The organism is Vibrio sp. 10N.261.51.F12, from assembly GCF_041471725.1.
Lineage (GTDB): Bacteria > Pseudomonadota > Gammaproteobacteria > Enterobacterales > Vibrionaceae > Vibrio.
Genome location: NZ_JBFROV010000004.1, coordinates 89538 through 177156, shown reverse-complemented (window position 1 = coordinate 177156; position 87619 = coordinate 89538). Strand labels below are relative to the sequence as shown.

Annotated in this window: 64 protein-coding genes; 41 read left to right on the top strand and 23 right to left on the bottom strand. The window is 45.1% G+C overall.

Going from position 1 to position 87619, the window contains the following annotated elements; genetic code table 11:
• Positions 1-300: 300 nt before the first annotated feature.
• A complete protein-coding gene (locus tag AB4405_RS02615) occupies positions 301-1164 on the bottom strand; it encodes a TraB/GumN family protein (protein ID WP_372059493.1) in 864 nt (287 codons plus the stop codon).
• Positions 1165-1717: 553 nt separating this feature from the next.
• On the opposite strand from AB4405_RS02615, the gene AB4405_RS02610 reads away from it, so the two are divergent.
• Positions 1718-2374: an oligogalacturonate-specific porin KdgM family protein gene (locus tag AB4405_RS02610; RefSeq protein WP_372059492.1), complete on the top strand. Its 657-nt coding sequence runs from the start codon at positions 1718-1720 to the stop codon at positions 2372-2374.
• A 375-nt stretch (positions 2375-2749) separates the two neighbouring features.
• A complete protein-coding gene (locus tag AB4405_RS02605) occupies positions 2750-3511 on the top strand; it encodes a porin (RefSeq protein ID WP_372059491.1) in 762 nt (253 codons plus the stop codon).
• Between the two features lie 58 nt (positions 3512-3569).
• Here the strand turns inward: AB4405_RS02605 and AB4405_RS02600 are convergent, their stop codons facing one another.
• Positions 3570-4016: a DUF411 domain-containing protein gene (locus AB4405_RS02600; RefSeq protein ID WP_372059490.1), complete on the bottom strand. Its 447-nt coding sequence runs from the start codon at positions 4014-4016 to the stop codon at positions 3570-3572.
• Between the two features lie 49 nt (positions 4017-4065).
• The gene (locus AB4405_RS02595; RefSeq protein WP_408063637.1) at positions 4066-6816 is read right to left on the bottom strand and encodes a copper-translocating P-type ATPase; all 2751 of its coding nucleotides are present in this window, start codon (positions 6814-6816) and stop codon (positions 4066-4068) included.
• Between the two features lie 160 nt (positions 6817-6976).
• Between AB4405_RS02595 and gltX the strand changes: the two genes are divergently transcribed.
• Entirely contained in the window at positions 6977-8404 is a 1428-nt protein-coding gene (gene gltX / locus AB4405_RS02590) for a glutamate--tRNA ligase (protein ID WP_372059489.1), read from the top strand.
• Positions 8405-8500: 96 nt separating this feature from the next.
• On the opposite strand, the gene dxs is transcribed toward gltX, so the two are convergent.
• Genes dxs through xseB form a run of 3 tightly spaced genes read right to left on the bottom strand, consistent with a single transcriptional unit; the run spans position 8501 to position 11536 of the window.
• Entirely contained in the window at positions 8501-10366 is a 1866-nt protein-coding gene (gene dxs, locus AB4405_RS02585; protein WP_372059488.1) for a 1-deoxy-D-xylulose-5-phosphate synthase, read from the bottom strand.
• Between the two features lie 22 nt (positions 10367-10388).
• Positions 10389-11273 (bottom strand): (2E,6E)-farnesyl diphosphate synthase, encoded by an 885-nt coding sequence (ispA, locus tag AB4405_RS02580; protein ID WP_102468810.1) that lies wholly within the window; start codon positions 11271-11273, stop codon positions 10389-10391.
• A 20-nt stretch (positions 11274-11293) separates the two neighbouring features.
• Positions 11294-11536: an exodeoxyribonuclease VII small subunit gene (gene xseB / locus AB4405_RS02575; RefSeq protein ID WP_102468809.1), complete on the bottom strand. Its 243-nt coding sequence runs from the start codon at positions 11534-11536 to the stop codon at positions 11294-11296.
• 325 nt (positions 11537-11861) lie between these two features.
• Here xseB and pomA point away from each other — a divergent pair, with 325 nt between their 5' ends.
• The 3 genes from pomA (at position 11862) to thiI (ending at position 15350) form a co-directional block, all read left to right on the top strand.
• Positions 11862-12626, top strand: a complete 765-nt coding sequence (gene pomA / locus AB4405_RS02570) for a flagellar motor protein PomA (RefSeq protein ID WP_372059487.1) — start codon at positions 11862-11864, stop codon at positions 12624-12626.
• Between the two features lie 44 nt (positions 12627-12670).
• The gene (locus tag AB4405_RS02565) at positions 12671-13621 is read left to right on the top strand and encodes a flagellar motor protein MotB (RefSeq protein ID WP_102468807.1); all 951 of its coding nucleotides are present in this window, start codon (positions 12671-12673) and stop codon (positions 13619-13621) included.
• Between the two features lie 280 nt (positions 13622-13901).
• Positions 13902-15350 (top strand): tRNA uracil 4-sulfurtransferase ThiI, encoded by a 1449-nt coding sequence (gene thiI, locus AB4405_RS02560; RefSeq protein WP_372059486.1) that lies wholly within the window; start codon positions 13902-13904, stop codon positions 15348-15350.
• Between the two features lie 76 nt (positions 15351-15426).
• Here the strand turns inward: thiI and AB4405_RS02555 are convergent, their stop codons facing one another.
• Positions 15427-16215, bottom strand: coding sequence for a DUF1853 family protein (locus tag AB4405_RS02555; protein WP_372059485.1), 789 nt, complete (start codon positions 16213-16215; stop codon positions 15427-15429).
• Positions 16216-16294: 79 nt separating this feature from the next.
• Here AB4405_RS02555 and AB4405_RS02550 point away from each other — a divergent pair, with 79 nt between their 5' ends.
• Positions 16295-17050: a Nif3-like dinuclear metal center hexameric protein gene (locus AB4405_RS02550; RefSeq protein WP_372059484.1), complete on the top strand. Its 756-nt coding sequence runs from the start codon at positions 16295-16297 to the stop codon at positions 17048-17050.
• Positions 17051-17183: 133 nt separating this feature from the next.
• On the opposite strand, the gene AB4405_RS02545 is transcribed toward AB4405_RS02550, so the two are convergent.
• Positions 17184-18473 carry a citrate synthase gene (locus AB4405_RS02545; RefSeq protein ID WP_102468803.1) on the bottom strand — a complete coding sequence of 430 codons (1290 nt, stop codon included), beginning with the start codon at positions 18471-18473 and terminating at the stop codon, positions 17184-17186.
• 393 nt (positions 18474-18866) lie between these two features.
• Between AB4405_RS02545 and sdhC the strand changes: the two genes are divergently transcribed.
• From sdhC to sucD, 8 genes are all read left to right on the top strand, one after another.
• A complete protein-coding gene (sdhC, locus tag AB4405_RS02540; RefSeq protein WP_372059483.1) occupies positions 18867-19259 on the top strand; it encodes a succinate dehydrogenase cytochrome b556 subunit in 393 nt (130 codons plus the stop codon).
• Positions 19253-19600 (top strand): succinate dehydrogenase, hydrophobic membrane anchor protein, encoded by a 348-nt coding sequence (gene sdhD, locus AB4405_RS02535; protein ID WP_102468801.1) that lies wholly within the window; start codon positions 19253-19255, stop codon positions 19598-19600. Before sdhC ends, sdhD begins: the two co-directional genes overlap by 7 nt.
• Complete coding sequence (gene sdhA, locus AB4405_RS02530) at positions 19601-21367, top strand: succinate dehydrogenase flavoprotein subunit (protein WP_102468800.1); 1767 nt, start codon at positions 19601-19603, stop codon at positions 21365-21367. It abuts the gene before it with no gap.
• Positions 21368-21382: 15 nt separating this feature from the next.
• The gene (locus AB4405_RS02525) at positions 21383-22093 is read left to right on the top strand and encodes a succinate dehydrogenase iron-sulfur subunit (protein WP_102468799.1); all 711 of its coding nucleotides are present in this window, start codon (positions 21383-21385) and stop codon (positions 22091-22093) included.
• 124 nt (positions 22094-22217) lie between these two features.
• Positions 22218-25037, top strand: coding sequence for a 2-oxoglutarate dehydrogenase E1 component (sucA, locus tag AB4405_RS02520; protein ID WP_102468798.1), 2820 nt, complete (start codon positions 22218-22220; stop codon positions 25035-25037).
• Between the two features lie 21 nt (positions 25038-25058).
• Positions 25059-26264, top strand: coding sequence for a 2-oxoglutarate dehydrogenase complex dihydrolipoyllysine-residue succinyltransferase (gene odhB / locus AB4405_RS02515; protein WP_372059481.1), 1206 nt, complete (start codon positions 25059-25061; stop codon positions 26262-26264).
• A 189-nt stretch (positions 26265-26453) separates the two neighbouring features.
• The gene (sucC, locus tag AB4405_RS02510) at positions 26454-27620 is read left to right on the top strand and encodes an ADP-forming succinate--CoA ligase subunit beta (RefSeq protein ID WP_372059480.1); all 1167 of its coding nucleotides are present in this window, start codon (positions 26454-26456) and stop codon (positions 27618-27620) included.
• Positions 27620-28492 carry a succinate--CoA ligase subunit alpha gene (gene sucD / locus AB4405_RS02505; RefSeq protein ID WP_102468795.1) on the top strand — a complete coding sequence of 291 codons (873 nt, stop codon included), beginning with the start codon at positions 27620-27622 and terminating at the stop codon, positions 28490-28492. Before sucC ends, sucD begins: the two co-directional genes overlap by 1 nt.
• A gap of 105 nt (positions 28493-28597) precedes the next feature.
• Here sucD and znuB read toward each other — a convergent pair whose 3' ends face one another.
• Both znuB and znuC read right to left on the bottom strand, forming a co-directional pair.
• On the bottom strand, positions 28598-29383 hold the full coding sequence (gene znuB / locus AB4405_RS02500) for a zinc ABC transporter permease subunit ZnuB (RefSeq protein WP_102468794.1): 786 nt from the start codon (positions 29381-29383) through the stop codon (positions 28598-28600).
• On the bottom strand, positions 29376-30164 hold the full coding sequence (gene znuC / locus AB4405_RS02495; RefSeq protein WP_372059479.1) for a zinc ABC transporter ATP-binding protein ZnuC: 789 nt from the start codon (positions 30162-30164) through the stop codon (positions 29376-29378). Before znuC ends, znuB begins: the two co-directional genes overlap by 8 nt.
• Before the next feature lie 82 nt (positions 30165-30246).
• Here znuC and znuA point away from each other — a divergent pair, with 82 nt between their 5' ends.
• Both znuA and AB4405_RS02485 read left to right on the top strand, forming a co-directional pair.
• Positions 30247-31128: a zinc ABC transporter substrate-binding protein ZnuA gene (gene znuA / locus AB4405_RS02490; RefSeq protein WP_102468792.1), complete on the top strand. Its 882-nt coding sequence runs from the start codon at positions 30247-30249 to the stop codon at positions 31126-31128.
• Between the two features lie 220 nt (positions 31129-31348).
• On the top strand, positions 31349-34768 hold the full coding sequence (locus AB4405_RS02485; RefSeq protein WP_372059478.1) for a helix-turn-helix domain-containing protein: 3420 nt from the start codon (positions 31349-31351) through the stop codon (positions 34766-34768).
• Here the strand turns inward: AB4405_RS02485 and AB4405_RS02480 are convergent.
• Genes AB4405_RS02480 through AB4405_RS02470 form a run of 3 tightly spaced genes read right to left on the bottom strand, consistent with a single transcriptional unit; the run spans position 34763 to position 37204 of the window.
• Positions 34763-35785: a biotin-dependent carboxyltransferase family protein gene (locus AB4405_RS02480; protein WP_372059477.1), complete on the bottom strand. Its 1023-nt coding sequence runs from the start codon at positions 35783-35785 to the stop codon at positions 34763-34765. The genes AB4405_RS02485 and AB4405_RS02480 overlap by 6 nt on opposite strands.
• On the bottom strand, positions 35770-36468 hold the full coding sequence (gene pxpB / locus AB4405_RS02475) for a 5-oxoprolinase subunit PxpB (RefSeq protein ID WP_372059476.1): 699 nt from the start codon (positions 36466-36468) through the stop codon (positions 35770-35772). Before pxpB ends, AB4405_RS02480 begins: the two co-directional genes overlap by 16 nt.
• Positions 36458-37204 (bottom strand): 5-oxoprolinase subunit PxpA, encoded by a 747-nt coding sequence (locus AB4405_RS02470; RefSeq protein ID WP_372059500.1) that lies wholly within the window; start codon positions 37202-37204, stop codon positions 36458-36460. Before AB4405_RS02470 ends, pxpB begins: the two co-directional genes overlap by 11 nt.
• A gap of 83 nt (positions 37205-37287) precedes the next feature.
• Between AB4405_RS02470 and AB4405_RS02465 the strand changes: the two genes are divergently transcribed.
• The 4 genes from AB4405_RS02465 to AB4405_RS02450 all read left to right on the top strand — a co-directional run bounded on the left by AB4405_RS02465 (position 37288) and on the right by AB4405_RS02450 (position 40499).
• Positions 37288-37422, top strand: coding sequence for a hypothetical protein (locus tag AB4405_RS02465; protein WP_277869432.1), 135 nt, complete (start codon positions 37288-37290; stop codon positions 37420-37422).
• Positions 37423-37771: 349 nt separating this feature from the next.
• A complete protein-coding gene (locus AB4405_RS02460) occupies positions 37772-38002 on the top strand; it encodes a FeoA family protein (protein WP_102468787.1) in 231 nt (76 codons plus the stop codon).
• Positions 37999-40272, top strand: coding sequence for a Fe(2+) transporter permease subunit FeoB (feoB, locus tag AB4405_RS02455; protein ID WP_372059475.1), 2274 nt, complete (start codon positions 37999-38001; stop codon positions 40270-40272). Before AB4405_RS02460 ends, feoB begins: the two co-directional genes overlap by 4 nt.
• Positions 40269-40499, top strand: a complete 231-nt coding sequence (locus AB4405_RS02450) for a FeoC-like transcriptional regulator (protein WP_102468785.1) — start codon at positions 40269-40271, stop codon at positions 40497-40499. Before feoB ends, AB4405_RS02450 begins: the two co-directional genes overlap by 4 nt.
• A 48-nt stretch (positions 40500-40547) precedes the next feature.
• On the opposite strand, the gene AB4405_RS02445 is transcribed toward AB4405_RS02450, so the two are convergent.
• Together AB4405_RS02445 and argS are read right to left on the bottom strand one after the other, a co-directional pair.
• A complete protein-coding gene (locus AB4405_RS02445) occupies positions 40548-40976 on the bottom strand; it encodes an HIT domain-containing protein (RefSeq protein ID WP_372059474.1) in 429 nt (142 codons plus the stop codon).
• 91 nt (positions 40977-41067) lie between these two features.
• On the bottom strand, positions 41068-42801 hold the full coding sequence (gene argS, locus AB4405_RS02440) for an arginine--tRNA ligase (protein WP_372059473.1): 1734 nt from the start codon (positions 42799-42801) through the stop codon (positions 41068-41070).
• Positions 42802-42963: 162 nt separating this feature from the next.
• Here argS and AB4405_RS02435 point away from each other — a divergent pair, with 162 nt between their 5' ends.
• Positions 42964-43560 carry a VOC family protein gene (locus AB4405_RS02435; protein ID WP_372059472.1) on the top strand — a complete coding sequence of 199 codons (597 nt, stop codon included), beginning with the start codon at positions 42964-42966 and terminating at the stop codon, positions 43558-43560.
• A 220-nt stretch (positions 43561-43780) separates the two neighbouring features.
• On the top strand, positions 43781-44587 hold the full coding sequence (locus AB4405_RS02430; RefSeq protein WP_372059471.1) for a hypothetical protein: 807 nt from the start codon (positions 43781-43783) through the stop codon (positions 44585-44587).
• A gap of 160 nt (positions 44588-44747) precedes the next feature.
• Here the strand turns inward: AB4405_RS02430 and purU are convergent, their stop codons facing one another.
• Complete coding sequence (purU, locus tag AB4405_RS02425; RefSeq protein ID WP_102468780.1) at positions 44748-45581, bottom strand: formyltetrahydrofolate deformylase; 834 nt, start codon at positions 45579-45581, stop codon at positions 44748-44750.
• Positions 45582-45994: 413 nt separating this feature from the next.
• Between purU and AB4405_RS02420 the strand changes: the two genes are divergently transcribed.
• From AB4405_RS02420 to rnd, 7 genes are all read left to right on the top strand, one after another.
• Entirely contained in the window at positions 45995-47953 is a 1959-nt protein-coding gene (locus tag AB4405_RS02420) for an ATP-dependent DNA helicase (RefSeq protein WP_372059470.1), read from the top strand.
• Positions 47954-48655 (top strand): tRNA (adenosine(37)-N6)-threonylcarbamoyltransferase complex dimerization subunit type 1 TsaB, encoded by a 702-nt coding sequence (gene tsaB / locus AB4405_RS02415; RefSeq protein ID WP_372059469.1) that lies wholly within the window; start codon positions 47954-47956, stop codon positions 48653-48655. It abuts the gene before it with no gap.
• Between the two features lie 122 nt (positions 48656-48777).
• Positions 48778-49095, top strand: coding sequence for a chromosome partitioning protein ParA (locus tag AB4405_RS02410; RefSeq protein WP_372059468.1), 318 nt, complete (start codon positions 48778-48780; stop codon positions 49093-49095).
• 44 nt (positions 49096-49139) lie between these two features.
• Positions 49140-49688, top strand: a complete 549-nt coding sequence (locus AB4405_RS02405; RefSeq protein ID WP_102468776.1) for a Slp family lipoprotein — start codon at positions 49140-49142, stop codon at positions 49686-49688.
• Between the two features lie 2 nt (positions 49689-49690).
• The gene (locus tag AB4405_RS02400) at positions 49691-50554 is read left to right on the top strand and encodes an alpha/beta fold hydrolase (protein ID WP_372059467.1); all 864 of its coding nucleotides are present in this window, start codon (positions 49691-49693) and stop codon (positions 50552-50554) included.
• 179 nt (positions 50555-50733) lie between these two features.
• A complete protein-coding gene (gene fadD, locus AB4405_RS02395) occupies positions 50734-52434 on the top strand; it encodes a long-chain-fatty-acid--CoA ligase FadD (protein ID WP_372059466.1) in 1701 nt (566 codons plus the stop codon).
• A 73-nt stretch (positions 52435-52507) separates the two neighbouring features.
• A complete protein-coding gene (gene rnd, locus AB4405_RS02390) occupies positions 52508-53626 on the top strand; it encodes a ribonuclease D (protein ID WP_372059465.1) in 1119 nt (372 codons plus the stop codon).
• 140 nt (positions 53627-53766) lie between these two features.
• Here rnd and dapD read toward each other — a convergent pair whose 3' ends face one another.
• Both dapD and AB4405_RS02380 read right to left on the bottom strand, forming a co-directional pair.
• On the bottom strand, positions 53767-54798 hold the full coding sequence (dapD, locus tag AB4405_RS02385) for a 2,3,4,5-tetrahydropyridine-2,6-dicarboxylate N-succinyltransferase (protein WP_372059464.1): 1032 nt from the start codon (positions 54796-54798) through the stop codon (positions 53767-53769).
• A gap of 594 nt (positions 54799-55392) precedes the next feature.
• Entirely contained in the window at positions 55393-57270 is a 1878-nt protein-coding gene (locus tag AB4405_RS02380; RefSeq protein ID WP_372059463.1) for a hypothetical protein, read from the bottom strand.
• A gap of 41 nt (positions 57271-57311) precedes the next feature.
• Between AB4405_RS02380 and AB4405_RS02375 the strand changes: the two genes are divergently transcribed.
• Positions 57312-57965 (top strand): TetR/AcrR family transcriptional regulator, encoded by a 654-nt coding sequence (locus AB4405_RS02375; protein WP_372059462.1) that lies wholly within the window; start codon positions 57312-57314, stop codon positions 57963-57965.
• A gap of 519 nt (positions 57966-58484) precedes the next feature.
• On the opposite strand, the gene AB4405_RS02370 is transcribed toward AB4405_RS02375, so the two are convergent.
• Positions 58485-58775: a YebG family protein gene (locus AB4405_RS02370; RefSeq protein WP_102468770.1), complete on the bottom strand. Its 291-nt coding sequence runs from the start codon at positions 58773-58775 to the stop codon at positions 58485-58487.
• A 167-nt stretch (positions 58776-58942) separates the two neighbouring features.
• Positions 58943-59839, bottom strand: coding sequence for a LysR family transcriptional regulator (locus tag AB4405_RS02365; protein ID WP_372059460.1), 897 nt, complete (start codon positions 59837-59839; stop codon positions 58943-58945).
• Between the two features lie 99 nt (positions 59840-59938).
• On the opposite strand from AB4405_RS02365, the gene AB4405_RS02360 reads away from it, so the two are divergent.
• The 6 genes from AB4405_RS02360 (at position 59939) to AB4405_RS02335 (ending at position 80998) form a co-directional block, all read left to right on the top strand.
• Positions 59939-60925: a TDT family transporter gene (locus AB4405_RS02360; protein WP_372059499.1), complete on the top strand. Its 987-nt coding sequence runs from the start codon at positions 59939-59941 to the stop codon at positions 60923-60925.
• A gap of 87 nt (positions 60926-61012) precedes the next feature.
• Positions 61013-64456: an exodeoxyribonuclease V subunit gamma gene (recC, locus tag AB4405_RS02355; RefSeq protein ID WP_372059459.1), complete on the top strand. Its 3444-nt coding sequence runs from the start codon at positions 61013-61015 to the stop codon at positions 64454-64456.
• Positions 64457-64764: 308 nt separating this feature from the next.
• Positions 64765-68388 (top strand): exodeoxyribonuclease V subunit beta, encoded by a 3624-nt coding sequence (gene recB, locus AB4405_RS02350; RefSeq protein ID WP_372059458.1) that lies wholly within the window; start codon positions 64765-64767, stop codon positions 68386-68388.
• The gene (gene recD, locus AB4405_RS02345; RefSeq protein ID WP_372059457.1) at positions 68388-70589 is read left to right on the top strand and encodes an exodeoxyribonuclease V subunit alpha; all 2202 of its coding nucleotides are present in this window, start codon (positions 68388-68390) and stop codon (positions 70587-70589) included. The genes recB and recD overlap by 1 nt, the downstream gene beginning before the upstream one ends.
• Positions 70590-70949: 360 nt before the next feature.
• Complete coding sequence (locus AB4405_RS02340) at positions 70950-79733, top strand: LamG-like jellyroll fold domain-containing protein (protein ID WP_372059456.1); 8784 nt, start codon at positions 70950-70952, stop codon at positions 79731-79733.
• A 14-nt stretch (positions 79734-79747) separates the two neighbouring features.
• On the top strand, positions 79748-80998 hold the full coding sequence (locus AB4405_RS02335; protein ID WP_372059455.1) for a DUF1501 domain-containing protein: 1251 nt from the start codon (positions 79748-79750) through the stop codon (positions 80996-80998).
• A 150-nt stretch (positions 80999-81148) separates the two neighbouring features.
• On the opposite strand, the gene AB4405_RS02330 is transcribed toward AB4405_RS02335, so the two are convergent.
• The 3 genes from AB4405_RS02330 to argA all read right to left on the bottom strand — a co-directional run bounded on the left by AB4405_RS02330 (position 81149) and on the right by argA (position 84389).
• Positions 81149-82036: a LysR family transcriptional regulator gene (locus AB4405_RS02330; RefSeq protein WP_372059454.1), complete on the bottom strand. Its 888-nt coding sequence runs from the start codon at positions 82034-82036 to the stop codon at positions 81149-81151.
• 657 nt (positions 82037-82693) lie between these two features.
• Positions 82694-82873 (bottom strand): hypothetical protein, encoded by a 180-nt coding sequence (locus AB4405_RS02325; protein ID WP_102468762.1) that lies wholly within the window; start codon positions 82871-82873, stop codon positions 82694-82696.
• Between the two features lie 178 nt (positions 82874-83051).
• The gene (gene argA, locus AB4405_RS02320) at positions 83052-84389 is read right to left on the bottom strand and encodes an amino-acid N-acetyltransferase (protein WP_372059453.1); all 1338 of its coding nucleotides are present in this window, start codon (positions 84387-84389) and stop codon (positions 83052-83054) included.
• 227 nt (positions 84390-84616) lie between these two features.
• Between argA and AB4405_RS02315 the strand changes: the two genes are divergently transcribed.
• The 4 genes from AB4405_RS02315 (at position 84617) to AB4405_RS02300 (ending at position 87585) form a co-directional block, all read left to right on the top strand.
• Complete coding sequence (locus AB4405_RS02315; protein ID WP_372059452.1) at positions 84617-85051, top strand: DUF2850 domain-containing protein; 435 nt, start codon at positions 84617-84619, stop codon at positions 85049-85051.
• A gap of 70 nt (positions 85052-85121) precedes the next feature.
• Positions 85122-86231, top strand: coding sequence for a murein transglycosylase A (gene mltA / locus AB4405_RS02310; protein WP_102468759.1), 1110 nt, complete (start codon positions 85122-85124; stop codon positions 86229-86231).
• 97 nt (positions 86232-86328) lie between these two features.
• Positions 86329-87138, top strand: coding sequence for a tRNA cyclic N6-threonylcarbamoyladenosine(37) synthase TcdA (gene tcdA, locus AB4405_RS02305; RefSeq protein WP_372059451.1), 810 nt, complete (start codon positions 86329-86331; stop codon positions 87136-87138).
• A gap of 15 nt (positions 87139-87153) precedes the next feature.
• Positions 87154-87585, top strand: coding sequence for a SufE family protein (locus tag AB4405_RS02300; protein ID WP_372059450.1), 432 nt, complete (start codon positions 87154-87156; stop codon positions 87583-87585).
• Positions 87586-87619: the final 34 nt, after the last annotated feature.

Below are 87619 nucleotides of genomic sequence, written 5' to 3'. Positions count from 1 at the left end.
CAGAAATAAGTTAGTGTTAATACATAAAGAAAATTAATAACAGATTGAAATTTATCGCATTAGTGATCCGGTGCATTAATAGAAGTTGTATGGTTTTGATGGCGATTTAGATTGATTCTCTTACTTAGTTTCTAACATAATCTTAGGGCTTACTCAGATAAAGTTTATTTATCAGTTGCTTATAAATTAGTTTGTTGATTCTACATTGTTAATATGAAATTGATTGAGTTTATTGTGTAAATAAACTCAATATTTAAATTAGCATCAAAATGGTGTCTTAAAAATGAGACATGATAATAGTCATAAAGTTGTGCAATTCGCTTTGTTTGGGGTTGTAATGAGCTGAGTATTAAAATTTTCTTTAGCTAATAACTGTAATAAACTCTCTTGCCCCACAAGATGAAGTGTCCCCACAGCAACCGTAAACGTGCCACTAGAAAATACCGGATCTGAATTGAGCTTCTCAACCCAGTCATAATTCCTATTTACAATAAAGTCTTGTTCAAATTTAGCGTCCTTGGAGGCCTCATCGAGCAGTTGACTTAAGTTATTAATATCACCCATTTTCCAAGATTCAATCAAGCACTCGACATTCTGGCCGCTTTCATTCCATTCGCTCAAGGTTTGCTTAAGCATAGTAACGCCGTCATCCTCTTGCTTCGATAACAAGTCGATTTGAAATTGAAGAGATTCCAATCCGTGAACGGGAATGTCGTGCTTCATCGCCAGTTTTACGATAGTGCTGTCCACACCATAATCGGAATGAAAACCTAAACTTTGAAATTGATGATTCTGTAGTATGAGAGCGACTTGCCACGGCGCTAATGCAGCTACTGTTTCCACGTTCATCCCGGAGTGGGTGGCTATCCTCTTAAGCTGCGCGAATTCTTTGCTATCAAGTGAGGATTTGATTGGTTGGTGATTAGTGGCAGTAGGCATTGTTACGGATTCCGTCAAATCGGCCTCAATAATAACGGCATCACTACTCATTAGGTTATCAATCAATACTTGAGGTAGGGGATACATTGAAGCATTACCTAGATGCACGGTTCCGATAATATAAAAGGTTTGCGGTCCCTTCGATGCTTTCCACACCAATGGTTCTGCTTGCGCATTAAATATGCCGCTGACAAATAAAACAAAGCACCATTTTTTTAGATCCATAGTCAACAAGATTCATCTCCTTCATAGCCGCTGTCATTGCAACCCTATTAGTGAGTTTATTTTCTTTGAAAGGAGGATTCTGAGCAAGCATTAGATTTGATGAAGAGCATTGCCCTTAATTATGAGGTTGGGCCTGACGATTGGCCAGCTTTAGATGAGCACCTTGATTATCTTCGATAATTAACGACGAAAATTAACAAAATAAAAAAGCTAAATCACAAGATCTGCATCACATTTTAAGTCTTATCTATAGTGAGGAATGCGTCATATTACTTGTTTCGTTGTGTTTATGGCGGAAAATTGCCGATGTTTTTGTGATTGCTATCATAATGCCTTTTCTAATCGACGGTTTTTAGGTTTATGTTTTCATTTTAAGGTTATGATTTTATTGTGTTTACATTTATTTTGTTATTTTCGTGTGCGGACGATCACTAAAATGAAGTATTTATTTGTTGCGCGAATTAATTGTCGTTAAATTGCTCCCAAGCCAAAGAGGCAATGAATCAAGACGGCAATATAAGCGGTCACACAAACAACTAAATAGGTATTTATAATGAAAAAAGTTCTCGCCTTAACCGCACTAGCAGTAGCATCTACCAGCGCATTCGCAAGTTCTTCTTATGTAACAGGTAACGTTCAGTTCCATGATAGTTATTTGCATGGCGCTAAGCAGACTTCGACTCTTGAAGCTGGCCATACATTTGATTCAAATACGACGCTTTTAGTGGAATTCGACGGTATTCCTTTGGGTAAACTTGATCCATCTAAGGAGTCTGCACCTACGCCATTTACCACGCTCGGTGTAGAGCAGGTCTTTAATATTTCAGACAACCTATGGGTTGCTGCCGGTTATCATCACTTGATAAACAATGGTGAAACATTTCAATACCGCCCTCTTGTTAAGATTGGTTATAACTTTGATAACGGTTTATCGTTAAGTAACCGTACTCGTCAGCACATTCAGGCTGATGATACGAGAAATAATGAAACTCGTTTAGACAACAAGATTGCTTACTCATTTTCAGACCAACCTCTTGCTTTAAGCTACAACAACGTTTACGTAATCAAGCAGGGCGATGCAGATAATTCTATGGATCATGAGTTAAGAGCAACTTGGACGAGAAGCGGTGTTCAGCCATACCTTGAGTACCGTAATCAAGCAAATAACGAGAACAATGCTCTTGTATTTGGTGCTTCTTACGGCTTCTAATCCAGAATGTTAATTTGTTCATATTTCCATAGTGTAAAGGTCCCGGCAGGGGCCTTTTTTTTACCGATTAAATGATGAGTCTAAATAGGTCGTCATATCTTTTATGAAAGTTTTGGATAATTTTATCTGAACTTTATTAGGTATGTTTCGCTTAAATTATGGTCGTTATTGTTAGTGGCTTGTCGGCCCCTAGATTATTCATCAAAGTACGTTGACAAAGTGGTACTTTAGCTTTTGTTAACCTTTTGATTTTAATGTAATTATATTTTGTTTGATTGTTTTTCTTCTGTCCTCATATTGACATTATCTCCATTTGCTCTTCGGCTATCTTCTCGGCACTATCCTCACCAAATTTCAGCATGTAAGGATATTGTTGTGCACATTTATTTTCGCTATGTAACCCTGTGGTTTTGTTTTCTGATTTATTCGTTACCTTTGTATGCCTCATCGTCCTATATCGAAGGTAATGTTCAATTTAATAGCACCTACCTTTATGACTCTAAAGTTACGGCAAAAATGGAGGCTGGGCATACCTTCGATACCGATACAACGATACGCTTTAAAGTTGAAGATATTCCACTAGGGGCAACCCCACATAGTGACCACCATCATAGTCATCATGATGTTTATTATGGACATTCAGCAAGAGCGCCATTGACAACATTAGGTATTGAACAGAAATTCGTGTTATCGGACAATTTTTGGCTGGGAGCGGGTTATGAACATTTAATGCAATTGGGTGAGACGATGCAATATCGTCCATTGTTTAAAGTGGGTTATGATTTTGATGAGGGGGTATCGTTGAGTCATCGTACTCGAATTGAGGTGTACGCCAAGCACGATAAATGGGGGTATAAGCCTGATATGGATTATCGATTTGATAACAAAATTGCTTATCAATTTAAAACTCACCCAATAAAGATTCATTACAATAATGTTTACCATATGGGAGGAGCTTACTATCCTTGGTACCCGTACACGGATAACTCGATGGATCATGAGTTTCGTTTAACGTTAACCAAATATGCATTTCAGCCTTATTTTGAATACAAAAACCAAGGTAACTTTCGCCACGCTTATTACCGCTCTGGGGTGGCGAATAATGCGATTGTGGTGGGGGCGAAATATAACTTTTAACGAACAAGATCCAATACTTCAGAAATATTGGGTCTTGTTTGTTAATTAATAACGAGTGTTATGGATAAGAGCGATAGCTAAATACTTGCCCTTTTTCATTGTAAGCCAAGACCTCATGCGCGTCTTTTTTATCGCCATACTCCATACCGGGTGAGCCTATAGGCATGCCCGGTACCGCTAACCCTTTTGCATTTTTAGGTGGGTTATCGAGAAACGCCTGGATGTCTTCGGCGGGAACATGTCCTTCGAATACAAAGTCATTGATAACGGCGGTATGGCACGATGCGAGCTCAGGCGTGATACCGAATTTTTGCTTGATAGGGTTCATGTTTTTGTGCTCTTCCACTGAAACATCAAACCCTGAGTCTTCCATGTGCTTTACCCACTCTTTACAGCATCCACAGTAAGGAGATTTGTAAGTAAGCACGTTCGTTGCTAGTGCTGTACCAGTGAACATCGCCATTGATAATGTCAGAGTTTGTATCAAACGTGATGGAGTCGACATAGTAAGTTCCTTATTCTTAATCGTAATGTTTATGGGTTTAATAAGCTGATCAGTGCTTACTTTTAAAGCGTCTGAGTCTATTGGCATTGGTAACAACGGTGATGGATGACAGTGCCATCGCCGCGCCGGCAAAGACTGGGCTGAGTAAAAAACCGAACAATGGGTACAATGCGCCGGCGGCAATAGGAATGCCGAGCGAGTTGTAAACGAATGCGCCAAACAGGTTTTGCTTGATGTTTTTTACCGTCGCTCGCGAGAGTTCAATCGCATAGTTAATGGCGTTGGGGTTACTGTTAAGTAACGTCATTGCGGCACTCTCAATGGCTACGTCACTTCCCGAGCCCATCGCAATACCGACATCAGCTACGGCTAAGGCGGGGGCATCGTTAATACCATCCCCGACCATTGCGACGCTGCCGTATTGTGCTTTTAGCTGCTTAATATGATTGGCTTTTTCGTCAGGTAACACCTCTGCTATGGTCTGTGCGACACCAATTTGTTCGGCGACAGTGTTGGCTACGTGCTGGTTATCCCCGGTGAGCATGACAGTATGGATACCATTCGCCGTTAACGCGTCGATAGCCTGTTTTGCTTCCGGTTTTATTTCGTCGGCGATGGCAATCACGGCTTGAATTTGACCGTTAACGACAACAATCACCGGTGTAGAAGCTAGTCTCCGGCTATGCTCTAACGCCGGTTTAATTGATGACGTTTCAATACCAATAGATTGGATATGATTAAGGGAGGCGATGAGCACAGACTTTCCGAGAATGTCGCCAGAAACGCCTTTCCCTTGAATATTTTCAAATCTCTCGACGTCTACCGCTGTATCAATACGTTCCCAATACTGTGTGACCGCTTTCGCTAATGGGTGTTCTGAGCGGTGTTCTAGCGGCACAATAAGCGTCGCGAGATCTGGCTCTGAAAGACCAAATAAAAATACGCGTTGAACCGTCGGTTTGCCAATAGTGAGGGTCCCTGTTTTATCAAACACAACGGCTTTAACCTTGCTGAGTTTTTGGAGCGCGTCGGCGTCCTTTATTAAGATGCCAGCTTGAGCCGCCTTGCCAACCCCTACGGTAATAGAGAGTGGGGTTGCTAGGCCAAGCGCGCAGGGACAGGCGATAATGAGCACGGTGGTGGCGACAACAAGCATATAGCTCGCTTGAGGCTCCGGTCCAAAGAAAAACCATAGCATTGCGGATGCAAGTGCGATGACCACCACTACAGGGACAAACACTGCAGAAATGGAGTCCGCCAATTTGGCGATAGCAGGCTTACTGCTTTGTGCTTGTCGAACCATGGTGATGATTCTAGACAGTTTGGTGTCAGCACCGACTCCAGTGGTCACCACTACTAAGCTTCCATTGCGGTTGAGCGTGCCAGCTGAAACGGTATCGCCTTGCTGTTTTGATATTGCAATAGGTTCCCCGGTTAGCATGGACTCATCAATATAGCTTTCTCCTTGCGTCACGTAGGCATCTACGGGGATTTTTTCTCCAGGCTTAATGCGCAGCGTCATTCCCAGCGTAATCTCTGCGATAGAGAGGACCGTATCTTTACCGTCGATAATGGCAACAGCATATTGAGGTTGTAGCGTCATTAATGCCTGAAGCGATTGATTTGTTGTAGATTTTGCTTTGGCCTCAATAAAATGCCCGAGAGAAATCAAGCCGATAATCATTGCGCTTGCTTCGAAGTATACGTGGCGAGATTGAATAGGGAACCAATCGGGTTTGATCACGACCAGTGTTGAATAAAACCATGCCGCACCAGTACCAAGTGCCACTAGAGTATCCATAGTGGCACGTTTATGTTTTAGCGCTTTAGCGGCGTTGACAAAAAAGTCACGCCCAGCGGTGGCAAGCAGCCATAAACACGCAAGACCTATTACGCCCCACACGACTTGGTCCTGAGGGTTTCGAATGATCATATTGCCACCTAGTACTCCCCAAAGCATCAAAGGCGCTCCAAGCGATAGCGCTATGATGGTATTTTTCTTTTGGTGCCGCTGATGATCCAGGAGTCGCTGTTGTTGGGTCGCTTGACTTGATGAAAGGTCGATAACGATTTCCGCATGATAGCCAGCCTCTTCGATCGCTGGAATCAATAATGCGGCGGCATCTTTGTCATTTTCTATCGATACCATGGCACTTTGTTCCGCCAGGTTAACACTCGCTTGGTTGACACCATCCACTTGTTTGAGCGCTTGCTCAACAGAAGAGACACAACTGGCACAAGTCATGCCTTGGATGAGAAGTTGAACACTGCGGTCACTCTCGTTAGTAGTGTGGTTCTGGTGGTTAATCTGAGGTGCGGGTGAGGTTAACACTCGGTCGTGGCTTTGTTTCGGTTCTACCGTTGATACCTGATCGACATGTACATCACCATGATCAACGAGCGTATCGCCAGTGTGCAGCGTCGCTTGATAGCCAGCGTGTGTCACGATATCGGCAATATTGATGTTTGGGTTCGAGCGGCTAACAATGAGTGACAACTTATCGAGGTGGATAATGGACAGTTCGTCATACTGCTCTAATTGTTGCGTTAGCTTTGCGACGCATTTGCCACAGCTTAATCCAGTGAGCGAGAAGTGAAGCGTCTCAGTAGCGGTGTAACCAAGTTGGGAGATAATCGGGTAGATCGCTGCCAATGGTAATGTGGAAGAAACCTGCAATTGTGTCGTAGTGATCGAGTGGATAATAATGTCATTTAATGATTGCTTGAGCGCCGCCTCTAGTTTGTTGACACAGCGAGAGCAAGACAGACCTGATAAATCCAATACATAATGATGCATCATAAACCTCAAAAACCTTGGTGTGAGGTTACAACATAAACCTTGACGCAAGGGCAAGGTCAAGCAATTCGTTGTAGATTTAATATAAGGTGATAAAATGGCGTCCAAAATTTGCAACGTACGATGACGAGCATCGTGCGCAGTTGACAACAAGGTACTTTCAATGACGGTTAAAACACGTTTTGCTCCAAGCCCAACGGGCTATCTTCACGTCGGTGGTGCACGTACTGCACTGTATTCTTGGTTATTTGCGAAAAGCCAAGGCGGTGAATTCGTTTTACGTATTGAAGATACCGATCTAGAACGCAACTCTCAAGAAGCGGTCGATGCGATTCTTGAAGGCATGACGTGGATGGGATTGGAGTGGGATGAGGGTCCTTACTTCCAGTCTAAACGCTTTGATCGCTACAACGAAGTCGTTGAGCGCCTGCTTGCTGAAGATAAAGCGTACAAGTGTTATGCGCCTAAAGAGCTACTTGAAGAGATTCGTGCTGAACAAGAAGCGAATAAAGAAATGCCTCGTTACGATGCAAATCATCCTAAAATTGTTGCGGCTAACGCTGCTGCTAAAGAAGGCGATGCTTGCGTGATTCGCTTCCGCAACCCTAAAGAAGGCAGTGTGGTCTTTGAAGACCAAATTCGTGGTCGTATCGAGATTGCTAATAGCCAAATGGATGATCTGATCATTCGTCGTACTGATGGCGCGCCAACTTACAACTTCGTTGTGGTTGTCGATGATTGGGATATGGGCATTACCCATGTTGTTCGTGGTGAAGACCATATCAACAACACGCCTCGTCAGATTAATATCTATGAAGCGCTAGGCGCCCCGGTCCCAACGTTCGCTCACTGTGCCATGATTCTGGGTGATGACGGTGCAAAACTGTCGAAGCGCCATGGTGCGGTTTCAGTTATGCAATACCGCGACGAAGGTTACCTGCCAAATGCGCTAAACAACTACTTGATTCGTCTGGGTTGGTCTCATGGTGACCAAGAGATTTTCTCCCAAGAAGAAATGATCAATTTATTTAGTCTAGATGCGATCAGTAAGTCGGCATCTGCGTTCAATACGGACAAACTGTTGTGGTTAAACAACCACTACATTAAGACATCGGAACCAGAGTATGTGGCTAAGTACCTGCAATGGCACCTTGACCAGCAAACTATTAAGACAGATAACGGCCCTGCGATTACAGAAGTGATCACATTGGTAGGTGAGCGTTGTAATACCTTGATTGAACTTGCTGAGCAGTCTCGTTATTTCTATGAAGATTTCTCTGAGTTTGAAGCGGGTGCGGCGAAGAAGCACTTACGCGGTGTAGCGAAAGGTCCATTGGAAGCAGCGTTGGCAAAAGTTGAAGCGCTCGAAGAATGGACAACCCAAAGCATCAAAGACAATGTCATTACAGCGGTATGCGAAGAGTTAGAAATCGGTATGGGTAAGATTGGCATGCCATTGCGTGTTGCGGTGACCGGTGGTGGTCAATCTCCATCTGTCGATGCCGTTATGGAACTTGTTGGTAAAGAGCGCGTGATCGCTCGCATCAAGATGGCCTTAGCGTTTATTGCAGAGCGTGAAGCGAACGCGTAATGCGTTTATGACACGATGTAGTTATTAAAAAAGCCGCTGATATTATTCAGCGGCTTTTTTTGTTTTATATTTAGACTAAATTGTTAATCAGCTTAACTACTTAGTGAGATAATCACGGATTGATTGTTCAATTCCAGCGGCGTCTAGACCAAGCTCTGCATGTAATTCATCTTGGGTACCTTGGGCAATAAATCGATCAGGCAGACCAAGGTTAAGGACAGGTTTGAGAAGCTTTTCTTTCATCATAAACTCAATCACACCAGCACCAGCACCGCCTGCAATTGCATTTTCTTCAAGCGTGACTATGACATCGTGAGACTGACAAAGCTCCCGAATCAGCGCCTCATCCAGAGGTTTCACAAATCGCATATCTGCGACCGTCGCATCCAATGATTCCGCAGCGACGAGTGCACTTTCAAGGAAGGTACCAAAAGACAAAATTGCGATCTTATGACCTTCTTTAACAATGCGACCTTTGCCTATGTCGAGGGCAGTGAATACACTCTCAGGAGTGGTGCCATTGCCGCTGCCTCTAGGGTAACGTACTGCACTAGGTCCGTTGTGAATATGTCCGGTATATAACATCTGACGACATTCATCTTCGTTGCTTGGGGCCATAATGACCATGTTCGGAATGCAGCGCATGAAGCTGAGATCAAAAGCCCCTTGGTGTGTTTGACCGTCAGCCCCCACTAAACCTGCGCGATCAATAGCAAACATAACCGGTAAGTTCATGATCGCCACATCGTGAATGAGTTGGTCATAACCACGCTGTAGGAATGTGGAGTAGATTGCCACGATAGGATGATTACCTGCTATCGCCATGCCCGTTGCCAGGGTCACCGCGTGTTGCTCAGCAATCGCAACATCGAAGTACTGCTCAGGGTACTCTTTCGAGAAGCGAACCATACCAGAGCCTTCTCTCATAGCCGGTGTGACCGCCATCAGTTTAGGATCTTGTGCCGCCATATCACAAAGAAAGTCACCAAAAATTTTAGAGTACGTTGGCTTGCTTGACGTGCTCTTTGGCAGGCTTGAGTGCGATGGGTCGAACTTAGGAACGCCATGATAGCCTATCGGATCTTTCTCCGCAGGTTCATAGCCTTTGCCTTTTTTGGTCATGATATGAAGAAATTGCGGGCCTTTCAGCTCACGCATATTTTTTAGCGTCTTGATTAGCTCATTCACGTCATGGCCGTCAACAGGGCCGATGTAGTTGAAACCAAACTCTTCGAATAACGTTCCAGGAACGATCATTCCTTTTAGGTGTTCTTCTGTACGTCGCACCAATTCTTTAATTGGTGGTAGTCCCGACAAGGCTTTTTTGCCGCCTTCACGGATCGAGGTGTACAGGCTTCCAGATAGAACTTGTGCTAGGTGGTTATTTAGCGCACCAACGTTTTCTGAAATCGACATCTCGTTATCATTGAGGATAACCAGCATGTCTGGGTGGATATCACCGGCATGATTGAGTGCCTCAAAGGCCATGCCTGCGGTAATCGCACCATCACCAATTACACTCACGACCTTGCGGTTTTGTTGTTCTTTTTGCGCACTAATCGCAATACCAAGCGCCGCACTGATCGAGGTCGATGAGTGACCGACAGATAATACGTCGTACTCACTTTCTTCTCGCCATGGAAAAGGGTGTAGCCCATCTTTTTGGCGAATCGTCGACATTTTTTCTCGGCGGTTCGTCAGGATTTTGTGTGGGTAAGCCTGGTGTCCCACATCCCAAATAAGTTGGTCAAATGGGGTATTGTAGACGTAGTGTAGGGCGACAGTCAGCTCAACCGTTCCAAGACCGGAAGCAAGGTGGCCGCTCGACTGGCTAACTGAATTTAACAAATACGTCCGTAGCTCTTCGCAGAGCTTAGGAAGTGACTCCTTAGGCATCAGACGCAGCTCTTCTGGCGTATTTGCTAATGTCAGTGTCGGATATTTGGAAATATCAAGTGTCATAGTAATTCAGCGCTTAGTATTGTTAATTGTTGCGCTCGATGACATATCGGGCGAAATCTTCAAGTAATTGCGTATTGTAGGGGATCGCATCTAAAGCACAAAGCGCTTCTTCGAAAAGTGTTTGTGCTTTTTGTTGTGCCCCTTCCAAACCCAGTAGGGCAGGGTAGGTGCTTTTGTTTAACTCTTGATCAGAGCCTTGGGGCTTGCCAAGTGTTTCGGTATCTCCGATGACATCAAGTATGTCATCGTGGACTTGGAACGCGAGCCCTACGGCATCGGCAAACTTTTCAAGTTGTGGTAAAACCGCCAACCCTTTCTCACCGCTCGCCAGTGCACCAAGTTGTACCGCGCACTTGATTAAAGCGCCGGTTTTATGGCGATGAATTTGTTCCAACTCATCAATGCCAACGAAGCGGTTTTCCGCTTCTAGATCTAACGATTGCCCTATACACATGCCTGCTGCACCAGAGGCGCTGGCAAGTTGTTTTATCATGGTTATACGCTGGGCTTCAGCATTGGGAGCAATCATACCGTCTGCAAGTATAGTAAATGCGAGTGTTTGTAGTGCATCGCCTGCCAAAATGGCAGTGGCTTCATCGAATTCTATATGGCAAGTGGCTTGACCACGGCGCAGCTCGTCGTCGTCCATCGCAGGAAGGTCGTCGTGAATGAGCGAATAGGCGTGGATGCACTCAATGGCTGCTGCCGGGGTATCAAGCTCTTCACGTGAGCATCCGAGCATTTGACCGGTAGCGTATACCAAAAATGGGCGTGCTCGCTTTCCGCCAAGCAAAAGCGCATAGCGCATCGCTTCGGTTAGACGTTGCTGCTGGAATGGGTTTGTGTCTAACCACGCATTGAGTTGCTGGTTATTTCTTGTCTGATAAGACTGCAAAGTCTCGATCATGTAGGCACTCTCTTTTGACTTTATTCTGGCTGTTGAGGGAAATCTTGCAGCTCAGCGTTATCGTCCTTACTAAGAAGAATGCTGACTTTCTGTTCTGCATCGGTAAGCTTGTGTTGGCCGGCTCGAGCTAAGGCAATACCGCGTTCAAATTTTTTGAGGGCATCATCAAGGGCTAAGTCGCCGTTTTCGAGCTGTTCGACAAGCTGATCGAGTTCGTCAATTGTTGCTTCAAATGACATGTTTTCTGGTTTTTTCGTCGCCATAACGTACTTGTTTTATCCGAAATGATCGAACGTTACAGGAGCCTTGCCAGATGGTCAAACTAATGGTGTCAAAAATGTAATAGAGATGTGTGGCTAGCCAATTTTTAACCAAGGTTGACGGTGTTTTGTCATCAGCTCATTGCAACTTAGCCCTACCAATGCCTACTGGTTTACAGTACTTATGTCTAAAACTGTGATTTTATGGTCATAAATAACTTAAAGATATTGAGGTGTGGTCGATAACCTCATTATAAAGCGATAGACTCAAGCGCATTATCAACCGAAAAACGGTTATGTGCGACGTCAAATTATAACGGAGTATTGAGTGGATTTAGCGACGCTTATTGGCCTCATCGGTGGGGTTGCATCTATTATTACGGCCATGGTGCTTGGCGGAAGCATCATGATCTATTTCGACACCACTTCTGTGTTTATTGTGATCGGTGGTTCAACTTTTGTTGTTTTGATGAAGTTCACGTTGAGCCAATTCTTTAGTGCTGCAAAGATTGCCGGTAAGGCCTTTATGTTTAAGACCGATGAGCCTGAAGACCTCATTGCGAAAATCGTGGAAATGGCGGATGCAGCTCGTAAAGGTGGCTTTTTAGCGCTTGAAGAAATGGATATTCAAAATAGCTTCATGCAGAAGGGCATCGATTTGCTAGTGGATGGACATGATGCAGAAGTGGTGAGGAACGCGATGCAAAAAGACATTGCGTTGACCGATGAAAGACACGTCAAAGGCGCCAGTGTCTTTAGGGCTTTTGGTGATGTCGCGCCTGCAATGGGCATGATTGGCACCCTGATTGGGTTGGTGGCGATGTTGTCGAATATGGACGATCCCAAATCTATCGGGCCGGCCATGGCGGTTGCCTTGTTGACGACACTGTATGGCGCGATACTATCCAATATGCTGTTCTTCCCTATTGCCGATAAATTGACGCTACGTCGAGAGCAAGAAAAGCTTAATCGTCGCTTGATTATGGACGGAGTGCTAGCGATTCAAGACGGCCAGAACCCTCGTGTTATTGATGGTTATCTTAAAAACTATCTGAATGAAAGCAAGCGCGCTTTTGACTTGGACGGTGAGTAATATGGCACGCCAGCACATTGAGCGAATAAGCGCGGGGAGGCATCATGACTGAAGAAGACAAGCAATGTGATTGTCCACCTCCAGGACTCCCTCAGTGGATGGGCACCTTTGCCGATCTTATGTCGTTGTTGATGTGTTTCTTTGTTTTGCTATTGTCCTTTTCTGAGATGGATGTTCTAAAATTCAAGCAAATTGCAGGTTCAATGAAATTTGCTTTTGGCGTGCAAAATAGACTGGAAGTCAAAGACATCCCCAAAGGGACGAGTATCATTGCTTTGGAATTTCGTCCAGGTCGTCCTGAGCCCACGCCGATAGATGTGATTATGCAACAAACCATCGATATCACTCAACAAACCTTGGAGTTTCAAGAGGGTGATTCTGATCGTGCTGGTGGCAACCAGCGTGATGACGGCAAAATCACAGGTGGCCAGACTGCTGACCGAACACAGAAAAATCAAATTGGTACCGCATCTTCTGAGAGTGAATCTGACAGCCAAGAGGCCTCTAAAGATCTAGAAAAACTGGAAGAAGCGATCAAGACTGCGCTTCAGCAAGAGATCAAACAAGGGGCGGTTGAGGTAGAAAATCTAGGCCAGCAACTTGTGATTAGAATCGAAGAAAAAGGGGCATTTCCCGAAGGGTCTGCATTTTTGCAGCCTAAATTCAGGCCATTGGTGCGCCAAGTCGCTGATCTTGCTAAAGACATTCCAGGACTAGTACGAGTATCAGGCCATACCGATAATACGCCATTAGATTCCGAGCTGTATCGCTCAAATTGGGATCTCTCTTCTCAGCGGGCGGTATCCGTAGCGCAAGAGATGGAGAAGGTTGAAGGGTTTTCACATCAAAGGCTGCGAGTATTAGGTGTTGCCGATACAGAGCCATTAGTGGCGAACGATACGGAAAGGCAGCGCGCTAGAAATCGACGTGTTGAAATTAGTATCATGCAAGGTGAGCCTCTGTTTACCGACGAGGTGTCCGCAGACGGCAAGTAGCTTTAGTGAATTTGATAAAAACGTCAGTGCTTTTGTATTGGCGTTTTTTTTGATCCTCACTCACTGTGAATACTTGGTTTTTACCGAGATCTCAGGTGATCAGCCGTCATAAACTGGAATCCAAGAGTCAGTTGGGTATATACTTGCGCCCCTGACGAATTCCCCTAAACTTTTTGCGTCAATATTGATGCCGCAAGAGTCGTGAATTTTGTACTAAAATTGATGTATTGCCACGCCTGTCGAGTTGATTGACAGCATTCCAATGAGATGTGATTAGACTATGAGATTTATTGTAAAACCCCATCCAGAGATTTTTGTTAAAAGTGAATCAGTGCGTAAGCGCTTTACTAAAATCCTTGAGTCCAATTTACGTATTATTATTCAACGCCGTACTGAGTCTGTTGCGGTGATTAACCGTCGCGATCACATTGAAGTGACGGCAAACTCGTCGCAATACTACAATGAAGTACTAGAAATCCTGACGCACTCATCAGGGATTCATCATGTTTTAGAGGTGCAACAATCTGATTTTACAGATATGCATGATATCTACGAGCAAGTACTAGAGCTTAACGGTCGACGTATTATCGATAAATCGTTCTCGGTACGAGCTAAGCGTCGTGGTAAGCATGAGTTTACGTCAATTGAATTAGAGCGTTATGTTGGCGGTGGCTTAAATCAGGCCATTGAATCGGCACGCGTTAAGCTGAATAAACCGGACGTGACAGTCAATATTGAAGTCACCAATGACAAGCTCAATCAGGTCATTGCGCGTTACAAAGGTCTGGGTGGTTTCCCACTAGGTACACAGGAAGACTTGCTGAGCTTGATCTCGGGAGGCTTTGATTCCGGTGTTTCTAGTTACTTGCATATCAAACGTGGTTCGAAAACACATTACTGTTTCTTTAATCTTGGCGGTCCAGCGCATGAAATCGGCGTTAAGCAAGTGGCGCATTATTTATGGAACAAGTACGGTTCATCAGCAAAAGTTAAGTTTATCTCTGTTGATTTTGAGCCGGTTGTTGCGGAAATTTTAGAAAAAGTTGACGACGGCCAGATGGGTGTGGTCCTTAAACGTATGTTCATGCGTGCGGGTGGCATGGTCGCGGACAAATTTGGTATTCAAGCCCTAGTCACTGGTGAAGCGCTTGGTCAGGTATCGAGTCAAACACTGACCAACTTGCGCCATATTGATGGTGTGACAGATGCCTTGATCCTTCGTCCATTGATCAACTGGGATAAAGAGGACATCATCGATGTTGCCCGTGAGATTGGTACCGAGGATTTTGCTAAAACAATGCCAGAATACTGTGGTGTGATTTCTAAAAAACCGACAGTAAAAGCCGTAAAAGCCAAGCTTGAAAAAGAAGAAGAAAAGTTCGATTTTTCTATTCTAGAGCAAGTGGTTCTTGACGCACGTGTAATGGATATTCGTGACATTGAGAAACAAAGCCAAGAAAAAGCACCGGAAGTTGAGCAAGTACAAGCCGTTGAAGAGCATGCGATTGTACTTGATATCCGTAGCGCTGATGAAGAAGAGGAAAGCCCTCTAGTACTGGACGGTGTGGAAGTGAAGCATCTACCTTTCTTCAAGCTTGGCACTCAGTTTGGCGATCTTGACCAATCGAAAACGTACTTGCTGTATTGTGACCGAGGTGTGATGAGTCGATTACAAGCGCTGTACCTTCAAGAGCAAGGGTTTGCCAATGTTAAGGTTTATCGCCCATAGCGAGATCCACATTGGACAATAAAAAAGGCGCTTAATGCGCCTTTTTTTGATCGTCTCGTGTCTGACTCTGGCATGTTTACATAGAACTTTGTGGCCAGTCATTCGGAACAATGAACCAAAACACGCCAGACTCTGATTGGCAATGAACAAAATGTCCGGGCCAGCTCACTAAAGCCTCAGGCTTTTTATTCATCGCAGACTCTCCATCAATAAAGCCCGTTGCCCAGCGGTGTTTTGGCAGTACATACATGGGCTCATTAAGTTTGTGGATGTCTTTTTGATAACACCAACGGCCCGACACGTTAGCCGTGTCTATGTCTAGTTCGAGGCATTGTGTCGGTACTGATTCACAATCAAATGGGTTGATGTAGAGCCTTCCCTGCATCAAAAGATGCTTGTTGGCAGGTTTATGATTAGGAAACTGCTCTTGAAATGCAAGCGTGTCACTCATCATGAGCTGGTGATGCATCATTCGAGATAGCTTGAGGTCAAGCCTGTCTTTGGCGTTAGGGCCAAACCATTGACCATCTTTAAGCAGGTAGAACTTGATCGCAACTTCCCAATGTTCCACGTCGCCATTTCGTTGGTTCTGGAGCAGAAAATCGATGGCACCTAATGTCCGCTTGCCTTCTTGCAATTGGATCTCTTCCGCAAGGACCGTGTAATTAGGGTGTTGTTCAAATTGTCGTCGGCATAGCTCTTGGTAAAGAAACCCCAATCTAGGGTTGCCTTTGTAGGGCGCAGATTTAGATAAAGAATGATCGACCTTGGTCGGTAAGCGGATTGCTATTCGCGGATCGCCAAAGACAAGGCTTGTAGAGGTTGATATCCATGATGTAAATTCATTGAGGTCGTCTGTAGTCATGAGTGCTCTTATTTCCTTTCGACAGCCTTAGATTAAATTGCTATAACCATTTGGATCAAGAAACAAATCAGGAATTTGCATGAATCATCTACAACTTGAAGCCGTATTAAACGAGAAACTGGCCCCGCAACTCATTAAAGATTACTGCCCCAATGGATTACAGGTAGAGGGGACATCTCAGATCAATAAAATAGTCACAGGTGTTACCGCTTCTCAAGCGCTGATTGATCATGCTATTGCCGTTAATGCTGATGCTATCTTGGTCCATCATGGGTACTTTTGGAAAGGAGAAACAGAGGCCATTCGAGGGATGAAAGGACAACGTATTCGTAGCTTAATCAAACACGACATTAATTTATTTGGCTACCATCTTCCGCTAGATATCCACCCAGAGCTCGGTAACAATGCCCAGTTGGCTCAATTGCTTGGTATTGATGTGGAAGGTGGCTTAGAGGGGCATCCTCAATCTGTGGCTATGTATGGCCGCTTAAAGGCGCCGGTCTCTGGTCATGAGTTTTCCAAAACCATTGCGACAGTGCTTAATCGTGAACCCTTGCATATTGCACCTGACGTGGATAAACCAATAGAAACGGTGGGCTGGTGTACAGGTGGTGGTCAGGATTATCTTGAGCTTGCCGCTTCTCACGGCCTTGATGCATTTGTGTCGGGTGAAATCTCTGAGCGAACCACCTATATTGCACGTGAAATGGGGATTCACTACTTTTCAGCTGGGCATCACGCCACGGAGCGGTATGGCATTAAAGCGTTGGGTGAATGGCTAGCGAGTGAGCATGACCTTGACGTTGAGTTTATCGATATTGATAACCCCGTATAACGCATCTTAAAAAGCCCAGTGTGTTTGCAGCGAGGGCATGGTTGGATTTTACGAAAAAAAAGAGCAGCCCTGGCGCTGCTCTTTTTTGGGTTAAAGTGGGCTCAAAAAGACGTTGAGCCCAAATAAAACGTTGTTATTCACGTTCGTGTAACGGTCTGAAATCACGCATATCTTCACCGGTGTAAAGCTGGCGTGGACGACCAATTCGGTTTGCAGGGTCACTGTGCATTTCGTTCCAGTGTGCAATCCAGCCAACGGTACGAGACATCGCAAAGATAACCGTGAACATAGAGACCGGAATACCAATTGCTTTCAAGATGATGCCTGAGTAAAAGTCTACGTTTGGATACAGTTTCTTCGAAACAAAGTACTCGTCAGACAGCGCAATACGCTCAAGCTCCATAGCAACATCAAGAAGAGGATCTTGAATGTTTAGTTCCTTGAGAACGTCATGGCAAGCTTCACGCATAACCGTTGCTCGTGGGTCATAGTTCTTATAAACACGGTGACCAAAGCCCATTAAGCGGAATGGGTCATCCTTGTCTTTTGCTCTATCAACATATTCTGGAATGTTGTCGACTGAACCGATTTCTTCCAGCATACGCAAGCACGCTTCGTTAGCGCCGCCGTGCGCAGGGCCCCAAAGCGAAGCAATACCAGCCGCAATACAAGCAAACGGGTTAGCACCAGATGAACCTGCAAGACGTACTGTTGATGTTGATGCATTTTGTTCGTGGTCAGCATGCAGAGTGAAAATCTTATCCATTGCGCGAGCAACGATAGGATTGACTTCATATTCTTCACATGGATTAGCAAACATCATGTGTAGGAAGTTTTCCGCGTAAGTCAGATCGTTACGTGGATAGATGAATGGTTGACCGATTGAGTATTTGTAACACATCGCAGCAAGTGTTGGCATCTTCGAAATGAGACGATAGGCGGCGATTTCACGATGATTGTCATTATTGACGTCTAAAGAGTCGTGATAGAAGGCTGCAAGAGCGCCAACTACGCCACACATTACTGCCATCGGGTGAGCGTCACGACGGAAGCCGTGGAAGAAACTTGCGATTTGCTCGTGAACCATTGTGTGACGAGTCACCGTTTGTTTAAAGCTCTCATAAGCTTCGCGAGTCGGTGCTTCTCCCATGAGAAGGATATAACATACTTCTAGGTAATCTGCATTGTTAGCCAATTGATCGATTGGGAAACCACGGTGCAGCAACACACCTTTGTCTCCGTCGATGTACGTGATTTGAGATTCACAGGATGCAGTGGCAAGAAAACCTGGGTCAAAAGTGAAATAACCATTTGCTCCAAGCTTACGAACGTCAACCACTTCCGGTCCAAGTGAACCTTCCATAATCGGCAATTCGATCGGTGCGGTACCTTCGATGTGAAGGGTCGCTTTCTTATCCGCCATAACAATCTCCTTTGTTTATTATTAATCCGTCCAGGATGTTTATGTGCCAATTTTTTACTTTGCTTCGAGTTCAAAGTCAATTTATATACGGTTTTGTGTGCACTTGTTATGATTTTTTGAGTAAAAATGGTTAAAAATCTGTGCTGTGTAGCATATTTTGTTACGGTAATTGTATTAGAATGTTGCCAGCCGTATAGTTGCGGTGAAAATTTTGGCCAAGTCCTTATAAAATCTAGGGTGCAAACCGAAGTGAGGTCGGTTTTAACTGCGGTCCTTTAACATTTCATTTACAATTATCTCTCTTGTAACACGGGAAATTTGTTAAGTTTGTGTTAATTTTTGAGGCTTACGTGCCAAAATTTATCTATAACAATAAATGCTCAATGGAGCTGAGTGAGCAAGCCCATGAAAGAAAGAAAGCCCAGACCTGTTAATTTAGATTTACAGACAATAAAAATGCCAATCACAGCAATCGCGTCCATCCTGCACCGAGTGTCGGGTGTGATTACTTTTGTGTCGATTGGAATCCTCCTATGGTTACTATCCAAGTCACTTTCATCACCTATTGGATTTTCGCAAGCGGCTGAAATCGTTGATGGTTTCTTCGTTACGTTTATCTTGTGGGGGATTTTGACTGCATTGGCTTACCACATTGTTGGTGGTATTCGTCATTTGCTTATGGATCTTGGTTATTTTGAAGAGCTCGATACTGGAGCAAAAAGTGCCAAGGTTTCCTTCATCTTGACAGGTATTCTGTCTCTGCTGGCGGGAGTATTAGTATGGTAGGTAGTGTTTCTTCAGTTGGTCGTAATGGTGTTCACGATTTCTTGTTAATTCGTGCAACCGCGATCATTATGACGCTTTATACGATTTACATCGTAAGCTTTTGTGCCTTTTCTGGCGATATCTCTTATGTGTCATGGACGCAATTCTTTGGTGGGACGTTTACGAAAGTCTTCACTATGCTCGCCCTGACATCAGTGCTGATTCATGCATGGATTGGCCTATGGCAAGTACTTACAGACTATATCAAATGCACTAAGTTACGTGGTGGACTGCAACTTGCGATTGTTGCCACACTTCTTGGTTATTTCTTTTCTGGTTTCTTTATTCTGTGGGGTGCGTAAGTGACTATTCCAGTTCGAGAGTTTGACGCTGTTGTAATCGGCGCTGGCGGTGCGGGTATGCGCGCTGCTCTACAAATTTCAGAGCAAGGCTTAAGCTGTGCTCTTTTATCTAAAGTTTTCCCAACTCGTTCACATACGGTGTCCGCTCAAGGTGGTATTACTGTGGCGCTAGGCAATGCGCATGAGGATCACTGGGAACAACATATGTACGATACGGTTAAAGGTTCCGATTACATCGGTGACCAAGATGCGATTGAATATATGTGTAAAAATGGGCCTGAATCTGTGATTGAGCTTGAGAAAATGGGCTTACCATTCTCTCGCTTTGATGATGGTTCAATCTATCAACGCCCATTTGGCGGACAATCAAAGAACTTTGGCGGAGAGCAAGCAGCACGTACTGCGGCGGCTGCAGACCGTACTGGTCACGCCTTATTGCACACTTTGTATCAACAAAATATTAAACACAAAACGACCATCTTCTCTGAATGGTACGCGCTTGACCTTGTTAAAAACGAAGACGGCGCGGTAATGGGCTGTACGGCACTTTGCATGGAAACAGGCGAAGTGTGCTACTTCAAATCCAAGGCGACGATTTTGGCAACAGGCGGCGCTGGTCGTATCTATGCCTCGACAACGAACGCGCATATCAATACCGGTGATGGTGTTGGCATGGCAATTCGTGCTGGCGTCCCAATGCAAGATATTGAGATGTGGCAGTTCCACCCAACGGGCATTGCTGGCGCTGGTGTGCTGGTCACTGAAGGTTGTCGTGGCGAAGGTGGCTATCTACTTAATAAAGACGGTGAACGTTTCATGGAGCGTTATGCACCGAATGCAAAAGATTTGGCTGGCCGTGATGTTGTGGCACGTTCAATGATGATTGAAATCCGCGAAGGTCGTGGTTGCGATGGTCCTTGGGGTCCACATATTAAGCTGAAACTTGACCATCTAGGAAAAGAGACACTTGAATCTCGCCTACCAGGTGTTTGTGAATTATCTCGTACGTTTGCTCACGTTGATCCAGTAAAAGAGCCGATTCCAGTGATCCCAACTTGTCACTACATGATGGGCGGTGTACCAACGCAGGTGTCCGGGCAAGCTATTAAACAAGATGCCGATGGGACTGATGTTGAGATTCAAGGCCTATTTGCTTGTGGTGAAATTGCTTCAGTTTCTGTGCATGGCGCAAACCGTTTAGGCGGAAATTCACTGCTAGATTTAGTTGTATTTGGTCGAGCGACAGGTTTACACCTTGGTGAAACACTGAATAAACAAGCCGAAGCAAAACCGGCAACTGACGCTGATATCGAACGTTCTCTCGCGCGTTACAACCGTTGGGAAAATAGCACTGGCGGTGAAGACCCAGCGCAGATTCGTAAAGATCTACAGCAATGTATGCAGAATAATTTCTCAGTATTCCGTGAAGGCGACGCAATGGCGAAAGGGCTTGAAGAGCTAAAAGTCATTCGTGAACGTTTGAATAACGCGTATCTTTCTGATAAATCTACAGAGTTCAACACTCAACGTATCGAATGTTTAGAGCTTGAGAACTTGATGGAAACGGCTTTTGCAACCGCTGTGGCAGCAAACTTCCGTACAGAAAGTCGCGGGGCGCACGCCCGATTCGATTTCCCGGATCGTGATGATGAGCAATGGCTATGTCACTCAATTTACAATCCTGAGACGGAAGCTATGTCTAAGCGTGGCGTAAATATGGAACCAGTACATCGTGACGCTTTTCCACCAAAAGCACGTACGTACTAAGAGGAGGACCAAATTATGCAACTGAATTTCTCTTTGTATCGTTACAACCCTGATGTTGATCAAAAGCCCTACATGAAAGATTACACCCTTGAGGTGGATGAAGGCTCTGACATGATGCTTTTGGATGCGTTAATTTTGCTTAAAGAGCAAGATCCAAGTATTTCATTTAGACGCTCGTGTCGCGAGGGTGTTTGTGGTTCTGACGGTCTCAACATGAATGGTAAAAATGGCTTAGCATGTATCACGCCGTTGTCAGCGTTAGGGGGCGATAAGATAATTATTCGTCCTTTACCTGGATTACCTGTCGTTCGAGACTTGATTGTCGACATGACTCAGTTTTATGATAACTACTCGAAAGTTAAGCCATTTCTTGTTTCTGATGGTAATTTACCTCCTTCGAGAGAGAATTTACAATCTCCTGAAGAACGAGCACATTTAGATGGCTTATATGAGTGCATAATGTGTGCTTGTTGTACAACATCTTGCCCGTCTTTCTGGTGGAATCCAGATAAGTTTATCGGTCCTGCTGGTTTGCTTGCTGCTTACCGTTGGCTTATCGATAGCCGCGATACGGCAACAGAAGAACGTTTGTCAGAATTGGACGATGCGTTTAGCGTATTTCGTTGTCACGGTATCATGAACTGTGTCAGTGTATGTCCTAAAGGATTGAACCCAACAAAAGCGATTGGTCATATTAAATCGATGTTGGTGAACCGCTCGATTTAATCGTCGATGGTGTTTTAGCGAAATAAAATTGTCGATTCGAGCAGAACGGCTCTGTGAGAATCGACTTTCGATTGCTCGGCGTAGACCGCAGCAACCATGAAAACTACTACTGGTAAGGGAAAATATGCACAACGGCGTGATGAAGGCATGGCTCGAGTCTTCACACTTGGCTGGCGCCAATGCAACCTATGTAGAAGACCTCTACGAACTGTATCTAAGTGATCCTGAACAGGTAAGTGAAGAGTGGAAACGTGTTTTTGATGAGCTGCCTATGCAGCCTGATGATGTGGTGGAACAACCGCATTCACGTGTCCGTGATTACTTCCGACGACTCGCTAAAGAAACAAAGCATTCAAGTGCGCAAGTAAGTGATCCTGAAGTCGATGCTAAGCAAGTAAAAGTACTACAGCTTATCAACGCATACCGCTTTCGCGGTCATCAAGCAGCAGATCTTGACCCATTAGGGTTGTGGAAACGTCCCCCCGTTGCAGAGCTTGATCCTGCATTCCACTCCCTCACGGATGATGATTTAGACGAAACTTTTAATGTTGGTTCTTTTGCCATTGGCCAAGAAAACATGACATTAAGAGACCTCCACAAAGCCCTGCAGAAAACCTACTGTGGTTCTGTAGGCGCTGAATACATGCACATGACAAACACGGAGCAAAAACGTTGGATTCAACAACGTTTAGAGTCTGTTGTGGGTCAACCCTCCTTTGATACTGACAAGAAACACGCTTTCCTCGAAGAGTTAACGGCAGCGGAAGGTCTTGAGCGCTATTTAGGCGCGAAATTTCCAGGTGCAAAACGTTTCTCCTTAGAAGGCGGTGACGCATTGGTACCGATGACGAAGGAATTAATTCGTCATGCTGGCACACAAGGTATTCGAGAAGTGGTTATTGGGATGGCTCACCGTGGTCGTCTTAACATGCTTGTTAACGTGTTGGGTAAAAAGCCGCAAGACTTGTTTGATGAGTTTGCAGGTAAGAAGCACGATGAAACTTGGGGCACGGGTGATGTTAAATATCACCAAGGTTTCTCAGCAGATTTCGCAACACCAGGTGGGGATGTGCATTTAGCATTAGCATTCAACCCATCTCACCTAGAGATTGTGAACCCTGTTGTTATTGGCTCAGTAAGAGCTCGCCAAGATCGGTTAGGTGATAAAGATGGCAGTAAAGTCTTGCCTATTACAATACACGGTGATTCAGCCATTGCTGGTCAAGGCGTGGTTGCTGAAACCTTTAATATGTCTCAAGCTCGTGGGTTTAGAGTGGGTGGTACGGTTAGGATTGTGGTTAATAACCAAGTGGGCTTTACCACGTCTAATCCTCATGACATGCGTTCCACCATGTACTGTACTGACATTGCCAAGATGGTACAGGCTCCAATTTTCCACGTGAATTCTGATGACCCTGAAGCGGTCGCCTTTGTGACACAAATAGCACTGGATTATCGAAATACGTTCCGTAAAGACGTGATTGTTGATCTGGTTTGTTATCGCCGTCATGGTCACAACGAAGCTGATGAGCCGAATGCTACACAGCCTTTGATGTACCAGAAAATCAAAAAACACCCAACACCCCGTAAGCTGTATGCCGACGTATTGATCGAGCGTAATGAAAGCGATATCGAAACGGCGACCCAAATGGTCAATGAATATCGTGATGCGCTAGACCGTGGTGAAGTGGTCGTAAAAGAATGGCGTCCGATGGCTCTTCATTCGGTTGACTGGTCCCCTTACCTCGGGCATGACTGGGATATGGACTGGGACAGCGCGGTAGGCATGAAGCGTGTAGTTGAACTCGGTGAGCGATTGGGGCAATACCCAGATAGCCATAAACTACAAAGCCGAGTGAACAAGCTCTACAACGATCGTGCCGCCATGATGACCGGCGAGAAAATGATCGATTGGGGTATGGCTGAGACGCTTGCGTACGCCACGATTCTTGATGACGGAAAACGCATTCGTATTTCAGGTCAAGATTCTGGCCGTGGTACGTTCTTCCATCGACACTCCGTTCTTCACAACCAAGATGATGCAAGCACCTATATTCCATTGGCTAATATCCATGATAAACAAGGACCTTTCCAAGTCTTTGATTCGGTATTATCTGAAGAAGCAGTATTGGCGTTTGAATATGGTTATGCAACAGCAGAGCCTGGCGGCCTAACTATTTGGGAAGCGCAGTTTGGTGATTTTGCTAACGGCGCTCAAGTGGTTATTGACCAATTCATCTCATCTGGTGAGCAAAAGTGGGGACGATTATGTGGTCTCACTATGTTGCTTCCTCATGGCTATGAGGGGCAAGGCCCAGAGCACTCCTCGGCAAGACTGGAGCGTTACTTACAGCTTTGCGCAGAGCAAAATATGCAGGTAATCATTCCTTCTACGCCCGCTCAGGTTTATCACATGATTCGTCGTCAAGTCGTGCGCCCTATGCGTCGACCTATGATTGTCATGTCACCAAAATCTTTACTTCGCCATCCATTGTGTACATCCAGCTTAGAAGACTTAGCTAATGGCACATTTGAGCCAGCGATTGGTGAGATTGATGACCTTAACCCAGAGAAGATAAAACGCGTTGTGTTCTGTTCCGGCAAAGTGTACTACGACCTTCTGCAGCAACGTCGTAGTGACGAGCAAGATGATGTCGCAATTGTGCGTATCGAGCAGCTTTATCCATTCCCACTGGATGATGTGAGATCGAAAATATCGAAATATACCAACCTAGAAGATGTCGTGTGGTGTCAAGAGGAACCGCAAAACCAAGGTGCTTGGTATTCAAGTCAACATAATTTCCGTGCAGCGATTCCTGTAGGTGTTGATTTGAAATATGCGGGTCGCCCTGCATCTGCCTCACCGGCGGTTGGTTATATGTCCGTACACTTGAAACAACAGAAAGCGTTGATTGACGACGCGTTGACCTTGATTAAGAACTAGAAGTAAAAGGAAGAAACAGATATGACAATTGAAATTCTGGTTCCAGACTTACCTGAATCTGTCGCTGATGCAACCGTCGCGACTTGGCATAAGAAACCAGGCGAAGCCGTGGCTCGTGATGAAGTCATTGTAGATATTGAAACCGACAAAGTTGTGCTAGAAGTGCCGGCTCCAGAGGCGGGTGTACTTGAAGAAATCATTCAAGAAGAAGGCGCAACCGTATTATCAAAAGAACTCATTGCTCGCTTGAAGCCTGGTGCTGTTGCCGGAGAGCCGACAAAAGATACCACTGACGCAACGCAAGCCTCACCGGATAAGCGCCATAAAGCGGCATTGACGGAAGAGTCTAACGACGCATTGAGCCCAGCGGTACGTCGCCTATTGGCGGAGCATAGCTTGAGAGCGGAAGATGTGAAAGGCACTGGAGTTGGTGGCCGAATCACTCGTGAAGATATTGACGCGCATCTTGCTTCGGCGAAAAAAGCACCGCAGGCAGATGATGTTGCAGTGGCTGCACCAATCTCGGCTCGTAGCCAAAAACGCGTTCCAATGACGCGTCTTCGCAAACGTGTTGCAGAGCGACTGCTTGAAGCGAAAAACAGCACTGCCATGCTAACGACGTTTAACGAAGTAAACATGAAGCCAATCATGGACTTGCGTAAGCAATATAAAGACCAGTTTGAAGAGCGTCACGGCACACGTTTGGGCTTTATGTCTTTCTACGTGAAAGCCGTAACAGAGGCACTAAAACGTTACCCTGAAGTGAACGCTTCAATCGATGGCGATGAAATTGTTTATCACAATTATTTCGATATTAGCATGGCGGTATCAACGCCTCGTGGTTTGGTGACACCTGTCCTAAAAGACTGTGACACGCTCGGGTTTGCTGGCATCGAAAAAGGCATTAAAGACCTGGCGATAAAAGGTCGTGATGGCAAGCTAACCGTTGAAGAGTTGATTGGCGGTAACTTCACTATTACTAATGGTGGTGTGTTTGGTTCTCTAATGTCAACGCCAATTATTAACCCACCGCAAGCGGCTATTTTGGGTATGCATAAGATCCAAGACCGACCAATGGCGGTGAATGGCAAGGTTGAAATCTTACCAATGATGTACCTAGCGCTGTCTTACGATCACCGTCTTGTTGATGGTCGTGAGTCGGTTGGTTTCTTGGTTACGATTAAAGAACTACTAGAAGATCCAGCACGCTTATTGCTCGACGTATAGTCACGTGTTGTTTGTTCATTTGGGTGGTTAAACATCCAAAGTAAAAGGGGCTAGGCAGGCTCAGCGTCTAGCTCTTATTTAGCCCTTTTATGGGCGATTCGTAGAAGTACCTCCTACAGACGTATGGCCAACTTATCGGCTTTATGGAAATAATAAATCCCTTTAGGGATAAACAAATGGAATAACGAAATGAATTTGCATGAATATCAAGCCAAACAGCTGTTTGCAGAATTCGGTTTGCCTGTACCAGAAGGTTTCGCATGTGATACGGCTCAGGAAGCTTTTGAAGCGGCTGGTCGTATTAGCACAGATAAAAAAGTAGTGAAGTGTCAGGTACACGCTGGTGGTCGCGGTAAAGCGGGTGGCGTTGAGTTGCATGATACGAAAGAAGGCGTTAAAGCGTTTGCACAAAAATGGCTTGGTAAAAACCTTGTCACTTTCCAAACGGATGCAAATGGCCAACCAGTGACGAAAATCTTGGTTGAAGAAGCATCAAATATCGCCAATGAACTGTACCTAGGCGCAGTTGTTGATCGCGCGACTCGTCGAATTGTCTTTATGGCTTCGACGGAAGGTGGCGTAGATATTGAGAAAATTGCAGAAGAAACCCCAGAGCTCATTCATCAAGCGGCCATTGACCCATTAGTTGGTCCTCAGGCTTACCAAGGGCGAGAGCTTGCATTCAAGCTTGGCCTCGTTGGTGATCAAATCAAACAGTTCGTTAAGATCTTCCTAGGTCTTGGCAACATGTTTGCTCAGTATGATTTAGCCCTATTAGAAATTAACCCACTGGTTGTGACGGCAGAAGGTAACCTTCTTTGCCTTGACGGAAAAATCAACATCGATTCAAATGCGATGTACCGTCAACCTAAACTGCGTGAGATGCACGATCCATCACAAGAAGATGAGCGCGAAGCACATGCGGCACAGTGGGAACTTAACTACGTAGCACTAGATGGCAGCATTGGCTGTATGGTTAACGGTGCTGGCCTAGCGATGGGCACAATGGACATCGTTAACCTGCACGGCGGTCAACCTGCTAACTTCCTTGATGTAGGGGGCGGCGCGACGAAAGAACGTGTAACGGAAGCCTTTAAAATCATCTTATCCGACACCAATGTTAAAGCGGTTCTTGTGAACATCTTTGGCGGTATTGTACGTTGTGATCTTATTGCTGACGGCATCATCGGTGCGGTTGAAGAAGTCGGTGTGGAAGTGCCAGTTGTTGTTCGCCTTGAAGGTAACAACGCGCCGTTAGGTTCGCAAAAACTTGCGGAAAGTGGTCTAAATATCATTGCTGCGACTTCTCTAACTGAAGCTGCGGAAAAAGTTGTTGCTGCAGCGGAGGGCAAATAATGTCTGTACTAATTAATAAAGATACGAAAGTTATTTGTCAGGGCTTCACTGGTGGTCAAGGTACATTCCACTCAGAGCAAGCGATTGACTACGGAACACAAATGGTTGGTGGTGTTTCTCCGGGTAAAGGCGGTCAAACACATCTTGGTCTTCCGGTGTTCAATACCGTTCGTCAGGCAGTAGAAGCAACAGGCGCTACTGCGTCAGTTATCTATGTACCAGCACCGTTTTGTAAAGACGCGATTCTTGAAGCGATTGATGCTGGCATAAAGCTCATCGTCACTATCACTGAAGGCATTCCTACGCTTGATCTTCTTGACGTTAAAGTCCGTCTAGATGAAGCGGGAGTTGTGATGATTGGACCTAACTGTCCAGGTGTGATTACGCCTGATGAATGTAAGATTGGCATTATGCCTGGTCATATTCATAAGAAAGGTAAAGTGGGCATCGTTTCTCGCTCAGGTACGCTGACTTATGAAGCCGTTAAGCAAACTACCGACGAAGGTTTCGGTCAGTCGACTTGTGTTGGTATTGGTGGTGACCCGATCCCAGGTTCAAACTTCATCGATATTCTTAAGCTTTTCCAAGAAGATCCTGAGACAGAAGCCATCGTAATGATTGGTGAGATCGGCGGTACAGCGGAAGAAGAAGCGGCAGCGTACATTAAAGCTAATGTCACTAAGCCAGTCGTTTCTTACATCGCAGGTGTTACTGCTCCTCCTGGTAAGCGTATGGGCCATGCTGGCGCAATTATCTCTGGTGGTAAAGGTACGGCTGAAGATAAGTTTGCAGCACTTGAAGAAGCTGGCGTCAAAACAGTGAAAAGCCTTGCTGATATCGGTAAAGCACTTCGTGAAGTCACTGGCTGGTAGGCGTTAGTCAGTTGTAGAATGCATAAAATGGCTCCCTAGGGAGCCATTTTTTATGGTCATCATTTTTTTTAACCTACTCAAAACTCGCGAGTAAGTAGCCAGGATCTAATCTCTGGAAGGAACAAGCTGAGCCATCAAGAAAAATGCGGCAGCGCTTATGACGACCGATGGCCCTGCTGGCGTGTCATAAAGCCAAGACAAGCTGAGTCCACATAATACGGCAATCATCCCGATAATCGAGGCTGTAAAGGCCATTCGCTCAGGTGTGCGGGTAAATTTACGTGCGGTCGCTGCTGGAATAATGAGCAGGGACGTCATGATGAGCGCACCGACAAATTTCATCCCAATGGCTATCACAAGCCCTACCATGAGCATGATCAGTAAGCGCATAAGGTCGACATTGACGCCCTCAACAGCAGCAAGGTCTTCACTCACGGTCGTAGAAAGCAACGGACGCCAAAAGACAAACAACAACCCACCAATAACGAGTACCCCACAATAGATGTAAACGAGATCCGTTGGGGATACGGCAAGCAAATCACCAAATAAGTAGCTCATTAAATCAACGCGGATATTGTCTAAGAAGCTAACGGCAACCAACCCGAGGGATAGCGCGCTGTGTGCCAAAATACCAAGAAGCGTATCAGTGGCGACAAGTTGCTGCTTTTGCAGGGTCACTAAAATAACAGCCAATGCCATACAGCAAATAATGAGTGCTAAATAGAGGTTAATGTTGAACAGAAAACCCAGAGCTAGCCCCATCAACGAAGCGTGCGCCAGTGTATCGCCAAAATAAGCCATTTTTCGCCAGACTACAAAAGAGCCAAGTGGCCCTGCAATCAAGGCAATACCAAGGCCTGCAAGAATCGAAGGAAGTAGAAACTCAATCATGATGCGAATGCCCGTGTTTATGATGTCCACATTGTGCAGCATCACCCGATACAGCGTCACCCGATAAATCATGATGATGGTGACTGTGCTGGTGTTGATAAAATGCCAAGGTTTCCTTGGTGGCACTGCCAAACAATGCAATATAGGACGGATGTTGCGTAATAGTTTGTGGGCTACCCTGACAACAGATGTGGTGATGAAGACAGATCACATCATCCGTTTTTGCCATGACTAAGTGCAAATCATGGGAGACCATAAAAACCGCGCAGCCGAAGCGGTGACGAATAGTATCAATTAATTCATACAAATCAATCTGACCTTGCACATCTACGCCTTGAGCGGGTTCATCCAAGACCAGTACATCAGGCCTTTGCAGCAGAGCTCTAGCAAGTAAAACACGTTGATTTTCACCACCAGAGAGCTGATGCATATTACTCGTGATAAGGTGCTCTGCGCCTACGAGTTTTAAAGCATCAAGTCGTTCTTGCGCGCTGTATTTTCCGGCAAGTGCTAAGAATCGACTGACATCTAGTGGCAGGGTTTCATTGAGCTTTAGCTTTTGTGGCACGTAGCCAATACGGAGCTTTTTAGCTCGAACCACGCTTCCTATATAGCGTTTTTGCAGACCTAATACGACTTTGACAAGCGTAGACTTTCCGGCACCGTTAGGACCAATTAGTGTAAGGATCTGACCCTTATTGATCGTCAATGTGATGTTATCGAGCACACGACGCTTACCGAACTCGACAGAAACACCATCGAGCCGAATTAATTCGGACATGAATAGAACTCATTTGCAAATGCTGAGTGTTATAATGTAACATTTAACGTATTCTTAAGCCAGTCTATGATAAGAGACCGCCATGTACCGTTATATTTCCACTGTTGCGCTAGCGACATTAATACCAATGAAAGCCAATGCTTTTGAAGTGTTAAGCAGTATTAAACCGTTTGAAATGATCTCTCATGAGTTGATCCTTGATGGCCAAACAACCTCTTCATTGTTGAATGCCAATGCATCGCCACACGACTATGCAATGAAGCCATCAGACGTAAAAAGATTGCGAAGCAGTGATTTGGTCGTCTGGTTTGGACCTGATCTTGAGAGCTTTCTTGCCAAGTCGCTCGACGGCAATACCAATGTCGTAAAAATTACTGATATTGACGGGCTGCCACTGCGTGAGTTCGGTAGTGATGACCATGGTCATGAAGGTCATCACCATGGTAGTTACGACCCGCACGTTTGGTTGGGACCCGCGCAAGCGGTAATAGTCGCGCAGGCAATTAGTCAAAAACTCATTGAAGTGGATCCTGATAACCAGGAAAAGTACGCTGCGAAGCTCGCGGATTTTAAGCGAAATCTTAGCCTGACCGAAGATAAAATAAAACACACGCTTGCCCCAATCAAAGAAGAAGGCTATTACGTATTTCATGACGCATACGGGTATTTCGAGTCGTACTTTGGTCTCAATAATCTTGGTCATTTTACCGTGAGTCCAGAGCGCAAGCCGGGCGCTAAGACACTGATTAATATTAAAAGCACATTAAAAAGTGAACAGGTAAAATGTGTGTTTGCTGAGCCCCAGTATACACCGGCTGTTATTGAAACCGTTACCCGCGGTACGGGTACTCACATCGGTAGACTCGATCCTTTAGGCACCGATATTGCTATTGAAAAAGGCAGTTATTTCACTTTCCTTGAATCGATTTCAATGAGTTACTCTGATTGTTTGTTGCAAGAATAAAGTGAGCGAGTGAGCTTTAACTAGCATGGGTGTGATCCAATAAACAGATTAACCGATGATTTTTAGAAGAACGCTTTAATAAAAAGGTCAAATCGATTAAATTGGTGATAATTATCGCCGCGAATTAACCAGGTTTACCTTGACTGACATTGCCTCTATCCAACGACGTTTACTGCCCATGTCTCTTACTCGAGTCATGGGCAGATTGTTGAGAGCGTATTTGTATAGAAGGCTTACAATAACCTATTCAGGCCTACTGCAGGGCATGCTTGTATTATCGGTCATGATCGCCTCTAAGGCTATTGCATCCGAATTTCCCCCTATTTTTTATCCACTTCAAATGCAATCACAAGGGCAGTATTTACCCGCTAAAAAACTCAATATGGGTCAGCAGGGGGGCTTGTGGTCATTTGACGTTCATGACCAATTACGCTTTTTCGATGGTAGCCGTTTTGTTGCGGTAAAGAATCCCCCATTTGAGGCCTCATCATCTACCTTTTCGCATGGGCAGTTCTGGTATTACCGTAATCATAGCGTGTACGCACAGGTTCCGACTGGCAATGAACGGCATGTTTATGATGTGGACTTGATTAATACGATAAGTAAAGTTGGCGCATCAAAAGATTATCTCTGGTTTGTCGATGAGGTGAATATTTATCTCTATTCAATGGGGGATAAACGAGTGACAGAGGTATCGCTGCAGAAATTTGAGCCTTTTCATTCAGGTTTAACGATAGACGTATCGGATGCCATATTGGTGCACAACACATGGTACTTCGCAACATCCGTTGGCGTCTTTGCTTGGGATAACCATGTTCTGAGCCGAGTTAAACTGTCCACAAGCGCGTTGGCCACGACGCTTTATTATTCTACCGACTTAAACCAACTCATTGTTGGCTACACCACCGGTGCAGAAATCTACTCTTTGAGTTCCTCACAGTCCCAGTATTTTGGTTTAGCGCGTTCGCATGTGTTGACCATCGACGAATCAGAACAATACATTTGGTTAGGAACAGAGCACGGACTCTACCTTGTTGATAAGCGAACCAAGCAAGCCAGAAAAGTCGAGGTAAACCCTAATGATGAATATGGTCTGATGGGGGAAAAAATTTACTCTTTAGCTCGAGATGGCACGCAGGGTATGTGGATAGCGACCAACAGCGGAGTGCGTTATTTTTCTGAGTATGATGCGTTATTTCGTCGGTTTTCAGTGACACATCAAGAGGATTTACGAAGGGTTGATACGAAATTAGATATGTTCGACAACCCACTCGGTGGATACTGGGTTGTGACCAATAATGGCCTGTATTCCATCAATAATGATGGATTATCAACGTTGGTATTTTGGGGGCAGGTCTCTTCTGTTGCACAGCGGGGTAAGACCCTTTGGCTGGCAACCGAGAGAGGACTGTTATCGTTAGATTTAGGTCGCTATCGGGTAGCGTCGTTAATGGATGAGTTTCCTACATTGCCAGCAGAGATCGATCATCTGTCTTTTCGTGGCTTTGATAACGATGATGATACTCTCTGGGTGAGCAGTGGATTGCGCGTATTAGCGATTGATCTATCCAACCATACACTACGAGATTTCGGTCAAGAATGGATACTGAAAAAACACCTGCCAGCTAAAATTACGTCGCTGAAAGCACTAACAAACAAAAAGTTAGCGGTTGGTACGGATCATGGATTGTATCTGATAGATAAGGATAAGAGCCACTATGTCAATGACAGTGAGTCCTTTGGACGTGTGATTGAAATGACGGATACCCGAGAGGGACTTTGGGCGGTGAGTAGCTACGGTGTATTCAATTATCACCTGCTGAACCAAGTATTGACGCCAATAGCCTTGCCACAAAATAATATTAGACCGGTATGTGTCACTCAAAGTAAAGAGGCAATATGGCTTATCACATCGAGAGGCGTAAGTGCACATTTACATACGGGTGCCTTGTTGCGTGAGCTCTCAGAGCCCTATGGTGTAATAAACAATGAATTTATTGATGGTAGTTGTGCGTATAACCAAGACACTGATGCGGTTGCTGTAGGTTCTCGATATGGCATTGTCGAATTTACCTCTGATGAGGTGTTGAGCGCGCCATACCCCACTCAAACCGTATTGATAACAGAACTTCGCGTTGATAACCAACCCGTGTCGATTGGAATGAAGCCATCAGAAGTGCTGCGTATTCCATATGGTGAATCGATAAGTGCTAGATTCGGCGTTTGGCCATTTTCTTCGGGACAAACCGTTGAATACCGTTTTGATGGTGATGAAGACTGGACACCTATCCAAGGGCTTGAGTTGAGCTTGGATAAACCTGCTGAAGGGATTCATCAACTATCCGTTCGCGTGCGTGGTGATGAGAGCACGCGTCGCCTAAAATCATTTCAATTTGTGGTGCTAACCCCATGGTATAAGTCTATTCGCTTCTATGCGTTTAGTGTGGTGATGTTGCTGGTGGTGATTATCTGGGGTGTTCTATGGCGTTCGCGACGTGTTACCGCAATTAATAAGATGTTAAAGACTCAGGTATCGCTTAAAACAGAGCAATTGCAGCATCAAAGCCGAGTGCTTATTCGGAGTAATCAGCAACTACGTAAAGTTTTTCACGTCAGGCAAGAGGTCGTACGTGACTTAGTGAAAGCGGCAATGGATGCATCAAAACAGAATGTTTGGTATCGAGAATATCAAGAAAAAATGCATCGGGATAATAAGCATCACGATGAACCATTTAATAACCTCGAAGCGGTTTTTAATAAAGACAGTCAACGTTCGCCAGTATGTTCTGTGAGTGCGTTTATTTATTTTTCCGTTAAGGCTTGGCAACAAGAGTTTGATAGTCATGGTGTGCGAATTAATTTGGGTGTTTTACCATCTCAAAGTAAGGTTATTTTAGACGATTGCAACCTAGATATTATTTTCAATTCTGTTTTGGCAAGTGCATTGAAGCGCCTAGTCAGGGGGCAAGTCATGGACATTATTGTCGATGTGGATCGAACTAAGCTAAGCGTGATATTTGAGGATTCAGGATTGCCGTTTCCGAGTGTAAACCGAGCGCCGGAGGGATTCGAAAGCACGGACTTAGAGAAAGTCTTAGACTTCAGCCCAAGTCGTTTACCTATGCATATACATAATTCGGGGGGGGAACTGCTTCCTATTGAAAGGGGTGAGTTGAATCGAGTGGTTATACGGTGGAACCTATATAGCGAGAACTCAGTGGCGACGATTGATAATCAACCGTTATTTGTCCCTCCTAGCCCCGTAACAAATACGTCGCCAACAACGCATGATAAAACGAGTGCTAAGCATGATGACTGGAAAACGAATGTGATTCAGTTAGTGGCAGAGCAATGTACTCACGCGGAATTCAGTACATCAAATGCCGCCAAGGCCTTGTTTATTTCTGAACGTAGTTTACAAAGGCGATTTAAATCTTTGTTTGGCGTTACGTTTTCTGACTACTTAAGTGAAGTTAGAATGGAAAAAGCATGTGAGATGCTACTGCAAGGAGACAAGGTCGCCGATGTTGCCTTTGCTTGTGGATTTAATGATCCTTCGTATTTTTCACAGCGTTTTAAGCTCTATTTTGGCATCTCACCCTCTAAGTTTGTGCTGCTAGATAACGATGAGTCTTCATAGCGAAAAGGCGTGGAAAAAAGCGCGTTGTTTGACGCGCTCGACCTCAAGGTTCGTGCGCTCAAACATGAGCTGATCGCCGGGACGTAGTTGTCCTAGCTTCATTAAATCTCGAAATGCAACCACCCCAATCTTACGGTAACCGCCAAGAGTTTGCCTATCTTGTAATAAAATAATGGGTGAGCCGCCATGAGTAATTTGAACGGAACCGCATACAATTCCCTCTGAGATCATGCTGATGTCCTGTGGTGTTAACCGCGGCTGGCTTAATTGCGGTGACGTCGATGTAGAAGAAGGTGAGCTGGTTTGATCTATGGTTAAACGAATGCCCATGCGATCAGTTTGCGGTGAAACGGTGAAGGTTCGCTGAAAAAAGTCACGTCGAAACGCATCAGAAAAAGTAGCGTGCTGATAGCTGGGAATCAATTTGATTTTTTGCAACGCGGGATACGTTGATATTTGTGAGCGAGGTATTTGAGATCCAGCCATAGGTGAGCGAGATCTTGGTGAATCTGACGTTGGCGCTATGGGCGATAGTGTATCTTGTTTTATTGCGAGTATGTCGCCTTTCTTTAGTGGTTCACCATTATTGATACCACCAACTTGATTTCTCATCACGGTAGAAACACTGCCGAGGTGTGAGGGGATATCAAACGCGCCTTGGATAGAAAGGTAGGTACGCAATCCACTTTTGGGACGTTTTAACGTCAAACACTCGCCTTTATTGAGGGTAAATGGCTGCCAACTTGAGATCGGTTGAAGGGAGGGGGTGGTCACCGCTTGGCAGTCTGCGCCAGTGAGAATCATGGTGATAGTGTCGGTTGCCTGAAATTGAGCATGTCCAAATAAGATCTCAATACTGCTATTTGTGATGGGATTTCCTAATGCCTTCTGTCCCCAGCAATGAGCATGCAAGTCGCAAGCCCCTCCTTGACTTAGACCAAATTGACCGACATTAAATCGCCCGAGATCTTGAACCAAACAGAGGTGGCCTGGATTAATGATCACCAATGCGGGCATAACTCACCTCCTAGTGCGATGAACTCATCTTGATGAATAGCATGGAATTGAACGCGGTCACCTACCTGTAATAACGAATGTTGCGGCGAAACGGCGTCATATAGCGAGACAGGGCAATTACCGATAATGTTCCAACCACCGGGTGTCGACATGGGATAAACCGCGGTTTGGCGGTCAGCAATACCTACGCTTCCTTTTGGTACGAATTTTCTTGGCTCTGTTAGCCTAGGCATGCGAATAAGAGGATCTACGTCAGCAAGAAAAGCAAAACCGGGAGCAAAACCTATTGCACAAACGGTATAAATTGTTGATTGATGGCAAGCGATAATGTCATGTGTTGAAAGCGAGAGTTGTGCGGCCATGTTGATGAGGTCGGGACCCACGCTGGTATCATAGTAGATAGGTAACTGGATGGTTTTTTGCAAGCGGTTTGAGTCTTGCCTCATTGGTTTTATCGCGCTGATGAAACGACGAAGTTCTGCGTCATCTAGCTTAAGCGGGTGGTACTCAATCGTGAGCGATGTATAAGATGGGATGCAATTTAGAATGTACGGTGCATAGTGTTGCTTAATCTGTCGTGCATACTCTGCGATCAGTACGGGTAGCTCTGGGTCAATCTCAGCACCAAAATAGACGATGAGACTAGACTCGGAAGCCGGTTGAATCGTTAGGCTACGGTTCATTGGTTAAACCATACTGATTAATTAATGTTCTTATTGATGTGGCGACTTCAATAGAGGCAGCGTTATCGCCATGAACACATAATGTACTTGCGCTGAGTTTCAGCGCACGACCTGTTGCTGAAAACACCACGCTATTTTCCAAGATCGAATGTGCTTGTGTAAGAATATCGTCTTCCTTGTGAAATACTGCGTCAGTTTGAGTACGCGGTGCTAATTCTCCACCTTCTGTATATCGACGGTCCGCAAAGGCTTCGAAGATGACCGTCACTCCCATTTCGTTAGCGAGATGAATCGGTGGCTCAGGTTGTTTGTTTGCTAAAAGCATCACAGGGAGATTGAGTATGGCCGCTGCCTTAAAAATAGCCGTCATAACGGACGTTGAAGCCATCATATCGTGGTACATCGCACCGTGAGGTTTTATGTAGTCGACTTGACATGAGTGCAGCTGACAGATTCCTTGTAATGCGCCGACTTGGTACATAATCGACGCGGTGATTGCACTTTCAGACATATCAATGCTTCTGCGACCAAAGCCTACTTTGTCATCGTAGCCGGGATGAGCGCCAATAGAGACATTATGCTGGCGGCATAGCCGAACGGTGTTAGACATCGTTTCTGGGTCGGAGGCGTGAAACCCACAGGCGATATTGGCCATATCCAATAGTGGGATTAGTTGTTCATCACGGCCAAGCGACCATATACCGTAGCTTTCACCTACGTCGCCATTTAGTGTCATCATGACTCTAATTTCCTGAAAATAAATGAATTCCATTATGCGGTAATTCTAGTCGAATAGACAAATTGAAGGGAGGTGAGCGTGTGGTTTTTGAGAAGAATAGACAAGAAGAAAAAAAAATCGCGGCACAGTCGGGGGACCATACCGCGGGTGTCAATGACACCTTCGCTTGCTGCCGGAGTGATGTGGATGACCACATCACCTCTGGAATTTCATAAACAGGCGCGATTTGCTCTGTTGAAATTTACTATAACGACTCTCACTTAATTTCCTTATAAAAAAAACGGCAACCTACCATAAAAATTACGACATTTTTAAGTTTTCATTGTAACTTGTTTATTTTGTTGGCTTTTTTGTTTGTTATTTTAGTTTTTTAGATTTTATAGAAAGGCCGTTAATCTATGGATGTCACTATTTTTGACGAAATTAACGTGATTTTTTTGACGTTACTTTCAGTTACAATTGCCACAAACTTGATTTAACGCAAAGCGGAACATAAGATTGCGCCTTTAAAATAACCGCTAATGTTAATATTTCTCATTACCAATCATACTTTGGGTGAACTAAATGAAGCTGGCTGAATTACAAGTAGGAAGCAGTGGTACGATTACTGCTTTATCGGGGCTCTCGACTGACGTCCGAAAGAAACTAATGGTAATGGGAATTTTACCTAATACAGAGATTAAAGTGATTCGCCGAGCTCCGATGGGTGATCCTCTTCAGATTGAAGTTCGTGGTGTCTCATTGGCTATTCGAAATGCGATAGCGCAATCCATTGAAGTGGAGTCTGCAAAATGAACTACACCATTTTAACGGTTGGTAACCCAAACAGTGGCAAAACGACCTTGTTCAATGGGCTTACCGGCGCTAAGCAACAAGTCGGTAACTGGGCGGGTGTCACCGTCGAAAAGAAAACGGGGCAATACCGTCACGCAGGCGATATGTTCCAGCTTACCGACCTGCCAGGTATATATGCACTGGATAGTGGTAATGATGGCAACAGTATCGATGAGTCAATAGCATCTCGTGCGGTTCTTACACATCCAGCCGATCTGATTATTAACGTTGTTGATGCGACCAGTCTTGAGCGCAGTTTATATATGACGCTTCAACTTCGTGAATTGGGTCGACCAATGATCGTTGTTCTTAATAAAATGGATGCGTTGAAGCGTGAACGCGTCAAACTGGACATTAAGGCGCTTGAAAAAACATTAGGCTGCCCAGTTCTAACACTTTCTGCGACAGATAAAGACCAAGTGAGAACGCTAAAGGAGCAACTGCATAAGATCTTAGTCCAAGGTTTGACCTTAGATAAAATCGATCTTAATTATGGCGATGACATGGAGCATGCCATTGCTAAGTTAGTGCCAATGTTTACGGGTGAGTCTGTCGATGCGAGAGCGTTGGCAATTCGTTCACTTGAAGATGATGTCATGGTATTGAATACCTTAACCAGTGAACAAAAAGAAGCGGTTGCAACGGCTCGTATGCAAACTGGGATAGATATTGACTTACAAGTTGCCGATGTTAAGTACACATTCCTCCATGAAGAATGTAAAAAATTACGCCGCAGTGAAGGCAAATTAAGCCGTAGCTTTACTGAAAAAGTGGATGGTTTTATCCTTAATAAGTGGGTTGGGATTCCGTTTTTCTTTGTTGTTATGTACCTGATGTTCATGTTCTCTATTAACATCGGTAGCGCGTTTATTGATTTCTTTGATATTGGCGTAGGGGCATTGCTTGTTGATGGCGGTCATCACCTATTAGACGATCACCTGCCAGTTTGGTTGGTGACTTTAATCGCCGATGGTGTGGGTGGCGGTATTCAAACGGTGGCAACCTTTGTTCCTGTCATTGCTGCACTTTATTTGTTCCTTGCGGTATTAGAAAGTTCTGGCTACATGGCCCGCGCTGCTTTTGTTCTTGATAAAGTGATGCAAAAAATCGGTCTACCAGGTAAGGCATTTGTACCACTTGTTCTTGGGTTTGGTTGTAATGTACCTTCCATAATGGCGACTCGTACCCTTGACCAAGAACGTGAACGTAAGTTAGCAGCATCAATGGCTCCGTTTATGTCGTGTGGTGCTCGTTTACCTGTTTATGCATTATTTGCAGCAGCTTTCTTTCCAGACAGTGGGCAAAACATTGTTTTCGCTCTTTATGTGTTGGGTATTGTTGCCGCTGTATTTACCGGGCTTGTGCTAAAACACACCATTTACCCTGGTTCAAGCGATAGCTTGGTCATGGAGATGCCAGACTACGAGTTACCAACCGTTCAAAATGTCATGATAAAGACATGGCAAAAACTGAAGCGCTTCGTACTTGGTGCTGGTAAGACTATCGTGGTGGTGGTGACCATTCTTAGCTTCTTTAATTCAGTTGGCATGGATGGTTCGTTTGGTAACGAAGACAGTGAAAATTCTGTGTTATCAAAAGCGGCGCAAGTCGTAACTCCTGTTTTTGCTCCGATGGGCGTTCAGCAAGACAACTGGCCAGCGACGGTCGGTATTATCACGGGCATTTTCGCAAAAGAAGCCGTGGTTGGTACACTCAATAGCTTGTATACGTCAGGCGATGATGAGGGTGCTGAGTTTGACCTGATGGCGAGTTTGCAAGAAGCGGTGGCGTCTATTCCAGAGAATCTGGCAGGGTTGAGTTATTCTGATCCATTAGGTGTTGATGTCGGTGATTTGTCCGATACCAATGCGGTGGCCGCAGATCAGGAAGTTGATTCATCGATATTTGGTAACCTGAAAGGGTACTTTGTGAGTGCTAATGCTGCGTTTGCTTACCTTATCTTTATCTTGCTCTACACGCCTTGTGTGGCAGCAATGGGCGCGTATGTGCGAGAGTTTGGTCAGAAATATGCACGCTTTATTGGTGTTTGGACCATGGGGCTTGCTTATGGCAGCGCGACATTATACTACCAAGTGACTCACTTTAGTGCGCACCCAATGTCGAGTGCTGCTTGGATCTGTGGCATCCTAGTGTTCTGTTTGTTGGTCTTTAAGTTGTTGAAATCGGAAGGCAAGAAGCAACAAAAAGGCTTAGAGGCACAGGTGGCATGATCTTAGCTGACTTGAAAGCGCATATTGAGCATCACCCTGGCGTCACTCGCCAAGCGCTTGCTGCAGAGTTTGCCTTGAGTGAAGATGGCGTAGAAGCCATGCTTGAGGTATGGATACGGAAAGGTAAACTGTCGAGAACAGAGGACTGTGATAAAGCCGGACAATTGCTTCGAGTGAGATATCACGTCAACCAACCCAATGGGTTGTCTATCCAAGTTAAGATGTAAAAAAAGGCCTCATGTTGAGGCCTTTTTTATTACCCATGTAAACACTCATTATCGTGTTGAAAATTCGGCACACTTCGACAGTTCATTTCGTAGTTGAGCGACGAGTGCTTCTTGAGCACTCTCGGCTCGATATTGTCCTTTGGTGCTGCCCCACAGCGGACCGGGCCAGGCTATATCGTGATGGAATCTAGCAATATGGTGGATGTGAAGCTGTGGCACCATGTTACCTAATGCACCAAAGTTGAGCTTATCTGGAGAGAATAAGGTTTCGAGGGCGAGGTTGATACATTGTGACTCATTTAGAAATTGTTGCTGCTGATCCATTGGTAAGTGATGGAGTTCAGTAAGGTCAGGGTGCTTGGGAACCAAAATCACCCAAGGTACAGAATCATCTCGGTGCAGTAATGCAATGCAGAGCGGAAAATCACCAAGATAAACGGTATCTTGAGCAAGTTGAGGGTGCAGTGAAAACGTCATTGTATTCTCCTGAAACTGAATTAAAAAAGGCGAGTTGCTTTCGCAATTCGCCTTTTATTTGACTATAACTTCATTGAAGTACAGTGGGTCGTTACATTCTGTCTAATGTTTCGATGCCAAGTAGATCCAAGCCTTGTTTGATGGTCTTCGCTGTTAGCGCAGCCAACTTCAAACGGCTTTGTTTTGTTGTTTCATCTGCTGCACTAAGAATAGGGCAAGCTTCGTAGAAGCTAGAGAACTGACCAGCAAGTTCAAACAGGTAGCTACACATAATATGAGGCTGACCTTCTTTGGCTACAGACTGCACGGCTTCTTCAAACTGCATAAGCTTAGCAACCAACGCTTTTTCTTTCTCATCAGTAATGAGAATGTCGCCTTGAAGCTCATCCATAGAAACGCCAGCTTTTGCAAATACAGAGGCAACACGCGTATATGCGTATTGCATGTATGGGGCCGTGTTACCTTCAAAAGCTAACATGTTGTCCCAATCAAACACATAATCGGTAGTACGGTGCTTGGATAGATCTGCGTACTTGACGGCTGCCATGGCAACAGTATTCGCGATGTTCGCTTTTTCCGCTGATTCTAGCTCAGGATTTTTTGATTCAATAAGTGCGCCAGCACGCTCGATGGCTTCATCAAGTAGGTCGGCTAGACGAACGGTACCGCCTGCACGAGTCTTAAATGGGCGACCATCTTTGCCTAGCATCATACCAAACGCATGGTGCTCAAGCGTGGTGCTTTCCGGCACATAACCAGCTTTACGAACAATAGTCCAAGCTTGTTGTAGATGCTGATGTTGACGAGAGTCAATGAAGTACAGCACGCGATCAGCATTTAGCTGCTCATAACGATATTTCGCACATGCAATATCAGTAGTGGTGTATAGGAAGCCGCCGTCACGCTTTTGGATGATGACACCCATAGGCTCGCCGTCTTTGTTTTTGTATTCGTTTAGGTAGACCACTTGAGCGCCGTCACTTTCAACAGCCAGTCCTTGCTCTTGAAGATCTTTGACAATACCTGGCAGCATGTCGTTATACATGCTCTCACCCATCACGTCATCACGAGTCAGTGATACATTCAAGCGATCGTAGTTAAGTTGGTTTTGAACCATGGTGACATCGACCAGTTTTTTCCACATTTGAGCACAGAACTCATCGCCGCCTTGTAGTTTCACTACGTAGCCACGAGCGCGGGCTGCAAACGCTTCGTCTTCATCGTAAAGTTTTTTAGATTCACGGTAGAAGGCTTCAAGATCGGACAGTTCCATAGAAACTTCGCCTGACTCTTTTTGCACACGCTCAAGGTTAGCGATAAGCATGCCAAATTGTGTGCCCCAGTCGCCAATGTGGTTCGCGCGGATAACATTGTGTCCCAAGAACTCCAGCGTACGAACAACCGCGTCACCAATGATGGTAGAACGCAAGTGGCCAACGTGCATTTCTTTTGCCACGTTTGGTGCCGAGTAATCTGCAACAATATTTTGTTGTTCTTGAGCCGCTACGCCAAGGCGAGAGTCAGCTAATGCGGCTTCTGCGCTTTTTGCTAGGAATTCTTCACTAAGGAAAATATTGATGAAACCAGGGCCTGCGATTTCAGTTTTGCTTGCAATGCCATCTAGGTCCAAAACGTCTAGGACTTTTTGAGCGAATTCTCGTGGATTACTGCCCAACTTCTTAGCAACGCCCATGACGCCATTGGCTTGGTAGTCACCAAACTGTGGTTTCGCAGATTGGCGAACTGCTGCAGGGCTGCCTGCTGGTGCGCCAGCGGCTTCAAGAGCCTGAGATACTTTGTCGTTGATCAGTGCTTGGATATTCACACGCGTTTCCTTCAATTCTTGGAATTGGTTTTCACTAGTAATTTGGCGCACATAATAACAACTTTAACGTCTTGCACCTAGGGGCAAACATTGGATTTTTTCTTAATCTTAAGGATTACTGGTAGTATTTACCCCTCGAAGGACAAAAAGAGTGATCACCTAGTGCAACAAACCCTGATGCAAAAAGGCTTAATGCCTTCTCAAATGTTGAATGAAATCGACACATTTACGGATAAAATCCAGACTTTATGCGACACATTATCCCTCGATCTCTCCGATTATCAGGCTGATCACATTGCGCTGAGAATCAACGATTATGATGTCGCTCAGGCGGCGCATCAAGAGTGGTTGTCATACGGAGAGGTGATTTCTCAGGCCAGCATTAATGGTCGACCAATCATCGTCTTAGCGTTTAAAGAACCCCTAAAGACAGCCCTAGGTCGTATCGAATGTTTAGAGTTGCCTTACCCTGCACCGAACAAGCAGCACCCTATTGAGCACTGGGAGCATGTCGAATTTGTGATTCCTTCGGATGCCACGACGGCGGATGATTTTCTTAGTGAGCTTTGTCTGCGTTTTCCTTTGCTCTCGAAAAAGCTGACACAACTCGATGAAAGCGGCGTAGTCATGAAGTTGTCGAGCCCTCACGGTGAGGGGGAACGTTTAGCAAACCCGACCGTGGCATTCAAATCTGATGGGGTGTGTATCAAACTGCACCCTCATAGTTTGAAAAACATAGTGGCCTCTGAGCAAGTATAGTGGTTTCTGAGCGAGTATAGTGGCCTCTGAGTAAGTATTAAGTGGCCCTGCGCAAGCTCGGCATCTGTAAGCAAGCCCTGTAGGTGATTGGATGCTGTCCTTGAGTTGATAAGAATCCCACATATCGACTCAAGGATGCAAAAACGCACACGAAATAGACAAATGGATACCGATAAACGGCTAAATAACAACTAAACTTATCAAAAACACGTAAAGGTGCATGATGAAGTTTATCGTAATGCTGGCATTGGCTTGTCTCGCTTTCCCTTCCGTTTCTGCGTCGTACAATCGCGATTCATCTTTTGATATTGATAATCCAACGTGCGAAGCCATGGCGAATCAAGCCGTCACCAATGGTCGCATAACACTCAATTTTACGTTCTGCAATCGAATTCAATTACCAGATGAAAAGCCTGTAGCGTGGTCACCTTCTTATATAGCCGCCTATGAAAAAGCAGGAACTCGTTGGCTAGAAGTCTTAACCGCAGTCAATGAGGTTGAGCATCACGTCATCGACATCGATGTGTACGTGGTCCCGCTTGCTGATGCAAACGGCATGGCGGGGCCGGAACATGAAATTGATGTGAATTGGCGATTGATCCCCACGAAAGGGTCGATTTTTATTGGCAGTCATACCTACACCGATGGTGTTGATGCGACTGAGTTCAATGCCAATATATTGCATGAGATGGGGCATGTGTTTGGTGTTGGGGCGTATACCGCTGATTACACTCGATTGGACGCTCAATTAGGCAATGTATTTAAGGTCCGTGATAGTCAGGCAATAAAACAATACAACCGGCAGTATAAAGTGGATTATCGAGTGTTACCGATAAGCGATGATGGCGGCCACCTGTACGACACGAAATGGGCTGAAGACAAAAAACGCTATGATAAGAATGGGCGGCCAGTGCCCGTCATGACGCAAGAATTGATGGCGAACGGGAATCTAATTGGCCCAGTGACCATGGGCCTAATGGATGATTTAGGTTATCAAGTCAATTATGCCAATGGTGACACGTATTAGTCGCGCAGATCAGTGCGGATTGTTATTTTTAAAAGCCCCCTTTCATTTTGAGAGGGGGCTTTTTCGTGTTTAAGACGACAGGTTGTGATAGTGCACAATGCACGTCGTTATCTGACGCACATTATAATATGTTGTATTAACTTATGCGCATTATCTGATGCTATAGGATAACCGTCTTATTGCCGTAAACAAACACGTGGTCATTGACGACTTTGTTCAGCGCTTTAGAAAGCACATTCTTTTCTACATCACGGCCAGCTTGTGCCATATCAGCAGCGCTGAAGTTATGATCGACAGGGATCACGTCTTGCTTAATGATTGGCCCTTCATCAAGGTCGTTAGTGACAAAGTGAGCCGTTGCTCCGATGATTTTTACACCGCGGTCATAGGCTTGTTGATAAGGCTTCGCGCCAATAAATGCAGGAAGAAAGCTATGATGTATGTTGATGATCTTATGGTGATACTTTTCAACAAAGCTAGGTGTTAACACGCGCATGTATTTGGCGAGTACAAGGTAATCGGCATCATACTGGTCGATGACATTGAGCATTTCTGCTTCGTGTTCTTCACGATTCAGTCCCACATGAGAAACGTGATGATAAGGGATATCAAATTTTTCCGTTAGCCCTTGTAGGGTGTCGTAGTTACCGACTACTGCGGCAATGTCTACATTCAAACTACCATCGAAGTTTTTCATCAAAATATCGCCCAAACAGTGCGCTTCTTTTGTGACGAGAATAACCACACGTTTTCGTGATGAATCGACCAGTGAGCGTTTGGTCCCTGTAGGCAGAGCTTGGTCAAGGTCGGCGAGTAAGGTTTGATTATTAAAATAACCTTCAAGCTCAGTACGCATAAAGAAATGACCACTGGCATTATCCACAAATTCATTGTTATGGATGATATTCAGCTGGTGCTTGTAACAAATGTTGGTGATCTTTGAGATGAGCCCCGGCGCATCGTTGCAATGCGTTAGCAGAGTTTTCTTTTCCATGATTTACGGCTTCCGTGAAATAGTAAAAATTCTGAACCAATTGAAGTAACTCGATCTCAATAATGTTGAATAGACAATCTATTGAAGTGAATCGTAACTTACGATCAAGAGGATTTAAGTTTGGTGCGTATCCCGCTTTGGTATGTTTAGCGTCAATATATTCAGCGTTGGTACGCCTAATTTTGGAGCGTTTAATGCAGTAACACGCAATCTGTCACCCAGTTTTAATCGATTTTGCATAAGGTTTCAACAAAATCAAACCGACACGTGTTTATTCTTAATAAAGAGCGGTGAGTGTGAATGATAACTCACCTTGATTTTTTACTTTTAAAAGCAGAAACGATTTGAGAGGTTCAAGCTTGTCCCCTTGTTCGGGTATACTGGTGGCATTAGAATCTAAATGACTCGGTGTAATGGTATCTAAGGCAATAAATAAGGCTTTCGCATCAGGGGGCGCTTTAGGGCAAGTGATCCCTGGTTTTCAACCGCGCCAGCCACAGCTCGATATGGCGAATGCGGTAGAAGCCGCGATCCAACAAGATCAGCAACTGGTTGTTGAGGCGGGAACGGGCACGGGGAAAACCTTCGCTTATTTGGTTCCAGCGTTACTTAGCGGCAAGAAAACCATCATTAGTACCGGGTCAAAAAACCTGCAAGAGCAGCTGTTTCACCGTGATCTCCCCCTGATGGTGGATGCACTCGGTTTTCACGGTAAGGTGTCACTGTTAAAAGGGCGCTCCAACTATTTATGCCATGACCGTCTAAGTCGTCAAATGGTAGAGAGCCACACCACCGAAACCAATACTGAGCTGTTGTCGCAACTGGTCAAGGTGCGAGGTTGGGCATCCGAGACTCAATCAGGCGATTTAGGGGAGTGTGATGCTATTGCCGAGGACAGCCCTGTCATCCCCACTATTACCTCAACCAATGACAATTGCTTGGGTAAAGATTGCCCGAGTTTTCAAGACTGCTTTGTTTTAAAAGCCAGAAAGCGGGCGTTGGATTCCGATGTCGTCGTCGTCAATCACCATCTGTTTTTAGCCGACTTAGCGATTAAAGAAACAGGGTTTGGGGAGCTGATTCCGGAAGCTGAAGTGTTTATTTTCGATGAAGCGCATCAGATTCCCGATATTGCTAGTCAGTATTTTGGGCAATCATTGTCGAGCCGCCAGATCCAAGAATTGGCAAAAGATATTGATATTGGCTACCGCACTGAAGCGCGGGATATGAAGCAATTGCAAAAAGCGGGTGATCGCTTGTCTCAAGCTGCGATGGATCTACGAATTGTATTAGGTGATACCGGTTTCCGCGGCAACTGGCGTGATGCGATACAGTCACCGTCTATATTACGAGAGGTCGAAAGGCTGCGAGATTCGGTGGTGTTGTGCATCGACGTGTTGAAGCTTGCCTTAGGGCGAAGCCAATTGTTGGATACGGCATTCGAACGTGCAAACCTAATCAAAGGGCGTATCGAGCGAGTGTGTGATGTATCCATCACTGGGTATTCATATTGGTACGATACAACGCCGAGGCAGTTTAGTTTACATATCACACCATTAAGCGTCGCTGACAAATTTCATGAGCAGATTGAGCTAAAAGGCGGAGCGTGGATCTTTACCTCAGCCACCCTGGCGGTGTCGGAGGACTTCCAGCATTTCACCTCTCGTTTGGGATTGACACCGACACAACAATTCTCACTGCCAAGCCCTTTTGACTACTCCAAACAAGCTCGGTTGTGTGTACCTCGTTATCTGCCAGAGCCTAATAGTAAAGGGTTGGCTGAAAAACTGGTGTCGATGCTGGCCCCCGTCATCGAAAAAAACCAAGGGCGCTGCTTCTTTCTGTGCACATCCCATAGCATGATGCGAGAGTTAGGGGAGCGCTTTCGTGAAACCTTGTCTCTGCCAGTGTTGTTGCAAGGAGAAACCAGTAAACAAAAAACGTTGGCTGAGTTCATGGAGTTGGGTAATGCACTGTTGGTGGCGACCGGCGCGTTTTGGGAGGGAATAGATGTTAGAGGTGACGCATTGAGCTGTGTTATTATCGACAAATTACCGTTTACGGCTCCTGATGACCCGCTTTTAAAAGCACGGATCGAGGATTGTAAGCTACAGGGTGGGGACCCTTTTAACCATGTCCAATTACCGGATGCGGTTATCACCCTAAAACAAGGGGTCGGTCGACTGATTCGAGACCAAAAAGATTGTGGGGCGCTCATTATTTGCGACAACCGATTGGTGACTCGTGATTATGGCGCGACATTCTTGGCCAGTTTACCGCCGATTCCAAGAACGCGAGACCTCGAAAAAATAGAGGCATTTTTGCTACAATCCCAGCAAAATGCGACAGAAAAAGCACCCATTGAGAAATAGATGACTAACAAAATTCTAGCAATTGATACCGCCACTGAAAACTGCTCTGTAGCGCTTTTGGTCGGTGATAAAACGTATACTCGTAGCGAGCTTGCACCGCGTGATCACACCAAAAAAGTGCTGCCAATGGTTGATGAGTTACTAAATGAAGCGGGTCTAACGCTGCATGACCTTGATGCGCTTGCCTTTGCGCGTGGTCCAGGTAGCTTTACGGGGGTTCGTATCTGTATCGGTGTCGCCCAGGGGCTGGGATTTGGTGCAGACTTACCCATGATCGGTATCTCTACGCTTAAAGCGATGGCGCAGGGCTGTTTCAGAGAAAATGGCGCAACGCACGTTGCTAGCGCAATTGATGCTCGCATGAGTGAGGTGTATTGGGGACGTTTCGAGCGTGCAGAAAATGGCGATTGGACCGAGTTTGATGCAGAGCAAGTGGTCGCACCGGATGCTGTTGTGGCGAATACGTCAGCCGATGAGCATACGTGGGTAACCGCTGGTACAGGATGGGACGCTTATGCTGAATCGCTTTCGACGCTAGCGTTGACGACAGAAGTGTCTGGTGTTTTGTACCCTGAAGCCGAGGACATCGCATTTTTGGCGCAGTATGAATTAGCGAAAGGCAACGTAGTGGCTGCGGAAGAAGCGAGCCCGGTTTATCTTCGTGATAATGTGACTTGGAAAAAACTACCAGGCCGCGAATAACACATTGATAAAATGGTTAAGTGAAGGCTTAACCCTTTTTATATGAGCCGTTTTTACGTCGCCTAACACTTATACGAATGCTCTTGGTGTCATTAAAGGCACTCATCAAATAGGTCAGGTTTATGGTTTCGATTCAGGGTTTACCTACTGTCTACTCGCAGCAGCGGACGAATAAAGCCAAACGCAAACAATCGGTGTCTGGCACCTCGACATCTAAATCGGCGACTCAGACGAATCAGTCTACACAAGTGACGAAAGTCGCCCAAGCGGTGGCGAATTCGGTCAATAACGTATCGACAGCCGACATAGACCGAGCCAATATTCAATATGATCTACCTGAGGGACGCTCTAAGAAAGCCCTTGAATCCTATATGAATGTGATGAATCGAGCTAAGAGAGAGGAACTTGAACAACTCTTTGGTGTCGATATGTACGTATGATAATAAGAACGATTCACTTTTATTTAGGACTTATAGACTCAGCCATGATGAAATCGATAAAAATGTGGGGGGCGCTGTGCCTTTCCTTTCTCCTTACTGCCTGTGGCAGTCTGCCCGATCAACTCGCTACTACGAATGAAAATGTGGTGGCGCAATATCAACCCGTCGTTGACGCAAGTGATGGTATTGAGGTACGCCTCGGCGGTGTGATTGATACTGTGACCAATCTTGCGTCACGTACTCGCATTGAAATCGTCAACTTACCCATTGATAAGTATGGCAAGCCAGACATCGATCAAGAACCCAATGGCCGTTTCATCGCGTATGTCGACGGGTTCGTTGATCCTGTCACCTATTCACGCGGTCGACTTATCACTGTGGGCGGCAAAAAGGCCGGCGTCGAGCGCGGAAAAGTTGGTGAGTTTGAGGCTGATTTCCCCGTTATTAACGCGTATGGACAATACTTATGGCGAGTCGAAGAGCGTTTAATCATCAATCGTCATAACAGCTCATTCAATTCGTGTTGGGGGTATTACTGTGACGACTTTTACTACGGCCCGACACAAGGGCGCGTGGTTAAAGAGGTGAAATAACCTTGTCTTTATTTACCGAAAAATATATTGAGATAGGTGAGCAAAACATTGCCTATCTTGAATACTCATCCCAAAAGACGACCGCTAAGACGGTCGTTTTTATTCATGGTTGGATGGATAACGCTGCCAGCTTTCATAAACAGCTCTCCATCATAGAGCAATTGCAACCTAATTGGCGTGTTCTCGCGATAGATTTACCGGGCCATGGGCTTTCAACACACAAGAATGGTGATCATTTTTATAGCTTTCATGACTATATTGATGATTTACACCGCGTGTTGGTGAATCTTCAAGCGATCAATGCAATCTTGGTTGGACATTCACTTGGTGCATTGATCGCAAGTTGCTATAGTGCGGCCTTTCCTGACAACGTGGCAGGATTAGTTCAAATTGAGGCACACTTTCCAATCGCTGAATCGCCAGAGCAAAGCGTTACCCGTTTAAGAAAAGGGGTGGAAAGTCGCGAACGCTGGAGAAAAAAGAGCGCTCGAGCACTGCCGTCTTTCGATGATGCGATAACCATGCGAATGCAGGCGACAAAGCTCGATCTGACAAGCGTTCGACCGATTGTAGAAAGAGATGTTAAGCAGGTCGAAGGTAAGTGGTATTGGCGTCACGATAGCAAACTCAAGTGTGAATCGGTATACCGAATGTCGGAGCCTCACGCTGCCGCTATCATGCAGGCGATTGTCATGCCTCATTTGGTGATATTAGGGCGTTCTGGTTATCGTATGCTACAAAATGATGCCATGCTTGAAAAGCTTCATGCCGCTCAAATTGAATGGGTAGAGGGTGATCATCATTGCCATTTAGAATCTCCCGCTAGAGTATTTGAACTAATTTCTGAACTAGTTAACAAAAATTAAACAAGTGTTTGAGTCTTTCGTGCGTGAACGGGTTGCCTGTGCTGTAATAACAAGCAATACCAACAAGTAACGATTTTTCGGGCTGTAGAAGAAATTAACAAATTGTTAAACAAACGACCTGTTGATGACTTGTTATCTCGAATTTCAAACAAAAGACTTAATACGCAAGGAGTGTAATTGTGGATAAACCTTGGCTTTCTCGATACCCAAGTGACGTGCCTGAGGATATCAATCCGGATCAGTATCCTTCGTTAGTAGAGATGTTCGAGCAGTCGGTGCACAAGTTTGCCGATCAGCCGGCTTTCGTCAACATGGGTTCGGTGATGACGTTCCGTAAACTAGAGGAGCGCAGCCGTGCGTTTTCTGCTTATTTACAAAACGATCTCAAGCTAAAAAAGGGTGATCGTGTCGCGATTATGATGCCTAATCTGCTGCAATATCCTGTGGCATTGTTTGGTATATTGCGAGCCGGCCTTATCGCCGTTAACGTGAATCCACTTTATACTCCGCGCGAGCTAGAACATCAGCTCAACGATGCCGATGCCAAAGCCATCGTAATTGTTTCGAACTTCGCCAGTACCTTAGAAAAGGTGGTGGAGAATACACCGATCAAGCACGTTGTCTTAACGAGCCTTGGGCAAATGCTGCCACGAGCAAAAGGGACGGTTGTCGATTTTGTCGTGAAGTATGTCAAGGGTATGGTGCCAAAATACAACCTGCCGGGCGCAATTTCGTTTCGACAAGCGCTGCATAAAGGCCGCAGACAGCAGTACGTGAAACCATTTATGTCGGGTGATGATATTGCCTTTTTGCAATACACCGGGGGGACCACCGGGGTCGCAAAAGGCGCAATCTTGACCCACCGCAATATGATTGCGAACGTCCTGCAAGCCAAAGGCATGTATTCGCCAATACTAAAGGAAGGGCGAGAGTTCGTGGTGACGGCATTGCCGCTTTATCATGTGTTTGCACTGACGGTGAACTGCTTATTGTTTATCGAAATGGGTGGACAGAATCTGCTCATCACCAACCCGCGTGACATCCCTGGCTTCATTAAAGAATTGCAGAAGTACCCATTCACTGCGATCACTGGCGTCAACACCTTGTTCAATGCACTGATTCATAATGAAGATTTCCATGAGTTGGATTTCAGAGGATTAAGGCTTTCCGTTGGCGGTGGGATGGCGGTACAACGCGCCGTTGCAGAGCAATGGAAAAAAACGACAGGATGCTTACTGCTCGAAGGCTACGGCTTGACAGAGTGTTCGCCATTAGTTGCCGCTTATCCTTATGATCTAGAAGAATATAATGGTTCTATCGGCCTGCCTGTACCGGGGACAGAGATACGCATTGTTGATGATGAAGGTCAACCGGTAACGGATGATTCGCCTGGTGAGCTGCAAGTTCGTGGCCCACAAGTGATGCAAGGCTACTGGCAGCGCGTTGAAGCGACGAAAGAGGTCATCAACCAAGAGGGTTGGTTATCGACAGGTGATATTGTGAAGTTTGACGATGACGGGTTCCTGCATATTGTCGATCGCAAAAAAGACATGATCTTGGTCTCGGGCTTCAACGTTTACCCGAATGAAATTGAAGATGTTATTGCGCTCAACGATAAGGTGCTCGAGGTTGCGGCTATCGGTGAGGCGAATGAAGCCTCCGGTGAACTGGTTAAGGTGTATATCGTTAAAAGCGACAATAGCCTGACGAAAGAAGAAGTGATCGAGCACTGCCGTGTTCACCTCACTGGCTATAAGATACCTAAGCGTGTCGAATTCAGAGAAGATCTACCGAAGACGAACGTAGGCAAAATCTTGCGCCGAGTACTTCGAGAAGAGAACGACGCTAAACTGACACAAACGTCAGAAAAAACGGTTTAGCGTTAACCTTTTGTTACTATCAGTGTTAAAATGCCAGCCCTCAGTGCTGGCATTGTTTTTTAAGAGAGTCATCGTGGAATATCAGATAATTACAGAATTCGCCGAATTAGAGTCGGTATGTACTAAGGCTCGCGAATCCGACGTTGTGATGTTGGATACCGAGTTTGTTCGCATCCGAACGTATTACCCTAAACTGGGGCTAATTCAGCTTTATGACGGTAATCAACTGTCCTTGATTGATCCGCTAACCATCAGCGATTTCTCTCCATTCATTGCCTTGCTGCAAGATACGTCAGTTCTTAAGGTGCTGCATGCTTGTGGTGAAGATTTAGAAGTCTTTGCGAACAGCTTTGGTTGTATGCCTTTCCCAATGGTTGATACACAAATCATGGCGGCTTTCCTAGGCTACGGATTGTCGACTGGTTTTGCCGCTCTGGTGGATGAGTACATTGATGTGCAGCTGGATAAGAGTGAATCACGCGCCGACTGGGTAGCGCGTCCTTTGACTCAAAAGCAATTGGATTATGCCGCGGCAGACGTGTTTTATTTATGGCCATTGTATCAGCAGCTTAGTCAAAAAGTAGACGATAAAGGCTGGTGGGATGCGGCGCTGCAAGAGTCGGAATTGATGACCAAAAAGCGCGGTAAAACACCAAACGCAGAGCTGGCATATTTGGATATCAAAGGCGCGTGGCAGCTGAGTCCTAAGCAGTTAGCGGCGCTTAAACCATTGGCAACATGGCGACTCAAAGAAGCGATTAAACGCGATTTAGCGCTGAATTTTGTTGTGAAAGAACAAGATCTATGGACCATCGCTCGGTTTGGATTAACGCAACCGAAAAAGATGGAAGAAGAAGGGATGGATCCTCGTTCTATTCGTCGACATGCTGAGCGGATTGCTGGCATTGTGAAAAAGGCGCAGCACTGCTCAGAAGCTGACTACCCTGAGCAAATCGAACGCTTAATGGATTTCCCAGGCTACAAGCAAGTATTCAAAGTGCTAAAAGATGAAGTGAAAGCAGCATCGCAGCAGACAGGGCTTGCCACTGAATTCCTAGCATCAAAAAAACAACTGAATCAGTTTTTATCGTGGGTCTGGAAGAAAGACCGCGATCCAGCTGCATTGCCTGATGTTATGCAAGGCTGGAGATTGGACGTGTTAGGTAGACATTTAGACAAGCGAATGGACTAACAGACTCCTTTGCGTCGTCCGCCCAATAAAAAACCGAGTGTATGAAACACTCGGTTTTTTTGTGCACGTTATTGTTTGTTTCTAAAGATACGAGCAATAATTATCGTGAGTTATGAACTGACGACTCACGTGTTGAAGCCTTAGTTGTTGCTGTGTAATTCGCTGTTAAGCTCTACCGCTGTCTTGTTCGTTAGGCATTCAATCTGTCCAGTCACTGAATTGCGACGGAACAACAAGTCTGACTTTCCAGCAAGGTCGCGAGCTTTAGCAATCTCAACTTCTTGGCCTGTTGAATCTAACATGCGAACTTTAGATCCAGCCGTCACGTACAAACCTGATTCAACCGTACAGCGATCGCCAAGTGGGAAACCTAGCCCTGCATTCGCGCCAAGTAGTGAGTTCTCACCGATAGAAACAACCACAGTACCACCACCAGATAGTGTACCCATGATAGAAGCACCACCGCCGATATCAGAACCGTTGCCGACAACCACGCCAGCAGAAATGCGACCTTCTACCATGCTAACACCTGTTGTGCCGGCGTTGAAGTTGATGAAACCTTCGTGCATAACCGTGGTGCCTTCGCCCACATGAGCACCCAAACGCACACGAGAAGTATCGGCGATACGAATGCCCGTTGGTACAACGTAATCAACCATTTTAGGGAATTTATCAACGCAATCTACGGTTAGAGCTTGACCCGCAAGGCGAGCTTCGATTTGGCGGTCAGCAAGCTCAGGAAGGTCGATAGGACCTTGGTTTGTCCACGCAATATTGTGCAGTAGACCAAAGATACCATCAAGCACCGTACCGTGAGGTTGTACAAGGCGGTTTGAAATCAGTTGTAGCTTAAGGAAGCCTTCTGCCACAGATTGTGGTTTTTCATCGCTAGCAAGCACAACAAGAACAAGTGGCTGTGCTGATTGCGCCGCTTTTTCTGCAAAAGCCGCATTTTGCGCGTCATCAGCGTTAGCAAAAGCGGTGGCGAGTTGAGCGCTTTGTGCTGCGGTGATTTCGATAGCTTGGTTGCCTTGAGTGTACCCAGAGACCTCAGCAATTGCCGCTACTGCTGCATCACTAGGGTTAAGGCGCGGGTGAGGAAAAAATGCTTCAATGATTTTTCCGTCGCGGTTTTTAGTTGCAGTACCAAAGGCGAGTGAAAATGCTGCCATGACTATCGTTCTCCATTTTGAATTGTCCATAAACGGTAGCAAGTGGCGCAACCGCTTAGATTCTGTTGATGACATTCATCTTAAAGAGAGCGACCTGCAGATGAAAGGGGAAACACGGCAAAAGTCTGTAAAAAGATATTGGTTGTCTTTTTGGAGACACTTTTCGCCAAAAAGAAATGTGGCGAGTTAACTCGCGATATTAAGATCGAGGCCATAAGACTGGCAGGTATGGATTGTTGTGGATAGATGACAAAGATTAATTCTAATCCGTCTCAATTAAGTTGTTATCTTCGTGCAAACGAGGATCTTCTATAGAGTGTGATTCACTTTAAAGAGAACCTAAGTACCAATACTAGGTTTATAACGCTCTGATTAAGATTCCCTTTTTCAAGGGAATGACGGCTATTTTCATTTATGGTGATGAGCAATGTACCAAGCTCTGTTGCGTGTATACAGACCCGAATTTTCTGCTCATCATAGGCTAAAGGCTAAAGGCTAAAGGCTAAAGGCTAAAGGCTAAATGGAACACTTTATGGTAAAAAGACAAAGTGGGGTCCTATAAAGAAACCCCACTCTATCGCTGAGATAATTGTCTTACTTTGCGCGGGTCTGATCGATTGTGATATCAAATGAATTGATGGAAACCACCTCACCCAATAAATCACCCTGTTCACCTTTACCATTGTCATTATCACCAAAGCGAAGTATAAAGTTAGTGTTTAACTTTAATCCTTCAGTAAGTCCTTTCACTTTTGTATCAGGATAGGTAGCTTGAAAAGCATTATAGCTTGAATATTCTTCCTTCTCTTCGTCTTCTCGGTGAGTTCGCTGAACGACTTGTCCTTTACGTGGCCCCGAAACATATAACGCAAATGTTTCTGTCTCGTTCCAGCGATCAAGGTAAATGTTGATATAGGCGTCAGAAGCAGCCTTATTCGAAAATGTATCAGAAACTTCAACGTCTACATCTACCGATACCTGACTTAAAGTAGGCGCGTCGCCTTCTTTAGCTGGAAATTTGGTGGTTGAATAAACCCAAAGTGGATTGTCGGTGCTTGATTGAGGGTTACCAGTAAGTTCAATGTCTACAGTATTATTAGTATCATCGATTGAATCAAGAATAGTTCCTCCAACCAACTGTTCTGATACGACAACTGGCGATAGCTCTTTGACTGTAAAATCTTTAACTTTAAATTGTAGATCTGCTTCTGTATTGTCATCAGCTACGCGAACAATAAAGTTAGTTTTGAATCTCGTACCATCCATTCGCGCTGCTAATTTGTAGCTGCCATAGGTTTCAATAAACGTGGTTTTATCCATAGGCGCTGCACCATCATCAACTGTTACGTCGCCATTTGGATAATAAATAGCACGAACTAGAGTGCCTGCTTCATCCAATAGGTAGATGTTCATAAAAGTGCTAAAACTGTTATGTCCTTCGAGTTCATAGCTGAACTCAAACTGCTTCAAAGACTTCTGGCCATCTTCAAACTGCACCTCGGGATACAACCAAGGTTCTGCCAATCCTCTGTTATTCGCTACCGTACTGAATACACCAAAACCGTTTTGATCGAAAGACACTAGCTCAGCATTATCAACCTGTGACGGCTTTATTACTGGAGTGACTGGTGTCGGAATTATTTCAATTGGATCTCCAAAATCTGGAGGGGTAATAATGATTACTCCTGATTTTGGGTCGATCTTTAATTCCCCAAAGTCGTAGTGTTTTAAGGGTTCGAAGTCAATCGATGCAATAGTTGATGCGCCATTGTTAGCAGTAACTAAAACTTCAGCATCTCTCGTTATGTAACGATAAGCATGAGTGTCGTAAACCACTTCCTTATAATCATCTTCGTAAGCTGAGCCGGTTGCCCCAAAGTTCTTTGGTTCCTCACGAGATTCAGTAATCGTTGAATGATAGAAATCGATGTCTTCGCGGTCAGTTACTGTGAAAGTAACGTAGGAAAAGTTCTTGTTCTCTACTTTTATTTCCACATACATTTCATTTCCAGGAACGTCTTCTTCGCCTTCAACTAGATAGTAGGAATAAAACTGGTTGTATTCGCCATCGACATGTTGCGGAGTAATTTTGAACGTAGCATCACCAAAAACTTCGACGTCTTGCATTCCATCGAGAACAATATCGTTGATGTCATAATCTTTTGTTCCGTACGTATCAGTAACTGACAGTTTATAGCTACTGGTTCGAACATAATGAACGTTGCCGTCAATGTCTTGTATCGCACATACATTGCTTTCGAATTCAGGCGTTTTGACCGTTTTACTCTTTGGTAACTGCACGTCTTTTAGGCACGTATTAGATAATGCGTTCATTTCTGAAATATTAGCTAGTGTCGCATTAACACTAACAGTGCGACCTTGCAGTGCTGGCGATTCTGAAGTCGAACTATCATCACATCCAACCAACACCAAACTTGCTAATACTAGTGAAGATAAAACTGTTTTTTTCATGTTACTCTCGCTTTCGACTTAACTGGTGCTAGTACCAATTAATGATAAAAAATTTTGACTATGAATTGTTCTTTCAACCAGAAATCTCTCTTGGTCAAGTGCGATGCAGTCTAATGCGTACTGGTACGCATTGCAAGACTTATTTGGTACCAGTACTTAAAATTGCTTGTGAGGCAGGAACTCTGTATGCTGGTCATTCCCTAGATACGAGTCGGTTGAAGATGATGGCGCGAATTACCGCGGAAGAAAAAAGACAAAAAAAGGAAAGAATGGACGAGTGCATTGTTAAGATTTTTCTTAATGAAGGTTGGTCATCTGTGACCTATGACCGCCTTGCCAAAGAGTTTAATGTCCGAAAAAGTAGTATCCAAGCGTATTACCCCAGCAGCATTATGTTTGCCACTGCCCTTCAAGGCGTGATTTTTCCTCTCTTTTTAGAGATGCTTGATTTTGAAACGAAGGACAAGTTTATTGACTCATGGGTATCGGCTTATGAAGATGAAAGTAATCACGTGTTTAGAGAAGTTGTTGAGATGCTCCTTCAAAATATCTTGAAGGATGGGACTAGTCCATATTCTCGCGGTGGCGTGCTCAGATTAAAGCAACATTTGGCTCAAACAATTGGCGAAGGAGAAGCGACCAGTGCCATCAAATCAGTGTTCGGTGAGTTAGTCTACCGAAAAATGTATGACTAACAGCTTTTCTTTGCCTGTCATTATCATCTACTAATTGACGAAAGTTTATGTGGGCACTACCTAGGCAGCATCATGATCAGGAAGCCATCGTCTAATCAACGTTAAAACGACAAAAATAATGACAGCCCAAAACGCGAATGAGTAACAAAATCTAGAGAGGAAAAAAAAGTAACTATCCGATTTACCACTGTATGACAGGAAATTAAACGGGTATCCAATGATTCTTTCGGCAGTAAAGAACGACTGAAATTGAAGAAGGAAAACAGCCGTACCCAAACTTATCTTGGCGATAATACGTTTGTGCTTTTGAGTAAAATTTAACATGGTGAAATAGACATCACATAATAGGTAGGTGTGTTTAGGGTAGATCCAATCAGTAGCTTTTATGAGAGAAAATTCACGTTCATTAAATCACACGATCGGATACGTGCCCATAAAGGACAAAACTGGCGACCATATCATCCAAATAAAAAACCAGCGTAAAGTGCGTTACTTTAAGCTGGTTAGTATGGTATTTATTTAAGCCGCGTCATCTTGAGCTTCAACTGCCTCAACCGCTTTTGGTTTTTTCGGCGTTGGTTTACGCTTTGCTCCGAGTGCGTAAAGCACTTCTTCTTTATGCTGAGCTAAGAACAAAGAGAGCTCTTCTTGCTTATCTTCCGTTTCAATGATTTTGCTTTCAGCGAGTAGCGTAAACAACTCATCGGCAGTATCTAGCATTTTATCATAAGCGTCAGCTTCAGCTTTAGAGGTAAAAGTCATCTTTTCTTCTCCGTTGCGTTCCACCACGTACTTGACGATTACAGCCATGGTTAATCCTCTAACAAGTTAAATTTTTATCGACAATACTGTCTGTTTATACATAGGTTGAAAGTGCTTGTCCAGTCAGTAGGGTAAAACTGAGAACTGATTGCCTAATTACTATTCTCTGTGGCTGGTTGTTGGTGTGAAGCCGTGCCACAGACAGGAACCATGGATTATTTTGTATTGTCCCACTGTTGGCAAAACGTGATGAACGATCGTAGTAATGGGCTTTGATATTTTTCTTTGTGGAACAGTAACCAAAAGCGTCGTTTCATATCCAAAGAGACGGGGAGCTCACAGATTCGTCCGTCTTGAATCGCCGTTTGTGCAGCGAGTTTTGAGATACACGCTAACCCTAAACCAGACGATACACAATTGAGAATGGCTTCGGTGGTATTGAGTTGAAATGCTTCATGCCATACCTCAATACGCGGTGCCACCGTTCTTAAGAAAAACTCACGAGTGCCTGACCCGGGTTCTCTCAGTATCCATTCGCTGTTTTCGAGCATAGAGAGGTCAATTACCCCAGCGTGAGTGAGTGGATGCGAAACGCTGGCTACGATACACATCTCATCTTCACTAAAGGGGGTGCTTTCTAATTCAGGATGCAGTGTCTTGCCTTCAATTAAGCCAATATCCAGTTCGTAGTCGACTAATTTCTGGCAGATCAGGGCGCTATTTGATATGAAAAGTTGCTGCGCTTTGTGTTGGAACGTTTGTCGATATTCGCTCAATAAATAGGGGGCGACTTGATTACCAATCGTGTCACTGGCGCCGATGCGCAGCTGACCACGAAAACTTTGTTCCTCAGAAAAAAGGGATTCAATATCCTTACTTCGGCTCAATAATTCATCAGCGAGGGGCAGCAATTTTTGCCCTTCTTGATTGATCACTAGCCGGTTGTTAACACGATCAAATAGCGCATGACCGATCTGTTTTTCCAGTTCACTCAAAGACATACTGACCGCTGCTTTTGATAAGAACAGGGTGTCAGAGGCGGCGGTTAAGGTCTGGTGCTGAGTAACCGCAACAAATACCTTGAGCTGTTTCAGTGAAATATTAGTATTCATGTTAAGTTTTTATGAACGGCTGTTGAAAACAAATAGATATACCTAAACGTAAACTAGATTTATCATGAGCGCAACTTAATAAAACGAGCAGGCATGGTTATGATTGCACTAGCAAAACGAACTCACCATCAAGTGAAAAATGCACCAACCCCAATGGCAGGGCTGGCGTTAGGGATCGCAAGCCTTGGATGGAGTTGGGAAAATGCGGGCGATTTTAATCACATGGCGCAATGGACGGGTGCGGCCATTGCCGGTCTACTGCTTGTGTTGTTGGCGTATAAGTTTCTTTTTCATAGTCACTTGCTAAGACAAGATCTTGCTCATCCGGTTGTGGGCAGTGTTGTACCAACGTTTGCGATGGGAACCATGGTCGTGTCCAACTCAGTTGGCCACTTCTACCCTGTACTGGGTGACAGTATCTGGTTAGGTGCGGTCGCATTGCATGTCGTGTTCCTAGTGAGCTTTATCTATCACCGTAGCCGAGACTTTAAACTGCATCATATGGTGCCAAGCTGGTTTGTACCCCCTATTGGTATTGTGGTCGCAGATGTTGCATTTTCGGGTACGCCAGCGTTAGCGCCAGTGGCGGATGCGGTGTTGTATTTTGGTATTGCTATCTACGCTGTTATGCTGCCTTGTATGGTTTATCGCTTAATTTTTGCCGGTGAAGTGCCTGACGCTGCCAAACCAACATTAGCAATATTGGCCGCGCCTGCGAGCTTGTCATTAGCAGGGTATCTAACCGTTGTCTCAAACCCATCGCCAGTCCTTGTCGCCTTGTTGTTTGGTATTGCTGTGTTGATGACGATGGTGATTTATCTCGCCTTTATTAAACTGATACGCCTACCATTTAGCCCGGGTTATGCGGCCTTTACTTTCCCGTTGGTGATTGGCGCTACCGCTTTGTTTAAATTGGCAGCATGGATGGTCAATGTAGGGGTGGCGCAGGATGCGGTCAATCAAGTGATGGTCTTAGCAAATATTGAATTGGTTATCGCAAGTATTGTTGTTAGCTACGTTGCGCTGCGTTATATGTTGGCTTATCGACCACAAACTCGACCACAAACGACAAAGGTTTGTGCTTAGGAACTTGAATACACACATACCATCATGCGTTGCCACGAAATTATGTGATAATCTTACACAAGGATTATCTGCAAAAGGCGCGGCAACGTGTTCACCGTTTATCACTCAAATCAAATAGATGTACTCAAATCTCTGTTGGTGCAGCTTATTAAGATCGACCCGCTAGCCAACCCCTTCGAAAAAGAACAAATTCTGGTACAAAGCCCAGGCATGTCACAATGGCTCAACATTGCTATGGCGCAAGAGTTTGGGATTGCGGCGAACACCGATTTTCCTTTACCCGCCACTTTTATTTGGGAGCGCTTTACTCAAGTGCTTGATGATGTTCCTCAGCGCAGTGCTTTTAATAAAGAAGCGATGACATGGAAGATCATGCACCTATTGCCGCATCACCTTGATGATGAAGATTTCGCTCCTCTTGCCCAGTATCTGGAACACGATGACGACGCATCGAAGCGATACCAGCTCGCCGAAAAAATAGCCGATATCTATGATGGTTATTTGGTGTATCGGCCGGAATGGATTGCCGCGTGGGAATCAGGGCAGTCGGTTCCTGACTTGGAAGATGAGCAGCCTTGGCAGCCAAAACTTTGGCAGTCTTTGTATGACCATACACTGGCTTTAGGCCAATCGCCTTACCATCGTGCCAACTTGTATGAGCATTTTATCGACACCTTGGCGCACAGTCGTGGTGAGCAATTGGATGCTCGGCTTGCGGGTTTGCCAAAGCGATTGTTTGTGTTTGGTATTTCCTCATTGCCTCCGCGTTATTTGGATGCGTTAAATGCACTTGGGCAACATATTGATGTACATATGATGTTTACTAACCCTTGTCGTATTTATTGGGGTGATGCTCGAGATCGTAAATACTTAGCCAAATTAACTGCCAATAGCTATCAGCACCCACAATTGAGTCATGATGATCTTCATGTGAGTGATACTGGAAACAGCTTACTAGCTTCAATGGGCAAGTTAGGCCGAGACAACCTTTATTTGCTTTCTCAACTTGAGTCGAATGAAATTAAACCTTTTGTCGATATCGATAGGAATTCGTTATTGCATCATATTCAAGCTGATATTTTAGACTTTAAAGAGCATCAAAATGACACGATAATATTGACGTCCAAACATAAACCCGTTATTGCCAACGATGATCGCTCGTTAACGCTGCACGTCTGTCATAGCGCGATGCGTGAGGTCGAAGCCCTTTACGATAATCTACTCACCATGTTTGACAATGATCCCCAGCTCAAACCAAGGGATATCATTGTGATGGTGGCGGATATCAACGCTTACAGCCCTTCGATTCAAGCGGTATTTGGTAACGCCGCAGGTGAGCGCTATATTCCTTTCTCCATATCAGACCGAACCGCAGACAAAGAAAGCCCACTACTCAATGCCTTCAATCAGCTTTTGGCGCTGCCTGAGTTGCGTTGTACCTCTAGCGAGCTGTTAGAGCTCCTTGATGTACCGGCCATACTGGCGCGTTTTGATCTCGATGAGCAAGAATACGCCATGATCAAGCTTTGGGTTGATGAAGCTCAGGTTCGCTGGGGGATTGATGAGGACACCGCCCACGAATTTGATTTGCCGGAGTTTGGCCAGAATTCATGGATGTTTGGCATATCAAGAATGTTAGCAGGCTATGCAATCAGTGAAGAGTCCGGATTGCTTTGCGTGGATGACGATGTGATAGCACCTTATGAGCAGACCCAAGGTATGCGCGCAGAAACGGCCGGTAAATTAGCGCAGTTTATCGATACCATAGCAGGCTATAGGCAACGCTTGAGCATGGCCACTAACATTGAGCAGTGGCGTACGGTGATTAATCAGCTGGTGGATGATTTCTTCAAGGTTGAACTTGAAGGCGAAGTCGTGATTAAGTCGATACGAGATACCATTTCAGGGCTGCAAGAACAGTTGCAAGATGCGTGTTTCGACGAGCATTTATCCCCTAAGATCGTCAGGCAGTATTTTATCAATAAACTGTCGGGCTCACGTGTTAGTCAGCGCTTTCTTGCCGGGCAGGTGAATTTTTGCACCCTAATGCCGATGCGATCGATTCCGTTTAAGGTGGTGTGTTTGCTGGGAATGAATGATGGCGTCTATCCGCGAAGCGTCCCGCCGGAGAGTTTTGATCTCATGACAGGGCGTACTCGGGCAGGGGACCGCTCTCGACGAGATGATGACCGTTATCTGTTCCTCGAGGCGCTGCTTTCTGCGCAGCAATCCCTTTACATCAGCTATGTTGGACGCTCTATCCAAGACAACACTGAACGAGTGCCATCGGTACTAGTGTCTGAGTTGATGGAGTACTGTCAGCAAAATTATCGCTTGCCGGATGATGGGGATATGAATGTGGATGATTCTGGTCAGCGTCTCAATCAGCGCCTAACACAAGAATACCCAATGGTGCCATTTAGCCCTTCGCACTTTGATGCCAATAGCGATAAGCAGAGCTATGCGGCCGAGTGGCTACCCACCGCGCGACAGAGCTCGCAAGAACAAACGGTGCAATCTTCGGCAACGCATTTTGTGCTACCGCCGATTGACCGAGCGTTAGGCGAAGTGGTTGAGCTGGACCTAACCGAGTTACAGCGATTCTGGCGCTTGCCGGTGCAGTATTTATTTAATCGTAGGCTGCAGGTTTCATTTGACCAGCAGCATTTTATGGTCGAAGAAGACGAACCCTTCGCACTCAATGGGCTAGAAAGTTTTGGCCTGCGAAATGAGTTGCTGTCGACACTGGTTAAAAATGGTGGTCAGTTGTCTGAGTCGGCCATGTCGGACTTTCAACAACAGCAAAAAGCGCAAGGCTTCTTACCTGTGCGGCATTTCGGTGATTTAGAACTGGCGGGCAACATGATGCAGACGCAAGAGCTGGCGCAAGCTGTGGCTGCGTTGACGACCTCTGCGGTGGATGATTGTGAGGTGAATCAACGAGTAGATTTGGGGCACTACCGCATTCGCCTGCAAGGCTGGATTACCGGGCAGTATTCGTCGGGTTTAGTTCGATACCGAAGTGGGCGGCTGCGTGTCAATGATTATCTCAGTGCGTGGATTGACCATTTACTACTCGCGGTAACAGGCAGTACTAAGGCCACTCATATGCTGGCATACGACAAAAAAGAAGGCGTTGTGCATCGCGTTTTACCCGCGTTGGACGCGGAGTTTGCCGCAGGGCATCTGAAAGAGCTGTTGTCTTTGTTTGTGGAAGGGCTCGATCAACCCTTGGCGTACTTTCCTGAAACGGCCATGGCAGGCATTGAGGCCAACTTTAGCCGCGGCGCATGGAAACCCGATGACGAAAAAATGCTGAGTAAAATGGAAGCCAAGTTCCTCGGGGGTTACATGATGATTGGAGAGGGGGGAAACCCTTATATCTCGAGAGTCTGGCCACAATGGGACGACAACATGGCGCAAGAAAGCAAGCAATTGGCGGCGCGCGTCTTACAGGCGCCACGAACCATGAGCCAAAGTGCCGAAGACTTTTATTCAATGGTTCCCGCGACCACAAACGCCGACGATTGACGCCGATCATGAGTGCTAATAGCCTGATAGAGAAAGTAAATCGAGAGAGTGGGCATGAGCGATGGGTTCTTTTAAACCACAGCGCCCATCGGCAAATAGGGGGGAGTGACCGCCAGCATTATTAGTATATGTAGGGAGTACGCTGGTCGGCCACAGGGTCAGAGGGACCGTAATTCGTTAGGCATGATAGTAGTGCCTATCTAATATTGATTCCGTGAATGGGATCGCACGGATTATGGCTTTAACCTCGTAATTTATTGTTTTAATTAAATTTTAAGTACTGGATCACAAAGTTGAGTTCACACATCATGTCAGACAAGAATATTCAGGCACCAATCGCACTTGATACAATGAGTTTTCCCTTGCACGGGGCGAGGCTGATCGAGGCTTCGGCGGGTACAGGGAAAACCTTTACTATTGCTGGCCTCTATTTACGTTTGTTGCTTGGGCATGGTGATGACGCCTCTCGCCATCAGCATCCACTTACCGTTGACCAAATACTGGTGGTGACCTTTACCGAAGCAGCCACTGCAGAACTGCGAGACCGTATCCGTGCACGGATTCATCAGGCCCGAATTGCCTTTGCGCGAGGCCACAGTGATGATCCTGTGATTGCTCCGTTACTGGCGGATATTAAAGACCATCGCTTTGCGGTTACGACGCTATTACAAGCGGAAAGGCAGATGGATGAAGCGGCGGTGTATACCATTCATGGTTTTTGCCAGCGCATGCTAACCCAGAATGCCTTTGAATCGGGCGCTCGTTTTAACAACGAATTCATTACGGATGAAAGCCGATTAAAAGCACAAGTGGTGGCAGACTTTTGGCGCAGCCAGTTTTATCCACTTGGTTTGGAGCTGGCAAGTGAGGTGAGAAAGCTGTGGGCAACCCCTAGCGCTTTGCTGAAAGACATTTCTCGTTATATGACAGGGCCGGCTGTCGCCTTTACTCGTCATGCCAGTGCAACTGACTTGGCGGCGTTACATCAAGATAACCTTAACGCGATTCAAGCACTAAAAGCTCAATGGAGCGCGGCAGCGGATGATATTGAAGCTTGCATCAGTCAGTCGGATGTCAACAAGCGCAGTTATACCAAAAAGTCACTGCCTATCTGGATTAGCGCGGTGACACAATGGTCGCAAGCCGAGACAAAAGATTACTATTTACCAGAACCACTAGAAAAATTTTCTCAAGCGATATTGAATGAAAAAACACCAAAAGGTACCGCGCCAGCTCATGAGGTTTTCCTTGCGATAGAAACCCTGCTTGCGTCACCTCCGGAGCTTAAAACACCATTATTGGCGTTGGCGATCACCCAGTGTCGCCAACGACTGATTGAAGCTAAAGAGAGCAAGCAATGGTTGTCGTTTGATGATCTACTGACGCATTTATCTGCTGCCCTTGAGTTTGAATCGGGCGATTTACTGGCAGAGAAAATACGTCAGCAGTTTCCTGTGGCGATGATCGATGAATTCCAAGATACCGACCCGCTGCAATACCATATTTTTAGTCGCGTCTACCTTGAATACGCACAGTGTGGTTGGTTCATGATTGGTGACCCTAAACAAGCCATTTATGGCTTTCGTGGTGCCGATATCTTTACCTACATCAAGGCAAGAAATCAGGTAACGAAGCACTACACGTTGGGGACGAACTGGCGCTCAAGTGAGAGCATGGTTCAGAGTGTTAACACCCTATTTGAGCATGCGCAGTCGCCGTTTGTGTATGATGACGATATTCCCTTCTTTGCGGTCAACGCGAACCCTAAAGCCCACCTTCGTCACTGGCGTTTGAATGACGAGCCACAAAGTGCCATCGAATTTTGGCTGCAAGAAGCCGAGAAGCCGTTACCAAAAGGTGAATATGTCACCGCAATGGCGGCGTCGACGGCTCAACACATTAAACAGGTGCTGACAGGCTCTCAACATAATGCATCCGTGTTAGTGGATGGGGACAAGCAATCTGCGATTCAAGCCGGAAACATGGCGGTATTGGTAAGAACGGGAACCGAAGGTCAGCTTATTAAGCAAGCACTGGCTGATCGCGGTATTGCCAGTGTTTACCTTTCTAATCGAGATAGTGTATTTGCCAGTCCAGTTGCCATTGATTTGTTGCGTCTACTCCAAGCCGTATGGTCCTTAGGCGATGAACGGGCCTTAAAAGCGGCACTAGCCAGTGAGCTTTTTGCGTTATCGGCTTCCTACCTCAATGATCTTAACTACGAAGAGAGCGTGTGGGAAAAGGTGATGGCAGAGTTTCAAGAGTACCGCCACTTATGGCAGACCCGTGGGGTATTGCCGATGCTGCGAGCGGTACTGTTTAAGCGTGAGATTGCGAGCCGGTTATTGACGGAGGCTGGCGGCGAGCGCTTACTGACGGATTACCTTCATCTTGGTGAGCTGCTGCAAAATGAACGACAAGATCTTGAGAGCGATAGCGCCCTGTTACGTTGGTTTGGTCAATCTATTGACGATGCGCAGCAAGGGTTGGGGGGGAGTGACGAGCACATTCAACGTTTAGAATCTGAACGCAACCTTGTGCAAATTATCACGATCCATAAGTCGAAAGGGTTGGAATATGATCTCGTGTACCTGCCGTTTGTGACTGGCTATCGCGAGGCCTCAGAGGCCAAATATTACGATGACGCCCTGCAATCTCCGGTGATTGACCTTAGTCAGTCAAAATCGGCATTGGCGCAAGCAGATAAAGAGCGGCTAGCAGAAGATTTGCGCCTTATCTACGTGGCATTGACCCGTGCTGTCTATGGGTGTTTTATTGGTATTGCTCCGCTGCGTAATGGTCGCTCAACCAAGGAACCGACGGGTGTGCACCACAGTGCTATAGGGTATTTAGTGCAACAAGCACAAGAGCTGGGTGTGAACGAACTGGCCTCAGCGCTAGGGCAACTTGAAGGCAAGCAATCGGCGATCCAAGTCGTGTCACCGCCGTGTGTTGATGACGAACTCTATCGAGCTAAAGAAACGGAACTGCCGTCACTCAGTGTTAAAACGCTCGCCTCTGGTATCGACCGAAACTGGAGAATGACGAGCTATTCAAACCTAGTGAAGCAAGGGCATCAGCATTCCGACCGCGAGGTGTTCATTGAATCGGCGGGCATTGATATCGACTCTTCTCAAGAAGAGGAAACTGTGTCTTTGCTTGAACCGGAGAAAACGATTTATCATTTTCCCAAAGGTGCGCGTCCAGGGACGTTCCTCCATACCGTCTTTGAAGAGATTGAGTTTACCGACCCGGTGAGATCTGAGCATAACCGCGAGGTGATTGAACACTTATTAGATAAAGAACAATATGAGCCACAATGGCTGCCTGTTATTCATGATTTAGTGGATCGCGTTCTTGATACGCCTCTTGACGGCGCATCGATGTTTTTAAGAGACAAATCGCCCTCACAACGTTTGGTTGAAATGGAGTTTTTATTGCCGATTGAGGTTCTGGATGCTGTCTCGCTTAATCGTGTCGTACAGCGTTACGATGATCTATCCGCGCAGGCTCAAGACCTCGGTTTTTATACGGTAAGCGGCATGTTAAAAGGCTTCATTGACTTGGTTTTCGAACATGAAGGCCAATACTATGTCCTTGATTGGAAATCGAATTACCTTGGGGATTCGGTGGAGTATTACCAGCAGGCTCAACTGAATCACGCGATGATCGATCATCGTTATGATCTTCAATATCAAATCTACGCCCTTGCGCTGCATCGCTTCCTTAAAACACGCATTAACGATTATGACTATGACCAGCATATCGGTGGGGTGTATTACTTATTTCTACGGGGTATTGAGCCTGGTTCAACCTCGGGTATTTTTAGCCAAAAGCCTCAAAAGGCATTGATTGAGGCGCTCGATGCGCTGATTTCCGGTGAGACTACACATCATGAGCACTCAGGTGAGCAACAAGGGAAGGGACAATAATGTCGGATCGGTTTCAGTCATTACCAGAGATCATTGAATTCTTAACAGAAAAGAAAATATTACGCCCTTTAGATCGTCAGTTTTCTAAGTTTGTCGCGTCATTGGAGTCACGTTATCAAGCTGAGGTCATGTGGCTAGCCGCTTTGACAAGTGCGCAACTCGGCCAAGGGCATATTTGCTTGAATCTAGACCCTAATGAAGCTCATCAACCATCACTCAGCGGTGGCGCAAACTTGCAACCAAGTGCGAGTGTACTTGGGGTCTATGGCGATGCGGCGCAGCAGATTGACCGCGTGGTAAGCCAAGTCGATTGGTTGGCGGTATTGAGCGGTGCGAATAGCATAGAAAGGATTAATATTAATGGTCTTAACGCCAGTAGCGCTAATGGTGATTCGCCGACTCCGCTGGTTTGGCAAAGAGGGCGTTTGTACTTGCACCGTTATTACCGGTATGAACAAACCATCGCTGAGCGTCTCAATGCCATGGCAACACCAATTACGATTGAAGACCCATCGAAATCGGCTGAGCTGTTAGATCGATTGTTTGCTCGTGAGTACCACTATTTATTTGCGTCAATACAAGCTTTGTCTAATGACAAAAATACTCAAGTGACACGGCAACAGCTCGTTTGCGATGCATTAGATGTGGTGCTGCCTGACGCTATCGATTGGAGTGGGGTGGATCGAGTTCTGCTTGCGGCAAACCAGGTAAGTGATCTTGATATTCTGAGCGCTTTGATTCCACTGCCGCTTTGTTTGAATTGGCAAAAAGTAGCGGCGGCGGTAGCGCTTACACGTCGCTTCTCCGTGATATCGGGTGGTCCGGGAACCGGAAAAACCACCACAGTGACCAAGTTATTGGCCGCCTTGCTGCATCAATCGCGTTCAGATAAGCAGGGGCCAGTGATAAAGCTGGTGGCACCGACGGGAAAAGCCGCGGCTCGTTTAACGGAGTCGATTGGTAAAGCGGTGACGAGCCTCGCGATTGACCCTAAAACCATGGAGCAAATTCCAACCGAGTCGAGCACAATTCATCGCTTGTTGGGTGCGATTCCGAACCGAGTGGAATTCAGACATAATCGAGACAATCCGTTGCACCTTGATGTTTTGGTGCTTGATGAAGCATCGATGGTGGATCTGCCGATGATGCATCGATTATTAGATGCGTTGCCGCCACATGCTCGCCTTATACTTCTTGGTGACAAAGATCAGCTCGCCTCCGTCGAGGCTGGAGCGGTGTTGTCTGATATCTGTGAGTTTTCCTCTCAGGGGTACAGTCCAGCGCAAAATGACACCATTAAGCAACTGACGCAGTTTGACTGTCAACGAGTGCTACCAAACAAAAAATCGACTCAAAGCAGCGCGGTTGCAGATGGCTTGTGTGTCCTGCAAAAAAGCTATCGCTTTGATGCGCGCTCCGGAATTGGCCAGTTGGCGAAGGCCATTAATGCCAGTGATATTCGTGGTTTTGATCAGGTGTGGGAAAAAGGATTTACTGATATTCAATGGCATCATTTGAGTGGTAATGCTTACCAAGGTTTGTTGAAAAGTATGGTGAATGCGTACAAACCGTATTTAGATGTTATTAAGCTAGAGCCTACTGGTGAAGACCGAAATACAAACGAAATTTTAGCCGAATGGCAACGAAAAACGGCAAAGTTAGCATTGACGACTTTTGCTCATCATCGGTTGTTATGCGCGGTTCGAGAAGGCGACTTTGGTGTGGTTGGCCTAAATCAGAGAATTGAACAACGATTAAATCAACGAGCAATGATCGCGAATAGTGAGGTTCAGTGGTATGCCGGCCGTCCTATCATGGTGACACGTAACGATCACAACCTAGGCTTATACAATGGCGATATCGGTTTATGTATGGTGGATTACACAGGCGATGTCGATAAGCTAAAGGTGTTTTTTGAATTGCCAGATGGCAGTATTAAATCGGTGTTGCCGAGCCGAGTTCCGGACCATGACACGGCCTATGCTATGACCATCCATAAGTCTCAAGGCAGCGAATTTGCTCATACTTTTTTGATTCTACCAGGTGATTTTTCGCCATTGCTGACTAAAGAATTGATCTATACCGGTATTACCCGCGCCAAAAAGACCCTGACAATGATCGCTGATCCTGCTGTTGTTCACAAAACTATCCGCAGTAAAACGGTGAGGCATAGTGGTTTGGCGCAGCAGTTAGCGCGTTAATAAGTAGTGATACGTTGTTCAATTTAAAAGGTTGAGCAACGTATTTTAATTAGATGAAATAGCGATGGAGGTATATAAGCCCTCCCTTTCAATATTTACATATTATATGGCGCGCATGATTTTTATTAAATGACAATGTTTAATTTTAAAATGTTGGCATAGCTTATCGAAAATAATCACAGGGTCATATTTTTGACTGTTTCAAACGTCATTTTTCCGACTCACATATTAATTTAATTTTTGATACCTATAAGTAAAATATATTGTACCTTCTGTTTTTTGACTATTGCTTGTTATTTTTTATATTACTTTACTATATCGATTTATTTTTATAAGAATTAAAGGTATAGGGAATATAAAATGATGAATAAAATGGCAGTGGTGCCACAAGGGATTACTTTATTCGCTATTTTCAGTGTGTTTGCTTCTGTTGCTCAAGCGAATAATGAGAGTTATTCGTTATTACAACCTCAATTGTTGGATGAAGAACAAAGCTATTATATCCACGAGCCCAATATTGAGTTGGGTAATGTGTATATTTTTGAACTTGAAAATAAAAATGAAATAGACGCTGCTTATGCGGATGTTTTTGCTGATAGTGAGCGTATTGCTTCGCTTAAAGTGGATGGTGATACTCGTGATTATGCTATTAGCGTAAATGGCTCAATCGAGGAGCTTGAATTAAGGGTAGTAGAAGGGAAAGTCACGTTATCTCACGTTTCAAATCAGCAAGACTTACCATTGCAAAATCCCAATACTGCAATAGAAAGAATCGAATTAGGTACTTTTGAATTAACCGATCAGTGGCAGACACTTTACCCGACTCTACAATATTCGATGCCTATTTTACTAACGTCAGCATATCAAGTCAGTAGCGGTGATGTTGAGGTAACAACAGAGCCGAACGTGAATGACTCAGGTGTGGTTGAACGACGCCAAGATGCGGCAGGTAATTGGGAGTTGCGCGTTAAGCCTTGGCCAGGAATGGATAACTTTCACGCGAATATCGATTACTTGATTATAGAGGCGCAAGAATATCAGTCTGAGTCAATGCAGCTACTGGCCGCTCGCTTAAACCGCACGTCGAGTGATTTCTGGCAGCAATGGTTATTTTCTGAGGCCAGCCAATTAGGTATGAATTGGCACCACCTTCCTGCCGTGGTTACTCAACCGCAAACTCAACATGATGAACGCAGCCTATTTGCTCGCATTAAACAGCTGGACTTCTCTGGATTCTGGAGCGCGTTATTCTATCCAAGCGCAAATGGAACCGGTGGCGATACAGATGAAGAGTTGGGTGTACTGGCGTTATCGGTGAATGAGGATGCCACATTAGCGATTCTTGATGTGAATATGCCCGTCTCCATGAACACATTTTCTTTAAAAGAAGCCTGGAAACAAATGGGAGATTGGGAGTATAGACTGACCGAAGATACCACCGATGATTCAGAACAAAGTCACACGTCGGAAACCGTAAACCTGATTCAAATAGGTGAGATTCAATTGGTACAAACAGTGACCAATAACGGTTCAGATAACTACAGTATTGAGCGCCGATTACATAGTTCGGTTGATTACGATCATGATGGGCTTCGTGATGAGTTTGATGCTGATAAGGATAATGATGGTGTTGTCAACGCGGATGATGCTTACCCTTACGACGAACTGCGTTCGGTTGTTGCTGTCGTTCAAGTGCCGTCGATGATTCATGCCGTGGACTATACCGAAGGTCAAGACAATGACGAGGGAGAAAGTAACTATCGAGGCGCAGACGGTATTGATATTGAGAATGATGCTACCGCTGGCTTGCATATTAGTCGAATGAATGAAGGAGAATGGTTAAGGTACACGATTGACGTGGCTCAAGCCGGTTACTATGACGTCACATTTTCTCTGGGTAGTGAAGGTACCTCTGCACTGGAACTGCAAGTCGAAGGGCAGCGAAATACGACCTTAGATTTTCAATCTGGGGGAGCGAGAAACTTCCAGCCGTTTACGATACCAACCGTATATCTTCCCACTGGAGAGCAAACACTAACCGTTACTGCGAAACATGGCAGCTTTCGTTTTGCAAATATAGAAATAGCAGAACATGCCCCTGAGTTATCGCCACTGTTGAAGTTAATGTTTGAAGATGACCATGATCTAACAATAGACAGTTCAAGCTATGCAAGAGAAGACGTCAAGCAATTGGGGGACTTTGATCAGCCGATAATGCGTACTGGTTATGGTTTACAATTTGCGGGTGATCACACTCAGAAACTCGTGTGGAAAGCTGGCCCAGCATTAAGCGATTTCTCTTTAAGTGTCCAAATCAACCAAGCTGATGTAGCAGAAGGTACGCTTAGTCTTATGGCATTAAGTCAGGCAGAGCGTGGGTTTTTATTACTAGAAAAAACGCAGTCAGGCGTATTACGACTTCGTAGCGTAGTGAAAGATGATCAAAATAACGAGATTGAACGAAGCCGGTGGGATATACAAGAAGGCACGGATAGCAACGGGTTCTTAACCATCACTTTTGCAACGGTAGAAAACCATACGTTGTACCGGGTGGGAGACCTCAAGGTTTATATTGATGGCGAACAAGTTGTCGATGAACAGCGTGTCTTTTTACCGCGCTACGATGTCAGTCAGTTGGTTCTCGGTGATAGTAGTGCTTCACTGACTCAGTTTTATAGTATTGGACGAGTGCAGCTCGATGAATGGCGCCTTGATGGTCATGCACTTAGCGCTGCTCAAATTGCCTCTGTCTACGCCAATAGCGCTGCGCCTGATACGGACAATGATGGGCACATTGATATTGTCGATGCGTTTCCGGAGGATGTCCATGAGTGGCAAGACAGCGATAACGATGGGTTAGGTAATAATGCCGACACCGATGATGACAATGATGGCGCACCAGACAGCACTGATGCCTTCCCGCTTGATCCCACTGAAGACACCGACACCGATGGCAATGGCATTGGTAACAACGCCGATACGGATGATGATGGTGATGGGGTGTTGGATGACAATGATGCATACCCTACGGATCCTAACCACTCTGAAAGTGTGACGTTAACGGTCAATGTCGATGATATTGGCGTGCCATTAACAGCGCAGATTATCTTTACTCATGGCGAGGAAAGTTATCCGTTAAATGTGCAATTTGGTGAGCTGAAAAACACCACGCTTCCCGCGCAAAAATACAGCGTTTATGCGCCCTCTGTTCAAGGATTACAAGCATTCCGTACGCCAGTTATCGTGGATTTAAGTGATGCTGACACGGTACCGGAGGCGCTGTCTCTACGATATCGCCCAACCCCTGATGTCTCATATGTTAACCAGCGTGCCTTACCGGGGTTGAGCATTGACGTGCTAAAAACAGGCTTGGGCAATATTCGCCAGTTGGCGTTAGGTGACGAGGTACTTTACGCCGCAACGCGAACAGAAGACAAAGTCTATGGCATGCCCTTCAACGCCGCTACCATGGAAGTGGGTCACCCGGTTGTGGTAGCCGATGGGTTGAACATGCCGAGCGGCTTAGCGTATCGAGATGGGGCGTTATACATTGCTGATGTAGATGGCTTATATCGTGTCAACGATGTGGATGCACATTATACCGCTTTCCCAACTACCGAAACGTTGTTGACCTTGCCAGGGAGTGAGCTGGATACCTCTGATCGATCACAAGCTGGGCAAATTCACCATCAGTGGAAGTTTATCCGTTTCGGTCCCAACCCTAACGACAACAGTATTTATATCCCGGTTGGTCAGCCGTGTAACGCGTGCAGTATTGAAGATGAACGCTTTGGTACCATCTTAAAATACGACTTAAACACGGGGGAATACACTATTGCGGCGAAAGGTATTCGTAATACCGTCGGCTTTGATTTCCATCCCGATACCCAAAACTTGTGGTTCAGTGACAATAGCCGTCAAGCGACGGGACTGGGTTCAGAGTTTCAAGGCGTGGTCGATGAGCTCAACCACGTGACAGAAGAAGGTCAACACTTTGGCGCGCCTTACGTTTATGGTTATGGGCAGCTTGGTGTTTCTCAAGACGAAGAAGACAATGGTGAAGGGCTCAATATTCCTTTATCGGATATTCGCGTCGAAAATTACCAAGCGCCAGCATTGAGTATTGCCGGTCATTCAGCGCCACTAGGCATTGAGTTCAATAACCTATTGCCAGCAAGTTTTGGTGCCCAACAGTTGTGGATTGCCGAGCATGGTAACGGCACGCCAGAGCATGAAGGCATTCATGTTCAACTGGTAGGAATGAACGCGCAAGGCGAGATTGATTATCAGATAGACGCCATTCCATTTATGAAGACATTTGGTGGCAGCTATATCTGTTTTGATGGTTCATGTAATGGCCGCCCTGTCGCGTTTTTGACGCTGGCTGATGGCAGTATGTTGATGTCAGATGATGCCATGGATAGCTTGGTTCATATTAAATCAAATGAAGCTGCATTGCTGGACACTACCGTAACCATTACGCCGCCTGACGCGCCAAGTAACGACTTAGTGAACGAGCGTGTGCGTGTTCGTCTAACGGATCCGTTGGGCTATGAGCGAAACATCACGCTGCGTTTTGGTGGTCAACCACTAGTCATACAGGGTGCAATACATGGTGATTACACGCTAAAAGCCTTGGACTTCACAGATTGGCTGTCTGAATTAGACGCCCCTGAAAGTCAGTCACTGAACAGTGACAACAAAGCGATCGCGTGGGGAGTGGATTACTATGAAGTGACGGTAGACTCAGGGAGTGTCACCTTAAGGACGCCAACATCACCGAGTTTTGATGTCGTCAACGACCAACAATCAGTGACGATAACGGGAGAAAATTACCAGTCAAACCAAAATATGGCGTGGAACAGTACGTTAGTACTGGATGACTTAGCGTTAGGAGAGTATGAATTGGTCGTCTCTCAGGTTGGGGCGTATTCACCCGTGCCATCGAGCCAACGTTTGAGTGTTACGGGGCGCGAACCTAATGTAAACGCGACATGGACCATGAGCGGTGACAGCACGACCGGTGCGTCGTTATACCAAGAAAAATGCGCAGATTGCCATAATGGACAGGGTGTGGGACCCGACCTGATTGGCGATCAGGCTGTCGCGGATCGATGGTCAGATCGTTCATTGACTCAATTGAAAAGTAAAGTGGATACGATGTTTACGATGGCGTGTGATGATCTATGTCGTCAGAAGGTCGCCAGTTACTTGTGGTATGACGTATGGGGAAATAAAACTGAGGAGGTCGTTGAACCAGGTATTATTTCACTCGCTTTGAATGCATCAAATAATGAACAAGTAACGGTTCGTATACTTGGCGATAATGTTGAGAAAGAAGTCGTTGTTACTGCTGGTGATGAAACGTCGATTATTGATCTACCATTGCAATATTATCGAATTGAAGTCGTGACAAAGACTGGCGTTCGCGCTATTCCAGCGGGCTACCAAGCGACGTTAAGCGAACAAGCTCCAACTCATACGATTATGTTTGAGCTACAAGCCGATCCGGATAGTGATGGTGACGGTATTGCGGATTCAAGAGACTGGGATGATGACAATGACGGAACCCCGGACTTGTTGGATGAATCACCACTTGATAACGCTGTGACTAATAATACGCTCATCTTCGATTACGGTTTTGAAGCGGAAAGCCGCAGTGTCAATCCAGATTCACCAAATGAAGGGAACTACTGGGTATACCAGAGTAGAAATTCTGCACCTAACCTGTATGCCAATCAGTATTTTGAACCCGTTCCAGGAGCCGTTGGCGACGGCGCATATAGCTATAAAGCTCGTACATTATTCGCTAACGGACTGACATTTAATTTAACGACGTTCTTAGAGAGTTTTACCTTTAGCTACTGGATGAACTTTTCTTATATTGATGCAGGCAGTTACCTCGGCCTCAACCGCTGTACGTGGTTCTGTCTGGTGCCGAATCAAGATAGCTCAATATCGGTCTTTGATAATAATGTTGAGATACATAAGAGTCAGGTGATTGATGGCTTAGATGGCTGGGCTCATATCGCGTTAGTTTACGATCAAGGAACATTCCATCTTTACGTAGATGGTAAGTCGATATCAACGTTCGTACATAGCGTCGATAAGTGGAGCCTAGACGGTCGACTCTTTATTGGTAACCCTAATAAAGGTATTGATGAGCTCAAGTTGTTTGACGCTGCACTCACAGCCAGTCAAGTGTCTGCACTGCGAGGTGATAACGACGGTGATGGCGTGCTCGATATTGACGATTTGTCCTCGAAAGATAACACGCTGGGCCTTGATAGTGATAATGATGGCATAGAAGATAGCCGAGATCTGGATGACGACAACGATGGTGTCGTGGACAGTTTGGATTGGGCGCCTACCGACGCCAGTGAAACCTTAGATACTGACGGTGATGGGATTGGTAACAACGCCGACAATGATGACGACAATGATGGTGTACTTGATGCTTACGATGGTTATCCACTGGATCCTTTGCTCAGTACATTGCCGGTCATGGTCGATATTGACCCGAATACCGCCACATTTGCTGACGTTAACGAAAGATTAATCCAAGCAAGGTGTGTGGCATGTCATACCGATGGTGGTGCGGCGGATCTCAGTCAACTGAAATTTGAACACGGTGATGATGATCTGACGGTCCAAAAAAATGCCGATCGTTTAATGGATTATGTCCGAGATTATGACAGTGATATTGTGACTGTCCTCGCCAAGCCTGCAGGTAAAGTCAATCATGGCGGTGCCACGGTTTTTCCTGAATCAAGTAATCAGTGGCAAATTCTACGTGCGGTTTTATATAAAGCGTTTAATAAGCCGATTGAAACTGAACCAGAAGAGACCAGCTTATTCCACTTAGAGAGCAGAGACCAAACCTACAGAAAAGCGAAGCTGCTGCTGCAGGGGGAAGTACCGACTCAAAGTGAGATGTTAGATGCCAGAAGCTGGAGCGAAGAAAAGCTTAGAGAGGAAGTCACAAAACTGACGGACAGTAGTGAGCAGTTTAAAGCGTTTGTTATACGCACTGCTAACGACAATCTGCACACAAGATCGTTGCTCGGTATTAATGATTATCGCCGGCAAGATTACACGAACGACTATTACTATTGGCACTACCCTGAGTCATACAACTTAATTTCTACTGAAGGGTCGGACGTGACTTATCAAGATGGAATTAAATTCTCCAGGGAATTAATAGAAGCACCACTCGAACTTATTTGGGACATTGTTTCTAAAGATAAACCGTATAGTGAGGTTTTAACCGCCGATTACACAATGGGTTCTGCGTCAACAGCGAAACACTTTGCTGATATCAATGTTGAAGAAGGGACATTTGTGCCCGTTAAAGACACGAATTATCACGTGTCCTCAGACGGTAGGTTGCCCAATTATTATGGGGATAGCAGAGAACGGGTATGGTCCGAAAATGACATTAGTGTCGATCGGCCGCATTCTGGTGTGCTCTCTACGTTTGGATACTTGTGGACGTACCCCAACACCGATACCAACTTTCATCGTACACGTGCTAACAATACGATGAAAATATTCCTCAATTATGAGATTGAAACCAATTTAGCTCGGACGATTTCAACCGACGATGTCATTGATGATGATAACCCAACGATGAATAACCCAGCTTGTGCGAACTGTCATATCACCATGGATCCTATTGCAGCCGGCTTCCAAGACTATGGACATGAAGGCCAATATAAATATGTGGGAGGCAAAAACTCACTCATCGGAAGTTATCGAGCAGAATACATTTTTGATGACAATGAAACGTGGTACAGAGACATCCGTCCAGCTGGTTATTATGGTGTAAACCTCCCAGATGGCGAGGTGCCAATTAAATGGCTTGGTGAGCGTTTAGTTCAGGACCGAAGATTTGCCACTGGTACGGTGAACTTTTGGTGGCCGGCTCTGTTTAGCCGAAACTTGCGAAAAGCCCCCGATCCTGACTCGTTAGAGTATCAAGATGAACTGGCTATTTATGAGTATGAGCAAAGGATCGTAGAAGACCTCGCTGATAATTTCGTGGCGTCAAATATGAACCTGAAGCTTCTCTTGGTGGACATGATTATGCATGAATACTTCCGAGCAGAATCGACAACAGAGGGCTCAATCTCTGGATTGGAACGTTACCGAGCGCTCACGCCAGAAGAGCTGGTCAACAAATTCGAGAGTGTGACTGGCTATTCATATAACGAAGATGGAGATTGGGGGGTGGGTGAGCATCTATTTAATGACACCAGCTATCGCGTCAATCTCGGAGGTATTGATTCAATTTCTACGAAAACTCGACAGCGTGATGTATCCGCGATTGCTTATGGTTTGATGAAATCACAAGCCGTAACGTCGTCGTGCAGCATTATCGTGAATGAATTTAAAGCTCAGAATAAGCGCTTATTCAACGGTATATCGGAGAGCGATGTACCAGGGTTGTATTCAAAGACGGATGTCATCATTAGCGCATCAGACTCCCCAGTGAATACAGAGGTTCGGTCATTTGCAGGAAAAGGAGTCAATTCAATCAGACTCAAGTTTACTGAAGGTGGGTTTATTGGTCGGTATCTATGGATCAAAAATGAAAACGACGATGTTGTACTAGAAGGGACGTTACAAGAGTTAGTACAACGCGGTGTCATCACTCATAATTTCACAGAACATAGTGATGGTGAGTCGATTTCAACGTGGAGTAATAACAATACTCGATTTATCAACATTAATATTGATATTCCTAGCAGTGGTAATTACACCGCCATTATTGAAAGTACGCCTAAAAACCAACTAGATGTTGGCATCAATGTGACGTGGAAACAGCAGGATACTCGATTAGCGGTAGGTGATAGTAAAGATAAGGTACAGGCAAAGCTATCTGAGCTGATCAACACATTATGGGGTGAGAACACATCGGTGGAGAGTGAAGAAGTACTTAAAGCTTATGAATTGTTTGCACAACTACTCGATAATCGTACGTTGGAAGCAGATGGTAGATCGTTAGATAGCTATGGTCGTTGTGCTTATATGAGCGCTGATCCTAATGCGAATATTGAACTTAGTGATACGTACAACACGCTCAATACGTGGCAAGCGATGTTGTCATACTTCCTGATGGACTTTAGGTTCGGGCATGAGTAATTAGGAGAAGAATTATGGAACGAAGAAATTTTCTAAAAATGCTAGGTATAGGCGCGACAGCGACGACTTTTCCTGCGTTATCGTTTGGACAAAGTGCCGAATCTGACCAGTACTTTATTTACGTGAATGCCCAAGGTGGATGGGATGTGACCTACTTCTGTGACCCAAAAGTAAATGTTGATGGTCAACCTGTCATCACCAATTGGTCTAAGGACAGTGCGGTTGGAAAGGCCGGGAACTTGTATTACGCACCAGTAGGGGGTAATAAAAGTTTCTTTGATAAACACCATGATAAAACGCTCGTGATTAATGGTGTCAATATGAATACGGTTAATCACACGTCAGGTGTCATTTACTCAGTATCAGGAAAGATATCTCGTACGCATCCAACACTCGGCGCACTCAATGCCAGTAATGCGAACGCAGAACTCGCAATCCCCTTTATGACTTCGTCAGAGTATAAAAATACCAAGGACTTAGTGTCTGGGTTCAACTTGTCTGGCAATTCTGATGATTTAATTGCTAAAGCGGCTTACCCGTATAACCATAAAGGCGGAGCAACCAGTTCAATTTATATCGAAACGGAAGAGCAACTACTTGAAAATGCGCATAAATTGTCAACAGAAAGGTTGGTTAACAATGCCAACTTGCTCGCGGGTGATAATGCTCGTTTAAAAAGGTTTAAGAGCACGAGTGAACAAAATCAGTATTTATACAAACTCGCTGAATACCATCAGACATTAAAAGAAACGGTGCCTGATGGGGTGGATCAAACGTTCACCTTTATGATGGCTGGACTTTGCTCTGGCTATACATCCAGTGCCGATATTGCGTGTTATGGGTTTGATACTCATTTTAACAATGACGCCGGCCAGATAGATAGCTTAGATCGTTTGACGCGACATGTTGATTATATTTGGCAAGTCGCTGAAGCGGGCGGCATTGCTGACCGTCTCACGGTTCTAGTCGGTTCTGATTTTTCTAGAACCCCAGCTTATAACGGGAGTGCGGGCAAAGATCATTGGCCAATCAATAGTTATTTGGTCATGAATAAAACTTGGGGCTTAGGAAACCAAGTGATAGGAACGACAACAGATGGTCACTACGCAAATAAAATGGATATGAATACGCTAAAAGAGGATGCCGAAGGGGAGCATTTGACGCCTGAACATGTACATCAATTAGTCAGAGAAAAACTAGGCTTAGCCCAAACTGAGCAGGGGATTAAATATGCATTAGGTGTTGCGAACCCTATCAGTATTTAATTTAAGCGTGCGCCAAACCGCCACGATCATCAGGTAGTGGCGGTTTGGCTTTTTAAAATCCGAAAGTAAGGACGTCACTATGTGGCAAGATCATCAATCATTATCTATTCATTTGAGGGTAAATTAACGCCTTCGTCCATGACTTGATGGCTATAATCGATCGATGTTTGAGATCCTGTATTGTAACCAGTTTAAAGATGGAGATTTACCTAACGTCTTTTTCAACAGTGTAGATGTTCTGCAATAGGATTTATTTAATTTGTCGAAGGCTAAAGGGATCTTCATCAATTGCTGAGATGCGATATCACCGACAACGATAAAGTCAGGTAGGCAGGCTAAACCAACGCCATTTTTGCATAGCGATAATGCTGTGAGTGAGTCTTGAATTTCCCAGGTTTGGAATGCATCACAAACATCACGATTAATGACGTTTTTTATGCCGTCAACAACAAGAATTCTCATGTTGCAAAACTCTTCGTAGGACAGCATGTTGGAGACGTTTTGGTCGTAATATCGAGGTGAAGCGACCCAACTAAAATTGACATAGTAACCCAAGACACAGTTCAACGTTGTCCGGTCAGACACATTAAATAATCCAATAGCCATGTCAATCTCGTCTTGTTCAATTTTTTCATGCAAGTTCGCACTAGATTGTTGCACTAAATTTATTCGAACGGTTGGAAATAATTTTGAGAAATCACTTAAAACATCAATGACCTCAGGTGCGAAAATGAGTGGATCAATACCAATGGAGATATGTGATGGATTAGTGCTGAATATATTTCGAGATTGTTCAACAAAATTGTTGTATTGAGATATCATCATCCGAGCGCCTTTCAAAAGGAATTTCCCCTTCTCTGTCAATACAGGGTACCTCCTACTGCGGTCGAATAAAGCATACCCTAAATCTGCTTCTAAATTCTGTATTGAAAGGCTGATCGCAGCTTGAGTCTTATTGAGCTTCCTTCCAGCAGCACTAAATGACCCATTTTCGGCAGCGGCGATAAATGAATAAATGTTATCTATTTGAATCGTCATCTTTAAGTCACTTCTATTGGCACTTGATTCAATGTTCAACATATAACAATTAATAGGACGTCATTAATGATTTGTTACATACGCGGTGTGATGAGTGGAGTGTATAATATGATGCTTTAATGTGGTTACATATTTACATGCTGCTTAATGAGGATGATATTGTTTTTTGATGGGGTGTATTTTTAAGGCTTTGTTTTTTAATGATAAAGGCATGACTTTAATTATTGCTTATCGTTTGGGTAACTACTCAATAATTTCTTTTTGTGTGATTATTTCAGTATTTAAATCTATAAAAAATTAATTTAAATTATTTTAATCTGTTTGTTGTGTTTAAATAGTTAATTTAATGCATGGTTTTAAAAATGTGATTTATTGCCAAGTTTATTGCCAAGTTTATTGCTCATGTATTATAAGCGTAAATTAGGATACTTATATTCAATATCTATGGTTTACTTGTTGGGTATATTTGAAAGTTATTTTACCAAGGGTGGGAATATAGTCTGTATGTGAAAGATTGCCTGTATTAGATATCGGTATAGCGAGAGTTTTATGAGCATGGGTTGGAATAAAAAAAGGATATCGAACCTAGTGGGCGCTAAATGCCTCAATAGCAAGACCGTCCCTGGTCGAGAGGTGTTAGTTTTGAGGAGGATAAGATCAGTTAAACACTTCAGAAAAAGTGATTTTATTGATCTTATATTGCTCTTGGTAGTGCCCCATCAGTGACTGAATCTTGTCAGATGCGGGGAACACACAATGAACATTTAAGCCTTCAAGAAAGTGGTTTTCAGCCATATCCCAAAAGCTTTGGACAGAATTACAAATAACAGTACGCATAAATATTGCTCTCAACGGCAGTCGTGGCACACGTAGCTATCCCTGCGTTTTCCCAACTTATTGGGATTTACATCACAAAACACTCTGTAATTTGTGCGAATTTTAGACAGTTATTGGCGCGTTGTAAAATAATTTATGCAATTAATTAATAGCAATCGGTTTTATATAATGTAGGTCACTAAATTGGGATGGATAAGATCTTGGATTTACGTTGAAAATTGTAAAAATCTTGCTTACTCATTGGTAGTGATTCTACACCGATCTCATGGAATCCTTGTTCTCTAAACCAGTGAAGGCTGTGTGTAGTGAGGACAAAGATTTGCTCGATGCCTTTCGATTTAGACTGTTGTTTCATGTGATTAAGCAATAACAACCCGCGATTGCCATCGCGATAGTCAGTATGAATGGCGACACATGCCATTTCAGCCATTCTGTCTTCGCTATATGGGTAGAGAGCGGCGCAGCCAATGATGAGGCCATCTTTCTCTATAATGGTAAACTGATGAATCTCTTGCTCAAGTTGTTCTCTTGAGCGTCTAACGAGTACCCCTTGTTCTTCTAAAGGACGAATAAGATCGAATATTCCACCAATATCATCGATTTCTGCTTGCCGCACTTGTTCGGCACTCGCTTTCACTATTTGTGTGCCGATGCCATCGAGAGAAAACAGCTCTTGAATCAGAGCACCGTCTAATTTGTAACTAATGAGATGACAACGCGGTACGCCTGCATGGCACGCCGCTTTTGCTGCTCGCAGGAAGCGTAATGTACCGCTGCTTCGTTCTGGGTAATGCGCTTCGTTGATTTCCAGTTCGGTGATTATGCGGTCGACTTCCGTTGGGAATAATTCAGCTAATGCATTGCCATTATTATCCAATACGCCTTGCTCTGAACAAAACCCAATAAGCTTGTCGGCATTTAATTTTATCGCGACCTTGGTCGCCACTTCTTCAGAGAGTAGGTTGAAGGTTTCGCCAGTCACAGAGCCCGCCACTGGTCCTAATAATACAATGGAGCCTTGGTTAAGGACTCGGTTTATGCCATCGATATCAATACGGCGAACCTTGCCACTGTGACAAAAATCAACGCCATCGTCGACGCCAAGTGGTTGGGCAATGACAAAATTACCACTGACGACATTGAGCTGCGTTCCAGCCATCGGGGTATTGTTTAGGCTCATTGAAAGGCGAGCGGTGATATCAAGCTGGAGCCGGCCGGTTGCTTGCATTACGTAACCCAGTGAGCGCTCGTCAGTGACACGAGTGCCTTTGTGGTATGGGCAATAGCAATCATTTTTTTCCAGCAGTTCATTGATCTGAGGGCGAGCGCCGTGCACAAGAATCAACTTCACACCTAGGCTGTGAAGCAAGGCAATATCGCTGATGATATTACCGAAATTTTTGTCCGAAAAAGCTTCACCACCGAGTGTAATGACCATCGTTTTGTTTCTATGGGCATTGACGTAAGGGGTGGATTGCCTGAATCCCTTTACTAAGGCAGTGCTACGGATTTTCACGGTAATGACCTTCTCTACTTTGATGCAATGAATATTGAATAAATTCTAGTGATAATTAGCAATATTATTGTTATTTATGTGGAAATAATGACTTTTTATTCAATGTAGTGCAAGGGGAATTTTACGTACGGTGTTTTCTGATGATGAATTGATCTAAATAATGGCAATGGTCATCGTTTTAATAGGGGGGCTCATGCATAATGAGGCAGGATGAATCGAGTCGTATCATGAGTGAAGCACCAATGTCTGAGGTGGCAAATCAACGTCGCATATCGAATGCGAATAAATGGGTCGAATGGTTATTAATAGGGTTGGCACTGATCGGGACGATTGCGGTTATCGGGTTGTATCAAGATCTTGCTCAGCGCTATCACGAGCATTTAAACCCTAAATCTTCTGTGTTCGGGGTATGGATAGAAAAGGAAGCAAGCGCTTACGTGAAAGACTCCTTTGAATTGAGCGCGAAAGGGGTAACGATTAATCACCGGGTGGTGTCGACAAGCTTTGAGTTTCAACAAAACTTGGTTACCTTCTATGCCGGTGACACACTGCATCAATACCAAGTCCTGAACCAAAACCGAACGCAACTGCAGCAATTATCGCCGATGCACTATCACCCTGTGTTTGAATTGTCAGGAAAACACAAAAAAAGCCTTCGTTAACCCTAGGTTTTATTGCGATTTTTTAAAGAGTTTGCCATCCTGAATGCATCATCAATAAGGGATCACAATCTTGATAAAACGTATTCTTCCACTGGCCTCGATTTTACTTGTTTTTGGTTGCGCTCAGCAAACGGATCGCGCACAACAATACAACGACGATGAATTCGCCGCGCCGCTCAATAAGACGGAAACGATAGAATCTAATCAGCCTCGAAACTTCAACAGTTTTGAAAAACAAGCGGAAGAGGTGACAAAAAACTCACCGTCGATGGCAAAAACCTATCAACCCTTATATGAACAGTTACAGGTCTGGGCCGTAAAAAGTGGCGATCCCAAGGCCTTAAGTCAGTATGGCGTGCAAGCGGCTCAGTTGGGTGGCGGGGATAAAAAAGGCAATGTGCTGTTCACCGGATACTTTTCACCGGTCATGGAACTGCGTCATAGCCCTGATGCGACATTTAAATATCCAGTCTATGGTTTACCAGACTGTAAAAAAGAGTGTCCGACACGTGCTGAAATTTATGGTGGCGCTCTTAATGGTCAAGGGTTAGAGCTGGGCTATGCCGATAACTTGATTGACCCATTTATCATGGAAGTTCAGGGCAGCGGTTTTGTGCATTTTGGTGACGACGATAGCCTAGAATACTTTGCATATGCTGGAAAAAATAACCAAGCCTATGTCAGCATTGGTCGCGTTCTTATCGAGCGCGGAGAGGTGCCTAAAGAGAAAATGTCACTCAAGGCCATTAAAGATTGGGTGATGAGCCAGGATGAGAAGACGGTACAAGCCTTATTAGAAGAGAACACGTCTTATGTGTTCTTTTCTCCACAAAAAGCGGCACCAGTAACGGGGTCGGCCGGTATCCCGCTTCAAGCCATGGCGGCTGTTGCAGGCGATCGAAGCCTATTCCCAATGGGAACACCTATCCTTGCTGAAGTGCCGTTGTTAAATGCGGATGGGACGTGGAGTGGGGCGCATGAGCTGCGTTTATTGATTGTCTTGGATACCGGCGGGGCGGTTAAAGGTAACCACTTTGATTTGTATCACGGGTTAGGTGAGTTTGCAGGAACACAAGCTGGTCACTATAAACATTTTGGTCGAGTCTGGAAGTTAGGTCTAGAGAACTCAAAGACCCAAGACCCTTGGCTCTTACCTTCAGATAAAGCCGCACCCCAGTAGAATTAATTACTAGGTAAAGTGCAGCAGTTGACCTTTTTTAAAAGAGTGCGTATAAATCGCACTCTTTCTTTTTACACAGACTCAGCTAGGTAGCGTTATGCGAGAACTCACCCAACCCGCCTCCGACAATTATAATCAACGCTTCGGTGGAACTCGACGCCTCTACGGACAAAGTGAGGTAGAGATCCTACGTGCAGCGCATGTTTGCGTCGTTGGGATTGGTGGTGTCGGCTCGTGGGCTGTCGAGGCGTTGGCACGCACAGGTGTAGGCGCGCTGACCCTTATCGATATGGATGATGTTTGTGTCACCAATATTAACCGCCAAATTCATGCCATGACAGGCACCGTCGGTCAGAGCAAAATTGAGGTGATGGCGGAGCGAGTTAAGCTGATTAACCCTGAATGCAAAGTGAACCTAATTGATGATTTTATTGAGCCAGAGAACATCGCTCAATACATCACCAAAGACTTCGATTACGTGCTGGATGCCATTGATAGCATGAGGCCAAAAGCGGCACTTTTAGCCTATTGTCGAAGCAATAAAATTAAAGTGATTACCACTGGCGGTGCTGGAGGGCAGGTCGATCCTACGCAGATTCAAATTGCAGATTTGACAAAAACCATCCAAGATCCGCTTGCGAAAAAGCTCAAAGATACCCTTCGTCGCCATCATAATTTCCCTAAGAATCCAGCGCGTAAGTTTGGTATTGACTGTGTCTTTTCTACTGAGCAGTTGAAATACCCTCAACCCGATGGGTCTGTTTGTGGTGTTAAGGCTACGGCAGAAGGGCCGAAGCGAATGGATTGTGCCAGCGGATTTGGCGCAGCAACGGTGGTGACTGCAAGTTTTGGGTTTGTCGCGGTTTCTCGAATTGTCGAGAAACTCATTCAGAAATACAGAGCTTAAACAGGAGTGATGAGTATGAATCAGCCCTTTGGTGCGGAACTGAGTGCCGACGACATCGCCCAAAAGATGGCACAGTTGAACGGTTGGGAAGCGCGATATCGCCAGGTGGTGCAGTGGGGAAAGTTGCTACCCATTATGGATGACGTAGAAAAATCAGATCAAGTACTGGTATCCGGTTGTGAAAGCTCAGTCTGGCTAACCATGACGGAGGTGGACGGTGTTTGGCATATTAGTGCAGATTCGGATGCGCGTATTGTTCGCGGGTTGATTGCTATTGTATTGGCGGCTTACCACCATAAAACGTCACAACAAATTCAATCTTTTGATATTAATACTTACTTTGAACAGCTTGATTTGATTAATCACCTAAGCCCTTCACGTGGGAATGGTTTAAGAGCGATTGTGGACAGTATCAAAGTGGCCGCTATAAAAACGAGTGCCGAGTAATATCAGCGTCGGGTATAGATTCGATGTTGAATAG

Coding starts and splice junctions, on each gene's coding strand:
- AB4405_RS02615 (WP_372059493.1), bottom strand. CDS start 1,164: ATGGATCTAAAAAAATGGTGCTTTGTTTTATTTGTCAGCGGCATATTT.
- AB4405_RS02610 (WP_372059492.1), top strand. CDS start 1,718: ATGAAAAAAGTTCTCGCCTTAACCGCACTAGCAGTAGCATCTACCAGC.
- AB4405_RS02600 (WP_372059490.1), bottom strand. CDS start 4,016: ATGTCGACTCCATCACGTTTGATACAAACTCTGACATTATCAATGGCG.
- AB4405_RS02595 (WP_408063637.1), bottom strand. CDS start 6,816: ATGATGCATCATTATGTATTGGATTTATCAGGTCTGTCTTGCTCTCGC.
- gltX (WP_372059489.1), top strand. CDS start 6,977: ATGACGGTTAAAACACGTTTTGCTCCAAGCCCAACGGGCTATCTTCAC.
- dxs (WP_372059488.1), bottom strand. CDS start 10,366: ATGACACTTGATATTTCCAAATATCCGACACTGACATTAGCAAATACG.
- ispA (WP_102468810.1), bottom strand. CDS start 11,273: ATGATCGAGACTTTGCAGTCTTATCAGACAAGAAATAACCAGCAACTC.
- xseB (WP_102468809.1), bottom strand. CDS start 11,536: ATGGCGACGAAAAAACCAGAAAACATGTCATTTGAAGCAACAATTGAC.
- AB4405_RS02565 (WP_102468807.1), top strand. CDS start 12,671: ATGACTGAAGAAGACAAGCAATGTGATTGTCCACCTCCAGGACTCCCT.
- thiI (WP_372059486.1), top strand. CDS start 13,902: ATGAGATTTATTGTAAAACCCCATCCAGAGATTTTTGTTAAAAGTGAA.
- AB4405_RS02555 (WP_372059485.1), bottom strand. CDS start 16,215: ATGACTACAGACGACCTCAATGAATTTACATCATGGATATCAACCTCT.
- AB4405_RS02550 (WP_372059484.1), top strand. CDS start 16,295: ATGAATCATCTACAACTTGAAGCCGTATTAAACGAGAAACTGGCCCCG.
- AB4405_RS02545 (WP_102468803.1), bottom strand. CDS start 18,473: ATGGCGGATAAGAAAGCGACCCTTCACATCGAAGGTACCGCACCGATC.
- sdhD (WP_102468801.1), top strand. CDS start 19,253: ATGGTAGGTAGTGTTTCTTCAGTTGGTCGTAATGGTGTTCACGATTTC.
- AB4405_RS02525 (WP_102468799.1), top strand. CDS start 21,383: ATGCAACTGAATTTCTCTTTGTATCGTTACAACCCTGATGTTGATCAA.
- sucA (WP_102468798.1), top strand. CDS start 22,218: ATGCACAACGGCGTGATGAAGGCATGGCTCGAGTCTTCACACTTGGCT.
- odhB (WP_372059481.1), top strand. CDS start 25,059: ATGACAATTGAAATTCTGGTTCCAGACTTACCTGAATCTGTCGCTGAT.
- sucC (WP_372059480.1), top strand. CDS start 26,454: ATGAATTTGCATGAATATCAAGCCAAACAGCTGTTTGCAGAATTCGGT.
- sucD (WP_102468795.1), top strand. CDS start 27,620: ATGTCTGTACTAATTAATAAAGATACGAAAGTTATTTGTCAGGGCTTC.
- znuB (WP_102468794.1), bottom strand. CDS start 29,383: ATGATTGAGTTTCTACTTCCTTCGATTCTTGCAGGCCTTGGTATTGCC.
- znuC (WP_372059479.1), bottom strand. CDS start 30,164: ATGTCCGAATTAATTCGGCTCGATGGTGTTTCTGTCGAGTTCGGTAAG.
- znuA (WP_102468792.1), top strand. CDS start 30,247: ATGTACCGTTATATTTCCACTGTTGCGCTAGCGACATTAATACCAATG.
- AB4405_RS02480 (WP_372059477.1), bottom strand. CDS start 35,785: ATGCCCGCATTGGTGATCATTAATCCAGGCCACCTCTGTTTGGTTCAA.
- pxpB (WP_372059476.1), bottom strand. CDS start 36,468: ATGAACCGTAGCCTAACGATTCAACCGGCTTCCGAGTCTAGTCTCATC.
- AB4405_RS02470 (WP_372059500.1), bottom strand. CDS start 37,204: ATGACACTAAATGGCGACGTAGGTGAAAGCTACGGTATATGGTCGCTT.
- AB4405_RS02460 (WP_102468787.1), top strand. CDS start 37,772: ATGAAGCTGGCTGAATTACAAGTAGGAAGCAGTGGTACGATTACTGCT.
- feoB (WP_372059475.1), top strand. CDS start 37,999: ATGAACTACACCATTTTAACGGTTGGTAACCCAAACAGTGGCAAAACG.
- AB4405_RS02450 (WP_102468785.1), top strand. CDS start 40,269: ATGATCTTAGCTGACTTGAAAGCGCATATTGAGCATCACCCTGGCGTC.
- AB4405_RS02445 (WP_372059474.1), bottom strand. CDS start 40,976: ATGACGTTTTCACTGCACCCTCAACTTGCTCAAGATACCGTTTATCTT.
- AB4405_RS02430 (WP_372059471.1), top strand. CDS start 43,781: ATGATGAAGTTTATCGTAATGCTGGCATTGGCTTGTCTCGCTTTCCCT.
- purU (WP_102468780.1), bottom strand. CDS start 45,581: ATGGAAAAGAAAACTCTGCTAACGCATTGCAACGATGCGCCGGGGCTC.
- AB4405_RS02420 (WP_372059470.1), top strand. CDS start 45,995: ATGGTATCTAAGGCAATAAATAAGGCTTTCGCATCAGGGGGCGCTTTA.
- tsaB (WP_372059469.1), top strand. CDS start 47,954: ATGACTAACAAAATTCTAGCAATTGATACCGCCACTGAAAACTGCTCT.
- AB4405_RS02410 (WP_372059468.1), top strand. CDS start 48,778: ATGGTTTCGATTCAGGGTTTACCTACTGTCTACTCGCAGCAGCGGACG.
- AB4405_RS02405 (WP_102468776.1), top strand. CDS start 49,140: ATGATGAAATCGATAAAAATGTGGGGGGCGCTGTGCCTTTCCTTTCTC.
- dapD (WP_372059464.1), bottom strand. CDS start 54,798: ATGGCAGCATTTTCACTCGCCTTTGGTACTGCAACTAAAAACCGCGAC.
- AB4405_RS02380 (WP_372059463.1), bottom strand. CDS start 57,270: ATGAAAAAAACAGTTTTATCTTCACTAGTATTAGCAAGTTTGGTGTTG.
- AB4405_RS02375 (WP_372059462.1), top strand. CDS start 57,312: ATGATAAAAAATTTTGACTATGAATTGTTCTTTCAACCAGAAATCTCT.
- AB4405_RS02370 (WP_102468770.1), bottom strand. CDS start 58,775: ATGGCTGTAATCGTCAAGTACGTGGTGGAACGCAACGGAGAAGAAAAG.
- AB4405_RS02365 (WP_372059460.1), bottom strand. CDS start 59,839: ATGAATACTAATATTTCACTGAAACAGCTCAAGGTATTTGTTGCGGTT.
- AB4405_RS02360 (WP_372059499.1), top strand. CDS start 59,939: ATGATTGCACTAGCAAAACGAACTCACCATCAAGTGAAAAATGCACCA.
- recB (WP_372059458.1), top strand. CDS start 64,765: ATGTCAGACAAGAATATTCAGGCACCAATCGCACTTGATACAATGAGT.
- recD (WP_372059457.1), top strand. CDS start 68,388: ATGTCGGATCGGTTTCAGTCATTACCAGAGATCATTGAATTCTTAACA.
- AB4405_RS02340 (WP_372059456.1), top strand. CDS start 70,950: ATGATGAATAAAATGGCAGTGGTGCCACAAGGGATTACTTTATTCGCT.
- AB4405_RS02335 (WP_372059455.1), top strand. CDS start 79,748: ATGGAACGAAGAAATTTTCTAAAAATGCTAGGTATAGGCGCGACAGCG.
- AB4405_RS02330 (WP_372059454.1), bottom strand. CDS start 82,036: ATGACGATTCAAATAGATAACATTTATTCATTTATCGCCGCTGCCGAA.
- AB4405_RS02325 (WP_102468762.1), bottom strand. CDS start 82,873: ATGCGTACTGTTATTTGTAATTCTGTCCAAAGCTTTTGGGATATGGCT.
- AB4405_RS02315 (WP_372059452.1), top strand. CDS start 84,617: ATGAGTGAAGCACCAATGTCTGAGGTGGCAAATCAACGTCGCATATCG.
- tcdA (WP_372059451.1), top strand. CDS start 86,329: ATGCGAGAACTCACCCAACCCGCCTCCGACAATTATAATCAACGCTTC.
- AB4405_RS02300 (WP_372059450.1), top strand. CDS start 87,154: ATGAATCAGCCCTTTGGTGCGGAACTGAGTGCCGACGACATCGCCCAA.